General features: G+C 46.0%; 85 protein-coding genes and 2 pseudogenes (1 of these 87 running past the window's edge). 51 read left to right on the forward strand and 36 right to left on the reverse strand.

All coding sequences use genetic code 11. The features are described from left to right. Nucleotides 1-55: 55 nt before the first annotated feature. Nucleotides 56-313 carry a hypothetical protein gene (locus GJQ68_RS13480; RefSeq protein WP_162417785.1) on the reverse strand — a complete coding sequence of 86 codons (258 nt, stop codon included), beginning with the start codon at nucleotides 311-313 and terminating at the stop codon, nucleotides 56-58. Between the two features lie 32 nt (nucleotides 314-345). Between GJQ68_RS13480 and GJQ68_RS13485 the strand changes: the two genes are divergently transcribed. Further along, entirely contained in the window at nucleotides 346-492 is a 147-nt protein-coding gene (locus GJQ68_RS13485) for a hypothetical protein (RefSeq protein WP_162417786.1), read from the forward strand. A 257-nt stretch (nucleotides 493-749) separates the two neighbouring features. On the opposite strand, the pseudogene GJQ68_RS23330 reads toward GJQ68_RS13485, so the two are convergent. After that, nucleotides 750-1,145, reverse strand: a pseudogene (locus GJQ68_RS23330) (SOS response-associated peptidase). A 195-nt stretch (nucleotides 1,146-1,340) separates the two neighbouring features. Further along, nucleotides 1,341-3,539: a penicillin acylase family protein gene (locus tag GJQ68_RS13500; protein ID WP_162417788.1), complete on the reverse strand. Its 2,199-nt coding sequence runs from the start codon at nucleotides 3,537-3,539 to the stop codon at nucleotides 1,341-1,343. A gap of 1,371 nt (nucleotides 3,540-4,910) precedes the next feature. Here GJQ68_RS13500 and GJQ68_RS13505 point away from each other — a divergent pair. The 4 genes from GJQ68_RS13505 (at nucleotide 4,911) to GJQ68_RS13520 (ending at nucleotide 11,992) form a co-directional block, all read left to right on the forward strand. Next, nucleotides 4,911-5,843: a heme-binding protein gene (locus GJQ68_RS13505; protein ID WP_162417789.1), complete on the forward strand. Its 933-nt coding sequence runs from the start codon at nucleotides 4,911-4,913 to the stop codon at nucleotides 5,841-5,843. 35 nt (nucleotides 5,844-5,878) lie between these two features. Next, nucleotides 5,879-7,909: a flavin monoamine oxidase family protein gene (locus tag GJQ68_RS13510; protein WP_162417790.1), complete on the forward strand. Its 2,031-nt coding sequence runs from the start codon at nucleotides 5,879-5,881 to the stop codon at nucleotides 7,907-7,909. Between the two features lie 287 nt (nucleotides 7,910-8,196). Then, nucleotides 8,197-9,981 (forward strand): alpha-keto acid decarboxylase family protein, encoded by a 1,785-nt coding sequence (locus GJQ68_RS13515; protein ID WP_162417791.1) that lies wholly within the window; start codon nucleotides 8,197-8,199, stop codon nucleotides 9,979-9,981. A gap of 562 nt (nucleotides 9,982-10,543) precedes the next feature. Next, nucleotides 10,544-11,992: a zinc metalloprotease gene (locus tag GJQ68_RS13520; protein ID WP_162417792.1), complete on the forward strand. Its 1,449-nt coding sequence runs from the start codon at nucleotides 10,544-10,546 to the stop codon at nucleotides 11,990-11,992. Between the two features lie 302 nt (nucleotides 11,993-12,294). Here the strand turns inward: GJQ68_RS13520 and GJQ68_RS13525 are convergent, their stop codons facing one another. From GJQ68_RS13525 to GJQ68_RS13540, 4 genes are all read right to left on the reverse strand, one after another. Next, on the reverse strand, nucleotides 12,295-13,452 hold the full coding sequence (locus GJQ68_RS13525) for a DUF4221 family protein (RefSeq protein WP_162417793.1): 1,158 nt from the start codon (nucleotides 13,450-13,452) through the stop codon (nucleotides 12,295-12,297). Nucleotides 13,453-13,735: 283 nt separating this feature from the next. Next, nucleotides 13,736-14,980 carry a polysaccharide deacetylase family protein gene (locus GJQ68_RS13530; RefSeq protein ID WP_162417794.1) on the reverse strand — a complete coding sequence of 415 codons (1,245 nt, stop codon included), beginning with the start codon at nucleotides 14,978-14,980 and terminating at the stop codon, nucleotides 13,736-13,738. A gap of 405 nt (nucleotides 14,981-15,385) precedes the next feature. Further along, on the reverse strand, nucleotides 15,386-15,772 hold the full coding sequence (locus tag GJQ68_RS13535; RefSeq protein WP_162417795.1) for a hypothetical protein: 387 nt from the start codon (nucleotides 15,770-15,772) through the stop codon (nucleotides 15,386-15,388). Next, nucleotides 15,751-16,161 carry a HEPN domain-containing protein gene (locus GJQ68_RS13540; RefSeq protein ID WP_162417796.1) on the reverse strand — a complete coding sequence of 137 codons (411 nt, stop codon included), beginning with the start codon at nucleotides 16,159-16,161 and terminating at the stop codon, nucleotides 15,751-15,753. Before GJQ68_RS13540 ends, GJQ68_RS13535 begins: the two co-directional genes overlap by 22 nt. Nucleotides 16,162-16,641: 480 nt before the next feature. Between GJQ68_RS13540 and GJQ68_RS13545 the strand changes: the two genes are divergently transcribed. From GJQ68_RS13545 to GJQ68_RS13635, 19 genes are all read left to right on the forward strand, one after another. Next, complete coding sequence (locus GJQ68_RS13545) at nucleotides 16,642-17,772, forward strand: dienelactone hydrolase family protein (protein ID WP_162417797.1); 1,131 nt, start codon at nucleotides 16,642-16,644, stop codon at nucleotides 17,770-17,772. Nucleotides 17,773-18,107: 335 nt separating this feature from the next. Further along, nucleotides 18,108-19,385 (forward strand): hypothetical protein, encoded by a 1,278-nt coding sequence (locus tag GJQ68_RS13550; RefSeq protein ID WP_162417798.1) that lies wholly within the window; start codon nucleotides 18,108-18,110, stop codon nucleotides 19,383-19,385. A gap of 199 nt (nucleotides 19,386-19,584) precedes the next feature. Further along, nucleotides 19,585-20,502, forward strand: a complete 918-nt coding sequence (locus tag GJQ68_RS13555) for an endonuclease/exonuclease/phosphatase family protein (protein WP_162417799.1) — start codon at nucleotides 19,585-19,587, stop codon at nucleotides 20,500-20,502. An 821-nt stretch (nucleotides 20,503-21,323) separates the two neighbouring features. Further along, the gene (locus GJQ68_RS13560) at nucleotides 21,324-22,922 is read left to right on the forward strand and encodes a sodium:solute symporter family transporter (protein ID WP_162417800.1); all 1,599 of its coding nucleotides are present in this window, start codon (nucleotides 21,324-21,326) and stop codon (nucleotides 22,920-22,922) included. Between the two features lie 46 nt (nucleotides 22,923-22,968). Further along, a complete protein-coding gene (locus GJQ68_RS13565) occupies nucleotides 22,969-24,036 on the forward strand; it encodes a Gfo/Idh/MocA family protein (protein WP_162417801.1) in 1,068 nt (355 codons plus the stop codon). Between the two features lie 83 nt (nucleotides 24,037-24,119). Next, nucleotides 24,120-25,385 (forward strand): enolase C-terminal domain-like protein, encoded by a 1,266-nt coding sequence (locus GJQ68_RS13570; protein ID WP_162417802.1) that lies wholly within the window; start codon nucleotides 24,120-24,122, stop codon nucleotides 25,383-25,385. A gap of 490 nt (nucleotides 25,386-25,875) precedes the next feature. Further along, complete coding sequence (locus GJQ68_RS13575) at nucleotides 25,876-29,088, forward strand: SusC/RagA family TonB-linked outer membrane protein (RefSeq protein ID WP_162417803.1); 3,213 nt, start codon at nucleotides 25,876-25,878, stop codon at nucleotides 29,086-29,088. Between the two features lie 64 nt (nucleotides 29,089-29,152). After that, the gene (locus GJQ68_RS13580; protein WP_162417804.1) at nucleotides 29,153-30,991 is read left to right on the forward strand and encodes a RagB/SusD family nutrient uptake outer membrane protein; all 1,839 of its coding nucleotides are present in this window, start codon (nucleotides 29,153-29,155) and stop codon (nucleotides 30,989-30,991) included. Between the two features lie 30 nt (nucleotides 30,992-31,021). Beyond that, nucleotides 31,022-31,474 carry a hypothetical protein gene (locus GJQ68_RS13585; RefSeq protein WP_162417805.1) on the forward strand — a complete coding sequence of 151 codons (453 nt, stop codon included), beginning with the start codon at nucleotides 31,022-31,024 and terminating at the stop codon, nucleotides 31,472-31,474. A 155-nt stretch (nucleotides 31,475-31,629) separates the two neighbouring features. Further along, on the forward strand, nucleotides 31,630-32,445 hold the full coding sequence (locus GJQ68_RS13590; protein WP_162417806.1) for a sialate O-acetylesterase: 816 nt from the start codon (nucleotides 31,630-31,632) through the stop codon (nucleotides 32,443-32,445). A gap of 1 nt (nucleotide 32,446) precedes the next feature. Beyond that, nucleotides 32,447-33,463: a family 43 glycosylhydrolase gene (locus GJQ68_RS13595; RefSeq protein ID WP_162417807.1), complete on the forward strand. Its 1,017-nt coding sequence runs from the start codon at nucleotides 32,447-32,449 to the stop codon at nucleotides 33,461-33,463. A 312-nt stretch (nucleotides 33,464-33,775) separates the two neighbouring features. Then, complete coding sequence (locus GJQ68_RS13600) at nucleotides 33,776-35,164, forward strand: alpha-L-fucosidase (protein ID WP_162417808.1); 1,389 nt, start codon at nucleotides 33,776-33,778, stop codon at nucleotides 35,162-35,164. Nucleotides 35,165-35,168: 4 nt separating this feature from the next. Beyond that, nucleotides 35,169-35,888, forward strand: a complete 720-nt coding sequence (locus tag GJQ68_RS13605) for a GDSL-type esterase/lipase family protein (protein WP_162417809.1) — start codon at nucleotides 35,169-35,171, stop codon at nucleotides 35,886-35,888. A 32-nt stretch (nucleotides 35,889-35,920) separates the two neighbouring features. Beyond that, nucleotides 35,921-37,321, forward strand: a complete 1,401-nt coding sequence (locus tag GJQ68_RS13610; RefSeq protein WP_162417810.1) for an alpha-L-fucosidase — start codon at nucleotides 35,921-35,923, stop codon at nucleotides 37,319-37,321. Nucleotide 37,322: 1 nt separating this feature from the next. Further along, nucleotides 37,323-38,789, forward strand: a complete 1,467-nt coding sequence (locus tag GJQ68_RS13615; protein WP_162417811.1) for a sulfatase — start codon at nucleotides 37,323-37,325, stop codon at nucleotides 38,787-38,789. Then, nucleotides 38,789-41,086, forward strand: a complete 2,298-nt coding sequence (locus tag GJQ68_RS13620) for a glycosyl hydrolase family 95 catalytic domain-containing protein (RefSeq protein WP_162417812.1) — start codon at nucleotides 38,789-38,791, stop codon at nucleotides 41,084-41,086. The genes GJQ68_RS13615 and GJQ68_RS13620 overlap by 1 nt, the downstream gene beginning before the upstream one ends. Before the next feature lie 16 nt (nucleotides 41,087-41,102). Continuing rightward, nucleotides 41,103-43,823 (forward strand): sialate O-acetylesterase, encoded by a 2,721-nt coding sequence (locus tag GJQ68_RS13625; protein WP_202927941.1) that lies wholly within the window; start codon nucleotides 41,103-41,105, stop codon nucleotides 43,821-43,823. A gap of 185 nt (nucleotides 43,824-44,008) precedes the next feature. After that, the gene (locus tag GJQ68_RS13630) at nucleotides 44,009-44,659 is read left to right on the forward strand and encodes a TetR/AcrR family transcriptional regulator (RefSeq protein ID WP_162417813.1); all 651 of its coding nucleotides are present in this window, start codon (nucleotides 44,009-44,011) and stop codon (nucleotides 44,657-44,659) included. Between the two features lie 326 nt (nucleotides 44,660-44,985). Further along, nucleotides 44,986-45,666 (forward strand): ERCC4 domain-containing protein, encoded by a 681-nt coding sequence (locus GJQ68_RS13635; RefSeq protein WP_162417814.1) that lies wholly within the window; start codon nucleotides 44,986-44,988, stop codon nucleotides 45,664-45,666. Between the two features lie 46 nt (nucleotides 45,667-45,712). Here the strand turns inward: GJQ68_RS13635 and GJQ68_RS13640 are convergent, their stop codons facing one another. The 3 genes from GJQ68_RS13640 to GJQ68_RS13650 all read right to left on the reverse strand — a co-directional run bounded on the left by GJQ68_RS13640 (nucleotide 45,713) and on the right by GJQ68_RS13650 (nucleotide 46,699). Next, nucleotides 45,713-46,204: a nucleotidyltransferase gene (locus GJQ68_RS13640; protein WP_162417815.1), complete on the reverse strand. Its 492-nt coding sequence runs from the start codon at nucleotides 46,202-46,204 to the stop codon at nucleotides 45,713-45,715. Continuing rightward, on the reverse strand, nucleotides 46,191-46,400 hold the full coding sequence (locus GJQ68_RS13645) for a hypothetical protein (protein WP_162417816.1): 210 nt from the start codon (nucleotides 46,398-46,400) through the stop codon (nucleotides 46,191-46,193). Before GJQ68_RS13645 ends, GJQ68_RS13640 begins: the two co-directional genes overlap by 14 nt. A gap of 161 nt (nucleotides 46,401-46,561) precedes the next feature. After that, the gene (locus tag GJQ68_RS13650) at nucleotides 46,562-46,699 is read right to left on the reverse strand and encodes a hypothetical protein (RefSeq protein ID WP_162417817.1); all 138 of its coding nucleotides are present in this window, start codon (nucleotides 46,697-46,699) and stop codon (nucleotides 46,562-46,564) included. A 616-nt stretch (nucleotides 46,700-47,315) separates the two neighbouring features. On the opposite strand from GJQ68_RS13650, the gene GJQ68_RS23335 reads away from it, so the two are divergent. The 7 genes from GJQ68_RS23335 to GJQ68_RS13680 all read left to right on the forward strand — a co-directional run bounded on the left by GJQ68_RS23335 (nucleotide 47,316) and on the right by GJQ68_RS13680 (nucleotide 57,212). Further along, nucleotides 47,316-48,233, forward strand: coding sequence for an ABC transporter permease (locus tag GJQ68_RS23335; RefSeq protein WP_235941505.1), 918 nt, complete (start codon nucleotides 47,316-47,318; stop codon nucleotides 48,231-48,233). 20 nt (nucleotides 48,234-48,253) lie between these two features. Next, nucleotides 48,254-49,741: an FtsX-like permease family protein gene (locus GJQ68_RS23340; protein ID WP_235941507.1), complete on the forward strand. Its 1,488-nt coding sequence runs from the start codon at nucleotides 48,254-48,256 to the stop codon at nucleotides 49,739-49,741. 107 nt (nucleotides 49,742-49,848) lie between these two features. Then, nucleotides 49,849-52,275 (forward strand): ABC transporter permease, encoded by a 2,427-nt coding sequence (locus GJQ68_RS13660; protein WP_162417818.1) that lies wholly within the window; start codon nucleotides 49,849-49,851, stop codon nucleotides 52,273-52,275. Nucleotides 52,276-53,047: 772 nt separating this feature from the next. Then, nucleotides 53,048-53,494 (forward strand): IS200/IS605 family transposase, encoded by a 447-nt coding sequence (gene tnpA / locus GJQ68_RS13665; RefSeq protein WP_162417819.1) that lies wholly within the window; start codon nucleotides 53,048-53,050, stop codon nucleotides 53,492-53,494. A 919-nt stretch (nucleotides 53,495-54,413) separates the two neighbouring features. Then, nucleotides 54,414-54,692, forward strand: coding sequence for a hypothetical protein (locus tag GJQ68_RS13670; protein WP_162342745.1), 279 nt, complete (start codon nucleotides 54,414-54,416; stop codon nucleotides 54,690-54,692). Nucleotides 54,693-55,195: 503 nt separating this feature from the next. Continuing rightward, complete coding sequence (locus GJQ68_RS13675; protein WP_162417820.1) at nucleotides 55,196-55,870, forward strand: ABC transporter ATP-binding protein; 675 nt, start codon at nucleotides 55,196-55,198, stop codon at nucleotides 55,868-55,870. Between the two features lies 1 nt (nucleotide 55,871). Further along, nucleotides 55,872-57,212 carry a TolC family protein gene (locus tag GJQ68_RS13680; protein WP_162417821.1) on the forward strand — a complete coding sequence of 447 codons (1,341 nt, stop codon included), beginning with the start codon at nucleotides 55,872-55,874 and terminating at the stop codon, nucleotides 57,210-57,212. A gap of 58 nt (nucleotides 57,213-57,270) precedes the next feature. Here GJQ68_RS13680 and GJQ68_RS13685 read toward each other — a convergent pair whose 3' ends face one another. Both GJQ68_RS13685 and GJQ68_RS13690 read right to left on the reverse strand, forming a co-directional pair. Further along, nucleotides 57,271-58,569 (reverse strand): sensor histidine kinase, encoded by a 1,299-nt coding sequence (locus GJQ68_RS13685; protein WP_235941509.1) that lies wholly within the window; start codon nucleotides 58,567-58,569, stop codon nucleotides 57,271-57,273. 61 nt (nucleotides 58,570-58,630) lie between these two features. Beyond that, nucleotides 58,631-60,019 carry a sigma-54-dependent transcriptional regulator gene (locus tag GJQ68_RS13690; protein ID WP_162417823.1) on the reverse strand — a complete coding sequence of 463 codons (1,389 nt, stop codon included), beginning with the start codon at nucleotides 60,017-60,019 and terminating at the stop codon, nucleotides 58,631-58,633. A gap of 97 nt (nucleotides 60,020-60,116) precedes the next feature. Between GJQ68_RS13690 and GJQ68_RS13695 the strand changes: the two genes are divergently transcribed. The 4 genes and pseudogenes from GJQ68_RS13695 to GJQ68_RS13710 all read left to right on the forward strand — a co-directional run. After that, a complete protein-coding gene (locus GJQ68_RS13695; RefSeq protein ID WP_162417824.1) occupies nucleotides 60,117-60,290 on the forward strand; it encodes a hypothetical protein in 174 nt (57 codons plus the stop codon). Nucleotides 60,291-60,328: 38 nt separating this feature from the next. Next, nucleotides 60,329-61,582, forward strand: coding sequence for an efflux RND transporter periplasmic adaptor subunit (locus GJQ68_RS13700; RefSeq protein ID WP_162417825.1), 1,254 nt, complete (start codon nucleotides 60,329-60,331; stop codon nucleotides 61,580-61,582). 90 nt (nucleotides 61,583-61,672) lie between these two features. Continuing rightward, the gene (locus GJQ68_RS13705; RefSeq protein WP_162417826.1) at nucleotides 61,673-62,371 is read left to right on the forward strand and encodes an ABC transporter ATP-binding protein; all 699 of its coding nucleotides are present in this window, start codon (nucleotides 61,673-61,675) and stop codon (nucleotides 62,369-62,371) included. A 68-nt stretch (nucleotides 62,372-62,439) separates the two neighbouring features. Then, nucleotides 62,440-62,727, forward strand: a pseudogene (locus tag GJQ68_RS13710) (ABC transporter permease); the annotation flags it as partial. Between the two features lie 15 nt (nucleotides 62,728-62,742). Here the strand turns inward: GJQ68_RS13710 and GJQ68_RS13715 are convergent. From GJQ68_RS13715 to katG, 14 genes are all read right to left on the reverse strand, one after another. Beyond that, entirely contained in the window at nucleotides 62,743-63,399 is a 657-nt protein-coding gene (locus GJQ68_RS13715) for a hypothetical protein (RefSeq protein WP_162417827.1), read from the reverse strand. Nucleotides 63,400-63,439: 40 nt separating this feature from the next. Further along, nucleotides 63,440-64,450, reverse strand: coding sequence for a glycoside hydrolase family 43 protein (locus GJQ68_RS13720; RefSeq protein ID WP_162417828.1), 1,011 nt, complete (start codon nucleotides 64,448-64,450; stop codon nucleotides 63,440-63,442). Between the two features lie 78 nt (nucleotides 64,451-64,528). After that, complete coding sequence (locus tag GJQ68_RS13725) at nucleotides 64,529-65,086, reverse strand: Uma2 family endonuclease (protein WP_162417829.1); 558 nt, start codon at nucleotides 65,084-65,086, stop codon at nucleotides 64,529-64,531. Between the two features lie 308 nt (nucleotides 65,087-65,394). Beyond that, nucleotides 65,395-66,441 (reverse strand): hypothetical protein, encoded by a 1,047-nt coding sequence (locus GJQ68_RS13730; protein ID WP_235941512.1) that lies wholly within the window; start codon nucleotides 66,439-66,441, stop codon nucleotides 65,395-65,397. Between the two features lie 398 nt (nucleotides 66,442-66,839). Continuing rightward, nucleotides 66,840-69,809 (reverse strand): glycosyl hydrolase, encoded by a 2,970-nt coding sequence (locus tag GJQ68_RS13735; RefSeq protein WP_162417831.1) that lies wholly within the window; start codon nucleotides 69,807-69,809, stop codon nucleotides 66,840-66,842. A 25-nt stretch (nucleotides 69,810-69,834) separates the two neighbouring features. Then, entirely contained in the window at nucleotides 69,835-71,328 is a 1,494-nt protein-coding gene (locus GJQ68_RS13740) for an L-fucose/L-arabinose isomerase family protein (RefSeq protein ID WP_162417832.1), read from the reverse strand. Between the two features lie 27 nt (nucleotides 71,329-71,355). Next, complete coding sequence (locus tag GJQ68_RS13745) at nucleotides 71,356-72,603, reverse strand: MFS transporter (protein ID WP_162417833.1); 1,248 nt, start codon at nucleotides 72,601-72,603, stop codon at nucleotides 71,356-71,358. Nucleotides 72,604-72,992: 389 nt separating this feature from the next. Then, nucleotides 72,993-73,292 (reverse strand): hypothetical protein, encoded by a 300-nt coding sequence (locus GJQ68_RS23345; protein WP_235941513.1) that lies wholly within the window; start codon nucleotides 73,290-73,292, stop codon nucleotides 72,993-72,995. Between the two features lie 6 nt (nucleotides 73,293-73,298). Beyond that, nucleotides 73,299-74,129, reverse strand: a complete 831-nt coding sequence (locus tag GJQ68_RS13750) for a hypothetical protein (protein WP_235941515.1) — start codon at nucleotides 74,127-74,129, stop codon at nucleotides 73,299-73,301. Nucleotides 74,130-74,937: 808 nt separating this feature from the next. Then, nucleotides 74,938-76,431, reverse strand: coding sequence for a hypothetical protein (locus tag GJQ68_RS13755; RefSeq protein ID WP_162417834.1), 1,494 nt, complete (start codon nucleotides 76,429-76,431; stop codon nucleotides 74,938-74,940). A 54-nt stretch (nucleotides 76,432-76,485) separates the two neighbouring features. Beyond that, nucleotides 76,486-77,334 carry a sugar phosphate isomerase/epimerase family protein gene (locus GJQ68_RS13760; RefSeq protein WP_162417835.1) on the reverse strand — a complete coding sequence of 283 codons (849 nt, stop codon included), beginning with the start codon at nucleotides 77,332-77,334 and terminating at the stop codon, nucleotides 76,486-76,488. Nucleotides 77,335-77,372: 38 nt separating this feature from the next. Further along, nucleotides 77,373-78,824 (reverse strand): sulfatase, encoded by a 1,452-nt coding sequence (locus GJQ68_RS13765; RefSeq protein ID WP_162417836.1) that lies wholly within the window; start codon nucleotides 78,822-78,824, stop codon nucleotides 77,373-77,375. Between the two features lie 135 nt (nucleotides 78,825-78,959). Then, nucleotides 78,960-79,340: a PH domain-containing protein gene (locus GJQ68_RS13770; protein ID WP_162417837.1), complete on the reverse strand. Its 381-nt coding sequence runs from the start codon at nucleotides 79,338-79,340 to the stop codon at nucleotides 78,960-78,962. 451 nt (nucleotides 79,341-79,791) lie between these two features. Further along, a complete protein-coding gene (gene katG / locus GJQ68_RS13775; protein WP_162417838.1) occupies nucleotides 79,792-82,062 on the reverse strand; it encodes a catalase/peroxidase HPI in 2,271 nt (756 codons plus the stop codon). 363 nt (nucleotides 82,063-82,425) lie between these two features. Between katG and GJQ68_RS13780 the strand changes: the two genes are divergently transcribed. The 5 genes from GJQ68_RS13780 (at nucleotide 82,426) to GJQ68_RS13800 (ending at nucleotide 87,996) form a co-directional block, all read left to right on the forward strand. Further along, a complete protein-coding gene (locus GJQ68_RS13780; RefSeq protein ID WP_162417839.1) occupies nucleotides 82,426-83,190 on the forward strand; it encodes a hypothetical protein in 765 nt (254 codons plus the stop codon). 19 nt (nucleotides 83,191-83,209) lie between these two features. Further along, nucleotides 83,210-83,842: a hypothetical protein gene (locus tag GJQ68_RS13785; RefSeq protein ID WP_162417840.1), complete on the forward strand. Its 633-nt coding sequence runs from the start codon at nucleotides 83,210-83,212 to the stop codon at nucleotides 83,840-83,842. 7 nt (nucleotides 83,843-83,849) lie between these two features. Beyond that, nucleotides 83,850-84,338, forward strand: a complete 489-nt coding sequence (locus GJQ68_RS13790; RefSeq protein ID WP_162417841.1) for a hypothetical protein — start codon at nucleotides 83,850-83,852, stop codon at nucleotides 84,336-84,338. Then, nucleotides 84,335-86,320, forward strand: coding sequence for a leucine-rich repeat domain-containing protein (locus GJQ68_RS13795; protein ID WP_162417842.1), 1,986 nt, complete (start codon nucleotides 84,335-84,337; stop codon nucleotides 86,318-86,320). Before GJQ68_RS13790 ends, GJQ68_RS13795 begins: the two co-directional genes overlap by 4 nt. 278 nt (nucleotides 86,321-86,598) lie before the next feature. Beyond that, on the forward strand, nucleotides 86,599-87,996 hold the full coding sequence (locus tag GJQ68_RS13800; protein ID WP_162417843.1) for an arylsulfatase: 1,398 nt from the start codon (nucleotides 86,599-86,601) through the stop codon (nucleotides 87,994-87,996). An 84-nt stretch (nucleotides 87,997-88,080) separates the two neighbouring features. On the opposite strand, the gene GJQ68_RS13805 is transcribed toward GJQ68_RS13800, so the two are convergent. Genes GJQ68_RS13805 through GJQ68_RS13820 form a run of 4 tightly spaced genes read right to left on the reverse strand, consistent with a single transcriptional unit; the run spans nucleotide 88,081 to nucleotide 94,351 of the window. Beyond that, the gene (locus tag GJQ68_RS13805) at nucleotides 88,081-91,257 is read right to left on the reverse strand and encodes an efflux RND transporter permease subunit (RefSeq protein WP_162417844.1); all 3,177 of its coding nucleotides are present in this window, start codon (nucleotides 91,255-91,257) and stop codon (nucleotides 88,081-88,083) included. Nucleotides 91,258-91,292: 35 nt separating this feature from the next. Beyond that, a complete protein-coding gene (locus GJQ68_RS13810) occupies nucleotides 91,293-92,399 on the reverse strand; it encodes an efflux RND transporter periplasmic adaptor subunit (protein WP_162417845.1) in 1,107 nt (368 codons plus the stop codon). Nucleotides 92,400-92,406: 7 nt separating this feature from the next. Next, nucleotides 92,407-93,744, reverse strand: coding sequence for a TolC family protein (locus tag GJQ68_RS13815; protein WP_162417846.1), 1,338 nt, complete (start codon nucleotides 93,742-93,744; stop codon nucleotides 92,407-92,409). Between the two features lie 28 nt (nucleotides 93,745-93,772). Beyond that, nucleotides 93,773-94,351 carry a TetR/AcrR family transcriptional regulator gene (locus GJQ68_RS13820; RefSeq protein WP_162417847.1) on the reverse strand — a complete coding sequence of 193 codons (579 nt, stop codon included), beginning with the start codon at nucleotides 94,349-94,351 and terminating at the stop codon, nucleotides 93,773-93,775. A gap of 175 nt (nucleotides 94,352-94,526) precedes the next feature. Between GJQ68_RS13820 and GJQ68_RS13825 the strand changes: the two genes are divergently transcribed. Beyond that, nucleotides 94,527-95,288 (forward strand): helix-turn-helix domain-containing protein, encoded by a 762-nt coding sequence (locus GJQ68_RS13825; RefSeq protein ID WP_162417848.1) that lies wholly within the window; start codon nucleotides 94,527-94,529, stop codon nucleotides 95,286-95,288. 68 nt (nucleotides 95,289-95,356) lie between these two features. On the opposite strand, the gene GJQ68_RS13830 is transcribed toward GJQ68_RS13825, so the two are convergent. Next, entirely contained in the window at nucleotides 95,357-95,716 is a 360-nt protein-coding gene (locus tag GJQ68_RS13830) for a response regulator (RefSeq protein ID WP_162342778.1), read from the reverse strand. Between the two features lie 226 nt (nucleotides 95,717-95,942). Then, a complete protein-coding gene (gene rfbA, locus GJQ68_RS13835) occupies nucleotides 95,943-96,818 on the reverse strand; it encodes a glucose-1-phosphate thymidylyltransferase RfbA (RefSeq protein ID WP_162417849.1) in 876 nt (291 codons plus the stop codon). Nucleotides 96,819-97,068: 250 nt separating this feature from the next. Between rfbA and GJQ68_RS13840 the strand changes: the two genes are divergently transcribed. Both GJQ68_RS13840 and GJQ68_RS13845 read left to right on the forward strand, forming a co-directional pair. Further along, nucleotides 97,069-97,788 (forward strand): hypothetical protein, encoded by a 720-nt coding sequence (locus GJQ68_RS13840; RefSeq protein WP_162342780.1) that lies wholly within the window; start codon nucleotides 97,069-97,071, stop codon nucleotides 97,786-97,788. Between the two features lie 76 nt (nucleotides 97,789-97,864). Beyond that, on the forward strand, nucleotides 97,865-98,878 hold the full coding sequence (locus tag GJQ68_RS13845; protein ID WP_162417850.1) for a pirin family protein: 1,014 nt from the start codon (nucleotides 97,865-97,867) through the stop codon (nucleotides 98,876-98,878). 45 nt (nucleotides 98,879-98,923) lie between these two features. On the opposite strand, the gene GJQ68_RS13850 is transcribed toward GJQ68_RS13845, so the two are convergent. Then, nucleotides 98,924-99,793: a sugar phosphate isomerase/epimerase family protein gene (locus tag GJQ68_RS13850; RefSeq protein WP_162417851.1), complete on the reverse strand. Its 870-nt coding sequence runs from the start codon at nucleotides 99,791-99,793 to the stop codon at nucleotides 98,924-98,926. A gap of 183 nt (nucleotides 99,794-99,976) precedes the next feature. Here GJQ68_RS13850 and ppgK point away from each other — a divergent pair, with 183 nt between their 5' ends. From ppgK to GJQ68_RS13870, 4 genes are all read left to right on the forward strand, one after another. After that, nucleotides 99,977-100,723, forward strand: coding sequence for a polyphosphate--glucose phosphotransferase (gene ppgK, locus GJQ68_RS13855; protein ID WP_162417852.1), 747 nt, complete (start codon nucleotides 99,977-99,979; stop codon nucleotides 100,721-100,723). Between the two features lie 5 nt (nucleotides 100,724-100,728). Next, nucleotides 100,729-101,745, forward strand: a complete 1,017-nt coding sequence (locus tag GJQ68_RS13860) for a phosphotriesterase family protein (protein ID WP_162417853.1) — start codon at nucleotides 100,729-100,731, stop codon at nucleotides 101,743-101,745. A 268-nt stretch (nucleotides 101,746-102,013) separates the two neighbouring features. Then, nucleotides 102,014-102,616, forward strand: coding sequence for a 3-keto-disaccharide hydrolase (locus GJQ68_RS13865; protein ID WP_162417854.1), 603 nt, complete (start codon nucleotides 102,014-102,016; stop codon nucleotides 102,614-102,616). Between the two features lie 210 nt (nucleotides 102,617-102,826). Continuing rightward, nucleotides 102,827-103,654, forward strand: a complete 828-nt coding sequence (locus GJQ68_RS13870) for a universal stress protein (RefSeq protein WP_162417855.1) — start codon at nucleotides 102,827-102,829, stop codon at nucleotides 103,652-103,654. A gap of 346 nt (nucleotides 103,655-104,000) precedes the next feature. On the opposite strand, the gene GJQ68_RS13875 is transcribed toward GJQ68_RS13870, so the two are convergent. Further along, nucleotides 104,001-105,590, reverse strand: a complete 1,590-nt coding sequence (locus GJQ68_RS13875) for a Na/Pi cotransporter family protein (protein ID WP_162417856.1) — start codon at nucleotides 105,588-105,590, stop codon at nucleotides 104,001-104,003. Nucleotides 105,591-105,971: 381 nt separating this feature from the next. On the opposite strand from GJQ68_RS13875, the gene GJQ68_RS13880 reads away from it, so the two are divergent. From GJQ68_RS13880 to GJQ68_RS13890, 3 genes are all read left to right on the forward strand, one after another. Then, a complete protein-coding gene (locus tag GJQ68_RS13880; RefSeq protein WP_162417857.1) occupies nucleotides 105,972-107,357 on the forward strand; it encodes a 3-keto-disaccharide hydrolase in 1,386 nt (461 codons plus the stop codon). A gap of 585 nt (nucleotides 107,358-107,942) precedes the next feature. Then, complete coding sequence (locus tag GJQ68_RS13885; protein WP_162417858.1) at nucleotides 107,943-110,966, forward strand: SusC/RagA family TonB-linked outer membrane protein; 3,024 nt, start codon at nucleotides 107,943-107,945, stop codon at nucleotides 110,964-110,966. A 24-nt stretch (nucleotides 110,967-110,990) separates the two neighbouring features. Next, nucleotides 110,991-112,661 carry a RagB/SusD family nutrient uptake outer membrane protein gene (locus GJQ68_RS13890; protein ID WP_162417859.1) on the forward strand — a complete coding sequence of 557 codons (1,671 nt, stop codon included), beginning with the start codon at nucleotides 110,991-110,993 and terminating at the stop codon, nucleotides 112,659-112,661. Between the two features lie 99 nt (nucleotides 112,662-112,760). Here the strand turns inward: GJQ68_RS13890 and GJQ68_RS13895 are convergent, their stop codons facing one another. Then, complete coding sequence (locus tag GJQ68_RS13895; protein WP_162417860.1) at nucleotides 112,761-112,964, reverse strand: hypothetical protein; 204 nt, start codon at nucleotides 112,962-112,964, stop codon at nucleotides 112,761-112,763. Nucleotides 112,965-113,218: 254 nt separating this feature from the next. Here GJQ68_RS13895 and uxaC point away from each other — a divergent pair, with 254 nt between their 5' ends. Then, a complete protein-coding gene (gene uxaC / locus GJQ68_RS13900; RefSeq protein ID WP_162417861.1) occupies nucleotides 113,219-114,655 on the forward strand; it encodes a glucuronate isomerase in 1,437 nt (478 codons plus the stop codon). Nucleotides 114,656-114,728: 73 nt separating this feature from the next. Here the strand turns inward: uxaC and fucP are convergent, their stop codons facing one another. Further along, nucleotides 114,729-115,343 carry the 3' end of an L-fucose:H+ symporter permease gene (gene fucP, locus GJQ68_RS13905; protein WP_162417862.1) on the reverse strand. The gene runs 687 nt beyond the window's last position, so only the last 615 of its 1,302 coding nucleotides appear in the window; the start codon falls outside the window, past its right edge; it ends in the stop codon at nucleotides 114,729-114,731.

The raw sequence follows: 115,343 nt of genomic DNA on the forward strand, positions 1-115,343 counted from the left end.
GAATATTCCGGAAAAATAGCCGCATAAAAAAGGCTGCCCTTTTCGGACAGCCTCATCAAGGTTTCGATTTCCTGGTCTTCCGCCCTTTCGGAGCAGCTTCCTTTTTGCTGATATAGGCCGTATGGGTTTTTCCAAATTGGTCCGGCTCTTTTAGGGAGGCGACTTCAAATACCAGGTATTCTTTGCCGTCGTAATCGACCATATGGTCCTTAAGAATTTCCTCTAATGTTTCTTTGGAGATGGATACCCGGATGATGTTGAGGTCCTTTACCTGGGTTCCTTTGCCGATGTAGAATTTTTCAAATTGTGACATGACGTTATCTGTTTAAGGTTTGAAATTTGATTATGCTCAAGAGAACGGGGGATGCCAGGGACACCCAAGCCAAGGGCCGGGCAAAAAAATGGTGGAAGGCTTCCTTTGGAAAACCCTATTTTTTTGATCGGGCGACGCGTATCCTTGGCGGGTGTACCGCTGCCCCCATCTTTGCATGAATCATAATTCACAACTGGGAACGGGATAGGCCATGGCATTGGAAAAGCCTTCAATAAAAAGAATCGAGAAATGGTCCATTGCACTGAAAGGGATTATCCAACTAAAGAAAATAGAGGGATTCGAGGGCCATGGACGAACGGCTATTAAAGATTCTGAAATTTGATGTTACCACGGGAAGTATGAATAAACGAAAAAGGAAAACCCCATCCAGCTTATAAAGAAAAACTGTCTAAAAGCGCATAGAGGGCTAATTAATCTATTCCGAAACCGGATCCAGAATACCCGGGTGATTATTGCCTGGTTTGTTGACCTCCTTGGATATTTCGTATGCCTCCATGGAATCGGCCGGATAAGCGTTCAACAATTTTAACAGATCTTTGGGATTTTGATCGGGATCCAACCATAATTTTTCTTCCTCCCTGGTCAAAATCACTGGCATTCTGTAATGGATTTTTTCCATCAATTAATTCGGTGCAGTGGTGATGATAGCGTAGGAATTGTACATTTCCCCTTCAGGATCCTTCCAACTCGACCAGAACCCGGCGAAGAAAAATACATCTCTTTCAGGAAGGTGAATTCGGAATGGTTGCTTTTCATTGCCTTCCGGTATTACGCTCCTAAAGTCGAATAATTCCTGGGTTTGTATTGGTATTTACAAGTTGACAGGAAAACATGCCAATGAAATGTTGCAATACCAATTCTTTTGGCCTGGAGAGCAATATTCCTTGATCGGTCCATAAATTTTATCGAATTTATTGTTAGGCGATGAAAATGGGTTTTTAGCAACAGTTTTTAGCAACAGTTCATAATATTCTTATTTTGTCTCATTATTAAATAATTATCAGTTTCATTGTCCCGGTCGGTATATCTGGACCGCATTGTTTTTCACATCCTCCAGGCTTGTCCATACTTTTTTAAACTCACCGCGGCCGAAAAGCTCCGACTGGTCCTCGTAATGCGGCGATTGGGGATCATTGCTTTGCCCGAAAGGCATAATTGACCGGGCCCGCACCTTAGGCCCAAATTCTATGACACTTACATAAGAGTTCCCACCCCGACCGTACCAGCGTTTCTGTCCCGCAGCGGGCATAGCTTCTATATCGTGAATCATTCCGAAAAGGGCAGGCCCCCCTGCGACAGGTACACTGGGGCGGGCGTCGCTGAATTCCCCTTCGAGGGGACGTTGGAGCCGGAAGAACTCGCCCCAGGGAACAAAGGGAGTGCTCCAATCCCGCTCCAACGCAGCGATAGTTTTCTCCAGGGCCCGGATTTGTCCCCAGGGCAGGGTGTCGATAGGCATCAATTGAAAATAACCCCAGGAGGGCGAACCACCGTCCACTGTACGGTAGTCTACTGACCATCGGGTGTAAAGTGTCATTGCGGTGGATTCCATACTGCTCACCTGATCCCATTTTTCGAGCGAATCGATAGCGGGCCGTAGCTTTTCTGCGCGCTCCTCATCTCGATCGGCTAGATCCCGCCACTCCGCAAGCAAAGCGGGAATGTCCTCCTCTGCCTGGAAGACCTTGCGGCTGGTAGCAGCCGCAATCCACTCCTCAAAACTGAAAATCCCTGGCCGGGTTAGGATATCCTTGGAAGCCTTCCAGCGGGCAGACGAATGGGAAGCAAATATTTTATGGACAGGGTTTTGCGGGGTCTCGCCTACCATGTACTTGGGAAAGAGTGCAGGATCCGGGTTTTCCCCTTCTGATGTGGCTATGAATGGAGAAGTGTTGGTATTAACAATCCAACCGCATTCGGGGTTGAGCACCTGCGGAAGTTCTTCCATGCTGTGATAACCCTGCCATTCAGTTTCCGGATCACTTCCATCCAAAGGAAGGTCATAGTTGAATTTCTCATTGCGTTTTGGAACTGCGCTGTTATAGAGGTACCAGATATTTCCCTCCCTGTCGGCATATCCGATGTTGTGGCTCATAAGGCTAAGGCTGCCCACAGCCTTCTGGAATTCTTCAAGGGATTCGGCACGTGCCATGCTGTGTAACTGCTGAAACAGGCCACCTTCCTCATATCGGGCAATGCGCATGGCCAAGGGTTTGCCATCCCTGATGGCCACTATGGGACCATGGTGTGACTTTCGAAAGCTGACCTCCCGGTCCACCATCCCTGAATCTGTGGTCACGGTCAGGTTCTCCGTCCATATTTCTGCCCCCCGATAGCTGTCTCCATAGCGATAAGACAGGGAGTCCGTTGGGTGGTCAAAGGACAGCTCATAGAGGTCGAGGAGGTCCGGCAGATCCACCGTGATTGCCCATCCATGGTGGGGGCTGTGACCAACTATGGGGAATGGATAGCCTGGCCAAAAGGCCCCGTAAATGTTCATCCCTTCCTCACTTAAGAGATGTCCCTCCCTTAACGATAGGGAAGCATCTAAAGATACATGTGGGTTGATCAGGAGCATAGCATGGCCACTTTCAGACCTTTCGGGACCTATCATCCACATATTCGAAAGATTTTGCACCGCTCCATCAACCGCCATCTTTTCCAGATCGGCTGGAGCAGGGCCCTCGGGGGATGAAGAAGGTACTCCATATGCAGAAATAATTCTGCCAAGGGCGAACATATGCCAGGGTTCGAAGTGTGACAACACTTCATAATGCTGTTCCGGATGTTGTGCCAAATAGTAATTGAAGGCATGTGCCCACGCCTCTGCTATTGCCCGAAACTGCCGGGAAGCCTGTTTGTACTCCTCCCGGGAATGTCGCTCCGTTTCAAGCGCCCGGACCCGCAAGTCAGTACCGAAACTTTCCTCTCCGTTTACTTCCGAAAAGCGGCCTATTGCCGTTAGTATGTTTCGCTCAATATGGTAGAAATTGTCTTCAGCGAGCGCATACATCAGACCGAAAACGGCCGCCGCATCCGTTTCACCATGTACATGAGGAATGCCGTAGGAATCGCGGTAAATGGTCACCTGCCTGGCCAGATCTTCAGGATTTGTTTGCCCCTGAACGCGGGACAGAAAAGCAGGTAAAAACAAGTATAGAATCAAAGCCAAAAAAACGGTCGGTTGGGATCTTTTTTGTTTCATTTCCTTAGCATGATTTTAAAGTTTTGGGCTACAGCTTTGACTAGTACTTTCAATTATTAAAATATCGCTTCTCCCGGTTGGGCCATGAGTTTTATTTTCCACTAAAGAGGGTATAGGAGCATCACAACTAAGAACTTGTTACGGCAGCAAATATCCGCCGATTCTGAGCCCCTGCGCTTCCCTTGTTATGGAATATTTACTATATTTTCTATTTAACTTATTCAAGTTCAGATTTTTACAGGAAAAAAGAAAGGATTGTAGTATTTTTAACGATAAGAATCTTGCCTGCATTCGTCTCCGTTTTTTTAGTTCAACTTTTCAAAAGTTCTAAAAAGTGTTTGAGGTTTAGAGCTCGATTTTGGATGGAAAAACGAAATTCATAGTATCCGTCTGATGGTAAAAAGGGTTTTGGGTTAGGCTACAAGAGACAAAGGCCAATCTATTTTCACCGATAAATTCAATCTGATAACGGCTTAGGGATAGCAGTGGAAATCCTTTTTCTGTTCTAGAAGATTGCCGGGAAAAAGATTGGAATGGAAGCGAAGCGATAGCCCGACTTGCAGGGTAAGCCCCAAAAAACATCCTAAGATTAGGCTTCAACCTATTTCTTTCGTATTTCTGACCTATTTATACCGGCGTAAATTGTCCCCCCGAATAAAGCCTTTGACGGAAGGTTTACGTGGCATTAAAGGCGTTAAACGAACACCATTCCGTCCATAAGATGAGCATTCCACCCTGGCGTATTTCAACATTACAACGTAAAGCATACCGGTGATTCCGGGGGAAAGAATGCGCATCGGTCGTTGCACGGAAATAGCGTTTAAGCAGAAAAATAGCTAACCCGACTTGGCGTAACGAACGCGGATGGAAAAACACGAAAAGTCGAACCGTTCCAAATAAGGGAAAAATAAGCAATCCATACGGCGGGTTGGGGATCCGATCAGTTCTAGCGCATTTACCTACAACGTGGTTTTCACAATAGCGAATAAACAACTGAAAAAAGGAATCCCGTCCCTATAATCTATTCTTATATGCATTTTTAGGCATGTAAATTAAATATATTTGATTACATTTAAAAAATGCTGGGCAAAACTTGGGAGAAAAAGGCTGCGCAAGCGTCCGCCCCACCCAAACCAGAAGGCGATGGGCTGTTTCGAAAATACCATCCGTCTACAGACTGCGAAAGCGATCGGTTTGACCACCCATTGCGGCAAATGACATTTTCAATAAGTGGAAACTAAAAACCACCTGTAAAAAGGCGGTATCCGAAAAGCCAATTTTATACCAGAACAGGAAAAACACCTGTTAACCGAAGCCATTAAACCTAAGCTTATCATTATTTTTCATCATTCACTTTAACACTCAACCTTTATGCTTACCACAAAAAATTTCAAGGAAATGCTCGCCGAGGGTAGAACCTTAACGCATGCTCCGGCTGACGAAGACGCGCTCGGTCCCCTTAAACAATTAACCGGTGTTTGGTCAAACGTACCCAATCTGGCCGGTCATGGTTGGAACATGATCGCGCTTCCCTTCATCAAGGAAGGATCTTCGCTAAACTACCGGCTGCTGCTCAATCAATACAATGAGAAACACCAGTTTGGACTGGTGGATAAGGGCGTTCCAAATCGAGGCGTGGACCTCAATGAACCGGAAAATACGGATCAGTTCGTGGCCACGCTGGACTACGATCAATCCATTACCCAAATCGCAGCGATGGACTTTCCTGAAAGCGGGGAAGCAGGTCCTTCAGACCTACCCATACACCACGAGCCGGGCTTATTTTTACACCTGACCAACCTGGCCACCACTGGTTTTGACATCGCCAGACTTGGTTCCATCCCGCATGGGAATTCGGTGTTGGCGTTAGGAAAGGCCCGAACAATCGACGGTGCTCCGACAATTCCTCAGGAAAGCGGCTTACCGATAGGTTTTAAAAAGCTCGATAACCCCTACCTGGCTCCGTATAAGCATTTTCATGAAAACCTTTTTCAGGGTGTTTTCGACCCTACTATTCCGAACGACTTGCTTGCCAAAGCGAACGAGGGAGTCGCAATTGTAAAAACCACCGAGCTGATGTTTGACTCCACCATTGAGTCCGGTGGCATTTCCAATATTCCGTTTATCCAACGGCAGGCAGATGCCAGCAGGATGACCGCTACGTTTTGGATTCAGGAATTAGCGGATACCGATTCGAACGGTGATCCGATTTTGCGGCTCCAATATACCCAGACCGTCATTCTCAACTTCTTTGGCATTGACTGGCCACATGTCAGCATCAATACCTTACAAAAAGTCGTCTAATCCACCGTATTTTTATAAACCCAAATCAGAAAAAAATGGCACACTTTAAAGTCAATAATCTAAAACACCCCGAAGGGCACCAGGTACCAAAAAAAGCCCCCGTGGTGATTGTAGGAGCCGGTATGGCGGGTCTGTATACGGCCTGGCGGTTGATCAACGAGAAAGGGTATTCACCCGAGGAAATCGTAATTCTTGAAAAACTCAATCGTACGGGAGGGAGACTGGACTCCGACCTGATCCAATTTGAGGGGGCCACGGTCAAAGAGGAAGAAGGCGGCATGCGCTTTACGTTTGACAGTATGGATAACCTGATGGCACTGTTTATGACACTGCCAACCGCCAACGAGAGCGGTGAACCCAATCCGGGAGAGGAGCTTATCGCCAGGCAGATCGTTCCTTTTCCCATGCAAAGTGGTGGAAACAATAGATTATATTTCAGAGGGGTTCCTTTTAAACAAAAAGAAGCAAACAGTACCTGGCCCCAACTGTACAATCTTACCGAGCAGGAAATTGCACTGAGCCCCTCGGAGATTATCAATAGCGTTTACAATCAGATATTGGCTGCCAATCCGGATTTTACGGCCAAATACCCAACGGCGGAAGACCGCAAGGGGCCGGCCTATTGGCAAGACTTCCGCATCGGCTGCCAATGGGAGGGGCTGACCATGAAAGACTGGTCGCTATGGAACCTCTTTGCGGATATGGGCTACAGCAATGAGGCCATTACCATGGTGTATCAATCCTCCGGATTCAATGGCACATTCCTTTCTCAAATGAACGGCGGAGTTGCCTACCAATTGCTGAAAGAATTTCCAGCCGATCCACAATTTCGCACCTTGAGTGAAGGCTTCAGCACCTTACCAAATGCCCTTGCAGCGCAACTAAGCAAAAAGTCCATATTCCTGAACACCACCGTTACCAGTCTGAACCAATCCGACGAGGAGGGCTACACGCTGGATTACACAATCACCAATAAACATAGTCAGGAGGAAAAAAGGGGACAGATTCAGGGAGCGAAGGTGATTCTGGCGCTACCCAGACTGGCATTGGAGACGCTGTTCATCCGATCCAATACGTTCAATGTACTGGACAAAAGCAAATCGGATGAATTGTGGAACACCCTTCAAACGGCCACTAACCAGCCCCTACTCAAGATCAATTTGTATTACCCAAAGGCCTGGTGGTATAACGAGACGCTGGTAGAAAAAGGAGCTCTCGAATTCGGTCCTAATTTTGCCGATTTGCCCGTCGGTTCCATTTACCCATTCTATGCGGTAGACGATGCGTTGGCTGCGGCCCTGGAATATCAGCAATACATGAAAGAGCACAATCAACCGATTCCGGAAGATATTCAGCAAAAGGTAGATGAAATCAATCAGCGTAAATCTCAGAAACCAGCAGCGCTGACCATCTACTGCGATTACATGAATATCAATTACTGGCTGGCCTTGCAAAAGAATGGACCGCTTTTCACGTCGGCTATGCAGGAGGAAGAAAACAAAAAAGAGCATCAGGTAGTCTTTGCCGCTTCGCAGAAGGTGGTAGAAAAGGCGACTGAGTACTTTAAGAAAGTGTTCAATGTGACCTACATTCCTCAGCCTGTCTTGACCAGTGCCCGTATTTGGGCCGGAAGTACCGTTATCGATAAAGAAGCCAGCGAACGATTTGGATACGGTGTACACCAATGGGCTTTGCATGCCGAAGACGATAAAACGCAGGAACTACTCACGGAACCCTTACCGAATGTATATACCTGCAATGAAGCCTTTTCAGATTATCAGGGCTGGGTAGAAGGTTCGCTGCGTTCGGCCAACCTTATGCTGAAAAAATGGGGATTGAATGCGTACAGCGACGTATTCCAGGAGAAAACCGGGAAGACCCCCGAAGAAGCTGTCAGTAGTTTCTACAAAAAGAACAGCCTTGAGCAAATTAAAACGTATATCGATCCAGATTTTCAGGAGTTCAAAGAAATCGATCCGTCAAAAGCGCGCGAGAATGTTCGGCAAAGCCTGAAAGCAGATGGCGTTTCCCATGGCACTGCCTTGACGCATTACGACTTACCCTAAGCCCAATGAAACGGTCTCAGCAACCGACGATTTCCGGATTCCCGGATCGCTCCTGGTAACCGACTGGATTCGGACCAGGAACAATGGCCGGCTTCTGGGACCGTATCTTTTTTTGAACACCTTTTAACCAAATCACGGACATGAAATTGACACGATTAAAATCATCATTAAACACACGGGGCATTGATTATTTTAATCGTCAAAGATCCTCCCGATTTAGTATCGGGACAGGCTATCCCGATAAATCGAGACAAGTTGTGGCCCATTAAAAACCAAATTATAAACACATGAATACCGAAACGACGGTGGCGGGATACCTAAAATCCCGTATGGAGGAGCTTGGAATAGCGTATATGTTTGGCGTGGCCGGAAATTATACCGCCCCATTGCTCGACACCATCCTTGCCGATTGCGATTCTTCAATCAAAATAATCAACAACTCCAATGAGATCACGGCAGGCTTTGCTGCCGATGGCTACGCGCGCGTCAAAGGAAAGCCCAGTGCCGTATACGTGACCTATAGCGTAGGCCCCTTCACCGGGCTCAATACGATTGCAGGAAGCTTCGTAGAAAAAGTACCGATCTTGCTGATCAACGGAGCGCCCACGAATAAGGAAGACAGCAATGAAAAAAATGTGGGGCTTCTGTATTCGCATACTACCGGCTACGAATTTATTGACATCCACATGTTTAGACCGATTACCGTGGCTGCCGAGCGCATCACCAATGCTGCCCAGGCACCCTTTCAAATCGACTCGGTACTAACGGCATTGCTTACGCACGGCCGACCCGTTTACCTGGAAGTGACGGAAGACGTATGGCGTGCGCCGTGTAATGCACCGGAAGGAACATTGAGCTCTGGAAAAGGACGAATCGTGACCGTAAGTGAAGCAAGCAATGCCATAGCAGCTGCCATGAAATTGATCAGGAGCAGGCCAAAATCCATCTTTTGGGCTGGAATTGAGTTGCAACGCCTGGGCTTGCAGGAAGAATTCCTGGAGCTTCTTAAGGTGACCAATGACCAACATGCCCAGCCTAATGAGCGGATTCACTTTGTCACCTCAGCCCTGGGCAAGTCCTGTATCGCGGAAGACCATCCCTATTTTGACGGCTGTGTTACCCTGACAAAAGATCAAATCAATGCACTGGTCGGCGATGATGGCGTGATCATCGGCATCGGTGCCTGGACAGTAGGCAAGGATACGGAAAATCAAAATATCAGAAGTGACCGAACCATTATGGCAGCACACGATGGGGTGTTTGTAGGTTCGGAGTTTTTCCCCTTGGTGGATCTAAAAACCTTTATCGTTGCCCTTACTGAGGCATTTAAAACCGCGCATACACTGAATTTAACGGGCATCCATCCGGCGCTAAAGCGGCTGTCCCTGGTTGAGACGAGTGATAAGGGCATGGGCTACACGCCGTTTTTCAAAGAATTGGAGACCTACATCAACCAGGAAAAAGACACCGTTCTTGTGGTAGATGCCGGATTTCCCTTGATCGGGGCACAAGGTGTAACCATTCCCGAGAGAAACGGCTTCGTGGCCCAGGCTGCCTGGTTAGCGATCGGCTACTCCGTAGCGGCGGCTACAGGGGTAAAGTTTGCCGTACCCAACAAGCGCGTGATGGTAGCGGTGGGCGATGGTGCCTTTCATGAGACCTGCCAGGCTGTTGCAGAACACCATGCGAATGGTCAAAACACCGTCGTATTCGTATTGGTGAATGGGATTTACGGGATCGAACAATATCTGGTAAACCCCAACCCCTTTCGAAAGCCTCCGGTCGATTATTCCGATAACTTGTTGGATGCAAACTATTCGTACAACGAAATTCCACGGTGGAACTACAGCAAAATACCCGATGCGATGGGTGGTATTGGCAGAAAAGCAGGTACGGTCGATGAGCTACGGACCGTTCTGGAGGAGATCAGGCAAACCCCCGATGAGAATTTTGTCGTAGAGGTCAGCATCCCCTCCAAAGATACTCCGGAGGTCTTGTGGCCACATTTGCCTGGTGCAATCGGAGAAGACGAAACAGAAAACCCCAATTGGCCACCAGAATCTAAGTTTTAGTTGCGGCTCTTGATATACCTGGAAGACCGGATCAACCGCTTCATCGGATGGGTGGACGTGGATTACCGATGCCGTAATATTACCAGCCTCGCTCTCCCCTCCTGAAAACAGGAGGGGGCTGGAAGGAGGTATTTAGACGTCGCTTCTTACTTATGTACCCTGTTTATCTTTAGAATCGTTCAAACGAACTACTTTCCTACCGGCTTTCTGCGTTTAAAGAAAAATGATTTGCCGCAGTGCCCATGTAAATTGCAAGTAATCCGAAAGGTTGACGGGTGGAAAAGTCGTAGGGCCCGTCTATTTTGATCCCGCAGTCTGACCCGAGCAAGGGATCCCGTACGAGACAGGTACGGGTCTTCCCGATAAATCGGGACAAGCAGTAACTACCCTATTACTGGCGTAAAGGAACTTTTTATGTGGTGGTATTGGTTTTTTAGCAAATTTTTTATACCTTTTAGCGGTTTGGTACGAAAGAACCCGGCGGCAGGTAGTTTTTTTTAAAAATGGATGGACTACTTTTTTTCGGGACGCGGGAAGCAAGGCAATTTATCAACCCCCTATCATGCTACACAAAATCGTTACGCCCCTCCGTTCCTGCCTGGGTATGGTGGCCCTGCTGCTCGGCAGCAACTGCGGCAGCCCCCCCGCCGGTTGTCCGGATTGTTCGGACGATTTACAGCTCCCGTCCATCTTGCCGGAAGAAGTCCCTTTCCGCATGCTACAGGTGAAGTGGAATGCCCTGAACGGAGCCCCTTCCATTGACGATCCTTCGCTGCTTTGCGAGGAGAACTTTGGGGAGGTACTCCTAAACCGGCACCTGCGGGCAGGGCTTTGCAACTGGACACAGTGTAAGATCCTGCTGGGACCCGTCATCGGTTCGACGGCTACTTTCGGATTGTTCGACGATCCGGATCTCTCCGTTGGCGTAGCCGGTGACGTGGTGGTGAACAATACCGCACTCACCCCGGAAATCGAAGAACTGGCCATCTTGAGCGACAACCACTGGAATGCCCAGCCTACCGGGGTAACCGGTCTCGCTGTTCGTTCCTTTGTCAATGCCGATGGCACGGACAGTCCGATCAACGGTATCGCGTTTGCCAATTCCGGAACCCGGCCTTTTTTCTTTATCGGCGACCTGGAATTCTTTCCCAGCGCACTTGGAGACGTTCACCGAAACACGGAGCGGGTGCTGGCCCACGAACTGGGTCACGTTCTCGGCCTCTGCCATGCAAATGGAGATGACGGGGTGGCGTGCAACAGCGGCTTTGTCGATTTTAATGATTTTGGCAACCTCATGTCTGGTATCGGCAGTTCGGCTTCGAGTAGAACGCTGGAAGTAGCGCAGTGCGATATCGCGCGCACCCGCTATGCGGACCTTTTCTTTCCGGTAGCCGATGCCCAAAGGCACATCGTGTCCCTGTTGGACGAAAGGGGGGAACGCTTTGCCGCAGCCGATAAATCCCTTGACCTGTACAAAACGATGGTGTTCAAACGGCTGTCCGAAGCGGGCGAGTTGACCGTACTTATCGGAACGAATGGGCTGTTTACCGAACGAAAGAACGACTACTGGCTGCTGCTGGATGTAGATAACAATGAGAATACGGGACTGGCCGGCCGTCAAATCGTAGAAGGAAGTGATCAGGAAGGCGTGGATATGGCCCTGCAGGTAGAAGTGAGCGATAGCGGCGAGCGCAGCAAAACCACCCTGTATACTGCCGAATCAAGCGCATTTCGGCCGCAGTCGCTGGCACCGGGTCTTTTGAGCACGACGCTTGTTACCAGCGAACTGTACACCTCTTCGGCGGAGGCCTGCCAACGCGTTCCCGTATTTCAGGAAATCGAAATCAGTCTTTCGCGGGAACTGTTGGCTAACGGTGGTACGGCGGAGGAAGTTGGCCGCTTATTTCCCAACGGCCTCAGCCTGCAAACGATCGCGGTCGGCACCGCTGCCAATGGGGAAGCAATCCTCGACAAATGCCCCGAGCGCCCGCGGACGGTTCGTTTGCATTAGCTGTAACCCTTCGGAGATGCCAGGATGCATGGCTCCTTTTACCTGGGTTCCTTTGCCATTTTCATAATGTGAGATGACATTTACTGATTTAAGGTTTGAAACTTTATCGTTCCATCGTATTCGGGAACTGCAGGGACGCAAAAGCCAAGGGCCTTGCAAAAAAATTACCGAAGGTTTCTTTTAGAAAAACTATTTTTTGAACAGGCCTAGCAAAGGCGGTTAAATGGCTGCTCCCCTATTGGCATGAATCGTGGTTTAGAACCGGAGTTTGTTCTCAATAATCAAGATTTTGGTAAAAAACGCTAGGAATCCAGGTCCAAGCGTACAAATGCCAATTCGTCATGGACATTCAAATAGAGCCACACCTTTCCATCTTTAAAAAATGGTTTTTGGGGAATGGGCGTCGAAAAAAGTTTACCAATACCATCTGCTACCGCTGCCTCTTTGATCACTTCAAACGAATCATTGAGAATACTGATAAACACGTTGTGGTCATTCATTTCCGGCAGCCCTTTGTCATTCATTTTTGGTAGACCTACGATTGAAATCCTAACATACTGGTTATTGGTCGAATCGCTCATTAAGGGTAAAAAGGTGACCTCTTTCCCAATCTCTATTTTTCGAATGTTAAATTCTTCTCTTGAATTGACCTCCCTGGTATAGGTACCTACTTTTTCTGGTGCCGTTAGGGTTGGTAGGCAGGGGTAATATTTCAAGTTTTCCTCGATTAAATCATATACGGCGATTTTGCTAAACACGGGATTGGTGATTACGAGTTTATTTCCTAATCGAACAATTTCTGTGTTTTGGGGAGAAACGGATGCCCCTCTTCCTTGCTGGTATCTTACCGTAAAATCTTTTGCCTTCTCAAATCCATTTAGCTTTACTTTTCTTAAAACATCCGTTTCCTCGTTTAGGATAACGAAAAATATTTCTCCGGTATCATGATTCTCCACCAAGCCAAAAATGATATTATAATCCTTGGTAGGAATAATTTTCGAGGTGAATTGTTCGCCTTTTACTAATTGATCCCCTTCAAAATTTCGTCCTATTAAAAGATACTCTTTCAGTTTTTTCTTTTCAATGTTGAAAATACTTGTGGAAAAATGACTCGTCAGGATTAAATTATTGTTGACATCAGCACTTACCCCATACACATAATCACCAAATGCATTGGGCCCATCCTCGTCAAAATCCATTTTTTCTTCAAACTTCAAGGTTTCCAGATTTATCCTCTCCAGGTAGGGACTTGTCCCGCCAGAATTAAAAAGGTACTTGCCATCATTGCTGAGACCCGAAAAATAAATCCCGGAACGCAGGTTGATAAAATCCTCTCCTGTATCGATCAAGACCGTATCAATGGAAACCTCCAATCCATTCACATTCTCATTCCCAGATGAGGATTGATCACAGGAATAAAATGAAAGTGTTATTAAAAATAGAATGAGAAGACTTTTCATAAGCCTAATTTTGAACTAATATATCAAACAAACAAATTTTATGGTATAAAAACCCGATTCAAGGGTCTGGTATTCAGCCATTATTTCACATGCTGATCGGTAAACTTAAAGCGCTTATTGTCCAGTTGAGCCTTAAAAAAGCTAACCTTTTAATGGCCATTTTAGAAATTATTCAAGATGCCGGTATAAAGAAAAAAACAGAAGCAACCTTTCCCTGGATCATCCAGCGGGTTAAATTCACCCTGCACATTTGTTGATCGGTTTCAAGTGTATATTCTTCTGATCATTTTCCAATCGGCACCAGCGTCAGGGCTTTTAAATCCATCAATGCTCCATCGTCAAATTGCTCGCCGGAAGCCACGATGATCCGGTTAAAATCCTCCTCTAATACCAGTTCACCTATCTTCGCCTTCTGAAAGGTCTCCCAGGATCCGGAAGGTTTTACGATCCCTTCAATGGTCTGATCGCCAGAAGTCAGCACAAAAGATTTTCCAGCCTCTTCGTCTGAAACAGACCATTCCATCCACACTTCATACCTGCCTTTCTCTGGCAGGTTCAGGTCCCATTCTACTCTATCTTTTGCCGTAAACCAACCAAAGGCATTCCACTCAGGCATGTATTGGATATCGGGGCCTATGCCTTTGCCCTTTTCCGCTGTAAGGTAGACGGTTCCATTTGCAGAAGGCCGTGAAATTCCGGGAATATTTAAATTACCCTTCATAGCAGTCCGCTTTTCCTGAACGTATTTGGCAACGGTTCCCACCGGTGCGATCCAGATACCGTTTGCCGGATCATTGGCATAGGCACAAAGTTTCCTTAGCATGCTCAGGTACGTGGTTTGATTGCCCTCCGTATTGGTCTCATGCCCGGCCAATACCAACCATTGCCGGTTTTCAGCAGCAGCCTCTATCAGGGGCAACATTTCTTCAAAAGACTTGTTGTCCATCTCCATACCGGTAAGTTGGGCCATATCTACATAATAGGGATCCACCGGCGCTTCATCTTTCCAGCCCCTTCCTGAGAGAAATAGTTCCGAGATCAAAGGCACATAACTTTGGGTGCGTTCCCCTTTCCCCACATAGGTAAGTCCGCAGGGGTAGGCAAAAACTTCCGGTGTGACCCCCAGGAGCCGCTCAACTTCATCGTTTGCTGCCATCAATTCCTTCCGCATCCGCTGTAGGGTATAATCTTCCAGGGCCTTGTTTCTGGACCAGACAAAATTGCCGCTACAAGGGTGGTAAAGCGAATGATTACCAATCTCATGTCCTGATGCAACCACCTCTTTCCAGCCCGGAATATCCCGCTCCATACTAGCAGGAACCACATAAAAAGTAGCCTTTACCCCATACTCATCCAATAAGGCGGCCCCTGGACTGGGATTGCTGGCCCGGGCATCGTCAAAACTCAGACTTATGGCCATTTTTTTACCCTCCGGCCAGGGAAATTCCGGATTTTGAGCTGCTGCGCTAGCTATTCCGATTATCCAAAAGCTGATAATCAGCAAATTTTCTGAACGTATTAATTTCATAGGATTATATTTGGGTTTTTAATGGCCATATGCCTTTCTGTCGGCATTCAAGTGTGCTATGATCTCTCTTGTCCCCCCTCCATGCCTGACAGAAGTCAGAAAGGTTCAATTTCATACAATGAATTTTGAACTAATAAACCGAATAAGCAAATTTAATGACCCGAAAAACAGTTTTACAGGCTATTTATATTCACCTTTAATCGCCTAACGAATGCGGAATAGTAACAAGTCAAACTTGTAATTTCCGGAAGTTTTTAAACTGAGTTTTGATATATGAACCGCTAAGCTGGAAAAGAATGCGTTGTAAATCTAAACGAATTTAGTTATAAATAAAAAGTAAAAAGAAATGGGATGGAATTAGAAATGCGTAAAGCTTACGGGGATCAGTAGCTAAATCTTGTATATTTAATTTACCCGGTAAATGTAGGCATCTTTAATTAATACTCCGTTGATAACATTTCCACTAAACCTTATACCTGAAATACCTGGACCTGTGGTTATTGCCATTTTCAAAATTCCAATTAATTGGTCTTTTGGACTAATTAGCGAAATGGCCTCTAATGGTATATTAATTTCATTCTTATGATCCTGTAAAATTTTTTGAACTTTGGAATATAATTTTTTCGGCCCTACTAAATCAAAATCGGGAGCCACAAAAAACAATCTCCATTCTTCTATATCATCTAAAAAAAACCAAAAAGCACTGGATATGCTCAGATTTGAATCGTCCAAGGCCTCAAGTACCTTCTTTCCCTCCTCAATATCGATATTTACCAATGTTTTTTTATCCATGTCATTATTCCATGTTTTTTGGTTGTAATAGCTGAATATAAATCCAAAGCTTCCAATTCTGAATTTCTTCTATACCGGCTAATTTCGGACCAATCTTTTACGAGGGTCCAATTTAATTGAAAATTGGGATCAATTAATCTATTCCTCAGATCTATTTCCAATCCCGCAATTTTTACAAGCTTAATTATTTCATGGGTATGACTTTCAACAACAACCTTTTTATCAGGGAAATCATATTGTTTTGTTTTTTTAGCAATACATGCCTTTAACGCACATTCCACGCTATATCCGCATAAATAATAAGCTCCATCATAGAATTGATTATCCAACAGGATTTTTCCTTCCTTTATCCTTAATCGAGACAATTCTTGAAGGCTATTTCTATTCATTAATACTAATTTTTTTAAAATCAGCGTCAACGGGTCAAAATTATGGACGCGTTAACCTCTCGGAAATTCTCTTCTTTGTTTTCCCAAATTTCCCTAAAACTAATTAATTTTAGACTTTATTTACCCGCTAATTCCTATTTCAATATACTGGAAAAATACCATTACACCAAAGATGGGGTTAGGGTTTGAAATCAAATTGGTATAGAAACCTTAAGCGTTTCCTACAGCGTTGCCAGAAGTCTGCTTTTGGCCGAGGGATTGCTAAGTATGCCATTCGGCAGATGGAGATGGCAATAGGCTTGCTTCGGCAAATAGCTATTATTCTTCGAAAAGAATGGATGAATTTCACTCCGCGAAGATAAATACCCGACTTGGCTCCGGATCTTTTACCTGACTTGAAGGACTTATCGGGCAAATACCGCCGGGGTAACCTATTTTAAATTTTTTGGTATATTAGACAAGTCAAACTAATAGGTTATTATGTCAAAGATTTATTGCAAGCCCCATTTTATCCTAATTTTTGTTTTACTGACAGCTGCCTTGAATGCGGTGGGCCAAAACAAATACCTGATCTCTCCTGAACGGGAAACCGCCCGCACGGATGCCTACGAACAGCAACTGGAAAATTACCTGCGCCATTTTCTGGTAGAGGAGTACGAGGCCCGTGCGGCCAAGCGGTGGAAACGGGATTACAGCAGCCCTGCGGCCCTCGAACGAAGCGTCAGCCCCAACCGCAGGCGATGGGAAGAAGTGTTGAGCCCGCCGGTACTCTCCAAGACCGGCCCGCTCGAAACCAAACCCTACCCCCTGGGAAAACTGCAGGCCGAATGGCTGACCCTTCCCCTGGGTATCCTGACAGCGGAAGCGGTACTCGCCTATCCGGAAGGCGCAAGCCAACAGCGGCCGGTACCGCTGGTCATTGTGCAACACGGCATTGGCAGTACGCCGGAAACGCCTTTTACCGCTGGGGCCTACCACGAATACGCGAAGGGATTGCTTGATGCGGGGTTTGCCGTACTCGTACCCATGAACCTGCGCTCGGTGGAGCGACGCAACAACGTGGAGCGCTACGCCCGATTGGCGGGTACCAGCTTGCCCGGAATAGAATTGGTTCGGGTGCAACATTTATTGGATAGCGTACTTGCGGACCCGCGCCTGGACGAAGGGCGCGTCGGAATGTGGGGCGTTTCCCTGGGAGGAATGGCTACGATGTTTTGGATGCCCCTGGAATCCCGGATCAAAGCGGGAGTGGTGTCGGCCTGGTTCAATGAACGCCGAAACAAGATGGCCGTGCCGGATGCGCGCTATTCCAGCTTTTCACCCCGGGAAGAACACGCTTTTTTCAACGGTTGGCTGACGGAATTTTCCGATGAGGACCTCGTTTCCCTGATCGTGCCCCGGCCGTTGATGATACAGCACGGAAAAAACGACAACATTGCCCATTGGCCGCAGGTCGTGGAAGCGTATGAAAAAGCAATGGTTCATTATCGTAAACTAAAAATGCCAGAACGGATAGAACTAATACTACATGAAGGAGGTCATGAGGCGATAGTGGAGGAAGGGGTAAGGTTTATGACTCACTGGCTAACTGGAACCATTAACGAAAAATAGCTGATTAAATCGTCCTTTCCGACTACATCGGCCGCTTTTCCATTTACACACTGCTACCAGGTTAATAGCAGGGATTTTTTTTTAACACAATGAATTCCCAAGAAAAAGCCTTTGAGAATGGGTTTTCTATTTAAAATTTGGACTAATTTCATTAAAGCCTTTTAAAAACAGTTTTTAGTTGAACTATATAATCGACTTAACCCTTTTATATACCCAATAGACTGAAAATTCCAGAGAGAGTAATCCGCTTTTTAAAAATACCCTTTCTCCCCCTCTATTAGACAAATTATCACCAGCTTAGAAGTTTGATTAATTTTCCAAGTACCAATTCCTATATGAATAAAACATTAGTAATCGCAACCGTTTTTTTGATTTTTAGTGGCACACTTGCTTCCCAGACCATTATAGATGCTTCAGAAAATGATTCATCAGGTATAAAAACACTGGAAATACGGAGTCAGGATTTTATTTCAGTGTTTTTGGATTGCCGAGGCTGCGACAACAACTTTATCCGACAGCAGATAGATTTTGTCAAGTACGTTAGAGATCCGACCTTAGGACAAGTGCATCTTTTTATAAATTCTCAAGGTACCGGCAGCGGTGGACGTGCATTCTCTCTTTCATTTATAGGAAAAGGTGAATTTGAAGGAATCAACAACAAATTGACATACACCTCTCTCCAAACTTCTACCAGAGATGAAGAAAGAAAAGGACTGAATTCCATTATAAAATTAGGCCTGGTACCTTATGTGGCCCACACTTCCATAGCTGAAAAGCTTGTCGTTTCTATTTCTGACGTGGAATTTCAGCAGGCCCCTGAAAAGGATAACTGGAACAATTGGATTTTTGAGATTTATGGAGGCATCAACTTTGAAAAAGAAACAAGTAAAAGTGCTCTTGACCTGAGATACGGTTTTTCTGCGGATCATATTACCGAAAATTGGCGAATTCGCCTTCGTCCCTATTTCAATTATAATCGAATAAATTTCATTAGGAACGAGGAAGAATTCCAGAGTATTCTTCACCGGAACGGATTTTATGGCCGCGCAGTAAAAAGTATCAATTCCCATTGGTCGGTGGGTTTATTCAACACCATGATTTCTTCGACTTATGGAAATATTGACTTTGGAATCTCCCTAAGGCCCGCTATTGAATACAGTTTTTACCCTTATAAAGAAGCGCTTCGAAAGGAAGTTACCCTCGCCTACAGCGCAGGATTTGACAGGCGAAATTATATGGAAGAAACCGTATTTGGAAAACTTGCGGAAACCCTTCCCAATCATGCACTGGAATTTGGGGTGAGAATCCGACAACCATGGGGTTCGATACGGGTAGAGCTTGAGGGATCTCAGTTCCTACATGATTTGAGCAAAAACCGGCTTTCTTTTGAAAGTGACCTTTCCTGGAGAATCTATAAAGGGTTGTCCGTCAACTTAAGGTCTGAATTTGACATCGTGCGGGACCAGTTATCCCTGCCTGCAGGAGATATATCAGTAGAAGACATTTTGTTGCAGCAGCGTCAGCTGGCTACCAGCTATGGAGTCTCGGTAACATTTGGAGTCGCCTATAGCTTTGGATCCATGTATAACAGTGTCGTGAACACCAGACTTTGATTTTTTTGCAATTTTAGGCTAGCCAAACGTAAGGAACAATGCAGGATGCTATTTTAATTCGGTAAAAACGTGACAAGTCTTTTTAATCACCTTCAAAACTAAATTAGGGGTCAGCTTTTTGCAGACGATGGCTGAAACAGGTTTCGGTAGAAGCTTCCGCTGAAAATTTGCTATATTTAACCAACCAAATCTCCATCGAATGAACCGGCTTTTTCTTATCCTGGCAATACTTGTTTTTCATCAGGGAAACGCCTCCGCCCAAAACCAATCCCTCAAAGTCATCAGCTACAATATCTGGAATGGATTTGACAGGGGCAAAGACCAGGAACGGGAACAGGCCATGATTCAATGGCTAAAAGAACAGGACGCAGACGTCATCGGCTTTCAGGAGCTCAATGCCTTTACCCCGGAGAAGCTCGCCCGACTCGCCCGGGAATGGGGACACCCCTACAGCCTGCTGCTCAAAGAAGATGGATTCCCCATCGGCATCACCTCAAAAACACCCTTGGAACTCAAAGGCCGCCTACTAGGCGGATTTTGGCACGGGATGCTGCATGCCAAAACCCGCGACATCGACTTTCTGGTGGTCCACCTCAGCCCCCAGGATTGGCAATTCCGCCGGTCCGAAGCCGAGATCGTTTCGACCTATATCGAAAACGTACTGGTCAAAAACGGACAGGATAAATACATGGTTATTGGGGATTTTAACGCCCACTCCCCCTTTGACGCCGGATTTGACCTTGCCCATCCGGAAACCCTTCGCCGCAACCGCGAAGGCGATCGACAGCGATTCGAAGAAAAAGGTGCGGAAGCCTTTCAAACGCTTCGAAACGGCAGCTTTGACTACAGCGTCATGTCCCGGTTTTTATCCCTTCCCCTGATCGACGTGGTCCAAAACCATACGGAAGAAAACCGAAAATCCTCCTTTCCTACGCCCTTGATTACGCAAGAACTATCTCCCGAACAACGGACCGGCTACCAGCAGCGCATCGATTACATCCTGGTAAGCCCCTTTTTCGAATTTCGCTGTACCGATGCCCGGGTAATCAACACCGGAACACCGGATCGGCTGTCCGATCACTATCCGGTCGTCGCATCCTTTGCCTGGGATGAATAGTCCTGAAAAAAAATTTTCGATAAAATTGGGATATTGAAGGATTTCGCTGAAAAAGGAGCACACCCCAATTATCCGCAGCAAGGAGAATTATGAATAGCTGACACTATCTGAGCCTTTGTGAGCTTGCCACAGCAGAAGTCCAAAAAGATTAACTATTCATCACGAGAAGCGAGTGATGGATTGGGCTATGATATTCATTCATTCCATCCGGATGGGAAGCCAAAATTTCATTGTAGGAATGAGGGTAAAATTTTCTTCCTTTTTCCCGATGTGCGTAAAAAATCAATAAAATTACCTTTATATCGCATACGCAGGTAAATTTTACCCTTGTAGCTGATTATGTTTGACAGAACTATTCCATACAACGATCTCCCCCTACTCTCTCCAACACCCCTTTTTACATTAGCGCATTGATGTGCTACCACTTACCGTTGAAAAGTAACTACCCAACGCAATGGATATTTTCCTTAACGATATTTTAGTTCTTTTCTAATTCCGTAATCTCTTCTTGCTTATCGGGAAGTTCGATTGTGTCATGTACGCAGCCAAAACTACCCCCAAAATCCTTTTACCCATACTCGTTTGTCCCGCCAAACCTGCTTCTTCAGGCTTCTCCCTGCAGGAGAATAAAAAATATATTTAGGTCTTTTGCCCTAGATTGTATATTTTTGGCCGGATTAGTTTTTAAAAAAATGCAGGTATGCATCCGAATGGCCTTTGGAAAGATAGGGCCTATTTACCAGATCGGGAGCTCGGAAGATAAATTCAACCACCAGCTTTCTGTTCAGGTATAGGTTGCTCTGTGGAACAAACTGTATGCTATGAATTCAATGGAACTAGTAGATCTTTTGGTCATCGTAGGCTACCTGCTAGGCATCGTCGGTATCGGGCTTTTTTCCGTTCGGAAAAAGAAACAAACGAGCGAGGGCTATTTTTTAGCGGGCAAGTCATTGTCCTGGGCCGTTATAGGTGCCTCGCTCTTTGCCTCCAATATTTCTACCGTACACCTGGTAGGGCTGGCCGAATCCGGGTTTACGGATGGCATCCTTTGGGGAAATTTTGAGTGGTTCTCCGGAATTGAACTCCTCATCCTTGCCTTTGTATTCATTCCCTTTTACCTGCGCACCAAAATCACTACCCTGCCCCAGTTTCTGGAAAAACGCTATGATTCCCGATCCCGGGTGGTATTGGCCATATTCAGCATCCTGGCAGCGCTTTTTATGCACATTGGGGTAAGTTTGTATGCCGGTGCCGTCGTATTTGAAAATGTATCCGGAATCAGTATTCCGGTTTCAATTGTCATCATAGCCCTGGCGACGGGGGTATATACGATTGTTGGAGGATTGACTTCCGTGGTGATTACGGAAGCGGTTCAGACAGTCATTTTAATTGCCGGTTCATTTACCATTACGCTACTAGCCATCTACCGCTTGCCGGAAATCGGCATTACTTCCTATGAGGAACTTAAAGTAGCCGTAGACCCGGATCGCTTGAAAATCGTAAGTTTTGATACGGCCAAAACGGGGTTTTCTTTCACCGACATGCTGTTTGGACACCTGATTTTGGGCCTCTGGTATTGGTGTACGGATCAGACCATTGTTCAGCGTGTATTAGGTGCCCGTTCGGAAAAACAGGCCAAGCTAGGTGCCTTATTTGCAGGGTTCCTAAAAATCCTTCCCGTATTCATCATGGTAATTCCAGGTATTTTAGCCTTTGCTTTGTTTCGGCAAGAAATAGGAAATGACACCAAAAGTGTCCTGCCGGTAATGATAACCCAATTAATGCCGATCGGACTGAAAGGGCTCATGGTGGCGGCCCTCCTGGCTGCAGTTATGAGCAGTGTGGCTGCGGCTATCAATAGTTGCTCCACGCTGATTGTTTATGACGTATTCAATAAACTAAAACCCAACCTACCTGATAGGAGAAAAATCTTTATCGGAAGGGTGACGGGCGTGGTGGTCTTACTTTCTGCTGTGATTTGGTCCCCTTTCCTGGGGAATTTGGGAACTATATTTGAATTGATCAACCAAATGTTTTCCATCCTTGCTCCGTCGATCGTAGCCGTTTTCCTGTTGGGAATACTATCTTCCAGGGGAACGGCAAATGCGGCGTTCTACACGCTATTGATCGGCAGTTTGTTCGCTGCTTCGGTCTTTATTGTGGAAAAGTACCTGCCCATCGGAGGAATTTCAAATTACATATCCAGTCCTGAGGGGCTGGGTATTAACTGGCTAAAACAAACCTATCTGTTCTTCATTTTCTCTTGCTTGCTCTACGCCGCTATTTCCTATTTTGATAAAAAAGACCAGGTCATTTTCCCCGGGTTTTACCTGAAGGTACGCAGCCCTTCCTCACTTGTCAATTGGCTGAGTGTGGTTTTATTGCTGACCATGCTGATTTTGTACTGGACTTTCTATTAAATAAGAAAATAAATCGCATACCTGAAAAATTAATTCATTCTTAGACATGCATTTTAACCAACGCCCGGTAATTCCTGAGAACCCGCTGCCGATTGTCATCATAGGAGCAGGCGGCATTGTGCGCGATGCCCATCTCCCTGCCTACGCCATGGCAAAATTCCCGGTCGCTGGTATCTATGATGTCTCTCCAGGCAAAGCGAAATCCCTGGCAGAATCGGTTGGTATGGTGGATGAGGCTTTTGATTCCCTGGATTTGCTAATCCAGAAGGCCCGGGAAGTAGGAGCTGTGTTTGATCTGGCCGTACCCGCCGAACAGATCCTGGAAATATTACCGCAATTACCCGATGGATCGGCGGTGTTGATACAGAAACCCATGGGTGAGAACCTGACGGAAGCGAGCGAAATTCGGGACCTCTGTCGAAAAAAGTCACTCGTGGCAGCTATCAATTTTCAACTTCGACATGCCCCATTTATGTTAGCGGCTAAAGATGTGATTCATCAGGGGTTGATCGGGGAAGTGTTTGACATGGAGTTTAAAGTATGTGTCTATACCCCCTGGGAATTATGGGAATTCCTGAAAAACAAACCAAGGCTGGAGATTTTATATCATAGCATCCATTACGTAGATACCATCAGGGACTTTTTGGGTAATCCTGCTCAGGTATATGCCAATACGATAAAACACCCCAACAATAGCGCATTGGCGGCTACCAGAAGCACCATCGTTCTGGACTACGGCAAGTTTAGGCAAGCCCGTATCCTTACCAATCACGGGCACGATTACGGATCAAAGCACCAGGAATCTTACCTTAAGATAGAAGGGACTCAGGGTGCTATTAAGATACAAATCGGGGTCTCCTTTGATTATCCCAACGGAAGACCTTCGACATTTGAATATTACAGCAAAAAAGCCAAAGAAAAGGGCTGGCAGGACGTTCCGTTGACCGGAGATTGGTTTCCAGATGCATTTATTGGCCCCATGGCCACCTTGCAGCAGCACTTTAAAATCCCTTCGGCAGTGCTTCCCACTGCGGTGGAAGATGCCCTCCAAACCATGCGTTTGGTCGAAAAATTATATGAATCGAATGAACAAAATGGATTGGCCTTCAACTAAACGGGGCTGAAAAGAACGACGCGTTGCAAGCCCCTTAGATACGTTTATCAACTACCGGGCAGCAACCTAAACATAAAAAATAAATGAACAAATCAATACTTATAAAAACCGGAAGATCTCAGGATGTCCAATTTGCCTTGGAAAATGGTGCCGGCTCTGACGCGGTTCATTCTACTCCCATTTATGCCTATGCCGTTTGCCAATTACAAACGGATACCAAGTTAGAGGGAATTGGGCTGGCCTTTACGCTGGGTGCTGGGAACAGGCTCGTCTGTGGCGCCATCGATTATTTGGTACGCCACGTTGAAGGCCGGGAAATAAATGAGCTTATGGCTGATTTTGGAACCACCTACAAAAAGATGGCCGAAGACCCCAACCTCAGGTGGCTGGGGCCCCACAAAGGAGTAGTTCACCTGGCCCTGGCCTCGGTGGTGAATGCCTGTTTTGACCTTTGGGCTAAATCCAGGTGCCAGCCCCTTTGGCAATTGCTGATAGAACTTTCTCCCGAAGAACTGACCAATACGCTGGATTTCTCCTATTACGAAGAAATCCTAACTAAAGAGGAAGCCATTCAGCTAATGAAAAAACAAGTGCCTGGAAAAAGTAGCCGGATGGGCATCCTTAAAACCGGCTATCCGGGGTATGACACTTCCATCGGCTGGTTTAATTATTCCGATGAACAGTTAACTACCAATATTAAAAAGTCGATTGATCAGGGCTTTACAGCCATAAAATTGAAAGTCGGCTCCATAGAAGAGGACAGGGATATTCGCAGGGCAGAACTGGTTCGCAAGGCGGCAGGGGCAACAGCGACCATTATGCTGGATGCCAATCAGCAATGGAACCTTCCAAAAGCCATTTCTACCTGTAAAAAGCTAATGGGAATTGATCCCTACTGGATAGAAGAGCCTACTCATCCCGATGACATTCAGGCCCACATTACCCTCTCAAAGGAGGTGCCGATTCCAATTGCGCTTGGAGAACATGTACCGAACAAAATAATGTTCAAAAATTTTATCCAATCTGGCTGCATGTCTTTTAATCAGGTGGATGCCGTTAGAGTGGGCGGCGTATCTGAATTTCTCCTGATCAGCCTACTGTCAAGGAAATATTCCATTCCGGTAGTGCCTCATGTAGGGGATATGGGACAGATTCACCAGCACCTGGTGCTTTTTAATCATATTTCGCTTGGCCATCCGGCCATTCTGCTGGAATACATTCCTCATCTAAAGGACTATTTTAAATTTCCTGCTCAAGTGGAGCGAGGAAAGTACAAAACCCCTCAAGAACCGGGCTTAAGTTCGGATTTCAAGGATTTAGTACAGGAGAAAACGGTCCTCTCCCGTTGATTTTTCCAATAATAGTCAGATCTGCAAAATTTCGTGAATTATATTTTATTAATCATTAGGTCGTTTGACCTAATATTCCTAATATTGGGGCAGATGCCCTAAGTTATGCCAATTGCAAACGCCTGTTTATGTGTTTTTTAGGGCATCTCTTGTCAATTGATTGGATGAGCATTCACCCCTAAATCCAGGGGCAGGTGCCACCCACTTAAAATGAAATAATGAAAAACCTCAGGTATCCGGACCCCCATTGAAAATTAACATTCCAGGGAAATCAATCCGGAGAATCCAGGATCAACGTGTTGAATAGCCGATAAATACATTCGAGTCAAACATAAATTTTAAGCGATGGCAGTAAAAAACCGAAACACCTCCTAAGAATCCGATGGGAAACCCGGATAGTTGCAGGGTGAAAATTCCTGATATCAGTCAGATAAAACACCTGAATAACAAGACCCTGCATTCAATTATTATAAACCTAACAGACAAAATTATGCTAGTAAAATTACTAAAAAGGGGCCCAATGCTGGCCCGGTATTTCATTTATGGCCTGGCAATCCAGTTGCTACTATTCCAGGAGGTAGTAGCATTCGGGGTCAACGAAAAAGATAAAAGCGATGCAATTCAAACCGCAACTACCGGTAATCTAGTTGCAGCTGTTTTGGTAGAAGGAAAAGTAGTGGATGAGGAAGGGAATCCTATTCCGGGAGCAGCTATCCTTGTAAAAGGCACCACTTCGGGTACCTCGACCGATATCGATGGAAACTTTTCACTGGATGTATCTGAAGATGCGGTTATTGTAGTTTCCTTTTTGGGATTTATCACACAGGAAATCGAAGTGGGAAACCAGACTGATTTTGAAATCACGCTCGTTGAAGACATTGCACAAATGGATGAGGTGGTAGTGGTTGGTTTTGGTACCCAAAAGAAATCGCACCTTACTGCAGCCGTGGAGCAAATAGGCAGCGACTTGATCGAAAACAGGCCTATTAACAGGTTATCCGAAGCACTTCAGGGAGCTGTTGCCGGTTTGTATGTGACCCCGGTTAATGGTGGACCTGCGCAGGAGTCAAATTTCAACATTCGTGGGTATACGGGATTTGGCCAGAAAGGCGGACCTCTTGTTTTAGTGGACGGAATCGAGCGTACCATGAGCGATGTCAATCCAAATGATGTAGAATCGGTTACGGTGTTGAAAGATGCTGCTGCTTCTGCCATATATGGATCAAGAGCTCCTTCCGGAGTAATTCTTATTACCACTAAATCAGGCTCAAAAGGTGAAAAAATACAAGTCAATTACAGCGGTAATTACAGTATAGGATCGCCCATAGGAATGCCCCAATGGGCCAATTCCTGGGAATATGCCGAAAAAATAAATGAGCAATACAGAAACTCATTACAAGCGCCTATTTATACAGAAGAGGCCATCCAACGAATGAGAGATCATGGTGCCGGATTAATCCCCAATAACATAATAACCGAAAATGGCACCTATGGCGCACACTGGGATATGAATGGCAACAGTGACTGGTTTGATATCATGTATAAAAGTGCTGTTCCAAGTCAACAACACAATGCCAGCGTTTCTGGAGGCAGCAACAACACGGGTTATTACGTAGGTCTTGGGTACAATGAATCCATGGGGCTCATAAAGGGTTCCGATGACAGACTGAACCGGTACAATGCGCTCTTAAAAGTAAATTCAGATGTTACGGATTGGCTTAGCCTCAGGATGAGCATGAACTATGTAAGAACAGATGAAACAGCACCCAATTATCGGGGAGGAGGACCAAATTACGGTGACATTTGGCAGAATGCATCCGCATCACTTCCCAATTGGAATGATTTAAATCCGAATGGGAGTCCCTCTTTTCTAAGTAGTGGTCCCTCATTGCGCGGAGAAGGCGGAACCCAAACCAATGAAAGAAACGAAACCACGCTTACCGGTGGGTTTACAGTAAAACCATTTAAAGGGCTTGACATTCGGGGAAATTATACCTGGAGAAACCTAACTTCCCACCTTGAGCGCAACACATTTGTGATTTTTGTGGAAGAGGCGGATGGAAGCATCCGAAATTCCGCCAGATCTGCACAGCAGAGTAGTGTGATCCGGCAAATGAATTTCACGAATTATCACACCGCAGACATCGTTGCTGATTACAATAAGCAAATTGGTAAGCATTCTATAAATGCCCTGGTGGGTTACCAGGAAGAGTATAATAATTTTTCTCGTTTATCCGGGACAGGTAGAGATTTGTATACCAATTCGGTACCCAGTATCAGCACCACCTTTAACCCCAACCCAACTGTGAATGACATGTTAACCCATTGGGCGACACAGGGTGTCTTTGGCAGGATGGCCTACAACTATGCGGAGAAATACTTTATCGAATTTAATGGCCGCTATGATGCGCATTCAAAATTTCCGGCAGCCATCAGGTGGTCCTTTTTCCCCTCCGTTTCCGGAGCATGGAATATAGCAAAAGAAAATTTCTGGTCGGTCAATAAAGTAGATGCTTTCAAAATAAGAGCCGCCTATACTTCTTCCGGCGACCCTGGATCTGGTAATTACCTGTACCTTCCAACCATGGGTACCGGTATAGGAAATGGGGATGTATTGCTTGGCGGAGTGAAACCAAACATGGTCTTTATGCCACCATTGGTCAGTTCCGATTTGACCTGGTCTTCCCCGCAAACGCTTGGCTTTGGTCTTGATGTAGTGGCCATCGAAAACCGGCTCGAGTTGACCTATGATTGGTACCAGCGTACCATTTATAATCAACCCGGCCCTGCTAAAATTTTACCAGAAACCATTGGAACCGGTTTGCCAAGTATCAATAACGCCGTTAGTGAGACCAGAGGCTGGGAATTTTCGATGAAGTGGAGAAACACGGGCCGGTTAGCTGGCAGACCAATTAATTATTCTGCAAGATTTAACATTGCCGATTACATCGGTTATGTGGTAGAATACGATGAAAACGTCAATGGACAACGAAATGGCACCTGGACTCCGGGGCAGGTATTTGGCCAGATTTGGATGTACGAGTCCAATGGTGTCGCACAGAATGTAGCCGATGTGGAAGCAAACGTCCCTCAGGGAGGCGGTTGGTATTACCCGGGAGATCTGATGATGAAAGATTTAAATGGGGATGGACAGATCAATGCTGGAGAAGGAGGCCGTTGGTATGCCAGAGGTGACCAGGTCATGGCCGGGTACAACTATGGGCGGTACCGGTATGGGATGAATTTGCAGGCCAACTGGAATGGCATTGACCTTTCAGTAACCTTTACCGGTGTACCCAAATGGATTACCTATACCAATAATTTCCACGTCATTCCTGCAGGAGTAAATATTTGGAACTCAAAATGGTTTACAAGCCACAGGGAGTTGGGTACCTGGACACCAGAAACACCGGACAATTATTTCCCCAGACATTCCTTTAAAACCTATGGGGCAAACGACCAATATGTAGAAAACCTGGCCCATCTCAGGGTTCAAAATTTACGTCTGGGATACAATCTGCCTAAATCGCTGTTGGACAGGGCGAAGTTGAGAAAAGTGTACATCTATACCAGTGCTGAAAACCTGGGAATGATCTATTATAAGTCAAATTTCAGGTATGAACCTGAAATAATGTCCAGATACGGTGGAAATGGTTATCCTCCACAGCGTCAAATTTCTTTTGGTGTAAACGTAGGTATTTAATATAAAAAAATTAACTATGAAATTTAATCTGAAATATATAAGGACATTGTTAATCCTATTTACAATGTCATTTTATAGCTGCGTAGAGGATTTTCTGGAAAGATATCCCTTAGATGCCATGACCGACGCGACCTACTTTACGTCGGCAAATGATTTAAAGGTAATGGCAAATGGCTTTTACAGGCTATTACCGAGGTACCATTTTCAAAGCCAGGGAAACGGCCCTATGAATAATTTCTTAGATGCCAATACCGACATTCAGGTGGGCACCGGTCCTTCCGGCTTTTTATTCCAAAGAGGAGCCTCCGGGCAGCCCCCCGCAACAGATGGTAGCTGGAACGGTAATTTCAACTGGATTAGACAAATTAATTATTTGATAAATAACGCAAGGCGCGTTGATGTAAGTGTTGAATCCAATCAATATACAGGAGAAGCCTATTTTTTCAGGGCCTGGGTCTATTTGAACATGTTGGAGCGGTATGGAGATGTTCCCATTTACACAGAAGTACTGGATACAGATAGCGAAAGGCTATATAAAGCGAGGGACTCCAGATACGAGGTAGCGGAATTTATCATCCAGGATCTGGACTCTGCGATTGTTAACCTGGGTTGGAAAAATTCAACTTTCGCAACCTCCGGACGGGTAACGAAAGAAGCTGCCCTGGTAATGAAAGCCCGGACAGCTTTATTTGAAGGAACCTGGGAGCGTTACCACGGATCTAAGAACACTCCCTTTGCCGTCGAAGGCCAGGATGGTAGTGAATTTCTGCAAATGGTAGAACCTACCATACAACAATTGATTGACCATCAGGGCAGCAATTTATTTACCAACGGAGGTCCCTTTAACGAGGCCTATAATCAACTGTTTTCCCAACAGGATGCTTCATCATCTGCGGGCGTGTTTCTATACCGCATCTACGATGTGAATGAAATTGTGGGACATAATTTCTACGATTTGGTAGTAGATAATGCACAGGCACTAACCTGGAAATTGGTTGGCAGTTACCTGGACAAAGAGGGGATGCCTCAAGAACTATCTTCCTTGCCCATAGACTATGCAAGTTTGAATAATCTGGGAGAAAACCTCGATCCGCGCTTCAGACAGTCAGTCTGGACTCCTGACAGAGGACCTCACCAGCAAATACAAGGTTACGGGACTACACCCACCCCGCTGCCATTACGATATCCCCAGCTTAACAATGTTTTCTCCGCAAATTATACCTCAACGGGCCTCCGCAGGTGGAAGGGAGCTATTTTAGATAATAACGAATGGCGAAATGGCTCTACCGATGAAGTTTTGATACGCTATGCAGAAGGATTATTGGCGCTGGCAGAAGCAAAAGCCATATTGGGTACGATCAATCAAAGCGATTTAGACAAAACAGTGAACCTACTTCGTGAAAGAGTAGGTATGGTACCCCTGTCGCTGGCTGAGGTAAATTCCTGGCCCATAACGTATTCGGCAGAAGAGGGCTTTGAGCCTTCCGAATCAAATATTGTGAATGAGATCCGGAGAGAACGATTGGTAGAACTTGCTTTTGAAGGACACCGGCAAAATGACTTGAAAAGATGGGCCGTCTTTCATCAGGTGATCAATGATTGGAAACCAAAAGGTGCCCATTACCTGGAGTTTGTTGATTATTACAATGATCCGTCAAAATTAGAGACAGATGGTGTTAATGCTGGCAATACGGGTATTTGGGCCTTGACGATGGGTGAAGACTTTGACATCTTCAGTGATGGGCACATAAACCCATTTTTCCGAAACCCGGATTTCAGGTCTTCCGGAGAGGGCTTCTTCATTGAACCAGGTCGTGTATACCTCGCACCCATACCCAGAAATGAAATTGAAGTATATAGCGATGCAGGATATGAATTGACACAAAATCCCGGATGGTTCTAAATTATAATTGACTTTCAAAAAATGAATATTATGAAAAGGAATATTTTAATCTTAATTATTTTAGCTGGGATCGGAATGCTCTATTCTTGCGAACCCAGGATAGATTTTGACGAAGGCCAATGGGGAGACACTGCCTTTATCACCAATGTAAATATATTTACCTTGCAAGCAGATGAGCATGAGCTTCAGGAATTTTATGAGAATGGTGAGTTGACACCAGCGCGCAGAAGACTCATTATTTCAACCGGAAATGCGGTGATTGAAGATGAAAATTTCACTGCTACGGTTACCGTACCCGCATCTGCGGACCTTACCAGGGCTGGTATCATCATTAATCACCAAAGCATGCGGGTAGAACCGGTTGGGTTTTCTCCGGTTGCTGGCATTATTACCGATTTATCCGATCGAGAATTTATTTACAAGCTTGTTTCAGCCGATGGAACGACACACGATTGGGTAATCAGGATTGTAGAAGAAGAATAAGTACTGAAATTTAAAATTAGTTTTCAAATAAAAAGCAATTCAAGCAGTCAAGTGTATCTTGGCTGCTTGATTTTTGCTTACCATTCAAGTAATTGCCTAAAAGAAAAGTATACAACTTCACAAAATCACCCATTTAATTGCCCTAAACATAACCTATGAACTCCCTTAAATTAGTGCTGTTTTTTTTAATGCTTCCCTGCTGGCTTGCCGCCCAGGAAACCGTTGACCTGTTTATCTGGGCCGGACAATCCAATGCGCAGGGATATATGGGTGATGCAAGGGAATACCCAAATGATGAAGAAGCATTGGATAATGGCATTTTATTAAACTACACTGTGTCTGCCAAAGAGAGCTCGAATGGGGATTGGATACCCATGCAAGCCCAAAAAGGAAGGTTTCCTGCTGGCCACTTTGGCCCGGAGGTGAGCTTCGCCCGGGAATTGAAAAAAGCCGGTTACCATCCTGCCATTTTCAAATATACCCGGGGTGGAACCGGACTGAAAAAGGATTGGAAATCACCTGGAGATGGGGGCATCTATGATGCCATGGTCGCAGATTTAAAAAAAGCCGTCGAAAACCTGGAGCAGCGTGGGCAGTTGGTTAACATCAGGGGCTTTATTTGGATACAGGGCGAAACGGATGCCGGAGAGGATGAAGCAGCCAAAAATTATGAAAAAAATTTAAGCCAACTGATCGCCCATTTGCGGTCCGAAGTAGTGAAAAACGAGGCCCTAAAGGTGATTTTGGGGGTAGATGAGCAACACTATTTTGTTGTGGAGCGGCCAATTGTTCTGGAAGCACAAAAGTCAATCGCCCGGGGAGACAAAAACATTGTTTTCACTTCCATGCTTGATCTTGAAAAGGCAGATGTAACCCATTTGACTTCGGCTGGATTGGTCCTTCATGGGAAACGTATTTTTAAAGGATTCAAGCAGGTAGAACCGAATCTAGATAACAATAAAACGTGGTAAAATGAGCAAGAAAAACTTTATGTGTTTGCTATTCCTGTTGTTGATTTCAACAAATGCAATCAACGCCCAAGACATTGAAACCTTTTTCAATAGTATGGAATTTAAATTCACCGAGGTGTCAGGAATAGGCTATGAAAAAGGAGTTACCCGCAGGGATCCCAGCGATGTCATCAAAGTCGGAGAAACCTATTACGTGTATTACACTAAAATACCCGATGCCCAACCAAAATATTGGGGCGCAGGGTATTGGGGAGCAAGTGTCTGGTGTGCCAAATCGGAAGACGAGGGTTTTTCATGGACAGAAGTAGGGCAAATGCTGGACGTAGGGCAAGATGGAAAATGGGATTCACAAGCAGTTTTTACCCCAAACATATTTTTTACCGACGGCAAGTACTACCTGTATTATACCGGGGTAAAGCCAACACCGGGAAACGCCAATGGCGAGTTTGAGAACAATAATATCAGTGACATCACATCGATTGGTGTGGCGGTATCCGATTCACCGACCGGACCTTTTAAGCGAATAGGCCAGGATCCCATTCTTAAAGTAAGTGTAGAACCTGAAAAATTTGATAGTTACCGGGTGGACGATGCTTCCTTGCTTTTCCGAAATGGATTGTATTGGCTGTATTACAAAGGCCGATCCATAATAGGGGGACAGGGCGGACCGGCACACACAGCCATGGGCGTGGCCTATTCGAAGTATCCGGAAGGCCCTTATACCAAATTCGGAAAAGAAATACTTGAAAGAAGCCACGAAGTATTCATTTGGCCCCAGGGCACCGGAGTGGGTGCCTTTGCTTCCTTATCGGAAACATTTGAATTTGCCCCTGATGGAATTGATTTTATGTCAAACAAACTTAATGCAAAGGTAAAGGAACGTGCGGTTGCCCCGGGAGGGTTTCGACCGGATATTACCAATCCTGTGGTGGTTGGCGAAGGATTAAAATGGGGCATATCCATGATCCACAACAAACACGAATGTTACCTGGTCCGTTTCGAATTGGTCTCCAAATGAAAAATAGCCCATTAATTATTCATCTTTAAACCCCCAAATACCACTGCGCAGGATAGTAGATTTGAATTAAATTAAAAATAAGACATAGTGACATCGAGCATTAAGGAACCCTCTCGCAGCATTTTAAATTTAGCCTTTTCAGAAAGAAAATGGCATTTCGATTTCACGCAGCGGTCGCGGCGAATCCGCAGCGTTCGCCGCGTGAAAAATTTATCCTTTAACATTGGTAGGGATGAGTGTCATCCTTTCAAGATTCCAGCCCTACCTTGGGTAAGGGACAAGTTTAACCATTGAAAAGCAAAACAATATCATATGCAATTGAAAATACTCTTAGTAGCGTGCTTCTTAGTCCATGGATTAAAAAGTTGGGGACAAACAGAAGTCCCCATTCCGACGCAAGCCCAATTAGAATGGCAACATGCAGAATTGGCTGCCGTCTTCCATTACGATTTGCATGTTTTTGATGGAAAAGCCTATAACCAGGCAAAAAACAGGATTACCCCCATCCCCGACTACAACATCTTTAATCCAACGAAACTGGATACGGATCAATGGGTCAAAGCCGCCAAAGATGCTGGCTTTAAGATTGCCATCTTAACGGCAACACATGAGACCGGTTTTGCCCTCTATCAGAGCAAGGTCAATCCTTATTCATTGAAAGCGGTAGAATGGCGGGAAGGAGAAGGGGATATTGTCCAGGACTTTGTAAATTCATGTCGCAAATACGGTATTGCTCCTGGTATTTACATTGGGATCCGTTGGAATTCCTTTTTTGGCGTGCATGATTTTAAAGTGAATGGGGATAATGAATTTGCAAAAAACAGACAGGCCTATTACAATAACATGTGTGAGGGAATGGTCGAAGAGTTGACTTCCCAGTATGGTGAACTGGCCATCATTTGGTTTGATGGAGGAGCACATGGCCCCGAAAAAGGAGGACCGGACGTGCTATCCATTTTTGAAAAGAACCAACCCAACGGCATTTTCTACCACAATACCCAACGCGCAGATATCCGCTGGGGAGGAAGTGAAAGTGGAACGGTCCCCTACCCGAGTTGGGGTACATTTCCCTTTCCTTTCTCGCATGCTGCCAATCAGGAAGTCGTTCTTAAAAATAATTTTCAACTACTTAAGGAAGGGGACCCAGACGGGAAGCATTACATGCCTGCAATGAGCGATGCACCATTGCGTGGGTATAATGGAGGCCACGAGTGGTTTTGGGAGCCGGATGATGAGCAACATATCTATCCACTGGAAAACCTTATGGACATGTACTACAAAAGTGTCGGGCACAATACCACCCTGATTATGGGGCTGACGCCTAATGCAGATGGCTTGCTGCCCCAGGCCGATGTGGAGCGTTTGAAGGAATGGGGAGCCGAAATAAAACGACGGTTTAGCAATCCCTTGGCAGAAGCTTCTGGAAAAGGCAAAAAGCACAGGCTTAAATTAAAAAAATGGACCCCCATCAACCACATCGTTTTGCAGGAAGCGATCGCCCAGGGCGAAAGGGTAAGGGAGTTTAAATTAGAAGTCAAAACCAAAAAGGGCTGGCAACCTATTTTTGAGGGTTCCGTTATCGGACATAAATTTATCCATAAATTTGACGAAATGGAGGTGGATGCGGTAAGGCTTACAATCGCTGAATCAAAAGGAGAACCACTGATACACCGTTTTAGCGTATTTCACATCAAAGAGTAGACCTATGAATCGGATAGAAACCTACTTCCCCACCATTATTCTTTGCTCCCTCCTTTTACTCCTACTATTTGCTTTCAGAGACGTTACCAAGGAAAAAATAAAAGTAGCCAGTATCGGGGATAGCATTACCTACGGTGCACGCCTGGATAACCCCGACAGCGATTCCTATCCCGCCCAATTGCAAAAGCTCCTTGGGGATGATTATGCCGTGGAAAATTTTGGTGTGGGAGGTTGCACCCTAATTAGAAAAGGCATTCCCACCGTTTGGAATGAGTTGCCCAAAATAAAGGCGGCAAACCCGGATATCATCGTCATCAGCCTTGGCACCAACGATACCTGCGGCTATGGTACTTGTGGAGACCGTAAGTGCTGGGAGTACAAGGATGAATTCGAAAAGGATTACCGGGACCTCATCGATGAACTTTCCCAACTCCCATCTGATCCGCAAATCTTCCTATGCGCACCCTCACCCATGGTGTTGGAAACCCCTGGCCTGGATGCTGAACGGATAGCCGGGCTGAAAGTCCGAAAACCCAGACTTCAAGAACTTATTAGTATGACAAAAAAGGTGGCAATGGAGAAGAATGTATCCTTCATTGACCTCAATGAACCATTGGACCATCGACCGGAACTGTTTACGCTAAGCGATGGCGTTCACCCGAATAAGGAGGGTTACGAGGCCATTGCAAAATTAGTAGCAATGAAACTCACAGGCCATAAGTAAATAGAATGATGCCATTTAATTTTAGAAAACCGATGTTAAAAACGATGCTATTTTCCCTGGGCTTATTTCTTGCCCTTTATTTGAATACAACTGCGCAGCAGCAGGTTCCCATCCCTACACCCGCCCAACTACAGTGGCAGCAGGCCGAACTGGCAGCATTGGTTTGCTGGGACATGCATGTATTTGATGGTGAATTTTATGTGCAGCCCAAAGCAAGAATTACCCCGGTAGAAGATTACAACGCATTTAATCCACTAAAGTACGATATGGATCAGTGGATCCGGTCCTTAAAAGATGCCGGATTCAACATTGCCATTTTTACCGTAAGCCATGAGACCGGCTTCTTTTTTCACCAAAGTAACGCTACCCCCTACTCCATGAAGGCCTTAAAATGGCAGGATGGACAAGGAGACATCCTTCGGGATTTCAAAGCAGCTTGTGAAAAATACGATATACTCCCGGCCGTCTATATCGGTACACGCTGGAATGCCTTTTATGGCGTGTACGACTTTAAGGTGCAGGGAGACAATGAATTTGCCCGCAACCGACAAGAGCACTACAACCGAATGATCGAAAAAATCGTGGAAGAAATCTTTACCAATTATGGCGACTGGGCAATGGTTTGGTTTGACGGGGGCGCACATGGTCCTGAACAAGGAGGGCCGGATGTACTCTCCGTTTTTGAGAAACACCAGCCAAACAGTATTTTTTACCATAACCTCCAACGGGCGGATATCCGCTGGGGTGGCAGCGAAACGGGTACGGTACCCTATCCCAGTTGGGGGACATTTCCCTATCCGGCAATTGGCGCCGGTGAAAGTACCCGAAAGGAAATTGCAGCCAATAATTTTGCCCTTCTGAAGACCGGAGATCCCAACGGCAGCTATTACATGCCTGCCATGAGCGATGCCCCCTTGCGAGGACATGGCGGCCACGATTGGTTTTGGGAACCCAATCGTGAACATATTATTTATCCGCTTGAAAACCTGGTGAAAATGTATTATAATTCAGTGGGTCACAATTCTACATTGATCCTGGGCGTGACGCCCAATGCGGATGGCTTGATGCCGGAGCCTGATGTAAAACGGCTAAAAGAATTTGGAGAGGAAATCGATCGGAGATTTTCCACTCCCCTGGCCCGGATTTCGGGAAGGGGAAACAATATTTCCCTTAGCCTGGAAAAGGCGCAAACGATTGACCATATTATATTGCAGGAAGACATATCGAAAGGGGAACTGGTACGCGAATTTATATTGGAGGCCGAAATAATTGGGAAGTGGACTGAGGTTTATAGGGGCTCTTCCATTGGCCATAAGCACATCGTAACCATAGATCCGGTACATACGGATAAAATTCGGTTTGTGGCCAGGTCATCCAAAGGCGAGCCCCGGCTAAAATCCTTGGCAGTCTACAAAATTGATCCTCCACAGTAATATGATTGCACAGTTACTCCGATTCACCTTTCTATTGGTACTGTTCCCATCTGTAGGCCACTCACAGGCTGCACCTGCAGGAGATGAGCCACCAAACATCCTTTTTATCCTGGTAGATGATTTAGGATATCATGATTTGGGATATACCGGAAGCCGCTTTTATGAAACCCCCCATATCGATAAGCTAGCTGCAGAAGGCATGAGCTTTACCAATGCCTATGCCGCCAGCCCCATTTGCTCCCCCTCCAGAGCAGCCATTCTGACGGGAAAATACCCGGCTCGGTTAAACCTGACCGACTACATTCCTGGCAACCGCCACTACGGTCCCCATCCCGACCAAAAACTGGCTTCCCATCCCTTTAAACTATTTCTTGATCCCGAAGAGACTACCCTAGCGGAAGCCTTTAAATCAAATGGATATGCCACCTTTTTTGCGGGAAAATGGCATTTGGGAGAAAAGGAAATGCACTATCCGGAACAGCATGGTTTTGAGGTAAATGTGGGTGGCAATGCTACGGGTCACCCTGCCGGAGGGTATTTTTCACCCTATGCAAACCCGCAACTGCCCGATGGGCCGGAAGGAGAGTACCTTACGGATCGCCTTACGGAAGAAACCATCCGGTTTATAACCAAAAAAAGGGAAAAGCCTTTTTTTGCCCTCCTCTCCTATTATACCGTTCATCTGCCTTTGCAAGGGAAGGAAGAAAAAGTAAAAAAGTATCAAAATAAACGCCAGCAAATGTCATTTGAAGGAGCGGCATTTGACCAGCAAAATCAAACCTATCTAAAAAATCATCAGGACCATCCTACCTATGCGGCCATGGTAGAAAGCCTGGATGAGAACGTGGGCCGTCTCCTGCAAGCCCTTTCCGAAGCCGGGCTCGACAGCAATACCCTGGTTATTTTCACCTCGGATAACGGCGGGATGGCTACCAGCAACCTGGCCGAACAAATCCCCACGTCCAATGCCCCCCTGCGAACCGGAAAAGGTTATTTGTACGAAGGAGGCATCCGGGTTCCACTTATTTTCCGCTGGCCAGGAGCCATAAAAGAAGGAAGCACACATGAGTTTCCCGTTACCGGTACCGATCTCTTTCCCACCTTTCTGGAAATGGCGGGTTTAAATCCATTGCCGCATCAGCACCGGGACGGAGTAAGCCTACAGCCCCTGCTGAGGGGTAAAAGTATGGAAGAGCGGCCTATATTTTGGTATTATCCCCACTATAGTGGGGGTCTTGGAGGTCGACCTTCGGCTGCCATCCGAGAGGGGCAGTATAAACTGATTCACTTTTTTGAAAGCGACCGATCGGAATTATACGGTCTGGAAACCGATCGAGCCGAAGACTCCGACCTAAGTAATTCGTTCCCTGAAACAAGAAACCGATTAACTAAAAAATTACAACACTGGATGAAGGAAATGGCAGTACAATTACCGTATCCAAACCCATCCTATCAACCTGAAAACTAATGGAATTCAAAAAATTACTTGGTCTAGCATGTATCCTATATTGTGTGCTTTCGATGGACGGCTGTCATGAAAAGCAAGCCGATCAAGGCTCACCCTTTTATATGGAACGCAGCTTCTCGGACCTGGCAAAGACCTGGGACGAAGGCATACCCCTTGGCAATGCCATGCTGGGCGCCCTAATCTGGCAAAAGGAAGGCAAACTGCGGTTTTCCCTGGATCGGGCAGATCTTTGGGATCTGAGAAACATGGAAAACCTGGACTTTGAAAACCATGATTTCGACTGGGTGAAAAATCAATGGGAAGCTAACGAATACGATGCTGTACAACGGCAATTTGACATCCCCTACGATACCCTTTCGGGCCCATCCAAAATTCCCGGTGCTGCCCTTGAATTTGATATTGCTGAATTAGGCGAGGTGGAATCTGTCAAATTAGACCTTCAAAAAGCGACGTGCGTCATCCGCTGGCAAAACGGCACGGTCTTGCGAACCTTTGTACATGCTACCGAACCTATTGGTTGGTACCGTTTTGAAAATCTCAAAGTTGACCTGTTGCCAGAAATGGTGCCCCCTCCTTACGTAGGAGCCGGACCATCAGAAGCCCTGGACCCGGTCAGTGGACAAGACCTGCGAAGGTTGGGATATCCGGCCGGCGAACTTTCCCAGGAAGGAAATACCCTGACTTATGAGCAGGAAGGATGGGACGGATTCCGGTTTCAGGTGAATACCCGATGGGAGAAAACAGCAGATCAACTTGAGGGATTCTGGAGCATCAGTTCAAGTAAGAAAGACCAGGAAACCGCCGATACCGCCTCGGAGATCACTGAAAAAGCTTTTGCCAAAAATCAGGATGAATACCATCAGGAGCACCTTACCTGGTGGGATGACTACTGGAAGGCATCCTCCATTACCCTTCCCGACACCCTTTTGCAGCAGCAATATTACATGGATATGTACAAACTGGGTGCTGCTGCCAGACAGGGAGCACCACCCATTTCCCTGCAAAGCGTCTGGACGGCGGACAATGGTAAATTACCGCCCTGGAAAGGGGATTTCCATCATGACCTCAATACCCAATTAAGCTACTGGCCTACCTATGCAGGCAACCACCTGGAGCTGGAGCAAGGCTTTATAGACTGGCTCAATCAACATCAACCCACCTTTGAAAAATACACCCGGGAATATTTTGGAACGGATGGATTGAATGTGCCCGGAGTGACCACGCTGGAGGGAGACCCTATGGGCGGCTGGATACAATATGCATTCGGACCCACCGTAAGTGCCTGGCTGGGACACCACTATTACCTGCATTGGCGGTATACGATGGATAGACAGTTTCTGGAAGCCGAAGCCTATCCCTGGATCCGGGAGGTCGCCGTTTTTCTAAATGAGCTTTCCGTACAGGCTGATGACGGCAAAAGGAAGCTTCCCTTGTCTTCCAGCCCCGAAATCCATAACAACGATGCCCGGGCATGGTTTGACCAAATGACCAATTATGACCTGGCCCTGGTGCGTTGGACCTATACCACTGCCGCCGAACTGGCCCTGGAACTGGGCTATACTGATGAAGCAGCAGATTGGAATACCATGCTGGCCGAATGGCCCGATTATGCCACGGATGAAACAGGGCTAATGGTAGCACCTGACAATCCGTTAGAAGAGTCCCACCGGCATTTTTCCCATATCATGGCCATTCATCCCCTAAGCTTGATAGATCCCTCCAATGGAGAAAAGGATCGGGAAATCATAGAAAATACCATTGCCCATTTAGATAAGCTGGGATCATCCAACTGGACCGGCTATTCCTTTGCCTGGCTGGGAAACCTTAAGGCAAGGGCGGGAGATGGAGAGGGAGCCGCCATGGCCTTACGGGATTTTGCTTCCTCCTTTGTATTGCCCAACAGTTTCCATGTCAATGGAGACCAATCGGGAACCGGAAAGTCGAATTTTACCTACCGTCCCTTTACCTTGGAAGGAAATTTTGCCTTTGCTGCGGGGATTCAAGAAATGCTGATACAAAGTCACACTGGCGTGGTAAAGCTGTTTCCAGCCATTCCTGCAGACTGGCAAGATGTTTCTTTTAAAACCCTGCGCACCCAAGGTGCATTCCTTGTTTCTGCAACTAGAGAGAATGGAAAAGTGGACAAAGTGGAGATTTCCTCTGAAAAGGGGGGAGAAATAATTTTTGAAAATCCGTTTGGTAAAGATCAATTTTCATCTGATAAAGAATATATAAAGGATGGTCTGAATATAAAACTTACTTTAGCTGAAGGAGAGAAAGTAGTTTTTAACCGTTAAAAAGAGAGGCATTAGCATGAAGTGTTTCAGCGCAATCACCGGTATTTTCCTGCATCTTCTGGTTTTGCTACCGATCGATGCACCTGCACAGAAGGCCCTGGATCTTTTTATCTGGGCGGGCCAATCCAATGCCCAGGGATGGATGGGTGATGCTGCTAATTACCCGGAAGAAGGGAAGAAGCTGGATGAATCGATTTTTTTAAACTGGACTTTTGTGGACAACCAAAGTTCCGGTGGTAACTGGGTTACGATGCAACCTCAGCAGGGAAGGTTTCCCCAAGGCCATTTCGGGCCGGAGGTAAGCTTTGGTCGTGAACTCAAAAAACTGGGCTACAACCCTGCCATTTTCAAGTACACCAAGGGCGCGACCGGCCTTGCGCGGGACTGGAAGTCTCCCGGAGAAGGCGGTATTTATGATCGTATGACCGAAGATTTGAAGTCGGCTATAAAAAAACTGGAAAAAAAGGGTTTTACAGTAACCGTGCGTGGGTTTATCTGGATTCAGGGTGAAACCGATGCTGGCAATGAAAATACGGCCAAGGAATATCAAAGTAACCTTAGGGAAATGATTCATGATTTGCGCCGGAACGTAATAAATGAGCCCAATCTGAAAATCATTCTTGGAGTGGATGAACAGCATCCCTTTGTGAAAGAACGTCCGCTGGTAGTGGAAGCTCAGAAGAAATTAGCCGCTGAAGATTCTACTATTTCATTTACCAGTATGAAAGGCCTTTCGAAGGCCGATGCCACTCACCTTACTCCGGAAGGGTTGGTAGCGCATGGAAAACGAATTTTTGACGCGTATCTATCGCTCCTTCCCGAAAACGAAAAATCACAACTCACAACCTTTCCGGGCGAACAAACGGAATGGAATGGATTTGTGCGGCATACCTTTCGGTTCGAAGGCAGGGATGCCCATGTCACCTTGCCGGAAAAAGCCCTTCGCGGTAATCCCTGGGTCTGGCGGGCACGTTTTCCGGGATGGCACACGGAAATGGATAGTTTACTGCTTTCCGAAGGCTTTCATTTGGCCTATGTTAACACGGACAACATGTATGGCAGTCCCACTGCGGTGGCGGTTTGGGACCGTTTCTACCAGTTCCTGACCACCGAATGGAAGCTCCATCCAAAGGTTTCGCTGGAAGGGGTAAGTCGTGGCGGCTTATTCATTTACAACTGGGCAACACGCAACCCGGAAAAGGTGAACTCCCTATATGCCGAAGCTCCGGTAAGCGATTTTAAGAGCTGGCCGGGCGGTTTTGGTGGAGGCAAAGGCAGCCAGGTCGATTGGGAACGGCTAAAAGCCGCCTATGGATTTACTTCGGACGAAGAAGCCCTGGCATACGCAGATCATCCGGTGGATAACCTCGAGGCACTGGCAGCGGCAAAGGTGCCCATTATACACATGATTGGATTAAACGACCAGGTGGTTCCGCCGGAGGAAAACACCTTTGTCCTGGTTGATCGCTACATCAAACTCGGGGGTCCTGCAACGGTCGTCCCCTGTACCGACGGAACGCAGGCGTTATTCGGGCATCATTTCCCCATTGAAACACCCCGACTAGGTGCCGATTTTATTAGATACCACACGGAATTACCCAAACCTTTGCTCAATGCTGAAAGCTACCACAAGCAGCGGCAGGGTATCCGAAACAGTCTTTTGAAATTTCAGCAGGAGAAAAAAGGACGGGTGGCTTTCCTTGGTGGATCCATTACGTATAATGGTGGCTGGCGCGACAGTGTCTCGAATTACCTTCAAAAACGTTTTCCTGATACTGAATTCGAATTTATTGAAGCAGGCATTCCTTCCATGGGATCCACTCCGGCTGCTTTTAGGCTTGAACGAGATGTGCTTGCCGGTGGTTCGGTAGATTTGCTGTTCGTGGAGGCGGCAGTAAACGATCCATCGAACGGCAGAAGCCGTCAGGAACAGGTCAGGGCAATGGAAGGAATAGTTCGGCATGTTCGACGGAATAATTCCGCAACAGATATCGTCCTCATGCATTTTGTGGATCCTCAAAAAATGGAGGATTACCGCCTGGGACAGGTACCGCAAGTGATTCAAAATCATGAAAAAGTGGCCGCTCACTACAATGTCGCAACCATTAATTTGGCAAAAGAAGTGACCGACCGCATCGATGCGGGGGAATTTTCATGGGAGGCTGATTTTAAAAACCTCCATCCCTCACCCTTTGGGCAGGGGGTTTATTTTCGTTCCATGAAAACATTTCTTGAGAATGCCTGGGCCGGAACCGTGGCGGAAGATGACAAGATTGAAAGTTACATTTTACCCGAACCAATTGATGCCGCAAATTATGATAAGGGGGTATTGGTTGAAACCAAAAAGGCCCGAATACCTACCGGCTGGCAGCTGGTTGAAAACTGGAAGCCTGCCGATGGAAAGGGAACCCGGGCCAATTATGTGGATGTCCCCATGCTTATCGGTCAAAATGCGGGTGAAACACTGGAATTTACTTTTAACGGGAATGCGGTTGGCATAGCTGTCGCCGCCGGACCTGATGCAGGCATGATCGAATACAGAATCGATAACAGTGACTGGCAACGGCAGGACCTTTTCACCCGATGGAGCTCAAACCTGCATCTACCTTGGTATTACACGCTGGCCGCAGGATTGCCTGAGGGTGATCATGTCTTGCATATTCGAATAGCAGGAGAGAAAAAACCACCAAGTAGCGGAAACGTGTGCCGAATAAGGTATTTTTTTGTCAACAGGTAGATATCATAGAAAAAAATGAGATTGAATAAAACCAATGCGCCAGAGTATTTTTGGGTTCTAAAAACGGGGAAATAAACGATAGGTTAGGAAACTAACGGATCTTAAATGTAGTGTTCGTATCTGAGTTTTTTTACTTTTGTTTGGAGGAACGGTTATTTAGCCAAAAAGTCTGTAAAGCAGTGAATATGAAGAAAAAAAGCAAACCTAGTACCAAGCAGCGGATAATGGAAACCGCCATTGATCTTTTCAATAAAGATGGTGTCCAAAGCGTCACCAGCCGGCATATTGCTACGGAGATGGGGATAAGCTACGGCAACTTAGACTATCATTATAAGAATAAAGAAGCACTCCTGCTGGCCATTTACAAGCAAATGAGGGACGAGATGTCCGATTCTTACACTTCAGCGGACCCGACTACCGGCAGTTTTGAGCAGATTCACCGGCTTTTATTGCACTTAGAATCCTTTCAATATAAGTTTCGATTTTTTAATTTGGATGTTTTAGAAATATCCCGTTCCTACCCAAAAATCAACCGCCTTCTAAAAAACACCTTCAGGATCCGAAAAGAACAAATGGCTGAAATGCTTAAACAGGCCATTGCCGATGGTTTTTTTATAAAAAGTACGGAAGAAAACATCGGACAGCTCCTTTTGTCCATCCGGATCACTATTACCTTCTGGCTTTTGCAGGAAGAATTGCTTTCGGATGCGGAATCTAAAAAAAAGGACAGTAGCATGTCTGCGCATATCTGGCAGCTGCTGATGCCTTATATGACAGAAAAAGGAACCAGGCTGTATAAAGAACTTATCGGAGATGCGGATTTAATTAATAAATAATCCATTTCCCTGCATCCATTCATAAGTCGGAAAAAATTAATTTATGCAATGGGCATCGAACTTATGGGTAACAAGGATTTTAAAACCATTACAAAAGTCCTCCCATTCCTTATCGTGTTCAGATAAGGTTTCATTTATCTTGCCTGGAAATCGAATGCTCCCCACTGTGATGCGAATCGAATAGTCCCTATTCCAAAGCAGGTTACCAATTAGTTGATTTCGAAAATTTTCCCATTCGATGCGGAGATTAATGCATTGAGTTAAATCAAGGATTGCAGTCATTCCCTAAAATTTGTACATTCAGGAAGGGAATCACTGCTTTTTCTATGTCCAGGTTGCTAAAGTCTTCTTTCTACTTTCCGTTGCAGGTTACCATCGATGACCGGGAACCAGCCCTGATGGGCGAGGAATTTCGGAAATTGGGTAATCTGATCATACACCGCCAACGACTGATGGCAGGAGACTATCTTTTGGATGGGGACTTGCTGGTAGAGCGGAAGACGATTCCTGACTTTTGCCAATCCATAAAGGATGGCCGATTGTTTCAACAGGCGAAAAAACTAAGCAACAGTTCCGTACCTGCCTGCCTGATTCTGGAAGGAAAAAGCCGGCATTTTAGAGAAACGGATTTTTCCCAACAGGCCATTCAGGGGCTTTTGCTATCCCTTTCCCTGGGATTCAGAATCCCAATAGTGAGGACAAAAAACCCCGGAGAAACAGTGAGGGTCATGTTGCAATGCTTTAAACAACTTACCAAAGACCGGCCGGAAAACGTGAAATTTTATCGCCGGCCTCCTTCGCTGAAAAAGAAGCATCCTCCGCTCCAATCGCAAAAAATCCAACTACTGGAAAACCTTCCTGGTATCGGGCCATATAAGGCAAAAAGTTTGTTGTTGGAATTCGGCAACCTCCAGAGGGTGTTTACCGCAGAGGACACAGAACTCCGGAAGGTACCGGGTCTAGGAAAAAAGACGGTAGAGCGGTTAATAGATGTTTTGAAGAAGTAGCTTGAATAGGTGAAGATCTCCCTTAAAGGGATAGCTGTACTTTCTCTTATTTCCCAGGATTTAATTTATTTTTGTATTGTTTTAGAAATGCCAGGTCCTCCCGATCACGCTCCTTGTTTCTTCCCTTTACGGCAGCTTCTTTGAGCAAAATGAGATCATCCAATGCAACAATTTTGATCTCCAATCCATCAGAGCTTTTCGTCTCTGCCCTTTGATAGGCATATTTAAAATCTATTGTGTCAAGCTTTTTAAGGATTTCGATTCTTAAAGGAGGCTTCCCGATTCCAATCATTTTTTCCACCAGAAACATTTCTTCTTTGAGATCGGCTTCATCAATACCAAAATCGATACAGGCTTTTAACGCCCTTTGGGCATTTTCCTCTGTGGCATGAATAAAAATATCCAAATCTCCCGTACTCCTGATATAACCATATGCTCCCATTGCAAAGCCTCCGATCAAGAGGTATTCCACCCCATGTTTGTTCAGGGCTTCTATGAAGGATCTAAAACCCTCCGGGAAGCGGTTATTTTGATTCATCAGCTATGTAATAAATGGTCTTTTCCATGGAATGATCGTAAATATCAATCCCCGCCAGCGAGTAATTAAATGCCAGAACCTGGAAGTAGCGTGTAATGTTCTCATCAAGAGTGGAATTGACTGCCTGCTCAACGAGCATTTCCATATCCTTCTCTTCATCAATGTAGTAAATAGGTAATTTGGATCTATTCGCCATATTTGTCATTCAAAATTTAGCAATTGCTTCATTAAATATACAAAAAAGGATGGTTCTCTTATGTTTTTTGAAATCATAGTAAAATCCAACTTCAAGGTATTTTATTCTCAGACGGATTAAAGCTGTAATTTCAGAAAGACCAATAGAAAATCCTTGGGGATTTAACCTTCTGGAAATGCCTCGTTTCTCACCTGAACCTCCATTTGCTCCAATGCTTTTTTTAGGTTCAACCAGGTCTTGGTTTTTAGGGTGCTGGCAGCGTAAATTTTTGTTTGATAATCCTCTGTGATCAACCTCATGCGATAGGGACCTTTGCCACCGCTTTCGAATATAATCTCCTTTATGTCCCTAAAGTTATACACATGCTTTTTCCAGAAAAAAAAGTGGTTTTGAACGATAAAATAGTCGTTTGACAAGCCAAAATAAACATTAGCATAAAACTACCTAAAAACAACAATAGATAATCCCCCACTTCAAAATCCGGTGTTCCCCATTTTCCGTAGAAATCCAGGATCACATAAATCCCAAATCCGCCCATTAGTAAAAGCATTAGGACCAGTAAAAAATAAAATCGAAAGAAATGCCTTTTGGTTATAAAATGCTCCATTTAGAGATTAAAATAAATTTCTATTAAACTAATGTATTATTTCACAAATCCCAACTTTGTAAGTGCAAAAAAGAAATAAACAGCTATCGTCATGCTTGAAAAGAACTTCAACCTTTGCAGCAAACGCACTCCAAGGCATCTTGGCTTTTGCCCGTGAGCGAACAAAACTGTCCGCAAAACGGTAGGTTTTTCCTTGAAATAACCTATTCTTGAGCCAATTGTCCCCATTTTGAATTGGCACTAATATAGAACAACCTGAAATGGTGTTGAGCAATTCTTATCCGACTAAACCACCAAAGGCAAAGAACATGATAAAACATTACTTCAAATTATTTCTCCGAACCTTCAGGAAAAAGCCCACCTATACCCTTATCAATATTTTCGGTTTGGCAGTGGGCATGGCCTCCAGTATATTGATCTTCCTGTTTGTACAACATGAATTCAGCTATGACACTTATCATGAAAAGTCGGATCGCATCTTTCGGGTATCCAGGGCCTGGTATAATCAGGACGGGGCAGTCAGCCTGCACCTGGGCCACGCGGCTCCCCCTTTTGCTCCGCTGCTTAAATCTGATTTTGAGGAGCAGATCGAGGAAGCGGTCAGGGTAATGAATACTACGGTAATCATGCGTGATGAAGACAAGGTGTTTAAAGAAGAGCGCTTCTTTTTTGCCGATCCTGAGCTGTTTGAGATTTTTACCTGGAAGTTGCTGAAGGGCAGTCCAGCTGATGCCCTTTCATTTCCAGATGGTTTGGTGATCAGTGCGTCCATGGCAAAAAAATACTTTGGAGACAAGGATCCTATGGGTAGAGCCCTTGAATTAAGGATCGGGTCCGAAATATACAATGGTCAAGTCCGGGGGGTCATGGAAGATATCCCCGACAATTCCCATTTTCAGGCTGATTTTTTTGCCTCCATGGAGCCTGTGGTTGATTTTTATGGTGGGTATGAAGCTATGATGGCCAATTTTGGAAGCAATAATTTTGCAACTTACCTTCTACTTGAGGAAGGTGTGGATCCAGATGAAATAGGTGGACAATTACCTGACTTTATCGATCGCCACATTGCTGCCAGCGGCCAGGGAATACCCGCCTCCAAAGGGACCCAACTCTTTTTGTGGCCTTTGACGGATATCCATCTGTATTCCAACCTCGACTCTGAGTTGGAACCCAATAGTAACATTGAGTATGTATACATATACGGAGCCATCGCATTTTTTTTCTAATGATTGCTTGTATCAATTTTATGAACCTGGCCACTGCCCGTTCTGCCAAAAGAGCAATGGAAGTAGGTCTTAGGAAAGTGTTGGGAGCAGACCGACAGCTTTTGGTCAAGCAGTTTATGGGGGAAACTATTTTTATGACAGTGGCGGCACTGCTCATCGCCCTGCTGCTTGCCTGGTTTGCATTGCCCTATTTCACTAGTTTTACCGGAAAGGATTTGAGCCTAAACCTGATCGATCATCCCGAATACCTGGCAGGTTTTGCGGGAATAGTGATCTTGGTTGGTTTGATCGCCGGAAGCTACCCATCACTGTTTCTTTCCGGGTTTCAGCCTGCGAGTGTATTAAAAGGGACCTATAAAATCGGATCCATTCATGAAAAACTAAGGTCATTTTTGGTAGTTGGCCAATTTGCAATTTCTATTGGATTGATCGTAGCGGTATTGGTGGTGATTAATCAGTTGGAATACATGAAAAACAAAGACCTGGGATTTGAAAAAGAGGAAATCGCCATCCTCCCGGCATTTGAGGAATTTTCCGACAATATCTCCGTCTTGAGAGACAGGTGGATGCAGCATCCCGGAATCGAGGATGTCGCCCTTGCAAGCAGAATACCATCAGGACGGCTCTTGGACTCCCAGGGAACCCAGGCAGAACTGGATGGTAAATTGACTGCTATCAATACCCGAATAGCCGATGTACATATCAGCCATTCGTTTTTCCAAGCATTTGGCATGGAGATCATCGAAGGCAGGGATTTTGACAAACTACTTGCGAGTGATTCCAGTGAATCTTTCATTCTCAATGAATCGGCAGTAAGGGCAATAGGTTGGGTTTCATCAGAAGCCGCCATCGACAAGCCATTTATTTATGGCAACAGAAGAGGACAAGTCGTAGGAGTGGTGAAGGATTTTCATTTTGAATCGCTTCACCAACCCATTAGTCCGATGGTATTTATGATTCCAGATACCCGAATCAACCAGGTGGCCATTAAGTTAAGTCCAACAGACAGGGAAGCGGCATTGGCTTACCTACGTGATGAATGGCTGTCCACGCGCCCTGACTATCCCTTAGAGATTTCTTTCGTGGCAGATAAATTTGACGAGCAATATGAGGCAGAAGAGAAAGTGGGTGCAGTCTTTGGTTTTTTCGCCGGTTTAGCCATACTTATTTCTGTTTTGGGACTGTTTGGCCTTTCCGCATATGCTACCGAACAACGACTCAAGGAAATTGGGATAAGGAAAGTGCTGGGGGCTAGCAGCTTGAATATCGTTTCCCTTTTGGGAAAGGACTTTTTGAAATTGGTGATTATTGGATTTATTATCGCAGTTCCTTTGGCTTGGATGGGTATGAGTAAGTGGTTGGAAAATTTCGCGTACAGTATAACCGTTTCCTGGATGATCATTGCTATTTCAGGTTGCCTGGCCGTATTGATTGCTGCTGCCACGGTCAGTTCCCAGTCTTACCGGGCGGCTTTGGTCAATCCGGTGGAGACGTTTAAGAAAGAGTAATTGGCTATTGCCTACTAAATCCCATAAAAATGAGGCTGTTTTTCCAATTCAATTTTACTCGGAAATAATACTCCCATTTTCTCTAAATCGCAGACCAGAAATCGATTATGCTGAAAAACTACTTTAAGATCGCTTACCGAACCTTGTTACGACATAAAACCTTTTCTGCCATCAACCTGGTAGGGCTATCCATAGGGATTGCGGCCTGTTTGATTTGCCTTTTATTTGTGAAAAATGAATGGGGCTACGACCGTTTTCATAAAAAAGCAGACCGGATTTTCAGGGTTGTTTTTCAGGGCAATATACAAGGGGAAGTCCTCAAAGAAGCCCATGTGATGCCCCCTGTGGCCGAAGTATTACAAGCGGATTACCCGGAGGTCCTGGCCGCTACCCGAATCCGGTTGATGGGTTCACCTACAATCACCGTGGATGAAAGCGAATTTCGAAATCACGAGGCAGCATTTGTGGATGCCAATTTTTTTAAAGTGTTTACCTTTCCGCTATTAAAAGGTCATCCTGAAAAGGTATTGAGCGAACCCAACAGTCTGGTAATCTCCCAATCCAAAGCCGAGGCGTATTTTGGGAGTCAAAATCCCCTGGGAAAAGTCATCTGGACGAATGATGGGAAGGAGGGCTTCACCGTTACCGGGGTGATGGCCGACATGCCCCGGCAATCCCATTTTCGGTTTGATCTGCTGGTATCCATGTCCACCTTTCCGGAAGGCAGCAACCCTTCCTTTATGGTTTCTGAATTCTATACCTACCTGGTTTTACCCGAAGCGTATGACTACAGAAAACTGCAGGCTAAATTACCCCAGGTGACCCAAAAATACATTGGCCCTCAGCTTCAAACCGGAATGGGTATTAGCCTGGAAGCATTTCAAGCCGCAGGAAACAAAATTGGCCTTTACCTACAACCGCTAACCGACATCCATCTGCACTCCGACCTGATGGGTGAATTAGGCCCCGGTGGAGAGATCCGGTATGTGTATATTTTTAGTGCCATAGCCATTTTTATGTTGCTCATCGCCTGTATCAACTTCATCAATCTGTCTACGGCTAGTGGCAGTCGAAGGGCCAGAGAGGTAGGGGTCCGAAAGGTATTGGGTGCTGCTCAACGTCAATTGAGGGGGCAGTTCCTGGCAGAATCCATCCTGCTCAGCAGCTTCGCACTTTTGCTGGCTCTTGTGCTCGTACAGGTGACCTTACCGTTCTTAAACGACTTCTCTGCAGATCAATTTGGCTTTTCATTAACCCACAACTACTGGCTACTACCTGCCCTTCTTTTAATTGGATTAGGGGTGGGGGTATTGGCAGGAGCGTATCCGGCCTTCTTTCTGGCCTCCTTTAATACCGTTAGCGTACTAAAGGGGGCACCCGCGGCCCACCCTGGCAAAAGAAGGCTGAGTTTAAGAAGTGCCCTGGTGGTCTTCCAGTTTTGTATCTCCATCATATTGATTATTGGCTCCATGGTCATCTACCGCCAACTGAGTTTTATCCAAAACAAAGACCTGGGCTATGAAAAAGAGCAGGTCTTGATTCTTCCGGATGTTGGCCACCTGGGAAATAATGCGGAAACCTTCCGGCAGCAACTGCTTCGAGATGAAAGGGTAACCCACGTGAGTATTTCCGGCTACCTGCCTTCCGGCCCCAGCTATAATAACAACTATTTTGTTTTTCCCGAAGACGACCCTTCCCTACAGATCAAAACCCTTCGATATGAGGTAGACGAAGAGTACCTTCCCACACTGGGCTTGGAATTGCTGGCTGGCAGGAATTTTTCTATTGAATATGGTTCGGATGATGCGGCAATGCTGATCAACGAAACAGCGGCCAGAGCCCTGGGTTGGGAAAAAGAGGCACTTGATAAGCGGCTATCCCATGCCAATAATGATGGAGAAAGAAAGGTCTACCGGGTAATTGGTGTGGTTAAGGATTTTCATTTCAGATCCATGCACGAGCGCATTGCTCCCTTGGTGATGACTTTGGGCAGCGGCAAGGGAGCCGTTATCGCAAAAATAAAACCCGACCGGGTAACAGGGCTTTTGCAGTCCATAAAGGATAATTGGACGTCTATGGCAGTGGACGAGCCCTTTTCGTACAGCTTTCTGGATGACAGGTTTTACCAGACCTATGCGCCGGAGAGGAGAATGGGGAAAGTGATCCTTATTTTTTCCGGGCTAACCATATTAATTGCCTGTATGGGCTTGTTTGGGCTGGCCACATTTACCACCAAGCAGCGAACCAAAGAGATTGGCATCCGAAAGGTGCTGGGTGCGGAAATTACAGGGATCGTCTTGATGCTCTCCGGAGATTTTCTCAAACTGGTGGGAATCGCAGCCATCTGTGCGTTCCCCCTTTCGGCCTGGATCATGGGAGGCTGGTTGGAAGGTTTCGCTTACCGGATCCCGATAGGCCCCTGGATCTACCTGGGGGCAGCCTTTATCGCCGCAACCGTGGCTTTTCTCACTACGGGTTACCTTGCCTTACAAGCGGCAAGGACTAATCCGGTGGCTAACCTCAGAAACGAATGAATGGGTAGGTTGAGATTCCGTAACTGTAGATATTTGTTTTTTTGCGTGCAGGTTAATGGATTGAATTTGGTTAATTGTTTCGGCCTTTGGAATATTCAACTCCTCCGGAGTTGGGGAAACCTCAACCCTACCCTCACCCCGCCTTGCCAGGCGAGGCCAATGATATTCAGCCCCTACCGGGGCTGCCTTTAAGAATTTCAATTATCATAACGATTAAGGGATTCGAATACACAAGTCCGAATGGGCTTGAATATCAATAGCCATGGGTGCAAACCCATGAACAAAACACGCAATACACCCCGAACCCCGGCAGGGGTTCAATATGGACGTGCATCATAAACCCATTACCTCAAAATCTGTAATTATAAAATTGGACCAAGCCCTCAAGAAGGATGCAATCAAAAATCCAAAGTCTCCACCCTCAACACAATCACGGATCATCTTCTAATCCTCCGACTCCTCCGGAGTTAGGGAAACCTCAACCCTAACTCAACCCCGCCTTGCCAGGCGGGGCCAATGATATTCAGCCCCTACCGGGGCTGCCATTACGAATTCCAATTATCATAAAAATTAATGTGTTCGAATACACAAGCCCGAATGGGCTTGAATATCAATAGCCATGGGTGCAAACCCGTGGCCAAAAAAACGAAATAAACCCCGAACCCCGGCGGGGTTCAATATGGACGTGCATCACAATGCTATAATAATTGGCTAATTTGATAGAGATTTTTTATATATTGTTATAAAGATTTTCCATATAACCCTATAACCTATGTCGTCTTATATTCAATCAATTCATCATATCATATTCACTCCTTACAAAAGACAACCAATACTTACAAAAGAAAAAAGACCTGAATTGTTTAAGTATGTAACTGGCATTCTCAAAGAAAAAAAATGTCATCTTTACCAAATTAATGGTGTCGAAGATCATATTCACATATTGACACATATTCATCCTACAGTCGCACTTTCCGACTTGGTAAAGGATATAAAAATAGCTTCAGGAAAAATGATCAAAAGAGAAGGACTGTTTGAAAAATTTCAGGGATGGCAGAATGGATATGGAGGCTTTACACATTCTTTCAAGGAAAAAGAAAGATTGGTACCATACATCATCAAACAGGAAGAACACCATGAAAAGGTTTCTTTTCTTGAAGAGTTCATTCGTATCCTGGAAGAAAACGGAGTTGAATACGACCCAAAATATCTGGATTGATGTGATTTTTCCTATACCATTTTATTTTTTAAATTGATTATCCAAGAAAAGCTTGATTTCGTAATTTGATAAATCAATTAATGAAGCTTCATTTTTGTCGAGTACCCAATTCCGAATGGGCTTGAATATTACTAGCCATGGGTGCCAGCCCATGTGACAAAATAACGCCCTACACCCGGAACTCCGGCCGGGTTCAACATAAAAGCGCACCTTAAACCCATTACCGCAAAAAACCGAAATCCGTAATTATAGACTTGGACCGAGCCCAAAGGAATGGATGCGATCAAAAAAGAATCCAAAGTCTTCATCCCTAACACAATAACGGATTATCTTCAACTCCTCCGGAGTTGGGGAAACCTCAACCCCGCCTTGCCAGGCGAGGGCAATGATATTCAGCCCCTACCGGGGCTGCCATTACGAATTCCAATTATCATAACGATTAAGGGACTCGAATACACAAGCCCGAATGGGCTTGAATATTACTAGCCATGGGTGGCAACCCGTGGTCAAAAAAACGCCATACACCCGGAACCCCGGCAGGGGTTCAACATAGGCATGTCACCAAGCCCCATGGACAGGTAAAATGGGGAAAACAACCTTAAAAGTGGAGGGGTGGGTAATAAATTTTACGTAATCGGGATTGCAAATCCTAACTATCTGAGGTTCGGAATTGCAAATTCCGAACAGCACCTCCACTTCGGCCGAACGGAGTCGATGCCCAGCCAGCACAATCCAAACAAGCCATTATACCATCAAGTAAGTACACCATTAACCAAATCAGCACCTCGATTGATCAGCAAAATCAAACCATCGAATCATCAGACCATCCTATCATTAAACCATCAGGATGCCATTTTATGCCTGCAAATTACTATACGGAACAGTTTTTGCACTAATTCAATAAAAAAAATAAAAAGAAATGGATAACAGGGAAAAATTAGAGAAAATGGATCGGGCTTTGAGGATGTTGGAAGACCTTAAGAATAGCCAGGTTGCCATGGTAGAAAAATCTTCCAAACTGCAGATGGATGCGATGGAATTCAATTTCTCGGAAATGGAAAAAAATATGGGAAATTTATTCTCCACATTTAATGAATCGCTGGACATAATTAATACGGAGTTGGAGCGATTTGAAATCAAACGAAATCAATTCGAAATGAAACACGGATTGGATAAGGAGGAAGGCTTAGATTCCTAAGCTCCCACCTAAGAATAAATAGAAGCTGGGTGAAAAATGGCTAATAGGTCGACCTTAAGACATCCTACCCCTTGCACATGCATAATTGTTTTCATGCAAGTGAATGGATGTCAAATCCGGATGGGGTTAATTGTTTAATTTTTTAGGCCTTTGTCATTTAGCCATCAGCAATTGGCTTAAAAACTATTTCCATTTTAGTCGATTTTGCATAGGTCCCTTGGCTGGGTTTCCAATAGAAATTTCATTTACCAAAGCAGGGTTGCAAACCCTGTTTACCTGAGGGTCTAAATTGTAAATACCGAACAGCACGGATCATCAGCACATTACCAAATCAACCCATCAGCACATCATTTTGTTCGCCAGCGAACAAAGGTGTTCGGGTAACGTAGTATTGTCCCATCCTAAAATCCCCCTATTCGGTCATTTCAGGTATCTTTTTTATGGCATGGAAGTAGAATTAACTTCTGACACCGGGTGCGTACCCTGGCCATCAAATCAAATTCATGATACAGTTAAAAGAAATCGACAAATTTATAGAATCCCGGTTCCAGCGAATATTCATATTGAAGGGCATTCACCTCCAAATAGACCAAGGGGAATTCATCACCTTAATGGGGCCTTCAGGGGTAGGGAAGTCCACCTTACTAAACATCATCGGTCTTCTGGACGAGGAATACGAAGGGTCCTATTTTTTTGATGGCACGGCCATCGCTTCCATGAAAAACAAGCAGCGGACTGCGCTTCATAAATCCGAATTTGGATATATTTTCCAGGCCTATCACCTGATAGATGAGCTAACGGTGTATGAAAATATCGAAACACCATTGCTCTATCGAAACGTTTCCTCCTCGGAAAGGAAGGGAATCGTGGCAGGTCTTTTAGACCGTTTCAATATGGTAGCAAAAAAGGACCTCTTTCCGGAACAATTGTCCGGTGGCCAGCAGCAGTTGGTAGGTGTCGCAAGGGCGATAGCCGGTAAACCCCGGGTGTTATTGGCAGACGAACCAACCGGAAACCTCCATTCGGCTCAGGCAAGAGAAATCATGGAAGTATTCAGGGAACTTAACCAGGAAGGAACCACCATCATCCAGGCTACCCATGCCAGGGAAAATGCGGATTACGGAAACCGCTTGATCGAAATGTTAGACGGGAAAATTGCTCATGATACCAAACTTTAATATGAAAAATTGGACGCTCCTTACCCTTTTTTTACTTGCGGGGACAAAAGCAGTTCTCGCCCAGGATACCATTCCCATTACTTTTGACGAAGCAATAGCCATAGGATTGGAGCAGAACCTGGACTACGCAACCCAAAAAAACCAACAGAAAGTGCTCACCATGTCCAGGGTAAATGCCCGCTTACGCCACCTGCCATCGGTGAATATCAATACGAATCTCAATCGACAGGTTGGGCAACAGTTTCAACAGGTGGAGGGCCAGCTAATTGTCACCAATCAGATCAATGACATCCTATCTTCCGGTCTTAGTGCCAGAATTCCCGTTTTCCATGGTTTTCAGCGCCTACATGAAACCAAGGCGGCCGGTTTCTTTGAAGCGGCCGGTGAAAAGGCCCTGGCCCGGGCAAAAGAAGAACTAAGCTTTACCATTGCCCAGCAATATCTTCAGGTGTTATTGGATGAACAGTTACACGCCATTGCTACTGAAAACCTGAAAAATCAAAAAAGTCAATTCGCGCAAATCAAAGGCTTTGTTGAGGCCGGACTGCGAACCCTGTCCGATCAGTATAATCAACAGTCTGAAGTCGCCAGATTGGAAACGGTGGCACTGAATGCCAAAGTCCAATGGGAAACGGACTTGTGGGCCCTGGCCGAAACCCTGCAATTCGAATCGAACCGTTTACCGCTGCCTGAACCGGTACCTCTTGACCAAAACCACAGTGAGTGGTTGGAGATGGAGCCACAGGAAGTGTATGAACAAGCCCTACTGTACCGCAGTGACCTGAAAGAACAGCAACTCCTGGAACAGGGGAACCAGCGGCTGCTGGCCGCTGCCAAGGGCACCATGTATCCGCAGCTCTCTGCATTTTTTAACTACAACACCTTTTTCACTTCGTTGGACGAACGAACCATTGGCGATCAATTACTAATGGTCTATCCGCAACGAATCTTTGGCTTTTCACTGAGCATCCCGGTCTTTAATAATTTTGACAATAAAACTGCTGTAACCCGTGCCCGGGTGAATAGGATAAACCAGCAATTGGAAAATACGGCACTGGAAAGGAAAATTTTTCAGGAAGTGAAACTAGCCCTGGAAAACTTCAAGGCGGCCATTCAAACCAGGGCCTCTACCGAAATGCAGCTTAAAGCAGCTCAGGAAGCTCAGAAAGCGATATCAGAACGATTTAGGCTCGGGGTAAGTAATTTTGTGGACCTTGCTCAGGCAAACGAACAATTAGTTACCGCCCAATCAGATCATGTACAGGCAGCCTATACCCTGTTTTTCCAGAAAATAATACTGAAGTATGCCTTAGGCTTGTTGGCCGAGGACCTGCACCCCTAACGTTGGACTAGATGGATTTGATTCTGTTCAGCCAAGAGTATGAATCAATACCAATGCATTAACCTCCTCCTTTTCCCGGACCAAAAAGCAGGGTAAAAGTAGTCATTTCCCCGGGTAAGGAGGCTACTTCCAGGCTGCCCTGGTGGAGGTGCATCATTTGGCGGGATATGGCCAGCCCGATACCGCTTCCGGACTTTTTGGTCGTGTAAAAAGGCACAAAGATTCTTTCAGCAGCTTCCGGAACAATGCCTTCTCCGTAGTCGGTAACCTGTATCATCGGAATGCCGTGGCTGGTTTTTCCGGCCGTCAGGACGATAGCACATTGGGTAGCCTTTTCCATGGCCTCTTTGGCATTTTTTATCAGGTTGATCAAGATCATCTGCACCATCTCCCGGTCGGCATAGACCCGTAAATCAATTGGGTCACACTGCGATTTCAAGCATATCCCCGAAGCAGAAAGTTCCTCCTTCATGAGTACGCAAACGTGTTCGAAGAGTACACTCACTTTAAAGGATTTGAGTTTCGGGTGGGGAATATTGGTATAATCGCGGTAGGCATTAACAAAATCGACCAAACCATTACTCCTTTTGGAAATGGTGGCCAGTCCCTCCGACAGGTCCTGGTAGCTGTCATTATTGATGACCATTCCAGGTTTCGCCGGTACCACATCTTCCTTTAAAATGGTCCCCAGGGAATTGGACAGACTGGCAATAGGGGTCATGGAATTCATGATCTCATGCCGCAGTACTTTGGTCAGGTTTTGCCAGGCCTTCAATTCATTTTTCTGTAACTCTGTTTTGATATTCTGAAATGAAAGCAGGGTCCAACTCTGCCCATCCATTTTGAAGGCAGAGGACTGTACATTCAGGTGCAGTTCGCCATTGATCCTTATGGAAAAAGAACCCCCAGGGGTCAATTCCAGCACTTTTTTTAGTAATTCTTCGGAAAGTTTACCCAGGTCGTGGATATCTTTGAACTGCGGAATTTGTAAAAGTTGCTTTGCAGCCCCATTGATCACCCCGATTTTACCCTGACTTTCAAAGGAAATGATGCCGGTATTAATATGCTGCACCATGATCCGAAGGAACAGCACCTGCTCCTCTTTTTCGGCCCTGGTTTTTTTGAATGCAGCAATCACCTCGTTAAAGGACAGGTTCATCTCCTTAAACGACTTGCCCAACTTGCTGTCCCTGGTAAAGGAAGATGAAAAATCGGAGTATCGGATAGAGTCCAGAAACCGGGTGATTTTTCTATTGGTAGTATTACAGTAGGAAATCAGGTTTAACGTCTGGATAGTCAGAATGACAGCAGAAAGGATTCCGGTCAGGAGGGCATTTTCCCCGGATAAATAAAACATACCGACCGTGACGGTTAAAACGATTAAAAGCACCCGGAGCACGATGCCGGCTGAAAATGATCTAAAGCCCATAACGCTCCAATCTTCGATACAGGGAAGAACGAGTAAGTCCTAATTCCTCCGCAGCCCGGGTGATATGCCCGTTGTGTTTTTGCAAGGCCTTTCGGATCAGGATTTTTTCTACATCCTCAATGTTGAGGTGGTCCAGGTTAATGGTTTCCTCCAGCTTTTCCGGCTCCATTTGTTTTTGGATAAACAAGTCTTCCGGCTGGAGTACACTACGGTCGGTCATGATCACCGCCCTTTCGATACTGTGCTGTAGTTCCCTGATATTTCCCGGCCAGGAATACTTTTGCATCCTTTTGATCAGCGCTTCTCCGGCTTTGCGAATATCTTTATGGTATTTTTTGGAATAGATGCCGATAAAATGATTGGCCAGTGGCATGATGTCTTCCAGCCGTTCCCGAAGTGGAGGGAGGGTAATTTCAATGGTATTGATGCGGTAAAGGAGGTCTTGCCGGAAACTGTTTTCGTAAACCATGTTATGTATGGCCATATTGGTGGCAGAAATCAGGCGGATATTGATGGGAATGGCCTTGTTTGTTCCCACCCGGGTAACCTCCCGGTTTTGAAGGACGGCCAGCAACTTGGACTGCAGCGATAAGGGCAGGTTACCGATTTCATCGAGAAAAAGCGTGCCCCTATGAGCCTGCTCAAAACGTCCCGCCCGGTCTTCCCTGGCATCTGTAAAAGCGCCCTTTTTATGACCAAAAAGTTCGCTTTCAAACAACGTATCGGTAATGGCGCCCAAGTCCACGCCTACAAAAGCCTCCCGATGCCGCCTGGAGTTTCTGTGAATAGCCCGTGCAACCAGTTCCTTTCCGGTACCGTTTTCTCCCAATATCAAAACATTGGCATCGGTGGCCGCCACCCGGTCAATGGTCTCGAAGACTTTTATCATGGAGGGACTCAGACCAATGATGTCTTTGTACTTATGGTCCATGTCTTTATAAAACTGTTGTTGCTGGTCCTTCAACTGAGACAGTTCCAACTTCGATTGCCGGAGTTGTACGGCAGCATTTAGGGTGGCCAACAATTTTTCATTCTCCCAGGGCTTAAGCACAAAATCCGTAGCCCCCTCCTTAATCGCTTTCACGGCGGTATTCACATCACCATAAGCGGTGATCAGCACCACTACTGCAGAGGAGTCCAATTCCAGGATCCTATCTAACCAATAAAACCCCTCCTGACCGCTGCTGACATCCTTGGTAAAATTCATGTCCAATAAAATAACATCATAATGCTCATTTACCATCAGGATAGGAAGCATGCCCGGGTTGGTTTCAGTGTCCACCTGCCCGAAATGTCTTTTTAAAAATATTTTTGCGGCTTTCAACAGGTCCTCATTGTCATCCACGATCAGGATCTTTCCGCTTTTTCGTTCGTTCATATCTTATCTATTAGATAGGTTTTGCCCATTGGGAGAATCCCAAAACCTGTACCGAAAGGAGACAAGCGGACAAACTTTTCCCAAAATCGGTCATTCCATGAAATATAAGCTTATTTTTCCCAACGTTTTGACTTCGGTTCCAAAAATGAAAGGTACCTATACCATGCAATTTTGGTCGCTGGCGGACAAATTTGTTCGGAAAAAGCGCTCTTCTTTTCTGGAAATTGGCCATCAGGCTATTATTTCAGGGGTTTTGCCAGTGGCATGTTAATTGGCTAAGTCAGTAGGAATAAAAACAGGCTCCAAGAAATGGACAGAAAGATTGAAAAGAAAACCTGGACACCAAAATTGATCGGAAGCGTGCTCGCCGGTAGTTTGCTTTTGGGATTTATTATTTACCAATTGGTTTTTGCAGATGCCAGGTCCTCGATGAATGTGGACCGGGAACGACTGACGATTGCCAATGTGACAAGGGGTGAATTTACCGATTATATTCCCGTGAGCGGGAGCGTCGAACCGGGAGAAATTTTTTACCTGGATGCCATCGAGCGGGGGAATATCCAGGAAATTATCAGGGAGTCGGGCTCCATGGTGGAAAAAGGGGACACCTTATTACTATTGACCAATTCCAACCTTCAACTGGATGTCATGCAACGGGAGACCGATCTCTATTTTCAAATCAATAACTTGAGACAGACACGCCTGCTTTTAGACCAAAACGACCTCAGCCAACAAGCGCAACTGGCGGAAATCGATTACCAAATCAATTTGCTCAGGCCCCAATATGATCGGTTCCGGGAATTGCATCAAAAAAAACTGATTTCCGACCGGGAGCTTGAGGAGGTAAAAGAGGAATACGAGTACAATTTGAAGCGGCAACGACTGACCTATGCCTCCTATAGGAATGATTCCATCGCGCGCTCCATTCAGAAAAAACAACTGAGGGATTCAGAAGCAAGGATGAACCAGTCGCTGAACGGTGTGGGGCACATTTTGGATAACCTGGTGGTAAAAGCCCCCATCGACGGGCAATTGACCACCGAGCAAATTGAAGTGGGGCAATCCATAAACGCTGGAGAACGCTACGGGCAAATAGATATCATCGATAAATTCAAAGCCCGGGTACAAATTGATGAACTGTACCTGCCCAGGATCAATACAGGTCTGAAGGGAACCTTTACTTTTTCAGGCGAAACCTACGAACTTGAGATCGCAAAGATTTATCCCAGTGTGACTGGAGGCCGGTTTGAGGTCGACATGGTGTTTACCGATGATGCCCCTTCCGGCATCCGCAGGGGGCAAACGGTCCGGATCCGATTGGAGTTGGGAGAAAGCGAACAGGCGGTATTGCTGCCCACCGGCGGGTTTTACAAAGATACCGGAGGCAATTGGGTATTCGTGGTCAATGAGGAAACAGGAAAAGCGGAAAAAAGAACTATCCGCCTGGGTCGGAAAAACCCAGAGTACTACGAGGTGATCGAGGGACTCGGAGAAGGGGAAAAAGTGATTGTCAGCGGCTATGAAAATTTCGGGAAAAATGAGGTTCTGAACCTGAGCCGTTAAAGAAGCTAGAATGGACGGTAGTTAGCTACAATTCCCGCTATGGGAAAAGATTGAAATGGAACTTAAAGGGTAAAACAAATAGCTGAAAAAATGCAACACATTATCAAAACCAATCAATTAAAAAAGCGGTACACCACCGAAGAGGTAGAGACTACTGCCCTGGACGATATCCAAATCGAAATAAAAAAGGGAGAATTTGTCGCCATCATGGGGCCTTCCGGATGTGGCAAGTCCACCCTACTGAATATCATTGGCCTGTTGGACAATCCTGACGAAGGCGAATATTACTTTCTGGAAAAAGAAGTGGCTCATTTTTCGGAAAGGCAGCGGTCTCAGCTTAGGAAGGGAAACATTGGGTTTGTCTTTCAGAGTTTTAACCTTATCGACGAACTCACCTGCTTTGAGAATGTGGAATTGCCTCTCCTGTACCTTAAAATCCCGGCCGACGAAAGGAAAAAGAAGGTGGAGGAAGTATTGACCAGAATGAACATCATGCACCGGAAGAATCATTTTCCACAACAGCTTTCCGGTGGTCAGCAGCAGCGGGTGGCCATCGCCAGGGCCATCGTGGCCAAACCGGCGGTGATACTGGCAGATGAGCCTACGGGAAACCTGGACTCCGCCAATGGAGAAGAGGTGATGCGCCTTTTGGAAGAGCTGAACAATGAAGGGACCACCATCGTCATGGTCACCCACTCCCCTCATGACGCCAACTACGCCCACCGGATCATCAATCTTTTTGATGGCAAGGTGGTGACTGAAAACATCCGGGAACAATTTCACATTTAGGAAGGGTTTCTTATGTTCAAAAACCATTTTAAAATTGCGATAAGGGGTTTTATCCGGCACAAAAAACCAAAGAAATTGGCATTCGCAAGGTATTGGGTGCTTCTACCATTTCAATTTTAAATGTGATCAACCGGGAGTTTATATTTATCGTTGCCCTTTCCATTTTGCTGGGTTCGGGACTGGCCTATTGGTTAATGAAAGAATGGTTGTCCGGGTATGCTTACCGGATCGATTTTGAATGGTGGATTGTTCCTTTGTCCGCACTGGTGATTTTTTCCATCGCCTTTATTACGGTGACATTACAGGCCCTGCGAGCAGCCAGTGCAAAGGCAGTCCATGCGTTGAAAATGGAATAAAAAAACAGCTATCCGTTAACTTGGTTCATTTTTCACCAACGCGATAAACACCATGCGGTAGTCCTCGCTATCGTAATACACATACAGCCGGTTCGCCTCAATTTCGTAGGAAACAGCCTTCTCAAGACCCTCCGAGTAGTCGATATGGTGGCTTTCCTCCGGAAAAATAATGGTGCCGCCTTCTGGAAAATCCCAATAGGGCAAGCCAACTTCAAACCCAATCGCTCCCTGCTCATCGTAAGAAAAACAGGAATGAAGTACCCCCAGATGGGTCCTGGTTTCCAGTTTAAACCTTCCCTGACATGCCTCATCTTCCTCAGCCCATTCCTGATCCATTAACTTCAGGTAAAGTGGAAAATCATAGTCATCCAGCCTATTATCGTATCCTCCCTGATAATGGGTAAGATGAGCCAGTCTCGCCGTACAGGTATAGGGGTAAAAATTGCCTGTTTCCAGATGTTCAAAACCGACAAATTCCCAATTGCCTATCAGCGGTATGGGGTCTCCCTCCTGATCCAAATCAAATCCGCAGACCGGATAGGCGGGGTCTTCTGTAGTCTCCTCCACTTCCGCAGGCCCTTCCATTTCTTCCGGCTCCCCGGGTGAGGAAATATCCTCAGAACACGAAAACACAAGCATCAATAAAACAAGAAAGGCAGTATTTCTTACCATAGAACCCCTTTTTTAACTAAAGAACGCTTAGTTAAGGTTATTAGTATTCATTGCCACTAAATGGCTGTCCCAGGACCAGTTTATCCCCAGAATCATCGACTTCAAAAAGTTTTGGGATCCGTATGTACCGGCCGTTCTCCCCTACCCGGTGGCTGTGGACGGCCATCAGCAGTTGTCCATCAAAAGTCCTGAACAACATCCCATGCCCATAGTTTGGGGGAGTAAAGGGCTTTTCATCGTGAACCCAGGGACCATCCAGGGTCGCGCTTTCCGAATAGGCCAGCCCTTGGCTATAATCACCGAACACCCAGCTGGTCCAGAGCATGCTCAGTTTTCCGGTTTGGGTTTTAAACAACCAGGGTCCGTCCGTGACCTTGTTGGGAATGGTATCTCCTGCATCATTGATCTCACGGCTCCAGGGGGACTCACTGGCTTTAAAAAGGAGCTCGCTTTCTCCCACCGCACCACTCAGATCCGGTTTCAATTCGATTTTTTCGATGGTTCCGTTCCAGTTTTGCAGCCACTCGTAGCAGTATACCATATAGGGTTTGCCGTCTTTGTCCACCCAGAAGGTTCCGTCCAGCGTCGGCTTGTCAGCCGGCAGATAGGTCGGATCTTCCATGGGCCGGTAAGGTCCTTCCGCCTTGTCGCTAACCAGGATATGGGAGGCCCTGCGTTCGATCACATTACCTTTTACCGTATCGATCTTTACCTCCCGGTTGGTAAAGGTGGCAAAGGAATAATACTTGTCTTTATACTGATGAAGTTCGGCAGCCCAGATCATTGGTCGGGGTCCCATCCAGGAATCCGGGTCGGTTTCGACAACCCGAAACGGCCCGGTCCAGAATTTAAGGTCCCTGCTTTTCCAGAGCAAACCTCCCGTTCCGGTCATGTAATACATGGAAGTTTCGGAGTCCGCCAAAATACAGGGATCGCTTAGCCGGATGGAATCCAAAGGAATGTTTTCCCTGATTTCAGGAAGGCGGTTTTGGGCAAAGGCAAGAGGCTTTAGGGCCAGCATAAAAAGTAACAAGACAATCAACTGCTTCATAGGATTGGGTCGGTTAAATTGAAATGCAAAGGAGTAAAAAGGAAATGGCGGAATGGCTTTCAAAAAAAAGACACCAACCTAAGGTAAAATGAGCAATTCCTTCACAGAAAGTTTTTGCTCCATCAGGGAAATTTTCTCGCCGGGCAGGTATCGTTGGATGCTGGAATAGCTTCCTTTTTTCGGATTCGTATGGACTTCAATCCAATTGTTACCCAAATCGATTATCCAGTATTCCTGAATGCCGTGGGAGGCATAGAGTGGCGGCTTTATTTCCCTATCAAACTTGATAGAAGCATCGGACACTTCGATGATGGCCAGCACATCGGCAGGGGCCGGATGCGCGGATGAATAATAGTCCGACCGATATTTTAATAGGGAAATGTCCGGTTCGGGCTCATTCCTGTCATCGATTTGAACTGGATTTTGAACGCCGACGACTGCCTTATTTTTGAACAGCTCATTCAACAGGCTAGCCAATTTATTGACGATGCTTGCGTGTTTACTTCCAATGGGGCTCCTCTCGTATATTTCACCGTGTATCAGTTCCAAACGGTCGTCCGGCTTTAAAATGCCTATCTCCCCCATTTGGTGGTATTCATCTACACTGATCAACCGCTTTACTACTTCAGTTGCCATGTTATGCTTCTTTTTCTATTTTTAAAGATAGGCAATTTCGGTTTTAAATGCCAATAGGCCATTCTATTGGGGAGTCTCACTTTTATGACTATTTTTTTAGCTTAACCCGTACGATGATGGGATTCAATTCAAACCTTGTTCCCAAAGGAATTTCTTTGATAGAAGAAGCGATATCGGAAAGCATTAATTCTTCAGCCTCCACATTGGTCCCTCTAATAACAAGAATTCCCTCCGGTTCTTTAGAACAAGACAGTGAAAAATACTTGTTTCCTTACTTCCCGTAATTTATACTCAAACCCATTCCAATCTTATAAAACCTTACCTGTCCTTTTCCAATGTGATTTCATGTGCCATTCCCCTTCTTTGGTTTTTTCCAGCCTGGCTTCCCATCTGTAAGTACCGGGCCACTGTTTGAATACCTTACCCACGGCATACAGCAACCTTAATGATATTTTTGTTGGCCTGGGTTTCCATCCTTTGGAAGGGACCAACACCATGAGGATACTTTCTTTATTGGCACAGATCAAATAATCTCCGGATATCGAACCCGTAGAGGGGTGGCCTTCAACCAAAAAATGCCCTTCCTGAGATGTTCCTGCCTTCACCGCCTCCAAATGGGGAAAGGCAGGATCAAAAGAAAACTTGATATCATGCACCAGGTTGTGTCTGGTAAGGGATTTTAATTTGGGAAAACCACCCCCCCACTCCAATTCCAAAGTTGTATTTTCCTGCGTAACTTGTTCTACTCCCTCATCCACCACTTCCTGCGAGAGAGGACCATCGTAGGCCGGATTTAAGGTTGCGATCAAAGGCTTGGGACTGTACCTGGCAAAATACATATTCATCCAGTCCATAGGTACCGGAAGAACATCCGGAGAATGAACTTTCCCATCAATGGATACATGAAAATCAGTGTCTTTCCTTCTGACAAAATAAAAATCGTGTAGCAACACCAAAGGCATGGCGGAAGGGTTTTCAGCAGCATCCCCCATCGGAGCCAGCAGCCCAAAAGGTTTTCGGCTCTTAGGGTTCTGCTCAAAGATTTGGATTTTTATGGTTCTGCCCAAAAGGTCAATGAATTGGTAATCCGCTTGCACCCCGAAATCATTTACTTCAAAAGAAGCAAGGGGCATTTCCACTTCAACCATATTGGCCAGCCCTTTGCCCACAATGTCATATTTGGCCTGGTCCAGTGTTAAGGAAGCTTGGTGGTAGACATCGACCTTTCCATCCACCCGCCAACCGATGATCAAATGCCCCCTGCCGTTTTTTCCATCATCGAATACCTGTGGTTCAAAGCCGATATAAAGTGAATCGGGATCTTTTTCAAAATTGACCAATAAGAGCTTTTCCATTGGATCAATCTGAACCTTAAACGGGTTAAAAACCCAGGCCTGGGAGAACAAATTATTGTTTGAAGAAACCATAAGGACAGCTAATAAAATTAATCCTCTGAGGGCTTTCGGTAAAAAACCACATCCCCTTGAAATTAAAGTGGATAAATGCCAGATACAACTCATTATTAACGTAATAACATTGCAAATTTAATGAGCCAGGCTTTGATGCGCTATGACTGATACCAATGAAAAATATGATATGCGTCATGGACAGCTTTATGCAGCCATGAATATAGCTGCCGTTTTGTCTCCAAATTCAACAGATACTGTTTCTTCCAGGGTACCTCCCCCCAGACTGGGGCCGGTTAATCCCTCTGGAGTACCAAATGATCGGAAAAAATCCTCGCTGCCTGGAGCTACTGAGGTAATTTGACTGGCACAACGGTACGGAGTGCCACGGGCCCAAACAATCCGGAGGGGATCAAGGGTGCCTCCTCCCAGGGCACCCGTATATGGCTGATCCCTTTGATATTGGTTTCCTCTATATGGGTTTGGGTGTACGTTTCCCCGGTTATGGCATCTCCCGTAATCCGGTTGGACCAGGTATTGGCTACTTCAATGCGTAGGGTATTGATCCCGGGGCGAAGCAGATCGCTTACATCAAAGCGGTAAGGCTTGGCCCAGGTAATGCCCAAGCACTCATCGTTCAGCCAGACTTCCGCCACATGCGACAGATCACCCAAATCAAGATAGATTTTGGCATTTGCATGGTCGGTAGGATGCAGGGCATGGACGAATTGCTTTTCGTAGCGAGCAGTGCCGGAAAAGTACCGGATGCCTTCCACTCCGGATGCTGTCCAGGATGTCAGTTCCGGAAAAATCGCTTTTTCCGGAGCACCCCAACCTTCGGGAAAGAAAACTTCCCAGGCACCGGCAATTTCCTTTTCATGGATATGTCCATGGATTTCCCGGTCACCGGATTCTTCCTGCAAGACGAAGATTCCCTCTTCCCAAATTTCAAAACCATCCTCCAGAAAATGAATTTTCGGAGGATGTAAACCAGCTCCGATGATCTGGGTATAATGTTCCGTTTCTCTGCCTGGTCTAAACGTTACAAATTTACTTTCGTAAGGAGCCAATGTAAGTGGCAGGGTAAGCTGTTTTTCTTTTTGCTCATAAATGGATGCGATGCTTATCTTTCCCGTAACCGGATCCCAAATTTCGGGTACTTTTCCCTGCTGCCGAAAATGCACATTTCTCGAAAGCCAGTCACCGGTAGTATTGACCACAAAATAGAAATCTATCCCCTCTTTTTGATAATGGGTATAATCAAGCGTATAGAACGCCTTGTCTTCATAATCAAGGTCTGGTGCAAGTTCCAGTGCCGCCAATATTTCAGCAGGGCTTGCATCACGATATATAGCCGTCTCTTCTGTTTTGAAATCTTTTGCATTGAACGGTTGCCATAAATCATCCAGCCAACCCTCCATATTCGACATACCGGGTTTCACTTTTCGTTGGGCGATCCCGCTAGGTTTCGGACCCATGATCACTGCGCCTTTTTCTGCCATATCTTTCAGTTTGATCAACACTTCCGGATTGATTTCGTATTCCTCCGTCAATGCCAATATTCTAAATCGCGCACCGTTTTTGGGATTTATAATTTCTCCATCTTGCACCTCCAGCCCTAGGAGAATTTCCGTATTGACCAGTTCGTAGTCATAGCCTGCTCCCGGAGAAAACCTGCTCCGCTTGTGTCCCCCATAATTGGGTATGGTATCTCCGTAATAATACAGAAAGTCGGCCTGAAAATCCGCTTCCTGGAGGATATAGGAAACACGGGCCAGGTATTCGTTAAAAGGCCGGATCTTGGGCCACCATACCCGTTTGTCGTTGTAATGGGTGCCGGCGTGGTAGACAATGCCGGGAAAACCGGTTCCTTCGGGATTATGGGTGGAGCCATGAACGACCACCTTATTCATGCCTTCCGCAAAAGCCCGGTCCCCGATTGGCTTCATTTCAAAAGGTCCCTCTTGCCAATGCTGAAAGGAAGTGAAGGCTTCCATTTCAACAATTCCCAGACCATACATGTGAGAAGCCGAAGAAACTTCTTTCACTACCCGCAAGATATCCATTCCGTCTTCATTATACCGGCCGTGATTGATCCAGAATTCACCTCTGGGAATGTCCAGCCCTTTTCCCAGTGCCTTCAGGGGCTCCACAGGAACATTGTGCAGGGGAAGACCGGGTCCTCCGGCCTCACTGTTGTTTTTAAGACCGTGGGCATTGCAGACTTCTTTGGATTTCATGTAAAAATTTTGGATCATCAGTTCGGACAAGGTCCGCTGAAAATCAGCCCGGAAATTGGCTGTTGTTTCGGCTGAAAACTCCGCTTCCTCAAACAAGATGGGAAGGAGTTTTTTGACCTCGTATCCGTTGATCGTCCTGAATTTCTCCGGAAGCGTAGGCGTCCAGGTAAAGCCTCTGGCTTCATAACTGGCCATGTAAAGGCTTTTCAGGGCAGTTTGCCTCAGGTCCCCCAACACCGATTGCAATCGGTCGATGATATAATTAAAATGGAAGGCTGTGGCTTCGGCATCGTAATGGTCCACGATGGGGCCTGCGGAATATTTACTAGGCAGAATCAGGTTTTCGCCCGAATTGGAACATACGTACCGGACAATTTTCCATTCCCCCTCGGGTGCCTCCCAATCCAGGATCTCCGTTTCGGGATTGAAAAATTCGGAAATGTCCCGGATTTGGCTGGTATCGGCCCGGCTATTCTCTGGAAGTTCCGGTAGGGCCAACACCACGATCTCTTCGGAATACACCGGTCGGCCATCTGCTCCGAATTCGATCATCCGCTTTCGGCCTCTTGGATCCGTTTCTGGGATTTCGGGAAAGGGAAGGGTGACTTTTTGATTTTTCCCTCCGGTAAGGGTTACTTTCGATTGATAGATGGATTTGGCGGCATGCTCCGGGGTCAACCAGTTTCCTCCTGCATTCCAGCTACTGGCCGTATTCAATCCTACTTCCAATCCCAGTTTCCCGGCTTCCTCCACGGCCAATTGAATGGTTTTCAGGGACTCTTCCCCCAAAAATTCCGGGCCTGTTCCTACCAGAACGGTATCCCTGGAGCCGATTTCGAAGATGGTAAACCCCGATATCCCCGCCTCCTTAAATGCCTGAATTTCTTCCTTTAACCGAAGGCGGTCCACATGACCACCCAACCACCAGTGGTAAACGTTTGGGTAAGCATAGGAAGGAGGTGACTGAAACCCTTCATTAAATTGGCGGTAAGCGTTTTCTTCCTGCCCATATGTTGACTGGAGAGAAAAACAACACAAACCGACAAGGATGAGAAATGGACAATGATAAATTTTCATGGCATAATTGGGTTGAATACAAGTTTCAAGACACGATAACCGATTCGATTTGTAGGTAATGAGCGATTTTTTGGATGCTGCCGGCATGATGCCCAATACCCAGAGCAAAGTGGTGGGTTGGCCCTTCCTTGATCCATTTCGTAAGAAAGGTTCGCACATCCGGCTTGAAAAAGCCCCGTGTATTGGTATTTCCGGTGGGAGGAATGGGCCCTTCCACCGATTCTCCTTCGGCGATTACAAATTTGAATTTTCCTTCGAAGGTGGAACTGATGCTCAGCATGGTAATAGGGCCTTCCTTGATCTTGAATTCGACCCCGGCTCCAAAACCGGGCTTGCCGTGGTATTTCTTTAAACTCCGCAAGACCGGCTTCCCCTGGGCAATGGAGATATTGTGCGGGCCATCGTGTCCGACCAGGATAAAGTTTTCGATGAAATCCACCGGATGAAACTCCGCAAAGCTTCCACCGATCCCCAAACGGTCCATGATAAATAGGGCCAAACAGGTCTTTAAATCCGATTCCCCACACATGGGAAAACCCGAGCTGGTGAGCAGGGAGTTGCCCACGATCAGGTTGGCCATTACTTGTTGGGTATCGCTTTCGGGCTCACCATTGTAGTAATAGGCCAGGCCGTCCAGTTTTTCGCTAGCCACAAATTTTTTTAAGGCCAGGGAAGCCCTTGCGGCCACTTGTAAATCGGCCGGTCGCAATTTTTCGGAAATGGGGTCGGAAACCGGGTCCGGTGTATCAAAAAACGACAGGATGCGCTTTTCCTCCTGGGCTACCTCTGCCTCGCTCACCTGGTGGACATACTGGTGAACAATTTGATTGGCCTCGCACTGCACCACATGTACCCCAAAATGAGCAGTAAGCATGGTCGCATCCGTATGCATGTCCAGCATGGCTTCTATGGGATGCCCGATATGGCCGATTCGGGCATTTTTCAATCCATGCAGCACCCGGGCAATGCGGCAAAACTCCTCGATTTGCGCATCGGCTCCCGGGTCCTCGTGCAGCGTGCCGATGATGACCTCGGGCACCGGTTTGCCCATGCGCAGCGCTACGCCTGCAAATTCGGGCAGGGAGCACACATCGTCGTTGTACAGCTGCATGTAGGTAGAAGCCCGGCTGTAGTCCATGGCCTTGTCCGGCTGTAAGGCCACCAATACGATGGGCGTCTCGATGGTCTTGATGATCACGCCAAAGGTGCTGGAGGTGGCGTAGGTCAGCATGTCGCAAAAGATCAAATCCAGATTGGCCGCCTTGAGTTTGGGCACCAGGGCATAAGCGGATTGGGCATCGTCTACCATGCCAAAATCAATGACCTCCACCGACAGGGGCGCAAGTTTATCGAGAAACACCCGTTGTTTTTCTAAGAGATCTTCCAACAAGCCTTCGAATTGGGGCCAGTACTTGAAATATCCCACCCCAAACACACCGATCCGGGGCCTGGTTTCCTGTCTTCGTTCCCAGGGCTGCTGCTCCCCGGCTGGATTTTGTTCATTCGTGCGTTTTTCCATGTTTTTGCTCGGTGAAGTATTGGCGAATCACCCGGCACCTGCGCCTTTTGGCGGCTTGAATTCCAGCGCAGTAATCGAGGGTATTCGGATAAGCAATATACAAAAAGCCAGGGGATACATCAGTCCGGAAACCAACCACAAGGGCCCGTAGGAATAATTTTGTGCCACCCAGCCAATAACCGGATTCAAGAGCATGCCGGAAATTGCCCCGGCCGTTCCCGACAGCCCCACCACCGTGGAGGTGGCCTGGTTGCCAAACATATCGGCAATGGCCGTAATGTAGTTGGTGATCCAAAACCCGTGGGCCAGCATTACCAGCGACATAAGCGAAATGGCTACCTCCACCGAGGAAACGGTAGAAATAAAAGGCGCCACCAGTGTGACCGCAGCTGCAAAACCCATGACCCATTTTCTGGCGGCGTTGATGCTCAGGTTTCGGGCAATAAGTTTATCCGAACACCAGCCACCCAGCATGTTTGACAAGCCCAGGGCCAGAAAGGGGATCCAAAACAGTTCCCCGATCCGCTCGAAGGACAGCTCCCGCTCCTGATTGAGGTATTTGGGTACCCAAAACATCAAAAAATAAAACACCGGGTCCAGCAAAAAGCGGATCAAAATAAATGCCCATACGGTCCTGTTTTTCAATAAATCGACCATGGGCACCCGAATCGGCCTTTCCGTTTGGGAACTGCCCGCCCGGCTCTGCGCATGCAGGCTTTTTTTCCAGGATTGGGCAAACCAGGCGACGACCCAGACCAGGCCAACCAGGCCCGGCAGGATAAAGGCCCAACGCCAGCCGTACTGCCCGGAAATCAGGATGGTCAGGGGAGGCGCTACAACGGCACCAATGGCCGCCCCACCAATGGCCACGCCGTTGGCCAGGGCCCGCTCCTTTTTCCCAAACCATTCGTACACGGTCTTCGCTGCTCCGGGAAAACAGCCTCCTTCACCCATGCCCAGCAAAAACCGGAATCCCACCAACTGGTAAAAATTCCCCATAAGTCCATGCAGGGCACTGGCCACCGACCAGACGCCCACCGAGATGCCCAGACCTACCTTTCCTCCTACCTTGTCAATCAAGCGGCCGCCTACGGTAAACATCAGGGCATAGCTGACGAGAAAGCCCGTATTGACCCATCCGTACTGCACGTCCGATATGGACAATTCCTCCTGAATCTTGAGGATGGTCATGGAGAGTACCTGCCGGTCCAAAAAATTCAAACCGGTGGCAAGAAATACCAGGGCCAATACGTACCAGCGGATTTTTGGGTTCATGTACTTCACACGCTACGTTGTAAATAACCTATTTTTTGATGCTGAAAAACGAGTGCGAGCTAGAAATTTACCAGATAATTGTGACAAAATGACTTTTAACTCAATTTTTATCTAGTATCTCCTTTTCCATAAATACCAACCTAACGCACCATATAATAAATGATAGGGTAAAGAAGGTTTTGTTAATGCGCTTGTTAGCAAGAGGCCGCTGTTGACAAATGCCCGTTAGCATTGCATGCTGTATGTGTTAGGTCAGTAAAAGTAAATTAAAAAGGTGCAAACACCAGATCAGGAATTAAAAACACGGCTTAGTGCCCCCATGACCCACCTTCTAATAATTCAATTGGGCAGGTTTATGATAAAAACAATTTCAATTAACATGCAGATGATTATTTCTTCACCAGTAGCAGTTTATAAAAGGTGATGTATTCTTGCTCCTCTCCTACGAAGTCATCATCTCTAAGGGCGTAAAAGGACTTGTCCAGCCCTTCGATATTCATAATTCTCCCGATTCGGTATGGAACGATGATTTCATTGGAAAGAATGGTATCTTGGGAAATGATTTTCAGCACCTGTTTCTGAAAATCTTTGTATTTGGGGAAGTTTTTTGGAAGGTTCAATTCGTTTTGCACGAATATTTCTTCGTCAATTCCTTCATCATAGTAAACGACCGTCCCTTTTTCTGTCACAAAAAGCTATCTTATCGCCCCATCAAGCATTCTGCTTCCAGAGATGTATTGATATTTCTCTTGGTGTTCGCCATTATCCAAAAACGTTGAAGGTTTAAAATTTACCGTGTGTAGGTAAGAACCTCCATCAGTAAGGTCGAAGACATGAATCATCGGCTCATTGCTTAATGCCAGGTGAAGTCTAGTACCCGAAATGCCAAATTGAATCCAAGGCCTTTCATAGAATTTATCAGACGCATATCTCGAATTACTCGGGATCCTAATTAGTGGCACCGAACCTCCAGTTTTCGGATCAATTTTTTCTAGCAAATAATGGTCTCGGATGAAATGTGGATCGTATGGGTTTGCCCCATCTCTACCGGGATAGTAACTGACCAAGGAATCATTCCAAAAATCCAAACTTCGAAAAAATCCCCCTCCGTCGTGTGCCTGGCTTGGAAACGGGAGCGTTATCTCTTGCTCCAACGTTAGGTCCGGATTCAGCTCGTACAACCAACCCACGAAACTCGCTGCAAAAAGCCTTCCGTCATCCGTGTACCGTAGTTGGGTTGGGTATTGAACTTTTCCGGGGCCATCCGTTGGGTAAGACCTTTCATAATGAATCTTTCCAGTGGAGTCAAACTCAATCAATTTATTTTCCTGAAAATTAAAAAACACCCCTTTTCCATTTCTAAAATCTCCACCACCAACACTCCCGAGGTAATCTACCTGAATAGAGTCAAGAATCACGAGTTCCCAATAGGTTGAATCTGAACTTTTGCTAGAGAGGTTCTTCCGGTCGGTACACCCATAGACCGATGCCATCATGGATAGTAAAAAAATACGAAAATTGACCATTTGTAATTTAGTTTAGCATATAAACGCTTAAATCACCCACCTCCTAGACGCTATCTGGTAGTAGCAATATAGCGGTTTTTATACTGTATACCTTGGCTTTATTGGCATCTTTTTGGATAAACTAGCTATCACATTTCTTCGCCCTTGCCGAGGGTTCCGCTGTAGCTACACCTACCGGTAGTTTTCGGCATTCTTTTCCTTTAGAAAGTACGGATTTTCACCCATAGGTCTGTCTACCACAGGAATGTGCGAAATTAACCCCTAAAAAGAGATCTCAAGCGTTATAGCTAAAGCCCTTTAAAAACAAAAAATCAACTGTTTAGCTGGTTTCCCTTCGGCCCGGAGCGCACATGATCATTCCAGACTAACGAAAAGCTTTTTTCCCATTAAAGTCCCGAAATTAAATCAAAATGATATACACTATTCTGAACCAAAAAAACATTCCGGGAGCGGTAGCCTTATAGTTTTTGAAACTACCTGGTAAATGTAAGTTCAAAACATATAATATTTAAACCCTTAAGAATGATTTACTCTTATTTCGGACGGGAGAAAATTAGTTCGTCGACTTCAGGATTCAGCCCCACCTCTTGGAAGGTGATACGTTGGACAGCTTGACCATTCACTCTCACTTCTGTAAAATGAGGAATCATGATGCCATCCACTTCCTGATAATCGCTCAGATAATTAAAAAGAAAAAACTTCACCACTACGTGACTCCCCTCTCTGCAGTGGAGCCGAAAACCTCAAATGAAAACCACCAATATGCAGCAGGAAATTAGCAAGTAGCTATGGCCTTCCAGATACTTGTCTATTTAAAATCCCCAAACAATTCCAATAGTTGAGCAATGATCTTTTCGGAGGCGACCTCTTCTACCCTATTCGTGGACAGCCAGGTTTCGTACCCTCCCAATTGGTGTTGCTCAGGGGTAGGAAGGTAGCCATAAAGCCCATTGGCCAGGGCAATGGTAAAGGTATTTTTCATTGGGCTTCGCTCTTTTAATTCCAAACCGATCTCTACAAAGGTCTCAAAAGGAATGGCCCCTATGCCCAAATCCCCTATTTTAAAGGCCTGGATAATCACGTCAATAGTATCCGGAAAAGTTTCCATCTGCTTGATCCGTTTGGCATAGGTTTTTTCCAGCCGGTGCCTTCCTTCTACTGAATCGGGCCGTGCAGCTACTTTCCTGACGAATTTGGCCAGTTCAGGGTCCGGCCTGCGTACCTTTAGGTTTAGTAGTACCTGTTTGGCCTGTAAAGGTACCCAGTCCTGGTAAACAATATCCTGATAGCCTTTTACTACGGCCCTGGCTACATCATCTGCTACCAATTTCATCTTGCCATAAGGTGGGTGTTTAACCCTTGGGCCGCTGAAGTCAATATTGTTAATATCTCCTGAGGTGCCGTTTGACATCATGGCCACAAAGGCGGGGTTTTGACGGTCTGCATCCAGTAATTCCTGCATTTTGTCGGCAAACATGCCAAAATAATCGGCGGATATTTCGCCAACCGGAACGCCACCCACGTAATGCAAGGAATAATTAGCGAGCAAGGCCAGCGGCCGGCCGTCTATGGCCTGCACCGACAGGTAAGCTACTTCGGGATCAGTAGGTCCGGCTGGTTCCAGCAGATTCGGATTGCCTACCCCCGGATTCATAACCGCGATGTCGGTACCTCCAAGTGGATTGGGGGTGGGTGTGCCGGGCTTCATTTTCCACCTACGGTTGAACACATGCTGGGGCACATCAACGGACCCCCAACCAATTCTGGCAGGTTCGAGGTTCCGAAGAGCGATCTGCACGCCATCGGCAATTCTGGACGCCAAAAAGGACTGGTATTCATCCAGCGGCTCGGATGCATGCCATTCCCTTCCTTTATCCCCTACACCCCGTGCACTGGTGGCCGAATGGGTATGGGTGGAAGCCATCATCACATGGGATGCCGGAATTCCCGTGGCCTGCTCAATGGTTTGCTTGGCGGCATCAAACACCTTTTGATCAACACCAACATTATCCACGGTCACCAGCACCAGTTTCGTCTCCCCATCATCCAGGACGATGCTTCGGGCAAACAACTCGTCATGAACGTATTCTGCAGGTGGCGAATCCCAATTACCAATGATGGGACCACCTAATTTTGGGGTAATATTACTTTTGTATGCTCCAGCCTGGAAAAAGCGGTTGGCATCCTGGGAAAAAGCAGGAAAACAAATCATCCCCGCCAGAAAAAGTAACCCAATAGCTAATCCGGAAGCGCAAATGACCCTGTTGGTATGGATTGTTTTTTTTAAATACTTCTGTTTCATAGTGCTAGTTGTTTCTGATCTAATAAGTTAGATATAAAAAGCACGGATCTTGCCTCAAGGACTTAGACTTTCAAAATAGGTTACCGCATGCTGGACATCCTTTAGGTTATCCTCCATATTATGCTCACACTCCACATAAACCTCCCCATCAAATCCCTGCCTACCGAGTTCGGCAACCACCGCTTCGAAATCAATGATCCCCTCGCCCACCATTCTGTCTTTGGCAGATTGCCCATAAGCATCCAGATCCTTAAGATGAATACTCATCAGGTGACCTTCGAGCTTTTTTAAACTCTCCACGGGATTAAGCCCGCTTCTTACCCAATGTCCCACATCTCCACAAGCACCGAAATTGGGGTGGTTTTTGATCGCCGACAATACCGAATCCGGATGCCAGTAAATACTTCCTGCCTCTTTGGAATGCTGGTGAAGCGCGACCCTGATATTGAACTCCCCCGCAAGCTCATCCACCAGGTCCCAGTGGGCCCTTTTGGGTTCGGTGACCAGGTATCGGACTTTCAAGGATTTGGCCAGTTCAAAGGCTTTGCGCCAATCGGATTCAGTCTGGGCTGTTCCTACATACATGGATTTCATTTTTAGTCCCTTATCCTTCAACAGCATTTTTACTGTTTTTGCCTCTGTGGATCCAAGATCTTTCATTGTTTTGTCTCCAAAATCTCCACCCATATTATGAAAATCAAAGCCTTCCACGTATGTTACTCCGGCAGATTTCGCTTTTTCTAATGAGCTGGAAAAAGGGAACCTGTTGAAGGAATACAAGGCTACGCCCATGCGCCAGTCGCTCTTTTTCAGCGACAGTTCGCAAACAGGGCTTTTTACCATGCTGGCCATAACCAGCAATAGTACCGGTAGGGCTACGAATACCCACACTTTCTTTCCCATAGTATGTTTATTTTGCTTCTGATCTGTTTTTACTTCATTTACCTGAATGGATTGGTACCCCATTCGTACCTTTTGGCCGGGTCAAAATCAGGATTTGGAACCGGGTTTTGGGCCTTGGTTTCCGTTTGCCATTTTTTTAATGCGGACTTCATTTCAGCCAACTTTTCGGGATAACTGAATTTAAGGTCGGTCATTTCGTTGACATCGTACCGCAGGTTATACAGGTCAAACTCGCCGGAAACCAGATTTTCTATGATTTTCCAGGAGCCTTTTCTCAAAGCCGACATGGGCTGTTCGTGATGGTATACAGGATAATGGGTGAACACTTCCCGCTCCGGGTCATACCTGTTTTCTGTCAGGGAAGGCACCATAGAATACCCGTCAAGCACCTGGTTTTGCGGGCTTTCTCCCTTCGCAATTTCCAAAAAAGTGGGGTAAAAATCAACACTGGAGACAATGGCCTCAGAGGTACTGGCCGCTTTTACTTTTTCCGGCCAGCGAACGATTAAGGGCACCCGGATCCCTCCTTCATACAGCGTTCCTTTTCCTGCCCGCAGCGGCGCATTGTTTGTGGCAATGTAGCGGAGGGGATGACCTTCCGGATAAACGTCTTTGCTGTCGCCTCCCAGGAGTGGGACATTGTCAAATCGGTTATCCACTCCGCCGTTATCGGAATAGAAAATAAATACCGTATTGTCTGCCAGGCCCATTTCATCGATGGCCTCCATGACCGCACCCACGCTTTCGTCTATATGAGAAATCATCGCCGCATAGACGGCATTACTGGCATAATCCGGGTCCTTCGGTTTGTTGAGGTATTTTTCAATTAAGTCCCTATCTGCGTCCAACTGAACGTGCACATCGTAATGAGAAATGAAGAGAAAAAATGGATTTTCTTTATTCTCAGCGATGAAATCAACCCCCATGCTGGTGAGGGTTTCACTCAGTCGGGCCCCTTCAGCAGACGTATATTCCGGAACAAACCGGGGCTGGTAGAAGCCTCCACCTGCATACATATAGGCTTTATCGTATCCCCTGTTGTGGGGCAGATGCTCAGGGTTATTTCCCAAATGCCATTTGCCAAAATATCCGGTGGTATAGCCTGCCGATTGCATGGCATTGCCGATAGTAACAATTTTATCTGGCAGGTGCTGAACCGGGTGATGGGGAACGGTCACCTCTTCGTAAGGGCGCCAATGACCGGGAATAAAGTCGAATATGCCTACTCTGGCGGGATATTGACCCGCTTGTATACTGGCCCGCGTTGGAGAACAAACCGGAGCCGCATAGGCATTGTGATAGCGCATTCCCTGACTGACTAATTTGTCAATATTGGGGGTCTCGTTGAATCGGTTTCCATAGGCTGGCAGATCGCTGCCGCCGAGGTCATCTGCCATAATCAGCACGATATTGGGCCGCTCTTGGGACAGAACCGTAAAGGAAAGCAAGATAAAGCAACTGGATAGAAAGGTTATTATCAGGTTTTTCATGGGAAATAATATATAATTCTGGAAAATTATCGTTACACAAAAGAAATTTACTCCATCGTTAGTTATTTTGGTTTGCCAGGTTAAAGAGATATACATGAAGCTGTAAAAGCAGGCATGGGGTAAAAGGCAATGCAATTACCCAAGCACAAAACCCGCCAGTAATTTCTGTACTTCATAGACATCCACCGATTTATTAAACTTCTTACTTACCGTCGGCTGCGGGTCACTGGAAATCCAAATTTTTAATTCTGCATCCAAATCAAACGTACCGGCCGTCTCTATACTAAAGCGGGAAATGCTCTTGTAAGGCAAGGAAAGGTATTCGGATTTTCTTCCCGTAAGTCCTTGCTTGTCCACCAGGACCAGTCGTTTATTGGTAAAAATGAACGTATCTCTGAAAAGCTTAAATCCCGTTTCTATTTGCTCTTCTGCCGTCAGTATTCTTCCGTAATCCATTTGGAGGGTTTCTTTATTGACGGAACCTGCATTACCTAGTATTGAATTGAAAATTCCCATAACCTTGGTTATCAGCGTATTTGTTTAGATTTAATTTACAGGAATAAATCTACTCATTTTTATGTGGAGAATTGTTTTCTCCAGTTATAATACCTGATTTTTCCCCTTACATTTCTTTGGTAGTGATAACTATTAGGAAAACCGCGAAGATTGGAGATTGAAAAAGTATTGCAAATGGGAATTTGGGGCACAATATCTGTTTATTCTGTTTTAAACCGATTCAACCAGGGAAGAAATAAACATCGGTTTCAATTTAAATCATTTGTTGATTTCAAACCCTCATTTTTCCTTGAAAACGGTCAACCCCGATGCCACACCCTAGTGGGTATGTAAGAAATACACGTAATTTATAATGAACACCACCAGGGTAAGAACAAGAAAGCCAGATCCGAGGGTCTGGCTTTCCTTTAAATTTTTTCACCCAATTAGCAAAGGCTTACAAAGTCACAGCTTATTGGTAGATCAGGTCAAATCGGTCAAGCTTCATCACCTTGTCCCAGGCGGCAACAAAGTCAGTGACAAATTTTTCTTTGGACGTTTCGCTTGCATATACTTCTGCCAAGGCCCTCAATTCAGAATTGGAACCAAATATCAGATCCGCACGGGTAGCCGTCCACTTCAATTCACCTGTCTTTCTATCCCTGCCCTCAAAGGTTTCTTTGGTGTCCGAACTGGCTTTCCATTCGGTACTCATGTCCAACAGATTCACAAAGAAATCATTGGTAAGTACATCCTTTTCGCTTGAAAAGATACCATGCTCGGATCCGTCATAGTTGGCATTGAGTGCTCGCATTCCACCCACCAGCACGGTCATTTCAGGAGCGGTAAGGGTCAGTAGCTGTGCCTTGTCTAACAGCAACTCTTCTGTAGATATGGTGTATTGGGTTTTTAAATAATTGCGAAAACCATCCGCCATAGGCTCAAGCAAGGCAAAAGATTCCACATCGGTTTGTTCCTGGGTAGCATCCATGCGACCAGGAATAAAAGGCACTTTCACCGAATAACCTGCATTTAACGCTGCTTTTTCCACAGCTGCATTGCCTGCAAGGACAATCAAATCTGCCAGGGATACGTTTTTATTTGTCGATTTCTTGTTGAAATCACCCTGAATTCCTTCAAGCACACCCAACACCTTCTTCAATTGCTCCGGATTGTTAACTTCCCAATCTTTTTGCGGAGCCAAACGGATACGCGCCCCGTTGGCCCCTCCTCTTCTGTCCGAACCCCGGTAGGTGGAAGCGGATGCCCAGGCTGTTCCGACCATCTCGCTGATAGACAAACCGGAATTCAGAAGACTAGATTTCAAAGCGTCGATATCCTGATCATTGATCAGCGTATGATTTACTGCCGGAATGGGATCCTGCCAGATCAAATCTTCTGTAGGGGCTTCCGGACCCAAATAGGTGGTCTTTGGTCCCATATCTCTATGGGTAAGTTTAAACCATGCCCTGGCAAAGGCATCGTTAAATTTTTCTGGATTCTCATAAAAGTCTCTGGATATCTTTTCATACACCGGGTCAAATCGCAAGGATAAATCGGTGGTCAGCATGGTAGGTTTGTGCTCTTTTTCCGGATCAAAGGCATCCGGAACCATCATTTTTGGATCTACCGCCACCCACTGATGAGCGCCTGCGGGACTTTTGGTCAGTTCCCATTCGTTTTCAAACAAATTGAAAAAGAATAAATGACTCCATTTGGCAGGAGTGGAGGTCCAGATTACCTCCAATCCGGAAGTAATGGCATCGGCGCCTTTACCTGATTTATAGGAACTTTTCCATCCCAGACCTTGCGCTTCTATGCTCTCCGCTTCCGGCTCAGGTCCTACATTCGAGGCATCACCTGCTCCGTGAGTTTTTCCCAATGTGTGGCCGCCGGCAATCAAGGCGACGGTTTCCTCGTCATTCATTCCCATTCTTCCAAAGGTTTCTCGAATGTCGTGAGCCGCAAGTACTGGGTCCGGATTACCATTGGGACCTTCCGGATTGACATAGATCAGGCCCATTTGTACAGCAGCTAGTGGATTTTCCAACTCCCTTTCTCCTGAATAACGTTTTTCGTCACCGAGCCATTTGTTCTCAGCCCCCCAATACACATCCAGTTCCGGTTCGTAAACGTCTTCCCTACCACCGGCAAAGCCAAAAGTCTTGAATCCCATGGATTCCAGAGCAACATTACCTGTAAGCACCATTAAATCTGCCCAGGAGATTTTATCCCCATATTTCTGTTTAATCGGCCATAGCAAGCGTCTTGCTTTATCCAAATTGGCATTATCAGGCCAGCTATTGAGTGGTGCAAAACGCTGTTGCCCGGAACGGGAGCCGCCGCGACCATCCCCGGTTCGGTAAGTACCAGCACTATGCCAGGCCATTCGAATAAATAAACCTCCATAATGACCGTAATCTGCCGGCCACCAATCCTGTGATTCAGTCATCACCGCTTCAATATCCTTTTTCAGAGCTTCATAATCCAGATTATTAAATTCTTCTACATAATTAAAATCCTCACCCATGGGGTTGGATAGTGAAGAGTTATGGCGAAGAATACTTAAATTCAACTGATTGGGCCACCAATCACTGTTGCTGGTGGCTATTCGATTGGAATTGCTTTTTTGGGTAGCTCCAGTATACCCATCTGCCTCAGCTTCCTGGCTTTCGTTTTTTTGACATCCCGAAAAAAGTGCGCCTATTATCAGAAGCCAACTAAATACTATTGATTTTTTCATATGCTTTGAATTGTTTTTTTTCTTACTTGGACAACAAATATAGTATCTATCATTTAATTATTTTCATTGATTTTATCAATACTCTTTTGAAAAAATCAATGACCCGCTAAAATGATTCCTTTAATTTAAGAGTCACCTCAACCGCTTTGTTAAGTAAAAAAAGAAACTCCTCCGTTGGATTTGAAACAATTCCAGAAAACATCCCCCTGGCTTATCATCTAAAATCATAACTCGCAACCCTTAGGCCAGGGTTTAATAACTAACAATGAAAATTAATTAAGTTCAAATAACATATTTATTTATTCAAATTACATTTTGATGTATTTAAAATTAGTATTATTTTTGTCGTAGCATTTTTAATTTATGGCTATGACAGTACGGATTTTTGGCCTGTATCTCCTGCTTTTTTGTGGGTTGATTTTTGGGGCTTGTGAAACAGTAGAGGAGAAACCCCGCGCAAAAGAGGGGACGCTTTCCATCCAATTGAAACAAGGCGTCGCCGGCAACGAAAGCAGTCGCCTTCAACAAGTTCCCATTCAAGGGGTCAGCCAGTTGGTCATTACCATTCTGCGTGAAAACGGTTCAGAAACAGCCTATTCCTCTAAAAGTATCCCGCTAACAAGGTTTCAGGACGAAATACTGATTGAGGACTTAAGTTTGCCTCCGGGAAACTATCAAATCACGGATTTTTACCTTAAGGATAGCCTCGAAACCATTCTCTATGCCAGTCCCAGGGAAGGTTCACCGTTCGCAGCATACTTAAACCAGCCCTTTCCGCTAGCATTTGAAATGAACACTGCGGGTTCGGCAGAAATACTCGTGGAGGTCATTTCCACCGCCAATGCCTCTCCTGAAAAATTCGGCTTCCCTTCCGACACGAAAGGATTTATGGATACCTTTTTCTTTTTCCTGACGCTTACCGGAGAAAGCACGGACGATTACCTGGACTATCTACCTGGAAAACTCACCGTGAGCATTGGCAATGTTACCCGAACGCAGCCACTTGGCAGAAACCTGAACCGTATTGTCCTTCCTAAAAGCTCGGATGCGTATGTATTCCTGGTCGAAAGTGACACCTACCAACCCCTAAAACAAACCCTTGTACGACACCCTGCGGCAATTTGCTGAGCAACCGCTGGTTTTAGAAATGAAAAAAGAAAGTAGCGGTGCTGAATTTATTGGCGGTGTATTTACAGGATCGATCGCTTTAGCCACACAAGCAGCGGTAGATTCCTTTTCGCTAAAGGGCTATGAGGCCATACAGGGAGACTTGTTGCTGGGCCAATCGGCAGCAGATGAGCCGGATCCGGTGACCGATCTCAGGGGACTGAGCACCCTTCAGGAGATACAGGGCAACCTGAGTCTGTTAGAAAATCCTTCCTTAAAATCGGTAATGGGTCTGCATCGGTTGCAGGTAATTTCCGGTACCCTAACCATCCAGGATAACGAACGACTGGAGTCCTTGGCGGATTTATTCAGATTGAATTATGTAAGGGAATTAAGGTTAATTCAAAATCCAAACCTACGCCATTTTGAGGGACTGCAAGCGGTTACTCCTGCGATCGCAAAACTGCATATCGAAGCGATGGAACACTTTACCTCTCTGGATCAATTGGGCCGTTTCCGGCAGATGGGGGAGATTACCATTACAGCCAATCCAAATTTGACCCAATTGAGTTTCAATTTCCTTCAGGAGAAGATCGGGAGCATCCAAATTTCCGATAATCCCGGTTTTGGTGGACTTTGGTGGCTCCGCTTCTACTGGCTTTACCGAGATTAACCGATTGATGCTAAAAAACAATGAAAACCTGGACAATCTGAAAGGACTACTGGCACCCGAGGGAATGGTGATGAAGCACTTTGAATTTAGTAACCAGCCAAAAATCGAGACGCTGCAGGACCTGGCATTTTATGAATACTTTTCTAAAATCATCCTTCAAAACAACGCATCCCTACAGGACCTCTTACCTTTTTCTACCCTCACCGTTCTTTTTTCCACTATAACGCTGGTAAACAATCCAAAAATTCAAAGTCTGGATGGCTTGCATAACATCGATCAGGTTGTTTACTACCCGACTATAGAACCCGATGCCGTACCCTACCCCATAAATCCCAAGTTATTTACCTTCACCGACAATGCCTCTCTGACGGATTTTTGCGGCTTTGCAGATAAGATTATTGAATTTGGGGCCGGTTTTTCCGTAATAGAAAACAATGGGTACAACCCATCGCTGGAGGATTTTATCAATGGGGACTGTAACGAAGAAGAACTATGAAAAACCGGAACGCAATCATATGGCTTCTTTGGATAGGTCTGGCGGGGGCATGGTGGGGCTGTGAAGGCCTGGAAACGCCGGATCCCGTTCCCCAATCATCTCCGGTACCGGACCAAAATCCCGGGCCGGAAGTGCCGGAAAGTGAATCAAAGGTTCCTTCCATCGTTTTACGACTCAATCGGAACACAGGTGCTTCCCCGCAGGGCAGACTCAGCGAACAGCAGCAGGTAAAACAAGCAACCATTACCATTCGCGGCACGGACGGATCAAAAACTGCCTACGAATCAACGGCGATTCAGGTAGAAGAAAAAGAAGGGCATTACCTGACGGAGAAAATTTTTCTGCCGGAGGGGACCTATGAGGTGATTTCCTTTTACATTATGGGCGAAGGTAATTCCGTAGCAGAGGCTGCTCCGCAAAAGACTTCTCCCCTCGGTAAAGAATCGGACCTGGCCTTACCCCTGGCATTTGACCTCATTCCCGTCGAATCCGAAGAAGAACCGGTAACCCAGCTTTCCCTGGAAGTAATCGGTACTCAGGGAAAAAGTCCGGCAGATTTTGGACTGCAGTCCTTTTCATTGGAAGTGGTGGGTCCCCTTTCTATTTATGTGGCATTGGTATCGGATCTACGGCTGATGGACTTTCTGGCCGGAACAGTGAAAGTCAGCGTACTGGACGACACCCTGGACTGGAACCTGTCACCAGGGATAAATCAAAGCATCCCCTTGCCCCTGGCGGATACGTATACCCTCCGGGCAAGTAGTCCAGATTGGAACGATTATTCGAAAACGTTTACCTTAGCAGAATTGCGGGGATACAGTTCCACCCCCTTAATCATCAAAATGGAAAGTAAGGACAGGGACTGTCCGGGAGGCAGCTTCTCAGGAAATGTCATTCTCCAAAGCCAGACACAGGTGAACGAATGGCCGGTAAGCTGCTACGATGGCATCAGAGGCGACCTAATCATCGAAAGCACCGTCGGAAACGATGCCATAACAGACCTTAGCCCCTTAGATGTTTTACAATCCTTGGACGGTGCACTGACCATTCGGAATAATCCAAAGTTAACATCCCTGGAAGGCTTGGGAAATATTAAAAACATCCCGAGTTTACTGGACATTTCCAACAACCCCAGGCTGGAAACAGTAGGTGGCTTGCCGGATTTGACCAACCCGCCTCCTATTATTTTTATCAAGGAAAACCATTCCTTAATGAATTTGGAAGGCCTCGGCCATCTGGTTGTGGGCAAATGGCTCGAAATTACTTCCAATAATGGGTTGAAAAACCTCCGCAGTCTGGAACAATTATCCCGGGTTGACAAACTAATTCTGGCAGATAACGAAAATCTGGAATCCTTTGAGGGCTTATCCGGGCTGCGTGAGATAGGGCTTCTCGAAATAAGTAATCAATCTAAAATCAGTTCTTTTGAGGCCTTCCAAAATGGAATAGAAACGCTAAATACCCTCTCCCTTTCCACGATGAGCGGAATAAAAACTCTGGAGGGATTATTTTCACCTTCCGGAAAAGTGAATGGCCGATTGAATCTACAAAGCACTTCCCTTCAAACGCTTAAGGGATTGGGAATTGCCCCGAAAATCAGATTCGACATTCAAATTCGGGACAATTATTACCTGGAGAACCTGGATGAATTAGCGGCACTCACGCACGTTGAGCGAAGATTTACCATCGAAGGCAATTACAAGCTTAAGACCTTATCAGGCCTGGAAAATCTGGTTTCCGTCGGTGTGGGAGACGGTTCTGAAAATGCTCCCAGGTACCCTTTGGTCATCCAAAACAATGATTTTCTGGCCAATTTCTGTGAATTAACCCATTTGCTTGAAAATGGCTCGTACCATAAGTTAAGCACCAGCGGCAACTATTACGATCCTAGCGCCGAGGACATTCTCTCCGGGGATTGTATAGGCAACTATTCCATTATGGCGAAGCTAAATGGTCCCGATTGGCGAGGAGGGGATTCGTAACGAATGGTTTTACCAACTCCTTGTTCGCACAGTCGGTCCTGGGTTCAAAAAAATGATTCCCTTTTGAGGTAAAATCACAATTTATTTCTTTTTTTACGCCCTGTAACGGTTTTTCGTCCTAATGCAGCCATCGGCTTAACTGACTGGCCAGAAAAAAGCAGATCGGTTTTCCCCACACTTGGGGCAGTAAACGACACGTTCTGTGTCGGTCGCCGGTAAAGGTATCCCGCTGGTGCAAAATGTAAAGCAGCCATTACCCATCTAAACCCAATATTAAAATGCCTACTCTTCCTAAAATCCTTCTGGTTTCATCCTGGCTTTTTTCATTAACGACGACGGTAACATTTGCTCAGCAATCCGGTACCGAAACCATGCCCAATATCCTTTTCATCATGGCGGATGATTTGGGATATGGAGATATTGGCGTGTACGGACAAGAGCTAATGCACACCCCGAATATAGACGCGCTTGCCGAACAAGGAATTCGGTTTACACAGGCATATGCCGGAGGGCCAGTTTGCACCTCTTCAAGGAGTGTGCTAATGACTGGTCTGCATAATGGTCATACGGTTGCCAGAGACAATGTACCCCATTATCCAACATACCTGCATGCTGACGATATCACTTTAGCGCAGGTACTCAAAGATGCCGGATACCGGACCGGGGGCGTCGGCAAGTGGTCCCTTGGTGATGCTCAGACGGAGGGCCGGGCTACAAATATGGGATTTGATACCTGGACGGGGTACCTGAACCAGGACCATGCCCATTATTATTACCCTACCTATCTGGATCATGACGAACGGAAAATTCACCTGCCAGATAACCCTATTCTGAGAAATCACTACAGCCATGATATCCTGACCAATGCCGCCCTTAACTTTATCAGAGAGCCAAAAGACAGCCCTTTCTTTCTATATGTAGCGTATACATTACCCCATTTTTCATCGCAGGAAGAAGACGAACACGGATTGACCGTACCTACTACAGCCCCCTATGCGAACAAAGATTGGCCAGAAAAAGCCAAAAAATACGCCGCCATGATCCACCGGCTGGACAAAGACGTTGGGAAAATCATTGCGCTTCTCGAGGCCATGGGAATGCGGGATAACACACTGGTCATTTTTACCTCGGACAACGGCGGCCATAGTGCCACCTGGAAAGGATTTAAAACCAACGGACGGCTGAAAGGGTTTAAGCGGGACCTGTATGAAGGAGGCATACGAGTTCCTTTTATCGCTTCCTGGCCAGGAGTCATTCCTGCTGCCCAGGTATCAGATGAGGTTATCGCTTTTCAGGACATGCTTCCCACGTTCGCTACCCTGGCCAATACTACCTTGCCGGGAGAAATGGACGGAATTTCGGTCATTGAGGCGTTAAAAGGGAATGTGCTTCCTCCAAATGAACGCATCCTTTTTTGGGATTTTGGCCACACCCGAGATCGGTACGATCAGGCCATCCGGCTGGGTGACTGGAAAGGCATTCGGAATGGAAAAAACCAGCCGATCGAACTCTACGATCTAAGTAAAGATATCGCTGAAACCAATAACCTGGCCGGAGATCATCCGGAGCTGGTCGAAAAAATAGAACGGCTCATGGAAACGGAGGTTACTCCTTCGCCAAGATATCCCGTTGGGGTAAAATACCAGGGCGGCCCTATCTGGAAAAAAGACTGGTAAGCCGGGTTTTCTTTTTTCGCGGACAAAGTGCTCCAGGGGAAATCCCAATCCCCTGAAGCGTATTAGACAGGATGCTACTTGCCATCAACTATGATGGCTTTCAATCCATTCGGTATCGGCGTTATCCTCCAGGCGTTTCAACTCCTTTTTCCCGTAGGCTACACGGGTAATAGCCACGTAAAGGACCGGTACAAAGAAAATGGCCAAAAACGTTGCCGCCAACATGCCCCCAATCACTGTCCAGCCAATGGTCTCCCGGGCTACGGCCCCGGCTCCATTGGACAATGCCAAGGGTACCACGCCAAGTATAAAGGCCATGGATGTCATGATAATCGGACGTAGACGAAGTTTTGCCGCCTCCAGCGTCGCCCGGACCAAGGGCATGCCCCTATCCACCCGATCCTTGGCAAATTCCACAATAAGAATGGCATTTTTGGCAGCCAGTCCTATCAGGGTGATCAATCCAATCTGGGCATACACATTATTGTCCAGGTGCGGTAAAAAGGTCAATGCCAGAATGGCTCCAAAAGCCCCGAGTGGCAAGGCAAATAATACCGAAAAAGGAACCGACCAACTCTCGTACAAGGCTGCCAAAAGCAGAGAAACAAGAATGATGGCAAGGGAAAATATCAAAATGGTACTGTTCCCTGCAGCCATCTCTTCCCGACTCAGGCCTGAAAAGTCGTACCCATACCCTTCTGGCAGTACCTCTGCTGCTACTTCCTCCAAGGCCTGAATGGCCTGCCCCGAACTGTAGCCCGGTGCCGCATTGCCGTTGATTTCCGTCGAACGGAACAAGTTGTAATGAGAAATCACGGGCGAACTTTCCACCACCTCATAATTCACAAGTGCCGATAGCGGTACCGACGCACCCTGCCGGTTCAAGACGTAATATTGTTCCAAATCATCCATTCCGGCCCGATAGGCTGTGTCTGCCTGCGTGACCACCCGGAAATTCCGACCGTATTTCGTGAAATCGTTGACATAGGAGGACCCCATCAGACCGGACATGGTACCAAATACATCCGTAAGGGAGATTCCCAGCTTTTTCACCTTTTCCCGGTCCACTTCCACGTGGTACCCTGGGGTCTTGGCCGTGAAAAAGCTAAAAGCCCTCGCAATTTCCGGTCGGGCATTGGCTTCCTGAAGAAATTGTCCCATTACTTGCTCCAATTCTTTCACGTCTCCACCCGCACGTTGTTCCAACATAAAACTAAAACCACCCGTCTGCCCCAAACCAGGGATAGCGGGCGGGGGGACTACCACTACATTGGCTTCTTTGATTGCCTGAAACTTTTGGTTCAGCGTCGCGATCAAGCCGAATAATTGAAGTGAAGGGTCTTTTCGCTCCTCCCAGGGATCCATCTGTACAAAGAAGGTAGCCGAATTGGGTTTAAAGGAGAAATTGATGGCATTTAAACCTCCGATTCCGGTGAGGTTGTTAATCCCATCAGTCGATTGGATCAATTCGGTCATGTCTTCCATCACCTTCCGGGTTCTGCTGGAGGAGGCTCCCTCGGGCAACTCCACAGAGACAAATAGCCTTCCTTCATCTTCAGTAGGTAAAAAACCGGTTGGTTTATTCTGAAATAATCCGAAGGTGCCGACGACTATCACCACCAACATCACCAGGGCCAGTGGTGTCTTTTTTATCCAGCTATTCACCCCTCCGGTATATTTTCCGGTGACCCGGCCAAACCAATTATTGAACCAATAAAAAAAGCGGTTGAGTCCCCTGCTCTTTTCATGCACCGGGGAAGGCTTCAGAAGCAAGCTGCAAAGTGCCGGCGTAAGTGTCAATGCCACAAAAGCTGAAATCAATACCGAGATGGCAATGGTGATCGCAAACTGCTGGTACATCCTACCCACGATACCCGGAATAAATCCTACCGGTATGAAAACCGCTGCCAAAATCAAGGCAATGGCAATCACCGGTGCGGTAATATCCTGCATGGCTTTCCGCGTAGCCTCTCTGGCAGTAAGCTTGAAACGATCAATGTAATGCTGGGCGGCTTCCACCACCACGATCGCATCATCCACCACAATCCCTATCGCCAATACAAACCCAAACATGGTCAGGGTATTGATGGTAAAGCCAAGTGGCACAAAGAAAATAAAGGTACCGATTATCGAAACCGGAATGGCCAAAATCGGAACCAAGGTAGCTCTCCAGCTCTGCAAAAATAAAAACACCACGACGATAACCAGAAGCAGGGCCTCCGCAAAGGTTTTAATAACCTCGTTGATCGAAACCTCCACAACCGAAACCGATTCAAAAGGTACGATATAATCTACATCTGCCGGAAACGTTTCCTTGAGGTTTCCAAGGGCTTCGTATATGCCCTCGGCTGTCTCCACCGCATTGCTTCCGGGAGCCTGATAGACCAAAAGAATGGCCGCTTCCTTGCCGTTGACGGTTGAATACCGGCTATAGTCAAATTGCCCCAGTTCCACCCGGGCAATGTCTTTAAGGTATATCAGCGATCCATCTTCGGGATTGCTACGCACAATTATATCTTCAAATTCTGCCTCATCCTCCAGCCGCCCATTCACGGTAATGGGATACTCAAAAGCCTGGGAGGAAAATTGGGGCATACCACCCACGGTACCGGCAGCCACCTGCAGGTTTTGTTCCTGAATGGCCTGATTCACCTGAGCGGTGGAGACTCCATATTGAGACATCTTATCAGGGCGCAACCATATCCTCATGGAAAAATCCTGTCCGATAGCATTGATATCTCCTACCCCATTTACCCGTAGAAGGGCATCTTTAATAAAAATGTTGGTATAGTTGGAGAGAAATTTGGGATCATGGGTACCTTCCGGTGAGAAAATACTGATCACCATCATGATACTGGGATTTCGCTTTCGCACCACTACTCCCAATCTCCTCACTGCTTCCGGTAGCGTGGGCTCTGCAATGCTGACCCGGTTCTGAACATCCAGTGTGGCAATATCAATGTCCGTCCCCACATCGAAGGTAACGTTCATCTGCATCTGTCCCATACTGGTATTATTGGAGCTGATATAGGCCATTCCGGGAGTTCCATTGACTTGCGTTTCGATGGGAGTAGCCACCGTTTGTTCCACGGTCTGGGCATTCGAACCCACGTAATTTGCCGAAACAGAAACCACCGGTGGTGTGATATCCGGGTACTGCGTCACCGGAAGTGTGAGTGCTGCCAATGCGCCTACCAGTACGATCACGATGGAGATCACCATGGCCAAAACCGGCCGTTTTATAAATACTTCTGAGATCATGAACCTGACTTTTATGTAAAAAAACTGCCCGTATATTATTGGAGTTGCACTTTAGCCCCCTGTCGGAGCTTCTGGATGCCCTCTACCACGATGTTCTGTCCGGCGTCCAGCCCTTCCCGAACCACTACTTCCGGTCCCAAAACAGTTCCCAGGCTAAGCGTTTGCTGGGACACCGTGCTGTCGGCGGCGATCACATAGACAAAATATTCCCCCATTTGCTCGGTGACAGCCTTATAGGGAATCACTACCTGCTCTCCATAATCCTGATTTACTACCTGCAGCATAGCGGTCATCCCAGGCACGAGCATGCCTTCCGGATTGGGAAACGCTACCCGCACGTTCAAGGTCCCGGACTGCCTTCCTACCGCCCGGTCCATGGTAACCAATTTTCCCGGATAGGGATAAACCGATTCATCACCCAACCGGAGCGTAAAAAGCGAATCGGGACTGCTTCCAGCATTCATCAGCCGGTTAAAGCGTGGAATTTCCTTTTCATTAATCACAAAGTCCACCTGAATCGGCCCGGAAGAAGAAATGGTATTCAGGAGTGGCTGTCCCGGAGAAACCTGGCCTCCCACCCGAACCTGGGAAATGCCCACCTGTCCGGCAAAGGGGGCCGTAATTAACGTGTATTGCAAATCGGTACCTGCAGAGGCTACCTGGGCTTCTGCCGCCTGAACCTGGGCCTCCGCCGCCAAAAGTTCCGCTCTGGCATTGTCCAGCACCTGTCTGGCAATGGCTTCTTTTTGATCCAACCGCTCGTACCGCTCCACGTCCTTTTCTACGCGGGCCAGATTTGCCTGCGCCGATGCGAGGGAGGCTTCCGCCTGATTTTTGGCAGCCAGGTATTTGCTCTGATCGATCTCGTACAGCTTTTGTCCCCGACTGACTTTCTGCCCGTCTTTTACAAAAATCTGCGTAACATAGCCGCTTACCTGAGGCCGGATTTCTACTTCATTGACGGCTACCAAGGTGGCCGGATAGTTGTCCAGACCGGTTACCGGCCTTGAGGCTACCTGATAGGTGCTGACCGATACAGGCGGTGGTGCCACAGCAGTTTGACCGCCAGAACCACCACAGCTTGACATGATCATTGCCAGGACAACTAACAGGACGAAAGAATTGCGTATCACATGTTTCATTTTTGTATCAAAGTGAAGTATTGATGGATGAAGGATTAATCTGACCCAGGGCCCGCATGAGGTCAAGCTTACTGGATAGCACCGTGAAAAGTGCCCGGTAATGGTTCAACTGGGCCGTACGAAGCTCCGTTTCCGCTACGATAAGGTCTACGTAGGCTTTCACCCCTTCGTCATATTGCAGTTTGATGGTTTCATAGACTTCTCTGGCCAATTCCTTATTGGACTGAAGTGTCTTCCACTCATAATAGCTGGATTGATAGTCGGCCAGTGCCCGCTCGTATTCGGTAAACAGTTGCTTTTCAAAGTCCAGAAGACCGAGTTCCGCACGGTCCTGCTGCAGCCGGGCAATCTTGACTTCTTGCACTCGCTTGCCTCCTTGAAATAGTGGTATGGCCAGGGTCAGCCCTACCGAGGAAGTGGGAAACGACTGCCTGTATAGCCCGGAAAAATCCCGGTTAAAAAACAGGAAATTATAATTATAAAACCCATTTAGGGACGGGATAAAGGCCCATTGCGCATACTTGGTGTTCAGCTCGGTTGTAGCCAATTGGGTCTTGGCCAATTGGTATTCCACCCGTTGCTCCAAACTAAAATCAAAGCCCTCCTCCCAATGGGCGGTTTGCTCCAGGGATTCATAAGCATAATTCAATGCCAGTTCCTCATCCTGTGGGAAACCCGCCAGTTCTTTAAGGTAAGCATACTTGGCACTGAGCGATGCATTCACCCTGTTGCGGTCACTTTTAAGGTTGGCCAGGCTAATACTTGCACGCTGGAAATCGGTTTTGTCTACCAACCCGGCCTCATACCTGCTTTTCGCGTCCAGGTATTGCTTTTCCTGCCGAACCATGTTTTCATCCAAAACCCGGATTTGCTCGTATGTCAGCAGGATATCGTAATAAGCCTTGGCAACAATCACCACCGTATTGATGCGGTTGGTTTCCAGTGACTGACTCAATTCCTCCTTTACCAGCCCGGCACCCCGGTAGGCAAAAAACTGATCCCGGTCAAACAAGGTCTGGGTAGCGGAGAAATTAAAGTTACTGGCAAAGGGCTGACCAAACGTAATCAACTCATCGCCGATAGGCTGCGTTTGGAGTTTGAGATTGTTGGTGAGTTGATAGTTCGCACTGACCTGAGGGAGCCAACCCGACAGGCTGGATTTGATCTGGCGCTCCCCGATCTGCTGATCCAACTCGGACTGCTGCACTCCGGGACTATTTTGCAAAGCAAAATCCACCAACTCGGGTAGCGTTAATCCATTCGTCTGAATGGAGTCGGACTGAGCATTCACTTCCGGAGCAATCCCCAGAAACAGAAGAAGGAGAAGGTTGAGGTAATTGTTCATCGATAATGATTGGTTTAAAAAAGAAGCATTAATGGTTTTTAATCCCATCCCAAACCATTTGGGGGATTTGCGTCAGCTCCCCTTTCACAGACTGGGTTTTGGATTCAAAATAGGTAAGGTATCGAACTAGGGAAATAACACTACCGATCACCATTATGGCCAGAATCTGAGGGCTAAGGGGTTTTAATGCCCCTACCGCAACCCCCTGCTCAAAAAACTTCCCCAACCAGGCTCCCCAAAGGTCCGTAGATTGTTGAAGTTCGGGCGTATTATAGGGGCTGCTGACGAATTGCTCCATAAAACTTTGAAATGCAGGTTTGGAAAGGTATAGCGAAGTAAGGTGATCCCAAAAGGCGAAAAACCGCTGCTGAAATGGGAGCTCCGGATTGTCTTTAGTCGAAACCTCGGCCAGTACCTTGAGCTTTACGTATTTATATAGTTCCAGGATCATTTCATCTTTACTGTTAAAATAAGTATACACGGTACCAGCCGCCACCCCGGCTTCCCTGGCGACCCTGCTCACAGGGGTACCATGAAATCCATGCACCCGGATCAGCTCCAGCGCACTTTCAAATAACAGGGTTTTCTTATCTTGAATTGGTTCCATTTGAGCTAGTGAATGAACGTTCAATCAATTTTAGTATAAGAAGGTTCCCGGATCGCTGCTTTTTTTGCATCTTTAGGTAAATGTCGGGTGAATGCCGGGCGAATTCCGAGCCTATTTCGCTAACATGTTGCTTTTTTACCCTGAAATTGCCCTGACAAAATAAAGTTACAACGCTATGAAACAGCCATCATTAGGAATTAAAATTGCCGGATTAAGAAAAGCCAAGGGCATCACTCAGGAGGATTTGGTCGAACGCTGCAACCTAAATGTCAGAACCCTTCAGCGAATCGAAGCGGGGGAAGTACAGCCCCGATCACATACCATTAAAGCACTTTTTGAAGCCCTGGGTCATTCCTGGGAGGAAGAGTCAATAAAGGCTAATTCTGAAATCCTATCTCCCGTGTTTATTTACCTGGCAATGGCCTCTGGAATTATTTATTTCTTTCTCGCCTATTTCGATATCGCCATGGAAATCGAATGGATGGAAACCGATGAGAAAATGGTTTCTTACCCGCTGGTACTGATTAAAGTTTTTACATTTCTAACCTACACCGGATTCCTTTTGGGCTGGCTGGCTTTGGAAAAACACTTCCCAAATTTCATCCTGAGGATTGCCTTATGGGTGATGATTGGTAGTAATTTGATCTGGTATTGCTTTGACCTGTTTGCCATCTTCTCCCCTCAGCTATCCATGGAATCTTACTATCTGGTTAAAGTCATGGGGTTTGGTGCCGCGTATGCCTTCCTGGGCGCAGGGTATTTGGGATATGGAGAGCCCTGGGGAACCATAACAAAAGTGATCGGGGCGCTGGGATTAGTTGCTGGAATTTTTCTTTTTTCCGGGTTTGCTGTAATCCTGGGCCTGATACCGTTGACCCTATTTGAGTTAGGCCAAATCGCTCTGATGGTTTGGGGAATCAAATCGTTAAAAACATAGGTCCCGGGCAGTGCCCGGGACCTATGTACTTTCGATCAAAAATTAATCTTAAACCCTACAAAAAGACTTCAATTCCGGAAAATCTCCGGGATGCTTTCCTTAACGGATAGTTTGGAAAGAAATTTCTTTACTTTATTGTTTGCATTGGCTTTTTCACGGTCAGTCTTATCCAGGGAGCCGCTTAAAATATAAATTTCAGAGCCTACTATTTCTGCATTAAACCGATCCAAAAAATCCCATCCACTCATCTGAGGCATGATCAGATCGAGAAATAAGTACTGTGGACGGATTTCCTTTACCTTAATCAAGGCCTCTGTCGCTGAATAGAAAGTGTGAATCCGATAGGGGCCGTTTACACTTTTACGAATGAATTTTTCCGTAACAAATGTGCTTACCCTGTCGTCGTCAACCAAAACAATATCTACCATTGAAATACAATTATTACACTACAAAAAACAAATAGATTAGTACAAACATAAAATAAAAATCAAACACCTCCAAAAATCAGAGCGTTTTTTTATCATTTTTTATGCGTTTCAGATATTGTTTTTTGTATTTAACCCCAATGGAGGCAAGCTATCCCGGCCGGACCCTGGAAGTTAAAGCGTCTAGTAGACGGAAAAAACATGTCAAAAAACCGGCAAAGATCGCATGCTAAAAATTTAAATTTTGGCTTACAAGCTTTTTGAGGTACTCTCCGTAGCCGCTTTTCCCCAGTTTTTCGGCTGATTCCAGTAATTTTTCCTGATTAATAAATCCATTTCGATAAGCAATCTCTTCGATGCAGCCTATTTTCAGCCCCTGCCGTTCCTCTATGACTTCCACAAACTGGGCTGCCTGTAGCAGGGACTGATGGGTGCCGGTATCCAGCCAGGCCGTTCCCCGATTCAGAATGGCTACGTTAAGCTTGTCTTTCTTCAGGTACACATTATTAATGTCCGTAATTTCCAATTCACCTCTGCTGCTGGGACGGATGTTTTTGGCAATTTCCACCACTTCATTATCGTAAAAATACAAACCGGGCACCGCAAAATTTGATTTTGGAGAAGTCGGCTTCTCTTCGATGCTAAGCACCTTGTAATCCGCATCAAACGCCACTACTCCGTATCGTTGGGGGTCGTTGACATGATAGGCAAATACCACACCCCCTTCCGGATCCGTATGTTCTTTTAAGGTGCGGTACAAGCCGGTCCCATAAAAAATATTGTCTCCCAGTATCAAAGCCACCTTGTCATTGCCGATAAATTTCTCCCCAATAATAAAGGCCTGGGCCAGCCCCTCGGGCTTGGGCTGAATGGCAAACTGAAAATCGCAGCCAACCTGACTACCATCCCCCAGTAATTTCCGAAACGCATCGTGATCTTCCGGAGTAGTGATGATCAAAATTTCCCGAATGCCCGCCATCATCAGGACGGACAGGGGGTAATAGATCATGGGCTTGTCGTAAACCGGCATCAACTGTTTGCTAACAGCAATGGTTAAGGGATAAAGGCGTGTGCCGGAACCCCCAGCTAAAATAATTCCTTTCATAAAAACATAATTGATTTCAAAATTATACTGAATCAGCTCAAAATCTAAAATAGTAGGGGCAGGGGAAATTCCGCAAGCAACCCGGATGTACCTGTTCCAAACCCTACCCGTGTCTAAAATAGGTAATATTTCCTTCCTACTAAAATTTCTCCTCTAATTCATCCATTTTTTGTGCTTAAATTCAATTTATCCGTAAGAAATGGTAATTTTAACCGTTACTACCTGTACCCAATCAACATTAAAGCAGACGATGAAAAAAATCCTTTCCACAATCCCTTTCCTGCTTGCAGCAGCCCTGTTTTTCCCATTTACGGTTTCAAGTCAAAATTTTTACAAGGAAAAGGTTTCAAGAAACCAGTACTATCAAGTCGGATTGGGTCTGGGAGCCATGTATGCGGATAACGCTGGTCGGTTTCGGGGATTGGATGTCAAGACGGGTCCTGCGGTTTCCTTGACCTACGGCCGAAAAATCCACTCCAATATCAATCTGAATGCTAACCTGGGCTACCAACACACGCGGAGTCAGGATCAGGACTATTTTACCCCTCAGGTCATTGATACCTGGCGAAGTACCGGTCAAGCCGTTGGCAGCAAAAACAACATGATCTACCTGGACCTGATGCCTACGCTCCATATTTTCGGTTCTGAAAACCATACTCAGCGCAAACGAGTGAACGTATATATGGGGACTGGATTGGGCCTACTACTCAATTTAAACGAGGAAACCCGGCTGGAAGCCAATGGGCCTGCCAGGAGCAATAACTCCCGGATCGTGGGATACATTCCTGTCAAAGGGGGTCTTAGTTATCGCTTAAACCTGTATACAGATATCGCCTTCGAAGGAAACCTGCTGATGACTTTTTCAGACCAACTAGACGGTAACGAAGGGTTTAACCGCTTCAATGACTATCCGGTTTCCGGACAGCTTATATTCAGGCATTACCTCAATCCGCTAAAAGGCTACGATTAACAATTATTTTTCCATAAGGGAACTAAACGACGAAAATCGGGATTATTACATGTATATACACATAAATAATCCAATTATGACAGCAATACTTAAAGCCATCCGACCATTGGGATTTCACTGGCAAACACAAGATCCGTTTTTATTCTGTGCCCATCATCAGGATGTGTTTCCGGAAGGAACGCCGGACATGGCCCCATTGACTGGTCTGAATGGAAGACAGATCGGTCAGGATTTTTCAGGACAAGATGGCTGGAGCATGTACCATGGAAGCAAGGTACCCGGTTTTCCAGCCCACCCCCATAAGGGTTTTGAGACGGTTACCATTGTAGAGGAAGGGCTGGTAGACCATTCTGACTCCCTGGGAGCTGCCGGAAGGTTTGGCAATGGAGATACCCAGTGGATGACCGCCGGGAAGGGAGTGATGCATTCGGAGATGTTTCCCCTGCTAAATGAGCAGCGTAAAAACCCCCTGCACTTGTTTCAGATCTGGCTCAATCTACCTCAGGCAAATAAAAACGTGCCGGCGCATTTTAAAATGATGTGGAACGAGGATATTCCTGTAAAGGTTGTCCGGGATGAGCAGGGAAAGGCCAGTCATTTTAAGCTAATCGCAGGGCAGTTTGGTGACATGAAGGCCTTGGCTCCTGCTCCGGATTCTTATGCGGCTGATCCCGCCAATGAGGTAGCCATCTGGCTGATTACGGCCGAGCCAGGAGCCCAATTCACCCTTCCAGAAGTAGGAGCGGCCACAGATAGAAGTCTCTTCTTCTATGCAGGAGACCAGATGGAGACGGCGGGAGAACGTATCTCAAAGGAACACTCCATCGATCTGGCCGGGGGGAATGCCTTGGACGTACGTAATGGAAACGAAACGGGGTATTTTCTCTATTTGCAGGGAAAACCCCTGGGCGAGAAAGTGGTGCAGCACGGCCCCTTTGTCATGAACAGCAATCAGGAAATCCAGGAAGCCGTATACGAATTCCAACGAACCCAATTTGGGGGATGGCCCTGGAAAACCCACGAACATACTCATCCTAAAGAAAGAGGGCGCTTTGCCATTCACGCCGATGGCAGAGAGGAAATAAAATAAAAATCGTTCAAAAAAACCGGCGAATTCCTTCGCCGGTTTTTTTTATTATTTCACGTAATTTGAGTTTGCCAGGTATTCGTAGCTCATGGCCACACTTTTTACCGGTTCAAAATTATAACGTTCCACCTCCACGTAGTACCCCTTCATTCCCTGAGCGTAAGCGGCTTTGAATATGGGCGCGAAATCCATGGTACCGCTTTGCCCGATCTCCTCTTCGTCTTTGATGTGTAGCAATGGAAACCTACCCGAATATTTATTCAGATAATCTACTGGATCGTAGCCCCCTTTGGTGGCCCAGTAAACGTCGAGTTCCATGCAAAAAAGGTCGGGATCGGTATTTTCAAGCATAAAATCATACATTACCTTTCCCTCTATTTTTTCAAACTCCCGGGCGTGATTATGAAATCCGAACTGAAGATCGTATTCCTTAGCGATGTATCCTACCTGATTGTAATAGGTACACCAGGTCTCCAATTCCCTCAAGGTGTCCGGTTTGGGCATGGATGGTTTTATCAGGAATTCGGCTCCTACGGCAGCATGCGCATCCGCGGCCTGCTTCCACCAGTCCATGGCTGCCGTGTGATTGGCACCCGAAAAATCCCTGGGGCCACCCACGTGGGCACTTTGCATGTGCATGCCCAGATCCATCACCATTTTCTTTATCTCTTTTGGAGAAGATCCGTATATCTTCCCATCAGCATAGTTGGCTGCCTCCAGCTTTTTAAAGCCAATATCCGCTACTTGCTTTAATATTCCCGGGACATTGCCTTTAATATCCTCCCTTAAGGAATACAATTGCAGCCCGATTTGCTTGCTGGCCGGAGCCGCCCCCAACCAGTGGGTACTACTGGCGGTAGCCAGACTGAGTAAACCCAGTTTTTTCAAAAATGATCTTCGCTGATAGGTAGTTTGCATGGTTATTTGGTTACAGTTGAGGTAATCACACCTTAATAAAGGATAAAGCTAGCTAGAATTTATGTTTTTAGGAATGAATATTTTTGTTTTCGCATTTTAAACCTTCGAAGCAGGGGAATCAGGCTAATTTTTGCTAACTTGTATCGCCAAAATAAAATTTTGTTGGATACTAAATAGTTTTGAATGGAAATATTAGGATTGGATATAGGGGGGTCTGGAATCAAAGCCGCCCCGGTAAATATCGAAACCGGGGAATTGACAGCAGAGAGGTTCAGGGTCCCTACACCCATACCTACCAAACCGGGAAGCGTGGCAGAGGCCGTGCAGACCTTGGTGAACCATTTTGAATGGACAGGCCCCATAGGCTGTGGGTTCCCTACGGTGGTGAACAACGGTCGCTGCATGACCAAAAGTAACATCCACAAAAGCTGGGTGGGCGTTCAGGTGGATCGGCTGTTTTCCGAAAAAACAGGGCTTCCGGTCACTGTGATCAATGATGCCGACGCTGCCGGCCTGGCTGAAATGACCTTTGGTGCAGGCAGTGGAAAAACGGGACTGGTCGTAACCGTTACCATCGGCACCGGACTGGGTACCGGCGTATTTTATAATGGTCAATTGATTCCCAATTTCGAATTGGGCCGTATCTATTATAAAAACGGACAGATTATCGAATATTTTGCCGCTGACTCGGCCCGAAAGAACGAAAACCTTAGCTACAAAACCTGGGGGAAGCGCTTCAATAAATTCCTGAAACATACGGTGCGGATTATTTCTCCAGATTTGTTTATATTGGGAGGAGGGGCCAGCAAAAAGCTGGATAAATTTGAAAACGAGATCACCATCGATGTTCCGGTAATCGTCGCAGAAAATAAAAACGAAGCAGGAATTATCGGAGCCGCCATGGCAGCATACTTAAAATTAAATCCATAGACTTCATGAAAAATCCGGTTCTTCTGCTGATCATATTTACGATATCCGGCTGGATACCGGCTGGATTTGGTCAGAATCAGGAGATCATGACCGTGAAGGGTCCCATTCCTGCCAATCAAATGGGTAGAAGCCTTATCCACGAACATCTGCTGGTGGATTTTATCGGTGCCGACAAAATCACCGCTACCCGTTGGGATCGGTCGGCGGTGGTGGAAAAAGTAAGGCCTTTTGTAGCGGCATTGCCAGCCATGAAAATCCAAACCCTCGTTTCCTGCACCCCAGCGTATTTGGGAAGAGACCCGGAATTACTCCGGCAGCTTTCTGAACAAACCGGCATTCAAATTCTTACCAACACTGGGTATTACGGAGCGGTGGACAATGCCTTCCTGCCCGCGCATGCCTTTTCTTCCTCTGCCGAAACCCTCGCCGGGATCTGGACCGATGAATGGAAAAACGGTATTGGACAAACCGGTATCAAACCAGGCTTTATTAAAATCGGCGTAAACAGCGGTAGCCTTTCCAAATTGCATCAAAAATTGATACACGCTGCCGGACTGACTCATAAGCAAACGGGGCTAACCATCGCTTCCCATACCGGGCCATTCCTCCCTGCCAAGCAACAAGTAGCTTTATTAAAGGCAAACGGTGTTCATCCGAGTGCCTTTATCTGGGTACATGCCCAAAATGAATCTAATATGGAAAATTATTCCACCCTTGCAGCGGAAGGAGCCTGGATTAGCCTGGATGGCGTACAGCCCTCCAACCTACAGGAATACCTGGAAAAGCTCCGCTATCTCAGGGAACAGGGCTGGCTGGAACAGGTGTTGATTTCCCACGATGCCGGCTGGTATCGACCAGGAGAAGAAGATGGAGGCCATTTCAGGGACTTTTCCACCATCAGCACTCAATTCATTCCCTTGCTTCTGAAGAATGGATTTACCGAAGAAGACATAAATCAATTGTTGGTGAAAAATCCGGCCAATGCCTTTTCCGTTCGAAAAAGAATCTATACCGGTAATTGAACCATCTACCCAAAAATTCGAGTCCTTATGAATTTAAAAGAACTAAGATACAAATCGGGTTTTCCTGCTTGAACTATTAAAACAGGATTACCGCGCCTGTTAAATAAAATGGGGCTTACTCAGCAAATAGTTTCCTTACCGAAAAACCTTTGGTACGAAACATGCTGTTTCTTTAAATCAAAATGCTTTTCTTTAACAAGAATAGATTAACTAACTCGAACACAAATAAATCAATAGAATCAATTTAAGCATATAAACCCAAATCAAAATGAAAATCAGAACCATTCTTCCCAGCTTGCTGATCGCCTTATTCCTGATCAACACGACCCATGCTCAGGAGGTAAAAATGAAATCAATTTTTAACGGTAAAAGCCTGAAAGGCTGGACCGTTGAACCAGAGGACAATATTTGGTGGACCGTGGAAAACGGAATGATCTCCGTAGAGAATGACCCCAGCAAAACCGGCTCCACGCTATGGACGAAAAAAGAATACAGCGATTTTATTGTTCAAATGGACTTTCTAATGGGAAAAGGAACCGTAGACTCCGGGATATTCTTGCGCTCAGATAAAGACCAGATACAAATTGGCATCTCCGGATCCCTTCAGCGGGACATGACCGGATCCCCTTACATTCCTGGAAAATCCTATCCGGTGGAAGCGGAAGGAGTAAAAGCGCTTCTCAAAACGGACGAATGGAACACCATGAAGGTAAAAGTGGAAGACCAAACCTACACCGTATGGCTAAATGGAGAGGAAGTCATGACCTATACTTCTGAAAATATGCCTGAAAAAGGCCCTATCGGACTACAACTCCACCCCAACAACGAGATGAGCATCGCCTTCAAAAATATCCAGGTGGGTAAATTATAAAAATCAGGTTTCAGATACCATTCAGAACAGAACAATGGAAACTATCAGGTTTATTACTGACCTGGATCATGTTTTTTTAAAAAACATTTTGTTTATTTTGAAATACAGTATCAACGCAGAAGATGGATGAAACAGGTAGTCGCCAAAAAAGTCAGTGCTAGCTGTCCATCTAGATAAAACGAGCTTTTAACAAAAAAAAAAACGATCACCATGAAACGCATTATTGTTCCCGTAGATTTTTCTCCCTATAGTGAAAACGCCTTTCTAACGGCATCGAAAATTGCCGCAAAGGGAGATGCTTCCATCACCTGTATCAACGCCATCAACTCGGAACTGGACTGGAAAAACCTATCCGAAGCCGAGAAGGCCAAACATCAGCAAATTATTGACCTGGAAGCAGAGGCAAAAGATAAGCTAAAATCCTTCATCGCTGACCATAAGGTAAAAAGCACTCCCATAGAGGCCGTCGTAGAAGTGGGTGTGCCCGGACAGGTGCTGGTTGATTTGGCCGAAAAACAGAAGGCCGACCTGATCGTTATCGGTGCCTATGGCCGAGGCTACGAAGAAGGTAAATTTATTGGGTCCACCACCCAAAAAGTGATGCGGCAGGCAAACTGTCCTGTACTGGCCGTAAAGAAAGTAATGGATGGAAGGGCGATGAAAAAAATGGTTTTTGCTTCTCTGTTCAATGAGGTAAGCAGACCGGCTTTTACCCGAATGAAGCCCCTGATCAAAACCATCGGAGCCTCTGTATATTTCCTATACATCAATACGCCTGCGAAGTTTACCGATAGTGCCAGAGCGGAAAAGCTGATGCGGAATTATGCAACCGGTCAGGAAGATCTGATCATCCACCGGCATATTTACAATCACGAGGAGGCAGAAAAAGGAATCGTGGCATTTGCGGAGGAAGAAAATGCCGGGATCATCGCCATCGCCTCTAATGTGCGGAAATCCAGCGCCTCCTATCAGATTGGCGTTACCGACACGGTCCTGTTCAAGACAGACATTCCTGTTTTAAGCGTGAAATTTGAATAAGTACTTTTGAACGAGGCCAGGGTTTTAGGACAATCCTGGCCTTTTTTTTTTATTCCCCATTTATTTTTGTAAGGAGCCAGTCGGGTAAAAAGGACCGATTAGCTATTCATTACCGTAAAGGAATATTGGGTTTGTATCCTGTTTGAAATTGCTGTAATAACGTTTCCGGCGGCATTGGTTTTTCTCCAACGATGGGCATGTCGGAAGGAAAATCTTCGCCGCTATCTTTGCAATCCCAATCCATCCACTGCAAACAAGCCAGGACATTCGCATTATTAGGGTATCCAACCCCACCAGGCCCTCAACCTATCCAGGCTAAATCGATCAACATCCCACCAAATACGTATCAGTCCTTCTCTAGTGACTCGGGCTCTTTCTTTCGCATGGACCCGATGCCTTCCCAAATCAGTCCCAGACCAGAAAAAACCTGCTGGATCACATTTGCCAGGGTGGAAATGCTCACATCGGTTTTTTTATTACGGAGGTGGCTGTAGAGAGAATGTATTCGAGCTGAATAATTGGATTTGAGTTTTTCCTCCACGGCATGTAGCGTGTGGGCATCCGCTTTATCCAATCCATGGTATTCTTCGAAAAGGGTCAAGAAATCTTTCACCTCTTCCTGCACCTCCGCCAGCACCTCCCCTACAAACGGTTCGGTAGCGTCTTCCATTTCTTTCAGGTTATGGATGACATCTTTGAATTCCTTGGCTCCAACCACCAGCAGCCGTAGGGTATGGGTCAACTCCGACAAGTGATTGGCCTCCTCGGGACTCAGGTTTTTCTCCTGCAGGCCCAGGGCAAACTGAAAAAGCTCCTCCTCCAGGTCTTTAAGTTGCTGGTAATCCTGAAGTAGGTTCTTAGGTTGAAAGGTAATTTTTCGCCATACTGAGGCATCCTTTTTGGGACCCTTCTGCTTGTGTATGATTTTCCACACCAACTTTAACGTATTTTTCAACACCCCATCCAATTCTTTCTCGAGGGCCATCAGCGCCACCGATGGCAGGTCCAGGGGGACGTTTTTGACAAACCGGGACCTGCCTTTGGGAATATCCGAGCGAAATCTCCGCTTCAGCCAGCCCTCCAGGGGCGATAAAAACGGAAAAAACCCCAGGATCATCAGTCCGTTTACCAGGGAATTCAACAGCACCAGTTCCATCAAAGGGTCCGTTAGATCAAAAACATAACTGCTCGCAAAAATCAACTGGTCGATCCAGAAAAAACAAAAGATTCCTGCCAGAAAGTTAAAGCCAAAATTAGCCAGTGCCAGTCTTTTTTTATCCGCAGTGCCCCCCACGGATCCAAGGATCAGTGTGAAAGTGGTCCCGATATTGGCTCCTATGATCATAGACAAGGCATGATCCGTACCAATCACCTGCGCATTGACCCCGCTCAAAACGATGACAATCATGGCCGAACTGGATTGGATCATGGCAGTAACCACTAGCCCCAATACCAGGTACCACCAAAGTCCGTACTCCCTGAATGCACTCAAATCTACAGCAGAAGCATACGCATCGATGGCTAGCTTCATGTAATCCAGGCCCAGAAACAACAGGCCAAACCCCAATAAAAACATGCCTGTATTTTTGAGAAAAGGCCGGCTATTATTCAGCAAATAGGTCATGACGCCAATCGCCAGGAAGGGGTAGGCAAAATCGGCCACGCTGATTTTAAAACCAAAAGTAGCAACGATCCAGGCAGTGAAAGTGGTTCCCAGGTTGGCTCCCAATACCACCCCCAGTGCGTTGCGCAAATGGAGCATCCCGCCCCCGAGGAAAGCCAGTACCATCAGGGTCACCAGGGAACTGCTCTGCAAAATGGCCGTGATCAACGTCCCAACCAAAATACCTTTCCATGCTTTGTCGGTATAGGTATGCAGCATATTCTTAAAGGAATTTCCTGCCAATTCCTTAAGGGCCAACTCTAGCTGACTCATACCCCAAAGAAATAACCCTATACCAGCGAGAAACGCCCAATAATCGAATACTCCTTGCATAGCTGTGAACAAAAATAGATGCATACCAAATGATGGGAACCTAGGGTTCCGAATGCCAAATTTCAGCGACCAGAAATAGGGCATGTAGAAACAGGTAAACCTACGCCGCTAAAATTAATGAATTTTGAGGCAATTGTTGGCCTGGAAAAATGAAATTACCCGGATGGAAAGCCTTTTTATGAATTTCTTACAGGTAACTGTGCAATCGATTGCGTATTTTTTTTATATATTCGAAAGATAATGGTTATCTTTAAATCTATCGTAACCGTTACCTGTCCCTAGCGGCAAAAAAACATAAGAACACGTAAACGAACCCAAATTATGAACAAACAAAATCTAATCCTGTTAAACCTGGCCATTTTCCTTTTGGCAGCCTGTGGGCAACCCACGGTGGAGACCAAGGAGGGCTGGACCAATTTATTTGACGGGGAAACCCTGGACGGTTGGCATCAATTGGATGGAGAAGCTGAATTCAGCATCGAAGACGGTGTGATCGTAGGATCGGCCGTGGCGAACACCCCAAACACCTTTCTGGTGACGGACGAAACATACGAAGATTTTATCCTGGAATTGGAAATCCGGGTAGATGATGAATCGAGCAATTCCGGAGTGATGGTCAGAGGACAACACAACCCCGATGCCAATGACGGAAGAGGAAGGGTCTTCGGCTATCAGGTGGAATGTGATCCAAAAGAGAGAGCCTGGTCGGGCGGTATCTACGATGAGGCCAGAAGAGGTTGGCTTTATCCGCTTACTTACAATCCAGATGCCCGAAGCGCTTTTAAACTAGGTGAGTTCAATACTTACCGCATTGAATTTATCGATAATACACTTAAAACCTGGGTCAATGGGCAGGAAGTAGCCTACCTGGTTGACGATATGGACCAGTCCGGTTTTATCGGCCTGCAAGTCCACGGCATCGGCGACAATCCGGAAAACGCCGGCAAGAAAACATATTTCCGGAATATCCGGATCAAGACGGAAGACCTAAGTCCCACACCCTTCGAAAATGATGTTTTCGTAGTCAGCACGCTCGACAACGAACTGACTTCCTATGAAGAGGAAATCGGTTGGAAACTGTTATTTGACGGCACTAGCAGCGATGGCTGGCGGAGTGCTCGGGCAGAAACCTTTCCCGATGGGGGCTGGACCATCAATGACGGGGTGCTGACCATAGAAGCTTCTGATGGAAGGGAATCTGCGAATGCCGGAGATATCGTCACAGTGGATCAGTACAGTGCCTTTGACCTGTCTTTCGATTTTAAACTGACCGAAGGAGCGAATAGTGGGGTGAAATATTTTGTAACCTTAAACGAAAACAATACCGGATCCGCCATTGGATTAGAATACCAGATATTGGATGATGAAAGGCATCCGGACGCCAAACAGGGTAAAGACGGCAACCGTACGCTGGCATCGCTCTACGATCTGATTAAGGCAGACAAGCAGTCCCGATTTGTCCGTCCTATAGGAGAGTGGAACAAAGGCCGGGTCGTAGTGCATCCCGATAATACGGTCGAACATTATATCAATGGCTTGAAAGTAGTGGAATACACCCGAGGTTCCGATGCCTACCGGGAACTGGTAGCCGATAGCAAATACCAGAAATGGGAGAACTTCGGCGAAGCAGAAGAGGGACATATCCTACTTCAGGACCATGGGGATGAAGTCCATTATAAAAATATCAAAATCAGAGAGCTGAATTAAACAAAAATTTCAAATTGAGAAGCTAAAAAAACAAGTCCGACGGGCTTGTTTTTTTTTATATCTTCGATCTACTTGAGCAAAACAAAACCATCTTAAAACGAAATAAAAGCTTGAAATTTTGAAACAAGTACTCGTTAGGAAAGATAGAACCCTTCCCTTAGAAATACACCTGTGCTCTCCCATTTTTTTAAAAATGGAGGCCCTCGAAAAAAGGAGTGTTTTCTTCTGGATATGCCGTTGAAGGCATTTTTACAAGTGAGAAAAAGTAAGGTAGCATTCTCCGATACTCCTAATTTCCCCGTTAACTATCGCCGCTTTTTTAAAAAAATATCGTAACTGCTTTTATTTTATTACCGTTAATATCACTATATTTCCGACCATATAAATCTACGCAACCGATTGCATATTTCTCTGCTAAAAAATGTAGTTGTGACATTAAATAAATAATTTTACCCAAATACTAATAAATTAGACGATCTCCTAAAAATGAAAATTATGTAAAAATCAAGAACAAACTCGAAAGCCGGAAATTGTTCCTTCAATTTCCATAAAAAACAAATTTCAATTCCAATTAAACCTAAAATTATGACCTCGAGAAATTACTTGAAATCAGGGCTTTTATTGCTCCTGATGGTTATAGGTACCCACCTGGCACAGGCACAGAACGTGCAGGTAAGGGGACAAATAACCGACGAAAACGAAATGCCCATACCGGGAGCCTCTGTATTGGTTAAAGGCACATCAACAGGTGTAGCTGCTGACCTGGATGGGAATTATAACATTTCCGCCCCCTCCAATGCCACCCTGGTATTCTCTTTTATTGGGTACTCTCCTAAAGAAATAGAAATAGGCAACCAATCCGAGATAAATATCCAATTGGAACCGAATGTTTCAGATCTGGATGAAGTAGTGGTAACCGGGTATGGTACTACCCGAAAAAGCCAATTGACGGGAGCCATTTCCTCCGTTGGCAACAAAGAAATAGCAGAATTACCCATAGTGGATGCCCGGCAGGCCCTACAGGGACGTGCTACCGGAGTAGATGTGACCCAGGCGGGAAGTAAGCCCGGATCGGCACCGCAGGTAAGGATCCGAGGAAGACGGTCCTTTAATGCCGGCAACGACCCGCTTTACGTAGTGGATAATATTCCTATTGCAGGCGGTATTAATGACATCAACCCGCAGGACATCACTTCAATGGAAGTGCTAAAAGATGCCTCGGCCACTGCTATTTATGGTTCAAGAGGTGCCAATGGGGTGGTTTTGATTACCACCAAAAGAGGGCAAGCCGGTAAAACCATCGTCTCTGTAGACTCTTACTACGGTGTCAATCAGAGTTTGGGACGTATAGAAAATTTCAATGGCGAAGAATTTGCCGAATACAAAAGGGAATCTCGTCGGGCAGTAGGGGAATACCCTGAAGGACCTGCCACCCAGGAAGCAGACGAAGGCCTCTTCGAACCCAATGAACTGGAAAGCATTCGATTGGGAAGAAGTTATGATTACATCGATGCCTTGACCCGAACAGGGTCTATTCAGAGTCACCAGGTTAGTGTTTCTGGGGGTAGTCAGAAAACCACATTCTTCCTCTCCGGAAACATGTTCCGTGATGTGGGTGTGGTAAAACTTCAGGATTTTACCCGGTATTCTTTCAGAGCAAATATCGACCATGAATTGAATGATAAATTCCGAATTGGAACTTCCACCCTGTTTACCTACAGTGAAAGAAATGGGGAGAATTTCAATCCACTAGGCGGAGCACTGCAGGAAAATCCATTGGGCAAAACCTTTAATGACGACGGTTCCATTAATTTCCAACCTACTCAAGATGGTTTAAGAACCAATCCTTTGGCGGAGATTGTACCCGGTGCTCATGAGGACCTTACCAAACGATACCGGATCTTTAACAGTATTTATGCGTTATGGGAAATTTCCCCAGGATTAACTTTCAGAACTAATTTTGGACCTGACATCACTATTAGAAGAAGTGGCCGGTTTATAGGTGCTCAAACCAATAATAGAAGAGGTGGGGATCCTACAGGCAGTATTGCAGAGGAATTTCAGGTGAATTACACCCTGGAAAACATCCTCAATTATACAAAAACCTTTAACGAGGATCATACTTTCCAATTTACTGGATTGCAGTCCCTTCAAAAGGATAACCGGGAATTTACCAATATTAATGTTTTGGGTATCCCTGCTGAAAGTCAATTGTTTCACCGCCTGGGAGATGCCAGCCAGATAACCGGCGCCAACACCAACCTCATTCAGTGGACCTTGCTATCCTACATGGGCAGGTTAAATTATGACTACAAAGGTAAATACCTTTTAACAGCCACCGTAAGAGCGGATGGGTCTTCCAGATTTGGGGAAAACAACCGATTTGGCTATTTCCCTTCTGTGGCCTTTGGTTGGAATATTGGGGATGAGGATTTCTTAGCAGGGAGCTCCGTATTGGACCAGTTGAAGTTAAGAACCAGTTATGGTTCCATTGGAAACCAGGGAATTGATCCTTACCAGACTCAGCCATTATTGGCCCGTACCGCATACGAGTTTGGCGGAACCGCTGCATTTGGCTACCGACCAGGAACCATCGGAAACCCTGATTTAAGGTGGGAAACCTCCACCACCGCTAATGCCGGTTTGGATTTTGTATTTTCTCAAGGTAGGATTGCCGGTACCGTGGAATATTATGTAACCACAACCACCGACCTATTGGCACCACAGCCCCTACCTAATTCCACCGGCTTTGGAGGATTTATTACCAATATTGGTAAAACCCAAAACAGGGGTATTGAATTGACTTTAAATACCATCAACGTCGACAGGGGTGGATTCAGATGGTCTACCGATTTCATCTTTAATAGAAACAGAGAAGAAATCTTAGAATTGGCTGACGGAGATGACGTAGGAGCCGGAAGATTTATCGGTGAGCCTTTAACGGTCTTTTTTGATTGGAACAAAGAAGGCATCTGGCAACTGGACGAAGCAGATGAAGCGGCTGTATATAGTGACCAGCCAGGACTGATCAAGATCGAAGACACCAACGATGATGGCCAAATCAATGCTGCTGACCGGCAAATATTAGGATCTGCCGTTCCTGACTTCAGTGGGGGTATTACCAATCGATTCTCCTATAAAGGAGTAGATCTTTCCTTTTTCCTTTTCGGCAGAGTGGGTTCCATGATCAGAAGTGCATTCCACACCGGTGGATTCAACGCCCTGGCTGGAAGGTACAACAACCTGAATGTAGACTACTGGACACCTGATAATCCTACAAATGATTATCCCCGCCCTAATGCAAATCAGGAATTCCCAAAATATTCCTCCTCCTTACAGTACTTTGATGGTACTTTCTTGAAGGTGAGAAATATCAATTTGGGATATACACTACCTGCTCCATTGGTTTCGAGACTTAAAATGGAAAGCCTGAGGGTTTATGCCAGTGTGCAGCAACCTTTTATCTTTTCAGAATACCGGAGCCGGCATGCAGGTATCGATCCTGAGACCTTTATTGATGGTGAACAGGGTGTAGAAGGTGGGGTTATCAATTCCAATATTGCGCCGGCTGTGACCCAAATCACCTTTGGTATCAATGCTAAGTTTTAAAGTGTAACCTCAATTTGTTAAGCAATGAAATCAAAAATCAAAAATATATTTTCAAAGTATTCCAAAATCAGCATCATGGGAGCTGCTCTGTTTGCCGGGGTTAGCTGCGAAGGCTTTTTGGAAGAAGAGGTGGTTTCCAATATTGGAAATGATTACCTGAACACACCAGCAGGTTTGAATGATGGCCTTCATGCTGCCTACAGTTCATTTAGATCTTGGTATGGTACCGAAAGAGGAAACAATTTCACTGTTTTTGGAACTGACACCTACACCAATGGAGCAGATGGCGGTTTTAAATTCATGAATTTCTATACCTCCGATTTTGATTCCCAAAATGCACATGTCCGTGAACTTTGGGATCAATTTTACCAAGGTATCAATACTGCCAATGCAGTTATTGATCGGGCTCCTGAGGTGGAAGGGCTTTCAGACGAGATAAGAGCCAGGAGAATTGCGGAAGCAAAGTTTATCCGTGCCCACCACTACTTTATCCTGGTGCAGCTATTTGGACCTCTTGATTTACAACTTAGTGAGTCCGTGGTCCCTTCCAATGAAGTAAGCCGGGCTCCGGTGGCTGATGTATATGCAGCCATCATCAATGACTTGGAGGCAGCTATTCCGGATTTGGAAAATGTGGGGCAATCCAGCGACTATGGTAGGGCAACACGGGCAACTGCCGAGCATTTGTTGGGTAGGGTCTACCTGACCAAAGGAACCTCAGAAGCTGCTGCAAATGATGATTTTGCCAAGGCTGAACCTTTGTTGCAATCCGTAATAGACAATTATGGATTCAGCTTATTGGATAATTTCGGAGATGTACACGCTTTTGGAAACGAAGTCAATAATGAAGTCGTTTTCGCGGTACAATATGGAAGGAATCAATTGACAAATGGAGGGGGAAACAATTCCCATGTGTTTTTCCTTATGGAATATGATGTGCAGCCTGGGATGAGAAGGGATACCGAAAACGGACGCCCTTTTAAACGCTACATGCCAACGGATTATACCTATAACGTTATTTTTGGGGATAGGGTGAATGACAGCCGTTATGAGAATTCCTTTAAGCAGGTTTATTACTCCAATAATCCGGGAACCTTCAATACAACGTTTGACGATTCCAAGGATCAGGTGACTTTTGCTGCCGGCGATACGGCTATTTATGTCCCTGGATATGAAATGTCTATGGAGGAAAGGGCACAGAAGCCTTATCAAGTCTTGGTTCCAAGTGCTTATACCGAGCGCCTTTTTGGCACGATGAAAAAACACATGGACCCGGGAAGAGTGGACCTGACCCAATTCCAGGGAGGAAGGGATTACATCGCTTTCAGGCTGGCAGATACCTATTTGCTCCTGGCAGAGGCTCAATTGAAGCAGGATAAAATCACAGAAGCTACGGAAAATATCAACGTGGTAAGAAGAAGGGCTGCCTTCCCGGGACGGGAAGACCAAATGGAAATCACCCCTGCCGAAATGGACATGGAAATGATCATCGAAGAACGGGCAAGAGAACTATTGGGAGAACAGCAAAGATGGTTAGATCTAAAAAGATGGAGTATTTTAGTAGAACGTGTGACTGCTCATAACTCGAAAGCCATCGGAATTGAAGATTACCATGTCTTAAGACCTATTCCGCAAAATCAAATAGACCGGGCAGAGGGCAACGAAGCTAATTTTCCTCAAAACACCGGTTATTAACCAAACTATAATTAGAAAACAATTGATTAAAAAGGCCTGGAGATATTTCAGGCCTTTTTTTATGGCATTTTAAATAAAACTTCGCCTATCAAAGAATTATCAAGCCATGCCTTCCGTCTGCAAAACGGCTTTTACCCTGGTCAGAAATCCACTGACTTTTTCAAAGGGATCACCTGGCCCCAAGGCCTCAATAGATAAGTATCCCTGATAGGTACTTTCGCGAATTACTTCCATCAGCCGTTTCAGGTCCACGGTTTTTTGAGTGCCGAAATGATTGACATTTTCCTTTAGCTGCCAATTCATCCCTTGCATGGATAGGGGAATGAGATTAAGACTATTAGAAAGGTAAGCCTAAAAGCGGCAAAAAAAACCTAAAATGGGATTTTACAGAAACATTACCAACGTATAATGGCATATATAAGTAATAAACAGTCTTAACAATGGGTTTTTATAAAATTTTAAATTAATTTGTGCAATCGATTGCCTAAATACCGGCAAATGCTGGAATAAGAACAAAATAATTTCTATTATTACCTCAGTTAAAAAAAACAAAGCAAATGGAGCATACGATAAAAGCCACCAAAAACACCTTTCTAACCGACGATTTTCTTTTGAAAAGTGATTTTGCCAGGGCATTGTACCACGATCACGCCAAAAAGATGCCCATCATCGACTACCACTGTCACCTCTCTCCTCATGATATAGCCACCAATCGTCCATTTAACAACATGACGAACATCTGGCTTGAAGGAGACCATTACAAGTGGCGGGCCATGCGAACGTTGGGCGTATCTGAAAAATTCATTACCGGAGATACTTCCGACAAAGAGAAATTTATGAGCTGGGCAAAATCGGTCCCCCATACGATGAGAAACCCCCTTTACCATTGGACGCACCTGGAACTCCTACGGTACTTCGGCATCGATCAGTTGCTCAACGAATCTTCTGCGGAGCAGGTTTACGAGGAGTCAACCAACCTGCTACAGCAGGACTCCTTCCGAACCCGGGGTCTCTTATCCAAAATGAACGTAGAAGTGGTCTGTACCACCGATGATCCGACGGATAGTCTGGAATACCACCAACAGGCTAAAGCAGAAAAAATCAACATCAAATTGCTGCCTGCTTTCCGTCCCGACAAAGCGTATGCCGTAGAAGACCCAAAAACCTACAACCAATACCTGGAAAAACTTGCCGCTGTTAGTGGCCAAGCTATCCATTCTTATGAAGACCTGCTTTCGGCTCTGGAAAACCGCGTGGACTATTTTCACGAGAACGGTGGCCGCCTGGCTGATCACGGACTGGAACAATTGTACTTTTTCAAAGAAAACGAACACGATATTTCCGGGCTTTTCGCAAGGATTCAATCAGGAAAAGGGCTGGAACCGGGTGAAATCCGGTTTTTTAAATTCAAGACCCTTTCCGCTCTCAGCAAAATGTACCATGCAAAGGGCTGGACCCAGCAATACCACCTGGGTGCCTTACGCAATACAAACGAACGCATGGCACGGGTATTGGGTCCCGATACGGGCTTCGATTCCATAGGAGACTTCCCCCAAAGCGTAGCCCTTGCGGCCTACCTAAACCATTTGGATAGTACCGATCAATTGGCTAAAACCATCTTGTACAATCTTAACCCTTCAGATAATGAAGTCATGGCTACCATGGTAGGTAATTTCAACGATGGATCCATAAAAGGAAAAGTTCAGTTTGGTTCTGGCTGGTGGTACATGGATCAAAAAGACGGAATGGAAAAACAAATGAATACATTATCCAATATGGGCATCTTAAGCTGCTTTGTGGGCATGCTTACCGATAGCCGAAGTTTCCTTTCCTTTCCACGTCACGAGTATTTCCGTAGGATTCTTTGTAACCTGATCGGCCAGGATGTGGTCAATGGGGAATTGCCGGCGGATGAAAAATGGCTCGGCCAGATGGTGGAAAATATTTGTTATAACAACGCCCAGGAGTACTTTGGGTTTTACGCCATGGACTAGCCTGGGTTAGTCCAAAAAAAACCACCCCCGGGTAACCTGTCCCGGGGGTGTTTTTTTTTAGTACATAAGATTCTCAAACCGTTTTGACTGCCTTTGGCTCGGGCCGGTGGAAGTAATGGGATAAACCAAAATACATCACTACCCCGAAACAAATCAATGGCACGTAATAGGAAAGCTGAATATTTCCACTGATATCCGAAACCTGTCCCTGCGCAGCGGTGATCAGCGCTCCACCCAAAATGGCCATTATCAATCCCGAGCCTCCCAACTTAGTATCGTTTCCAAGTCCTTCTGCAGAAAGTCCGTAGATAGTGGGAAACATCAAAGACATACAAACCGAAATCAACACCAATGAGATCACCGCAACCATGCCACTGCCATAAATCACTACTAAACTCAACAGGATGGCTACAAAGGAGGAGATCGCCAGCAGTATCGAAGGTTTAAAATATTTCATCAATGCGGTGAACAAAAAGCGGCTGCCGGCGAATAAAATCAAGGACACCAAATAGTAATTGGAGGCTCCGCTTTCCAATACCTCTAGTTCCCCCATGACGTACCGAATGGTAAAAGACCAGACACCTATCTGGGCACCTACATAGAAAAACTGAGCCATCACGCCACGCATGTAATTTTTATTTTTGGATAATCTCTTGAAGCCCGCGATAATGCCATCTTTTTCCACAAT

Source organism: Cyclobacterium roseum, from assembly GCF_010119225.1.
GTDB classification, from domain to species: Bacteria; Bacteroidota; Bacteroidia; order Cytophagales; family Cyclobacteriaceae; genus Cyclobacterium; species Cyclobacterium roseum.

What these genes read in the sequence shown, in the direction of transcription:
- GJQ68_RS13480 (WP_162417785.1), bottom strand. Translation starts at nt 313, where the DNA reads ATGTCACAATTTGAAAAATTCTACATCGGCAAAGGAACCCAGGTAAAG.
- GJQ68_RS13485 (WP_162417786.1), top strand. Translation starts at nt 346, where the DNA reads ATGCTCAAGAGAACGGGGGATGCCAGGGACACCCAAGCCAAGGGCCGG.
- GJQ68_RS13500 (WP_162417788.1), bottom strand. Translation starts at nt 3,539, where the DNA reads ATGAAACAAAAAAGATCCCAACCGACCGTTTTTTTGGCTTTGATTCTA.
- GJQ68_RS13505 (WP_162417789.1), top strand. Translation starts at nt 4,911, where the DNA reads ATGCTTACCACAAAAAATTTCAAGGAAATGCTCGCCGAGGGTAGAACC.
- GJQ68_RS13510 (WP_162417790.1), top strand. Translation starts at nt 5,879, where the DNA reads ATGGCACACTTTAAAGTCAATAATCTAAAACACCCCGAAGGGCACCAG.
- GJQ68_RS13515 (WP_162417791.1), top strand. Translation starts at nt 8,197, where the DNA reads ATGAATACCGAAACGACGGTGGCGGGATACCTAAAATCCCGTATGGAG.
- GJQ68_RS13520 (WP_162417792.1), top strand. Translation starts at nt 10,544, where the DNA reads ATGCTACACAAAATCGTTACGCCCCTCCGTTCCTGCCTGGGTATGGTG.
- GJQ68_RS13525 (WP_162417793.1), bottom strand. Translation starts at nt 13,452, where the DNA reads ATGAAAAGTCTTCTCATTCTATTTTTAATAACACTTTCATTTTATTCC.
- GJQ68_RS13530 (WP_162417794.1), bottom strand. Translation starts at nt 14,980, where the DNA reads ATGAAATTAATACGTTCAGAAAATTTGCTGATTATCAGCTTTTGGATA.
- GJQ68_RS13535 (WP_162417795.1), bottom strand. Translation starts at nt 15,772, where the DNA reads ATGGATAAAAAAACATTGGTAAATATCGATATTGAGGAGGGAAAGAAG.
- GJQ68_RS13540 (WP_162417796.1), bottom strand. Translation starts at nt 16,161, where the DNA reads ATGAATAGAAATAGCCTTCAAGAATTGTCTCGATTAAGGATAAAGGAA.
- GJQ68_RS13545 (WP_162417797.1), top strand. Translation starts at nt 16,642, where the DNA reads ATGTCAAAGATTTATTGCAAGCCCCATTTTATCCTAATTTTTGTTTTA.
- GJQ68_RS13550 (WP_162417798.1), top strand. Translation starts at nt 18,108, where the DNA reads ATGAATAAAACATTAGTAATCGCAACCGTTTTTTTGATTTTTAGTGGC.
- GJQ68_RS13555 (WP_162417799.1), top strand. Translation starts at nt 19,585, where the DNA reads ATGAACCGGCTTTTTCTTATCCTGGCAATACTTGTTTTTCATCAGGGA.
- GJQ68_RS13560 (WP_162417800.1), top strand. Translation starts at nt 21,324, where the DNA reads ATGAATTCAATGGAACTAGTAGATCTTTTGGTCATCGTAGGCTACCTG.
- GJQ68_RS13565 (WP_162417801.1), top strand. Translation starts at nt 22,969, where the DNA reads ATGCATTTTAACCAACGCCCGGTAATTCCTGAGAACCCGCTGCCGATT.
- GJQ68_RS13570 (WP_162417802.1), top strand. Translation starts at nt 24,120, where the DNA reads ATGAACAAATCAATACTTATAAAAACCGGAAGATCTCAGGATGTCCAA.
- GJQ68_RS13575 (WP_162417803.1), top strand. Translation starts at nt 25,876, where the DNA reads ATGCTAGTAAAATTACTAAAAAGGGGCCCAATGCTGGCCCGGTATTTC.
- GJQ68_RS13580 (WP_162417804.1), top strand. Translation starts at nt 29,153, where the DNA reads ATGTCATTTTATAGCTGCGTAGAGGATTTTCTGGAAAGATATCCCTTA.
- GJQ68_RS13585 (WP_162417805.1), top strand. Translation starts at nt 31,022, where the DNA reads ATGAAAAGGAATATTTTAATCTTAATTATTTTAGCTGGGATCGGAATG.
- GJQ68_RS13590 (WP_162417806.1), top strand. Translation starts at nt 31,630, where the DNA reads ATGAACTCCCTTAAATTAGTGCTGTTTTTTTTAATGCTTCCCTGCTGG.
- GJQ68_RS13595 (WP_162417807.1), top strand. Translation starts at nt 32,447, where the DNA reads ATGAGCAAGAAAAACTTTATGTGTTTGCTATTCCTGTTGTTGATTTCA.
- GJQ68_RS13600 (WP_162417808.1), top strand. Translation starts at nt 33,776, where the DNA reads ATGCAATTGAAAATACTCTTAGTAGCGTGCTTCTTAGTCCATGGATTA.
- GJQ68_RS13605 (WP_162417809.1), top strand. Translation starts at nt 35,169, where the DNA reads ATGAATCGGATAGAAACCTACTTCCCCACCATTATTCTTTGCTCCCTC.
- GJQ68_RS13610 (WP_162417810.1), top strand. Translation starts at nt 35,921, where the DNA reads ATGTTAAAAACGATGCTATTTTCCCTGGGCTTATTTCTTGCCCTTTAT.
- GJQ68_RS13615 (WP_162417811.1), top strand. Translation starts at nt 37,323, where the DNA reads ATGATTGCACAGTTACTCCGATTCACCTTTCTATTGGTACTGTTCCCA.
- GJQ68_RS13620 (WP_162417812.1), top strand. Translation starts at nt 38,789, where the DNA reads ATGGAATTCAAAAAATTACTTGGTCTAGCATGTATCCTATATTGTGTG.
- GJQ68_RS13625 (WP_202927941.1), top strand. Translation starts at nt 41,103, where the DNA reads ATGAAGTGTTTCAGCGCAATCACCGGTATTTTCCTGCATCTTCTGGTT.
- GJQ68_RS13630 (WP_162417813.1), top strand. Translation starts at nt 44,009, where the DNA reads ATGAAGAAAAAAAGCAAACCTAGTACCAAGCAGCGGATAATGGAAACC.
- GJQ68_RS13635 (WP_162417814.1), top strand. Translation starts at nt 44,986, where the DNA reads ATGTCCAGGTTGCTAAAGTCTTCTTTCTACTTTCCGTTGCAGGTTACC.
- GJQ68_RS13640 (WP_162417815.1), bottom strand. Translation starts at nt 46,204, where the DNA reads ATGAATCAAAATAACCGCTTCCCGGAGGGTTTTAGATCCTTCATAGAA.
- GJQ68_RS13645 (WP_162417816.1), bottom strand. Translation starts at nt 46,400, where the DNA reads ATGGCGAATAGATCCAAATTACCTATTTACTACATTGATGAAGAGAAG.
- GJQ68_RS13650 (WP_162417817.1), bottom strand. Translation starts at nt 46,699, where the DNA reads ATGAGGTTGATCACAGAGGATTATCAAACAAAAATTTACGCTGCCAGC.
- GJQ68_RS23335 (WP_235941505.1), top strand. Translation starts at nt 47,316, where the DNA reads ATGATAAAACATTACTTCAAATTATTTCTCCGAACCTTCAGGAAAAAG.
- GJQ68_RS23340 (WP_235941507.1), top strand. Translation starts at nt 48,254, where the DNA reads ATGAACCTGGCCACTGCCCGTTCTGCCAAAAGAGCAATGGAAGTAGGT.
- GJQ68_RS13660 (WP_162417818.1), top strand. Translation starts at nt 49,849, where the DNA reads ATGCTGAAAAACTACTTTAAGATCGCTTACCGAACCTTGTTACGACAT.
- tnpA (WP_162417819.1), top strand. Translation starts at nt 53,048, where the DNA reads ATGTCGTCTTATATTCAATCAATTCATCATATCATATTCACTCCTTAC.
- GJQ68_RS13670 (WP_162342745.1), top strand. Translation starts at nt 54,414, where the DNA reads ATGGATAACAGGGAAAAATTAGAGAAAATGGATCGGGCTTTGAGGATG.
- GJQ68_RS13675 (WP_162417820.1), top strand. Translation starts at nt 55,196, where the DNA reads ATGATACAGTTAAAAGAAATCGACAAATTTATAGAATCCCGGTTCCAG.
- GJQ68_RS13680 (WP_162417821.1), top strand. Translation starts at nt 55,872, where the DNA reads ATGAAAAATTGGACGCTCCTTACCCTTTTTTTACTTGCGGGGACAAAA.
- GJQ68_RS13685 (WP_235941509.1), bottom strand. Translation starts at nt 58,569, where the DNA reads ATGTTTTATTTATCCGGGGAAAATGCCCTCCTGACCGGAATCCTTTCT.
- GJQ68_RS13690 (WP_162417823.1), bottom strand. Translation starts at nt 60,019, where the DNA reads ATGAACGAACGAAAAAGCGGAAAGATCCTGATCGTGGATGACAATGAG.
- GJQ68_RS13695 (WP_162417824.1), top strand. Translation starts at nt 60,117, where the DNA reads ATGAAATATAAGCTTATTTTTCCCAACGTTTTGACTTCGGTTCCAAAA.
- GJQ68_RS13700 (WP_162417825.1), top strand. Translation starts at nt 60,329, where the DNA reads ATGGACAGAAAGATTGAAAAGAAAACCTGGACACCAAAATTGATCGGA.
- GJQ68_RS13705 (WP_162417826.1), top strand. Translation starts at nt 61,673, where the DNA reads ATGCAACACATTATCAAAACCAATCAATTAAAAAAGCGGTACACCACC.
- GJQ68_RS13715 (WP_162417827.1), bottom strand. Translation starts at nt 63,399, where the DNA reads ATGGTAAGAAATACTGCCTTTCTTGTTTTATTGATGCTTGTGTTTTCG.
- GJQ68_RS13720 (WP_162417828.1), bottom strand. Translation starts at nt 64,450, where the DNA reads ATGAAGCAGTTGATTGTCTTGTTACTTTTTATGCTGGCCCTAAAGCCT.
- GJQ68_RS13725 (WP_162417829.1), bottom strand. Translation starts at nt 65,086, where the DNA reads ATGGCAACTGAAGTAGTAAAGCGGTTGATCAGTGTAGATGAATACCAC.
- GJQ68_RS13730 (WP_235941512.1), bottom strand. Translation starts at nt 66,441, where the DNA reads ATGGAAAAGCTCTTATTGGTCAATTTTGAAAAAGATCCCGATTCACTT.
- GJQ68_RS13735 (WP_162417831.1), bottom strand. Translation starts at nt 69,809, where the DNA reads ATGAAAATTTATCATTGTCCATTTCTCATCCTTGTCGGTTTGTGTTGT.
- GJQ68_RS13740 (WP_162417832.1), bottom strand. Translation starts at nt 71,328, where the DNA reads ATGGAAAAACGCACGAATGAACAAAATCCAGCCGGGGAGCAGCAGCCC.
- GJQ68_RS13745 (WP_162417833.1), bottom strand. Translation starts at nt 72,603, where the DNA reads ATGAACCCAAAAATCCGCTGGTACGTATTGGCCCTGGTATTTCTTGCC.
- GJQ68_RS13750 (WP_235941515.1), bottom strand. Translation starts at nt 74,129, where the DNA reads ATGGTCAATTTTCGTATTTTTTTACTATCCATGATGGCATCGGTCTAT.
- GJQ68_RS13755 (WP_162417834.1), bottom strand. Translation starts at nt 76,431, where the DNA reads ATGAAACAGAAGTATTTAAAAAAAACAATCCATACCAACAGGGTCATT.
- GJQ68_RS13760 (WP_162417835.1), bottom strand. Translation starts at nt 77,334, where the DNA reads ATGGGAAAGAAAGTGTGGGTATTCGTAGCCCTACCGGTACTATTGCTG.
- GJQ68_RS13765 (WP_162417836.1), bottom strand. Translation starts at nt 78,824, where the DNA reads ATGAAAAACCTGATAATAACCTTTCTATCCAGTTGCTTTATCTTGCTT.
- GJQ68_RS13770 (WP_162417837.1), bottom strand. Translation starts at nt 79,340, where the DNA reads ATGGGAATTTTCAATTCAATACTAGGTAATGCAGGTTCCGTCAATAAA.
- katG (WP_162417838.1), bottom strand. Translation starts at nt 82,062, where the DNA reads ATGAAAAAATCAATAGTATTTAGTTGGCTTCTGATAATAGGCGCACTT.
- GJQ68_RS13780 (WP_162417839.1), top strand. Translation starts at nt 82,426, where the DNA reads ATGGCTATGACAGTACGGATTTTTGGCCTGTATCTCCTGCTTTTTTGT.
- GJQ68_RS13785 (WP_162417840.1), top strand. Translation starts at nt 83,210, where the DNA reads ATGAAAAAAGAAAGTAGCGGTGCTGAATTTATTGGCGGTGTATTTACA.
- GJQ68_RS13790 (WP_162417841.1), top strand. Translation starts at nt 83,850, where the DNA reads ATGCTAAAAAACAATGAAAACCTGGACAATCTGAAAGGACTACTGGCA.
- GJQ68_RS13795 (WP_162417842.1), top strand. Translation starts at nt 84,335, where the DNA reads ATGAAAAACCGGAACGCAATCATATGGCTTCTTTGGATAGGTCTGGCG.
- GJQ68_RS13800 (WP_162417843.1), top strand. Translation starts at nt 86,599, where the DNA reads ATGCCTACTCTTCCTAAAATCCTTCTGGTTTCATCCTGGCTTTTTTCA.
- GJQ68_RS13805 (WP_162417844.1), bottom strand. Translation starts at nt 91,257, where the DNA reads ATGATCTCAGAAGTATTTATAAAACGGCCGGTTTTGGCCATGGTGATC.
- GJQ68_RS13810 (WP_162417845.1), bottom strand. Translation starts at nt 92,399, where the DNA reads ATGAAACATGTGATACGCAATTCTTTCGTCCTGTTAGTTGTCCTGGCA.
- GJQ68_RS13815 (WP_162417846.1), bottom strand. Translation starts at nt 93,744, where the DNA reads ATGAACAATTACCTCAACCTTCTCCTTCTTCTGTTTCTGGGGATTGCT.
- GJQ68_RS13820 (WP_162417847.1), bottom strand. Translation starts at nt 94,351, where the DNA reads ATGGAACCAATTCAAGATAAGAAAACCCTGTTATTTGAAAGTGCGCTG.
- GJQ68_RS13825 (WP_162417848.1), top strand. Translation starts at nt 94,527, where the DNA reads ATGAAACAGCCATCATTAGGAATTAAAATTGCCGGATTAAGAAAAGCC.
- GJQ68_RS13830 (WP_162342778.1), bottom strand. Translation starts at nt 95,716, where the DNA reads ATGGTAGATATTGTTTTGGTTGACGACGACAGGGTAAGCACATTTGTT.
- rfbA (WP_162417849.1), bottom strand. Translation starts at nt 96,818, where the DNA reads ATGAAAGGAATTATTTTAGCTGGGGGTTCCGGCACACGCCTTTATCCC.
- GJQ68_RS13840 (WP_162342780.1), top strand. Translation starts at nt 97,069, where the DNA reads ATGAAAAAAATCCTTTCCACAATCCCTTTCCTGCTTGCAGCAGCCCTG.
- GJQ68_RS13845 (WP_162417850.1), top strand. Translation starts at nt 97,865, where the DNA reads ATGACAGCAATACTTAAAGCCATCCGACCATTGGGATTTCACTGGCAA.
- GJQ68_RS13850 (WP_162417851.1), bottom strand. Translation starts at nt 99,793, where the DNA reads ATGCAAACTACCTATCAGCGAAGATCATTTTTGAAAAAACTGGGTTTA.
- ppgK (WP_162417852.1), top strand. Translation starts at nt 99,977, where the DNA reads ATGGAAATATTAGGATTGGATATAGGGGGGTCTGGAATCAAAGCCGCC.
- GJQ68_RS13860 (WP_162417853.1), top strand. Translation starts at nt 100,729, where the DNA reads ATGAAAAATCCGGTTCTTCTGCTGATCATATTTACGATATCCGGCTGG.
- GJQ68_RS13865 (WP_162417854.1), top strand. Translation starts at nt 102,014, where the DNA reads ATGAAAATCAGAACCATTCTTCCCAGCTTGCTGATCGCCTTATTCCTG.
- GJQ68_RS13870 (WP_162417855.1), top strand. Translation starts at nt 102,827, where the DNA reads ATGAAACGCATTATTGTTCCCGTAGATTTTTCTCCCTATAGTGAAAAC.
- GJQ68_RS13875 (WP_162417856.1), bottom strand. Translation starts at nt 105,590, where the DNA reads ATGAGTCAGCTAGAGTTGGCCCTTAAGGAATTGGCAGGAAATTCCTTT.
- GJQ68_RS13880 (WP_162417857.1), top strand. Translation starts at nt 105,972, where the DNA reads ATGAACAAACAAAATCTAATCCTGTTAAACCTGGCCATTTTCCTTTTG.
- GJQ68_RS13885 (WP_162417858.1), top strand. Translation starts at nt 107,943, where the DNA reads ATGACCTCGAGAAATTACTTGAAATCAGGGCTTTTATTGCTCCTGATG.
- GJQ68_RS13890 (WP_162417859.1), top strand. Translation starts at nt 110,991, where the DNA reads ATGAAATCAAAAATCAAAAATATATTTTCAAAGTATTCCAAAATCAGC.
- GJQ68_RS13895 (WP_162417860.1), bottom strand. Translation starts at nt 112,964, where the DNA reads ATGAATTGGCAGCTAAAGGAAAATGTCAATCATTTCGGCACTCAAAAA.
- uxaC (WP_162417861.1), top strand. Translation starts at nt 113,219, where the DNA reads ATGGAGCATACGATAAAAGCCACCAAAAACACCTTTCTAACCGACGAT.